82 protein-coding genes are annotated in these 100,189 nt (G+C 35.2%); 53 read left to right on the top strand and 29 right to left on the bottom strand.

Features of this window, described 5'->3' with window-relative positions:
* Positions 1 to 237 precede the first annotated feature (237 nt).
* The 5 genes from BA768_RS09640 (at position 238) to BA768_RS09660 (ending at position 5,114) form a co-directional block, all read left to right on the top strand.
* Positions 238 to 636 (top strand): DUF1801 domain-containing protein, encoded by a 399-nt coding sequence (locus BA768_RS09640; RefSeq protein WP_065720567.1) that lies wholly within the window; start codon positions 238 to 240, stop codon positions 634 to 636.
* Positions 637 to 755: 119 nt separating this feature from the next.
* Positions 756 to 1,730, top strand: coding sequence for a 2-hydroxyacid dehydrogenase (locus BA768_RS09645; RefSeq protein WP_065720568.1), 975 nt, complete (start codon positions 756 to 758; stop codon positions 1,728 to 1,730).
* Positions 1,731 to 1,945: 215 nt separating this feature from the next.
* A complete protein-coding gene (locus BA768_RS09650) occupies positions 1,946 to 2,245 on the top strand; it encodes a hypothetical protein (protein ID WP_065720569.1) in 300 nt (99 codons plus the stop codon).
* A gap of 180 nt (positions 2,246 to 2,425) precedes the next feature.
* The gene (locus BA768_RS09655) at positions 2,426 to 4,420 is read left to right on the top strand and encodes a S9 family peptidase (RefSeq protein WP_065720570.1); all 1,995 of its coding nucleotides are present in this window, start codon (positions 2,426 to 2,428) and stop codon (positions 4,418 to 4,420) included.
* 202 nt (positions 4,421 to 4,622) lie between these two features.
* The gene (locus BA768_RS09660) at positions 4,623 to 5,114 is read left to right on the top strand and encodes a DNA-deoxyinosine glycosylase (protein ID WP_034674732.1); all 492 of its coding nucleotides are present in this window, start codon (positions 4,623 to 4,625) and stop codon (positions 5,112 to 5,114) included.
* 39 nt (positions 5,115 to 5,153) lie between these two features.
* Here BA768_RS09660 and BA768_RS09665 read toward each other — a convergent pair whose 3' ends face one another.
* Positions 5,154 to 5,846 (bottom strand): AIM24 family protein, encoded by a 693-nt coding sequence (locus tag BA768_RS09665; protein WP_034674735.1) that lies wholly within the window; start codon positions 5,844 to 5,846, stop codon positions 5,154 to 5,156.
* Positions 5,847 to 6,043: 197 nt separating this feature from the next.
* Here BA768_RS09665 and queA point away from each other — a divergent pair, with 197 nt between their 5' ends.
* The 4 genes from queA (at position 6,044) to BA768_RS09685 (ending at position 10,353) form a co-directional block, all read left to right on the top strand.
* Positions 6,044 to 7,093 (top strand): tRNA preQ1(34) S-adenosylmethionine ribosyltransferase-isomerase QueA, encoded by a 1,050-nt coding sequence (queA, locus tag BA768_RS09670; protein ID WP_034674738.1) that lies wholly within the window; start codon positions 6,044 to 6,046, stop codon positions 7,091 to 7,093.
* Between the two features lie 89 nt (positions 7,094 to 7,182).
* Complete coding sequence (gene rlmN, locus BA768_RS09675) at positions 7,183 to 8,217, top strand: 23S rRNA (adenine(2503)-C(2))-methyltransferase RlmN (protein WP_065720571.1); 1,035 nt, start codon at positions 7,183 to 7,185, stop codon at positions 8,215 to 8,217.
* Between the two features lie 67 nt (positions 8,218 to 8,284).
* Positions 8,285 to 9,166, top strand: a complete 882-nt coding sequence (locus BA768_RS09680; protein ID WP_065720572.1) for a hypothetical protein — start codon at positions 8,285 to 8,287, stop codon at positions 9,164 to 9,166.
* 209 nt (positions 9,167 to 9,375) lie between these two features.
* Complete coding sequence (locus tag BA768_RS09685; RefSeq protein ID WP_065720573.1) at positions 9,376 to 10,353, top strand: polyprenyl synthetase family protein; 978 nt, start codon at positions 9,376 to 9,378, stop codon at positions 10,351 to 10,353.
* A 1-nt stretch (position 10,354) separates the two neighbouring features.
* Here the strand turns inward: BA768_RS09685 and BA768_RS09690 are convergent, their stop codons facing one another.
* Complete coding sequence (locus BA768_RS09690) at positions 10,355 to 10,648, bottom strand: hypothetical protein (RefSeq protein ID WP_034674748.1); 294 nt, start codon at positions 10,646 to 10,648, stop codon at positions 10,355 to 10,357.
* Positions 10,649 to 10,785: 137 nt separating this feature from the next.
* Between BA768_RS09690 and BA768_RS09695 the strand changes: the two genes are divergently transcribed.
* Entirely contained in the window at positions 10,786 to 13,218 is a 2,433-nt protein-coding gene (locus BA768_RS09695; RefSeq protein WP_065720574.1) for a thiamine pyrophosphate-dependent enzyme, read from the top strand.
* 53 nt (positions 13,219 to 13,271) lie between these two features.
* On the opposite strand, the gene BA768_RS09700 is transcribed toward BA768_RS09695, so the two are convergent.
* Positions 13,272 to 14,405, bottom strand: a complete 1,134-nt coding sequence (locus BA768_RS09700) for a hypothetical protein (protein WP_065720575.1) — start codon at positions 14,403 to 14,405, stop codon at positions 13,272 to 13,274.
* A gap of 154 nt (positions 14,406 to 14,559) precedes the next feature.
* Positions 14,560 to 14,952, bottom strand: a complete 393-nt coding sequence (locus tag BA768_RS09705) for a winged helix-turn-helix transcriptional regulator (RefSeq protein WP_051882668.1) — start codon at positions 14,950 to 14,952, stop codon at positions 14,560 to 14,562.
* Positions 14,953 to 15,082: 130 nt separating this feature from the next.
* Here BA768_RS09705 and BA768_RS09710 point away from each other — a divergent pair, with 130 nt between their 5' ends.
* Positions 15,083 to 16,144, top strand: coding sequence for an NADH:flavin oxidoreductase (locus tag BA768_RS09710; protein ID WP_065720576.1), 1,062 nt, complete (start codon positions 15,083 to 15,085; stop codon positions 16,142 to 16,144).
* Positions 16,145 to 16,734: 590 nt separating this feature from the next.
* Here BA768_RS09710 and BA768_RS09715 read toward each other — a convergent pair.
* Positions 16,735 to 17,937, bottom strand: coding sequence for an aminopeptidase C (locus BA768_RS09715; RefSeq protein ID WP_065720577.1), 1,203 nt, complete (start codon positions 17,935 to 17,937; stop codon positions 16,735 to 16,737).
* Between the two features lie 448 nt (positions 17,938 to 18,385).
* Between BA768_RS09715 and BA768_RS09720 the strand changes: the two genes are divergently transcribed.
* The 17 genes from BA768_RS09720 (at position 18,386) to BA768_RS09800 (ending at position 42,020) form a co-directional block, all read left to right on the top strand.
* A complete protein-coding gene (locus tag BA768_RS09720) occupies positions 18,386 to 18,904 on the top strand; it encodes an RNA polymerase sigma factor (RefSeq protein WP_034674759.1) in 519 nt (172 codons plus the stop codon).
* A gap of 11 nt (positions 18,905 to 18,915) precedes the next feature.
* On the top strand, positions 18,916 to 21,279 hold the full coding sequence (locus BA768_RS09725) for a VWA domain-containing protein (RefSeq protein ID WP_065720578.1): 2,364 nt from the start codon (positions 18,916 to 18,918) through the stop codon (positions 21,277 to 21,279).
* 78 nt (positions 21,280 to 21,357) lie between these two features.
* Positions 21,358 to 24,126: a hypothetical protein gene (locus BA768_RS09730; RefSeq protein WP_065720579.1), complete on the top strand. Its 2,769-nt coding sequence runs from the start codon at positions 21,358 to 21,360 to the stop codon at positions 24,124 to 24,126.
* Between the two features lie 4 nt (positions 24,127 to 24,130).
* Positions 24,131 to 28,663, top strand: coding sequence for a TonB-dependent receptor plug domain-containing protein (locus BA768_RS09735; protein WP_165601783.1), 4,533 nt, complete (start codon positions 24,131 to 24,133; stop codon positions 28,661 to 28,663).
* Between the two features lie 162 nt (positions 28,664 to 28,825).
* The gene (locus BA768_RS09740; protein ID WP_065720581.1) at positions 28,826 to 29,326 is read left to right on the top strand and encodes a GbsR/MarR family transcriptional regulator; all 501 of its coding nucleotides are present in this window, start codon (positions 28,826 to 28,828) and stop codon (positions 29,324 to 29,326) included.
* An 89-nt stretch (positions 29,327 to 29,415) separates the two neighbouring features.
* Positions 29,416 to 29,784: a hypothetical protein gene (locus BA768_RS09745; protein WP_065720582.1), complete on the top strand. Its 369-nt coding sequence runs from the start codon at positions 29,416 to 29,418 to the stop codon at positions 29,782 to 29,784.
* Between the two features lie 69 nt (positions 29,785 to 29,853).
* Positions 29,854 to 30,198, top strand: coding sequence for a hypothetical protein (locus BA768_RS09750; RefSeq protein WP_034674772.1), 345 nt, complete (start codon positions 29,854 to 29,856; stop codon positions 30,196 to 30,198).
* Between the two features lie 7 nt (positions 30,199 to 30,205).
* A complete protein-coding gene (locus BA768_RS09755; RefSeq protein WP_065720583.1) occupies positions 30,206 to 30,607 on the top strand; it encodes a hypothetical protein in 402 nt (133 codons plus the stop codon).
* Between the two features lie 495 nt (positions 30,608 to 31,102).
* On the top strand, positions 31,103 to 31,915 hold the full coding sequence (locus tag BA768_RS09760) for a DCC1-like thiol-disulfide oxidoreductase family protein (RefSeq protein ID WP_065720584.1): 813 nt from the start codon (positions 31,103 to 31,105) through the stop codon (positions 31,913 to 31,915).
* Between the two features lie 107 nt (positions 31,916 to 32,022).
* Positions 32,023 to 32,745, top strand: a complete 723-nt coding sequence (locus tag BA768_RS09765) for a YqjF family protein (RefSeq protein WP_065720585.1) — start codon at positions 32,023 to 32,025, stop codon at positions 32,743 to 32,745.
* 168 nt (positions 32,746 to 32,913) lie between these two features.
* The gene (locus tag BA768_RS09770) at positions 32,914 to 33,807 is read left to right on the top strand and encodes a TIGR01777 family oxidoreductase (RefSeq protein WP_065720586.1); all 894 of its coding nucleotides are present in this window, start codon (positions 32,914 to 32,916) and stop codon (positions 33,805 to 33,807) included.
* 178 nt (positions 33,808 to 33,985) lie between these two features.
* On the top strand, positions 33,986 to 35,428 hold the full coding sequence (locus tag BA768_RS09775) for an alpha-L-fucosidase (RefSeq protein WP_065720587.1): 1,443 nt from the start codon (positions 33,986 to 33,988) through the stop codon (positions 35,426 to 35,428).
* A gap of 249 nt (positions 35,429 to 35,677) precedes the next feature.
* Entirely contained in the window at positions 35,678 to 38,341 is a 2,664-nt protein-coding gene (locus BA768_RS09780) for a glycoside hydrolase family 3 N-terminal domain-containing protein (protein ID WP_083206628.1), read from the top strand.
* 109 nt (positions 38,342 to 38,450) lie between these two features.
* Positions 38,451 to 38,714: a hypothetical protein gene (locus BA768_RS09785; RefSeq protein WP_065720589.1), complete on the top strand. Its 264-nt coding sequence runs from the start codon at positions 38,451 to 38,453 to the stop codon at positions 38,712 to 38,714.
* 217 nt (positions 38,715 to 38,931) lie between these two features.
* Positions 38,932 to 40,320 carry a dihydrolipoyl dehydrogenase gene (gene lpdA / locus BA768_RS09790; RefSeq protein ID WP_034674789.1) on the top strand — a complete coding sequence of 463 codons (1,389 nt, stop codon included), beginning with the start codon at positions 38,932 to 38,934 and terminating at the stop codon, positions 40,318 to 40,320.
* 162 nt (positions 40,321 to 40,482) lie between these two features.
* Complete coding sequence (locus tag BA768_RS09795) at positions 40,483 to 41,097, top strand: PH domain-containing protein (protein ID WP_065720590.1); 615 nt, start codon at positions 40,483 to 40,485, stop codon at positions 41,095 to 41,097.
* 122 nt (positions 41,098 to 41,219) lie between these two features.
* A complete protein-coding gene (locus BA768_RS09800; RefSeq protein ID WP_065720591.1) occupies positions 41,220 to 42,020 on the top strand; it encodes a patatin-like phospholipase family protein in 801 nt (266 codons plus the stop codon).
* A gap of 37 nt (positions 42,021 to 42,057) precedes the next feature.
* Here BA768_RS09800 and BA768_RS09805 read toward each other — a convergent pair whose 3' ends face one another.
* The 4 genes from BA768_RS09805 to BA768_RS09820 all read right to left on the bottom strand — a co-directional run bounded on the left by BA768_RS09805 (position 42,058) and on the right by BA768_RS09820 (position 44,498).
* Positions 42,058 to 42,492 carry a hypothetical protein gene (locus tag BA768_RS09805; RefSeq protein ID WP_065720592.1) on the bottom strand — a complete coding sequence of 145 codons (435 nt, stop codon included), beginning with the start codon at positions 42,490 to 42,492 and terminating at the stop codon, positions 42,058 to 42,060.
* 61 nt (positions 42,493 to 42,553) lie between these two features.
* Positions 42,554 to 43,075: a hypothetical protein gene (locus BA768_RS09810; RefSeq protein ID WP_065720593.1), complete on the bottom strand. Its 522-nt coding sequence runs from the start codon at positions 43,073 to 43,075 to the stop codon at positions 42,554 to 42,556.
* Positions 43,076 to 43,094: 19 nt separating this feature from the next.
* Positions 43,095 to 43,832: an ABC transporter ATP-binding protein gene (locus BA768_RS09815; protein ID WP_065720594.1), complete on the bottom strand. Its 738-nt coding sequence runs from the start codon at positions 43,830 to 43,832 to the stop codon at positions 43,095 to 43,097.
* Positions 43,833 to 43,913: 81 nt separating this feature from the next.
* Complete coding sequence (locus BA768_RS09820) at positions 43,914 to 44,498, bottom strand: hypothetical protein (protein ID WP_034674796.1); 585 nt, start codon at positions 44,496 to 44,498, stop codon at positions 43,914 to 43,916.
* A gap of 456 nt (positions 44,499 to 44,954) precedes the next feature.
* On the opposite strand from BA768_RS09820, the gene BA768_RS09825 reads away from it, so the two are divergent.
* Positions 44,955 to 45,485, top strand: a complete 531-nt coding sequence (locus BA768_RS09825; protein ID WP_065720595.1) for an integrin alpha — start codon at positions 44,955 to 44,957, stop codon at positions 45,483 to 45,485.
* Between the two features lie 27 nt (positions 45,486 to 45,512).
* Positions 45,513 to 46,670 carry a hypothetical protein gene (locus BA768_RS09830; RefSeq protein ID WP_065720596.1) on the top strand — a complete coding sequence of 386 codons (1,158 nt, stop codon included), beginning with the start codon at positions 45,513 to 45,515 and terminating at the stop codon, positions 46,668 to 46,670.
* Between the two features lie 33 nt (positions 46,671 to 46,703).
* On the opposite strand, the gene BA768_RS09835 is transcribed toward BA768_RS09830, so the two are convergent.
* On the bottom strand, positions 46,704 to 48,020 hold the full coding sequence (locus BA768_RS09835; protein ID WP_065720597.1) for a sensor histidine kinase: 1,317 nt from the start codon (positions 48,018 to 48,020) through the stop codon (positions 46,704 to 46,706).
* A gap of 78 nt (positions 48,021 to 48,098) precedes the next feature.
* Positions 48,099 to 49,442 (bottom strand): sigma-54-dependent transcriptional regulator, encoded by a 1,344-nt coding sequence (locus tag BA768_RS09840; RefSeq protein ID WP_065720598.1) that lies wholly within the window; start codon positions 49,440 to 49,442, stop codon positions 48,099 to 48,101.
* A 258-nt stretch (positions 49,443 to 49,700) separates the two neighbouring features.
* Here BA768_RS09840 and BA768_RS09845 point away from each other — a divergent pair, with 258 nt between their 5' ends.
* From BA768_RS09845 to BA768_RS09885, 10 genes are all read left to right on the top strand, one after another.
* Positions 49,701 to 50,942 (top strand): efflux RND transporter periplasmic adaptor subunit, encoded by a 1,242-nt coding sequence (locus BA768_RS09845; RefSeq protein WP_065720599.1) that lies wholly within the window; start codon positions 49,701 to 49,703, stop codon positions 50,940 to 50,942.
* Positions 50,943 to 51,001: 59 nt separating this feature from the next.
* A complete protein-coding gene (locus BA768_RS09850; protein ID WP_065720600.1) occupies positions 51,002 to 51,724 on the top strand; it encodes an ABC transporter ATP-binding protein in 723 nt (240 codons plus the stop codon).
* 101 nt (positions 51,725 to 51,825) lie between these two features.
* Entirely contained in the window at positions 51,826 to 52,542 is a 717-nt protein-coding gene (locus tag BA768_RS21470) for an ABC transporter permease (RefSeq protein WP_228388363.1), read from the top strand.
* Positions 52,543 to 52,590: 48 nt separating this feature from the next.
* Positions 52,591 to 54,240: an ABC transporter permease gene (locus BA768_RS09855; RefSeq protein ID WP_228388365.1), complete on the top strand. Its 1,650-nt coding sequence runs from the start codon at positions 52,591 to 52,593 to the stop codon at positions 54,238 to 54,240.
* 81 nt (positions 54,241 to 54,321) lie between these two features.
* The gene (locus tag BA768_RS09860; protein WP_065720601.1) at positions 54,322 to 56,742 is read left to right on the top strand and encodes an ABC transporter permease; all 2,421 of its coding nucleotides are present in this window, start codon (positions 54,322 to 54,324) and stop codon (positions 56,740 to 56,742) included.
* 86 nt (positions 56,743 to 56,828) lie between these two features.
* Complete coding sequence (locus tag BA768_RS09865) at positions 56,829 to 58,124, top strand: TolC family protein (RefSeq protein ID WP_065720602.1); 1,296 nt, start codon at positions 56,829 to 56,831, stop codon at positions 58,122 to 58,124.
* Positions 58,125 to 58,445: 321 nt separating this feature from the next.
* Positions 58,446 to 59,864 carry an NADP-dependent phosphogluconate dehydrogenase gene (gndA, locus tag BA768_RS09870; protein WP_065720603.1) on the top strand — a complete coding sequence of 473 codons (1,419 nt, stop codon included), beginning with the start codon at positions 58,446 to 58,448 and terminating at the stop codon, positions 59,862 to 59,864.
* 9 nt (positions 59,865 to 59,873) lie between these two features.
* Positions 59,874 to 61,355, top strand: coding sequence for a glucose-6-phosphate dehydrogenase (gene zwf, locus BA768_RS09875; protein WP_065720604.1), 1,482 nt, complete (start codon positions 59,874 to 59,876; stop codon positions 61,353 to 61,355).
* Between the two features lie 18 nt (positions 61,356 to 61,373).
* A complete protein-coding gene (pgl, locus tag BA768_RS09880) occupies positions 61,374 to 62,084 on the top strand; it encodes a 6-phosphogluconolactonase (RefSeq protein ID WP_065720605.1) in 711 nt (236 codons plus the stop codon).
* A 310-nt stretch (positions 62,085 to 62,394) separates the two neighbouring features.
* Complete coding sequence (locus BA768_RS09885) at positions 62,395 to 63,972, top strand: Na+/H+ antiporter (protein WP_065720606.1); 1,578 nt, start codon at positions 62,395 to 62,397, stop codon at positions 63,970 to 63,972.
* Between the two features lie 120 nt (positions 63,973 to 64,092).
* On the opposite strand, the gene BA768_RS09890 is transcribed toward BA768_RS09885, so the two are convergent.
* The 3 genes from BA768_RS09890 to BA768_RS09900 form a co-directional block, all read right to left on the bottom strand.
* Positions 64,093 to 64,956: an SDR family oxidoreductase gene (locus tag BA768_RS09890; RefSeq protein WP_065720607.1), complete on the bottom strand. Its 864-nt coding sequence runs from the start codon at positions 64,954 to 64,956 to the stop codon at positions 64,093 to 64,095.
* 79 nt (positions 64,957 to 65,035) lie between these two features.
* Positions 65,036 to 65,605: a Crp/Fnr family transcriptional regulator gene (locus BA768_RS09895; RefSeq protein ID WP_065720608.1), complete on the bottom strand. Its 570-nt coding sequence runs from the start codon at positions 65,603 to 65,605 to the stop codon at positions 65,036 to 65,038.
* Between the two features lie 408 nt (positions 65,606 to 66,013).
* The gene (locus BA768_RS09900) at positions 66,014 to 68,734 is read right to left on the bottom strand and encodes a fibronectin type III domain-containing protein (protein ID WP_228388366.1); all 2,721 of its coding nucleotides are present in this window, start codon (positions 68,732 to 68,734) and stop codon (positions 66,014 to 66,016) included.
* 255 nt (positions 68,735 to 68,989) lie between these two features.
* On the opposite strand from BA768_RS09900, the gene BA768_RS09905 reads away from it, so the two are divergent.
* From BA768_RS09905 to BA768_RS09960, 12 genes are all read left to right on the top strand, one after another.
* Entirely contained in the window at positions 68,990 to 69,661 is a 672-nt protein-coding gene (locus BA768_RS09905) for a hypothetical protein (protein ID WP_065720610.1), read from the top strand.
* Between the two features lie 269 nt (positions 69,662 to 69,930).
* Positions 69,931 to 72,432 carry a PIG-L family deacetylase gene (locus tag BA768_RS09910; RefSeq protein ID WP_065720611.1) on the top strand — a complete coding sequence of 834 codons (2,502 nt, stop codon included), beginning with the start codon at positions 69,931 to 69,933 and terminating at the stop codon, positions 72,430 to 72,432.
* A 100-nt stretch (positions 72,433 to 72,532) separates the two neighbouring features.
* Positions 72,533 to 74,224 (top strand): sodium:solute symporter, encoded by a 1,692-nt coding sequence (locus BA768_RS09915; protein WP_065720612.1) that lies wholly within the window; start codon positions 72,533 to 72,535, stop codon positions 74,222 to 74,224.
* A gap of 27 nt (positions 74,225 to 74,251) precedes the next feature.
* Positions 74,252 to 74,770: a DUF2911 domain-containing protein gene (locus BA768_RS09920; RefSeq protein ID WP_034674833.1), complete on the top strand. Its 519-nt coding sequence runs from the start codon at positions 74,252 to 74,254 to the stop codon at positions 74,768 to 74,770.
* A gap of 240 nt (positions 74,771 to 75,010) precedes the next feature.
* Complete coding sequence (locus BA768_RS09925) at positions 75,011 to 75,613, top strand: hypothetical protein (RefSeq protein WP_065720613.1); 603 nt, start codon at positions 75,011 to 75,013, stop codon at positions 75,611 to 75,613.
* Between the two features lie 23 nt (positions 75,614 to 75,636).
* Positions 75,637 to 76,533 carry an efflux RND transporter periplasmic adaptor subunit gene (locus BA768_RS09930; protein ID WP_262484167.1) on the top strand — a complete coding sequence of 299 codons (897 nt, stop codon included), beginning with the start codon at positions 75,637 to 75,639 and terminating at the stop codon, positions 76,531 to 76,533.
* A gap of 36 nt (positions 76,534 to 76,569) precedes the next feature.
* Positions 76,570 to 79,749, top strand: a complete 3,180-nt coding sequence (locus BA768_RS09935; RefSeq protein WP_065720615.1) for an efflux RND transporter permease subunit — start codon at positions 76,570 to 76,572, stop codon at positions 79,747 to 79,749.
* A gap of 85 nt (positions 79,750 to 79,834) precedes the next feature.
* Positions 79,835 to 81,274 (top strand): TolC family protein, encoded by a 1,440-nt coding sequence (locus BA768_RS09940; protein WP_065720638.1) that lies wholly within the window; start codon positions 79,835 to 79,837, stop codon positions 81,272 to 81,274.
* Positions 81,275 to 81,363: 89 nt separating this feature from the next.
* Positions 81,364 to 81,954 (top strand): TetR/AcrR family transcriptional regulator, encoded by a 591-nt coding sequence (locus tag BA768_RS09945; RefSeq protein ID WP_065720616.1) that lies wholly within the window; start codon positions 81,364 to 81,366, stop codon positions 81,952 to 81,954.
* A 61-nt stretch (positions 81,955 to 82,015) separates the two neighbouring features.
* The gene (locus tag BA768_RS09950; protein WP_065720617.1) at positions 82,016 to 82,606 is read left to right on the top strand and encodes a TetR/AcrR family transcriptional regulator; all 591 of its coding nucleotides are present in this window, start codon (positions 82,016 to 82,018) and stop codon (positions 82,604 to 82,606) included.
* Positions 82,607 to 82,738: 132 nt separating this feature from the next.
* Complete coding sequence (locus tag BA768_RS09955) at positions 82,739 to 83,650, top strand: helix-turn-helix domain-containing protein (RefSeq protein WP_065720618.1); 912 nt, start codon at positions 82,739 to 82,741, stop codon at positions 83,648 to 83,650.
* Between the two features lie 82 nt (positions 83,651 to 83,732).
* Positions 83,733 to 84,479 (top strand): glucose 1-dehydrogenase, encoded by a 747-nt coding sequence (locus BA768_RS09960; RefSeq protein ID WP_065720619.1) that lies wholly within the window; start codon positions 83,733 to 83,735, stop codon positions 84,477 to 84,479.
* A 436-nt stretch (positions 84,480 to 84,915) separates the two neighbouring features.
* Here BA768_RS09960 and BA768_RS09965 read toward each other — a convergent pair whose 3' ends face one another.
* The 8 genes from BA768_RS09965 to BA768_RS10000 all read right to left on the bottom strand — a co-directional run bounded on the left by BA768_RS09965 (position 84,916) and on the right by BA768_RS10000 (position 91,330).
* A complete protein-coding gene (locus tag BA768_RS09965; RefSeq protein WP_065720620.1) occupies positions 84,916 to 85,740 on the bottom strand; it encodes an alpha/beta fold hydrolase in 825 nt (274 codons plus the stop codon).
* Between the two features lie 234 nt (positions 85,741 to 85,974).
* The gene (locus tag BA768_RS09970) at positions 85,975 to 86,490 is read right to left on the bottom strand and encodes a DsbA family protein (protein WP_065720621.1); all 516 of its coding nucleotides are present in this window, start codon (positions 86,488 to 86,490) and stop codon (positions 85,975 to 85,977) included.
* 3 nt (positions 86,491 to 86,493) lie between these two features.
* Positions 86,494 to 86,955 carry a redoxin domain-containing protein gene (locus BA768_RS09975; RefSeq protein ID WP_065720622.1) on the bottom strand — a complete coding sequence of 154 codons (462 nt, stop codon included), beginning with the start codon at positions 86,953 to 86,955 and terminating at the stop codon, positions 86,494 to 86,496.
* 4 nt (positions 86,956 to 86,959) lie between these two features.
* A complete protein-coding gene (locus BA768_RS09980) occupies positions 86,960 to 87,661 on the bottom strand; it encodes a YoaK family protein (protein WP_065720623.1) in 702 nt (233 codons plus the stop codon).
* Positions 87,662 to 87,685: 24 nt separating this feature from the next.
* Positions 87,686 to 88,732 carry a cupin domain-containing protein gene (locus BA768_RS09985; RefSeq protein WP_065720624.1) on the bottom strand — a complete coding sequence of 349 codons (1,047 nt, stop codon included), beginning with the start codon at positions 88,730 to 88,732 and terminating at the stop codon, positions 87,686 to 87,688.
* A 552-nt stretch (positions 88,733 to 89,284) separates the two neighbouring features.
* A complete protein-coding gene (locus BA768_RS09990; RefSeq protein ID WP_065720625.1) occupies positions 89,285 to 90,253 on the bottom strand; it encodes an NAD(P)H-quinone oxidoreductase in 969 nt (322 codons plus the stop codon).
* Between the two features lie 25 nt (positions 90,254 to 90,278).
* The gene (locus BA768_RS09995; RefSeq protein WP_065720626.1) at positions 90,279 to 90,722 is read right to left on the bottom strand and encodes a lipocalin-like domain-containing protein; all 444 of its coding nucleotides are present in this window, start codon (positions 90,720 to 90,722) and stop codon (positions 90,279 to 90,281) included.
* Positions 90,723 to 90,772: 50 nt separating this feature from the next.
* Positions 90,773 to 91,330, bottom strand: coding sequence for a hypothetical protein (locus BA768_RS10000; RefSeq protein ID WP_065720627.1), 558 nt, complete (start codon positions 91,328 to 91,330; stop codon positions 90,773 to 90,775).
* A 293-nt stretch (positions 91,331 to 91,623) separates the two neighbouring features.
* On the opposite strand from BA768_RS10000, the gene dcm reads away from it, so the two are divergent.
* Entirely contained in the window at positions 91,624 to 92,856 is a 1,233-nt protein-coding gene (dcm, locus tag BA768_RS10005; protein ID WP_065720628.1) for a DNA (cytosine-5-)-methyltransferase, read from the top strand.
* On the opposite strand, the gene BA768_RS10010 is transcribed toward dcm, so the two are convergent.
* The 7 genes from BA768_RS10010 to BA768_RS21270 all read right to left on the bottom strand — a co-directional run bounded on the left by BA768_RS10010 (position 92,832) and on the right by BA768_RS21270 (position 99,989).
* Entirely contained in the window at positions 92,832 to 93,596 is a 765-nt protein-coding gene (locus BA768_RS10010) for an Eco47II family restriction endonuclease (RefSeq protein WP_065720629.1), read from the bottom strand. The two genes, dcm and BA768_RS10010, sit on opposite strands and share 25 nt — an antisense overlap.
* Before the next feature lie 86 nt (positions 93,597 to 93,682).
* A complete protein-coding gene (locus BA768_RS10015) occupies positions 93,683 to 94,234 on the bottom strand; it encodes an antibiotic biosynthesis monooxygenase (RefSeq protein ID WP_065720630.1) in 552 nt (183 codons plus the stop codon).
* Between the two features lie 23 nt (positions 94,235 to 94,257).
* Positions 94,258 to 96,471, bottom strand: coding sequence for a hybrid sensor histidine kinase/response regulator (locus BA768_RS10020; protein ID WP_065720631.1), 2,214 nt, complete (start codon positions 96,469 to 96,471; stop codon positions 94,258 to 94,260).
* A 353-nt stretch (positions 96,472 to 96,824) separates the two neighbouring features.
* Positions 96,825 to 97,520 carry a LytR/AlgR family response regulator transcription factor gene (locus BA768_RS10025; protein ID WP_065720632.1) on the bottom strand — a complete coding sequence of 232 codons (696 nt, stop codon included), beginning with the start codon at positions 97,518 to 97,520 and terminating at the stop codon, positions 96,825 to 96,827.
* A 54-nt stretch (positions 97,521 to 97,574) separates the two neighbouring features.
* Positions 97,575 to 98,051 (bottom strand): Dps family protein, encoded by a 477-nt coding sequence (locus BA768_RS10030; RefSeq protein ID WP_065720633.1) that lies wholly within the window; start codon positions 98,049 to 98,051, stop codon positions 97,575 to 97,577.
* Positions 98,052 to 99,261: 1,210 nt separating this feature from the next.
* Positions 99,262 to 99,810, bottom strand: coding sequence for a cupin domain-containing protein (locus BA768_RS10045; RefSeq protein ID WP_165601784.1), 549 nt, complete (start codon positions 99,808 to 99,810; stop codon positions 99,262 to 99,264).
* Positions 99,811 to 99,827: 17 nt separating this feature from the next.
* Positions 99,828 to 99,989, bottom strand: coding sequence for a hypothetical protein (locus tag BA768_RS21270; RefSeq protein ID WP_165601785.1), 162 nt, complete (start codon positions 99,987 to 99,989; stop codon positions 99,828 to 99,830).
* Positions 99,990 to 100,189: the final 200 nt, after the last annotated feature.

Genomic DNA, 100,189 nt, shown 5'->3' on the forward strand with positions numbered 1-100,189 from the left:
TGGATTCAAAACAAGAATACTAAGTAAAATAATGACACTCACATTTATCCAATTCATAAATGTTTTTGTTTATAAAAGAAAAATGAATAATATTAAAATAGCTATTGTGTGATAATGCACTACGGGTTAATTTTACTTATATTTATTAATTCTAATATTGTGTAATTTTAATATTCAAAAGTTATTTATTTGAATTAAAAATATTATAATTAAACATATTCATAAATTTTTGATAATATGATTAATCCCGATATTTTAGATTACAATGAAAAGCAACCAGATTCAGATAAAGAAATCTTCACTTTGCTTTCTAAATTAATTGATTCAGGTCTAAATGATGCTGAAAACAAAATCTGGCATGCAAATCCCGTTTGGTTTCTGGATGGAAATCCGATTGTAGGTTACAGCAAACAGAAAAAAGGACTTCGCCTGATGTTTTGGAGCGGAAAATCTTTTAATGAAGAACAACTCAATGTAGAAGGTGAAAAATTTCAGGATGCATCAATATTTTATAATAGCGTCAGCGAAATTGATCAAAATGATGTTCAACGTTGGCTTAAAAAATCTGAAGAAATTCAGTGGGATTATAAAAATATTGTAAAAAGAAAAGGTGAACTGATCAAAATTAAAGGATAAAAATTATAATCGGAACGAAAATTGAATTTCGATAGTTATGAATAAATTCAATCAATCAATATAAACCTCATTTGAAAAACAGTGAGGTTTTTTTTATTTAAATTAAATATATCAAAATAATGAAAGTTTTTATCAATAAAAGAATTCCTGAAATAGGAATCACCATGCTGGAAGATGCCGGATTGGAAGTAATCATTCCGGAAAATACAAATATTTCTCAGGAAGAGTGGCTTAACTACTGCAAAGATGCGGATGCAATTTTAAATGTAGGACAAAATAAATTTGATGCGGAGTTTTTCGAAAAATATTCGAATATCAAAGCAATTGCTTTGTACAGCGTAGGTTTTGACCATGTTGATATTAAGGAAGCCAATAAAAGAAATATCCCGGTTGGAAATACACCCGATGTTTTAAGCCGTGCTACTTCAGATGTCGCATTCTTACTCATGCAATCGGTTGCGAGAAAAGCGAGTTTTTATTTTCAGAAAGTAAAAGATAACAATTGGGGAAACTTTGATCCGTTATACGAGCTTGGTCAGGAATTGTATGGTAAAACTTTGGGAGTTTTTGGTTTGGGAAGAATTGGTTTCGAAATGGCTGAAAAATGCAAGAAAGCTTTCGAAATGAATATTATTTATCACAACCGAAATCGTAATGAAGAAGCTGAAAATGAACTCGATGCAAAATACGTTTCTTTCGATGAGTTGGTTGAACAATCGGATGTTTTGAGCATTCATGCGAATTTTAAACCAGAGCAAAGCAATTTGTTTGATGCTTCAGTTTTCAAAAAAATGAAAAAAAATGCAATTTTCATCAATACGGCAAGAGGAGGTTTTCACAACCAAAAAGATTTATATGAAGCTTTGGTTTCAGGAGAAATTTGGGGCGCAGGTTTAGACGTTACCAATCCGGAACCTATGGAAGAGAATGATCCTATTTTAAAGTTTTCAAATGTTTGTGTTCTTCCACATATTGGTTCTGCAACCATTGAAGCAAGAAACGGAATGGCAAGATTGGCGGCAGAAAACTTAATTGCTTTTTCAAAAGGAGAAAAAATGCCACACATCGCAAATCCGGAAGTGTATGAGGTTTGAGATTCGGGATTCGGGATACGAGTTTTATTAGGGAATTTTAGACATTATATTTCATAGATTTTAAGTTTTCGGTTTACAGATAGAAAATCATAAGCTTAATCTCTTCAACTTGCCTCTTTTTACTTTTGACTTGGCTCTTTAAACTTTTCCTTGTCTCTTTTTAAAAAATTGGACTCATTTTTGTCTTTTAAAACATCAACACTAAATACAATATTATGACACCAGAAGATAACAAAAACGAACAAGACAGAAAATTAGAGGAAATGGATTATAATCCGGGCGAAGATATTTTCAACAGAGAAGAGCATATTCCTTTAGATGGCGACGGTAATCCTATTACAAACCCATCACACGTAAATGACGAAATGCCTTACGGACTGGATATTCCCGGAGCAGAAGACGACGACAATTTTGAGCAGATTACCGATCAGCTTCCGGATGAAGAGAACAGTTCTTATAGCCGTAGTGATAATGAAGATGACCACGAAGAAGAAAACGAAGATATTGTTACTTAATATAATCCCGCAACTGAAGCGGGATTTTTTATGTCTGAGTTTTAAATATGAAAACGTATAAAACTAATTTCCTAATTCATTCGCTTATTTTTATATTAAATATTAACTTTGGCAATCTTTGAATTAAAATAAGAATTAACGAAATTTATTATTCTGAAATTCTTTTAAAAGTATTTACATATGAAATTGAAGCACAGTCTGCTCGCTTTGGCAGCTCCGTTGGTTATGAATGCACAACAACTCATGACGCCTGAAATTCTTTGGACTTTGAAAAAAGTTGGTGTACAGGCAGTTTCTCCCGATCATTCTTCACTGATTTATAAAATCGGACAAACCGATCTTAAAACCGAAAAAACAAAAAGTGAAAATTATTTTCTGAATGTTATCAATAATCAGTCTTCTAAAATTGATTTAGGTAAAAAAGCATTAATTCAGTGGGATAAAAACGGAATTTATGCTCAGGAAGGCGATAAGATTTTCCTTTCTAAAGACAACGGGAAAATCTGGTCAGAATTTTACAACATTGGTGAAGCGGATAATATCGTTATTTCTCCGGATGGTAAGAAAATTGCGTTCAGCAAGCAGGTTTTGGTAGAAAAGTTAATGGGGAAAGATAAATATTCCGATACTCCAAAAACAACAGCGCAGGTTTATACTGATTTGAACCACAGACATTGGGATTATTTCAATGAAGGAAAATACAATCATGTTTTTGTTGTTAATACTTCAGATAAAGTAGAAGCTGCAAAAGATTTATTGGAAGGAAAAACATGGGATTCTCCGCAAAGACCTTTCGGTGGAGCGGAAGATTTTATTTTCAGCCCCGATTCTGCACAATTATTATACGTGACAAAACCGAAAAGCGGAAAAGAATATTCGACAAGTACAAACACCGATATTTTTGCTTACGATTTAGCTTCCGGAACAACAAAAAATTTAACGGAATCCAATAAAGGATATGATGTAAACCCAAAATTCAGTCCTGACGGAAAATCTTTGGTTTGGCAAAGTATGGAAAGAGACGGTTACGAAGCCGATAAAAACGACATCAAACTGATGGATTGGAAATCGGGGAAAACTTCAAACCTTACAAAAGCCTGGGACGAATCTGTTTCCGGAGATGTTTTCTGGAGTGGAGATTCAAAATCGATTTACTTTACATCAGCTTTCAGAGGAACAAAGCAGTTATTTTCTTTAAATCCTAAAGATTCAAAAGTTCAGCAGATTACAAAAGGAGATTTTGATATCAATGAAATTTTTGCTGACCAAAAAACTTCACTTTTAGTTTCAAAAACAGACATCAATCATGCATCGGAAATATTCTCTGTTAATCTTAAAAATGGAGAATTAAAGCAGATCACAGATGCAAATAAAGACATTTATGCTAAACTTTCTCAGGGAAAATCTGAGCTTAAAATGGTGAAAACTTCAGACGGAAAAGAAATGGGAGTATGGTTCCATTATCCGCCTAATTTTGACCCGAATAAAAAATATCCGACTTTGGTATATTGTCAGGGTGGACCACAATCTGCATTAACACAATTTTTCAGCACAAGATGGAATTTCTCTTTAATGGCAGCCAACGGATACATTGTTGTAGCACCAAACAGAAGAGGGATGCCGGGTTGGGGAACAAAATGGAACGAAGAAATCTCAAGAGATTGGGGAGGACAACCGATGAGAGATTATTTGGCAGCGACCGATTATGCGAAAACTTTACCATATGTTGATGGAGATAGAGTTGCAGCAGTTGGTGCAAGTTACGGAGGTTACAGCGTATTTATGTTAGCCGGAATTCACGAAAACAGATTCAAAACTTTCATCGCTCACGATGGTTTGTTTGATATGAAATCCTGGTATTTAACGACTGAAGAATTATGGTTTGCAAACTGGGATTTAGGTTCTCCATGGGAAAAACCGCTTCCGAAAGCATATACGGAATTCAATCCGAGCAATTTTGTTGATAAATGGAATAAGCCAATCATGATCGTTCAGGGTGGAATTGATTTCCGTGTTCCTTACGAGCAAGGTCAGGAAGCTTTCCAGGCTGCAAAACTGAAAGGTTTAAAATCTAAATTAGTCTATTTCCCGAACGAAAACCACTGGGTTCTTCATCCGCAAAATGGCTTGGTTTGGCAAAGAGAATTCTTTGACTGGCTGAAAGAAACTTTATAAATCTTAATTTTCCATTTCAAAATTCCCCTCCTTTGGAGGAGTGGATCAATTTTCATAGAAAATTGAGACGGGGTGGTCAAGATATTTATATAATTTAAAACATTTATATAATTAAAGATAAAATATCAATAGGAGCGGGCTTTAGCCCGCTTTTTGTTTCCAGAATGAAGAAGGCTTTAGCCAAAACTTACACATTTCAACTATGCAAAACAGAATTTTCTCATTTCCACCAATCATTGATAATAATTCCAAAATTTTAATTTTAGGTTCAATTCCTGGTGTAAAATCTTTAGAAAAACAGCAATATTACGGTCATCCTCAAAACAAATTCTGGAAAATTATTTTTGAATTATTTAATGAAAATTTTACGGAAGATTATACTGAAAGAATCAACGTTTTAAAAAATCACCACATTGCACTTTGGGATGTTATTGATTCCTGCGAAAGAAAAGGGAGTCTTGATTCAGAAATAAAGAATGAAGAAGCGAATCAAATTGAAGAGCTTTTGAAAAACCATCCAAACATTACAGCCATCTTTTGCAATGGCGGAAAATCCTATAAAAATTTACAGAAATTATTAGGTAAAAGCTTTAAAATTCCCATTCATTTATTGCCATCAACCAGTCCGCTTCACACCATTTCTTTTGAAAGGAAATTTGAAGAATGGAAAAAGATATTGGAATATTTAAACTAAAAAAGCAACTCCTTGAAGTTGCTTTCGTACTTTTTAAAACTATTTTTCTACCCTATAAACCTCTTCATACGGCTGTATCAAAACCCATCCGTTTCCGGAAAATTTCATCTGAAATTCCTCTCCGCTTCCCCTTCCGATAAGGCTTTTAAAAGAAACATTTGTTTTCAGTTCCGGACTTAAATTTCCTGACCAGGCGACTGTTGCATTAGGATCAGTAAAAACGGGCGCATCAGGAGTTACCAATAACGTCAGAGGTTCACCATGTGTCGTGATGGCAATATGTCCGGTTCCGGAAAGCTTTACCTGAAAGAGTCCGCCCGACATTACTCCTGCGATACTTTTTAACATGGTAATGTCACTTTTTATACTTTGTTCGTGTGCTAAAACATCATTTCCGTTTACACAGACCGTTTCATTGTTTAAATGCAGAATTCTTACCTTTTTTCCGTCATCTGCTACATATAATTTTCCTGTTCCTTCGGCTTTCATTAGTTTAGCACCTTCTCCGCTGATTGCTTTTTTTAATAGATTTCCCAGTCCGCCGGAAAGCATCCCTTGTCTTTCAAAGTTGATGTTACCAATGTAGCCAACCATGCTCCCTGTTTTTGTCCAGACTGCTTGGTTATTTAAATTGATTTCTAAAAGTGCCGGTTTTTCCAGTTCGAAATAATCTCTTTCTAATGGATTTTCTTTTGTTTCATTTACAAAAGATTCAATTGAATATTTGCTCATCGTTTAATATTTTGATAAGCCAAAATAGCGAAATTTTCTTTCAAATGAGATTAAAAATAATAAAATTACCATCTGTAATAACCATGAATAAAGAGGAGTGAAATAAATACTTGACAAAGGGGTATAGAATGTTGTATATTTGCACCTCGAAAATTACACCCTGTAATTTTTATAATTTTTAAACCGTAATTTAAAAAATGAAGACATCCGATTTTAATTTCGACCTTCCTGAAGAATTGTTGGCAGAACACCCTTCAGAGCATAGAGATGAAGCCAGATTAATGGTTTTAGACAGAAAAACGCAAACTATTGAGCATAAATTATTTAAAGACGTTGTAGACTATTTCGACGAGAAAGATCTTTTCATCTTTAATAATACAAAAGTTTTCCCTGCTCGTCTTTACGGAAATAAAGAAAAAACAGGAGCTAAGATCGAAGTTTTCTTGTTGAGAGAACTGGATAAAGAGACTCGTGTTTGGGATGTTTTGGTAGATCCTGCAAGAAAGATCAGAATTGGTAACAAACTTTTCTTTACTGAAGACGAATCTTTGGTTGCTGAAGTTATTGATAACACTACTTCAAGAGGTAGAACTTTAAGATTCTTATTCGACGGTTCTTACGAAGAATTCAGAGCTAAATTGAAAGAATTGGGAGAAACTCCGCTTCCGAAATACATCAAAAGAGATGTTGAACCTGAAGATGCAGAAAGATATCAGACCATCTATGCGAAAGTAGAAGGAGCGGTTGCAGCACCAACTGCAGGTCTTCATTTCTCAAAACATTTGATGAAAAGATTGGAGATCAAAGGAATCGACTTTGCTGAGGTAACCCTTCACGTTGGTTTGGGAACTTTCAACCCAATCGAAGTTGAAGATCTTTCTAAGCATAAAATGGAGTCCGAAGAAATCATCATTGATGAGAAAAATGCTCAGATTATCAACAATGCAGTACAGGAAAACAGAAGAGTTTGTGCAGTAGGAACAACTACAATGAGAGCTTTGGAAACTTCTGTTTCTTCAAATAAAAAAATCTCTGCATTTCAGGGTTGGACAAATAAATTCATTTATCCGCCACACGATTTCGGAGTTGCCAATACGATGATCACAAACTTCCACACGCCAAAATCTACATTGATTATGATGATTGCAGCGTTTGCAGGAAGAGATTTCGTAATGCATGCATACGAAGAAGCCGTAAAAGAGAAGTACAAATTCTACTCTTACGGAGATGCAATGCTAATTCTTTAAGATAGATGATGGAAGCTGGGTGCTGGATGTTTGCAATTCGGCGCTCAATCTTTCATCAAACACCCCATCATCCCGCACCCAACAATTCTATGAAAGACATTCGAACTTTATCTCTTGATCAGCTCAAAGACTATTTCGGCACCATTGGTGAAAAACCATTTCGTGCCAAGCAGGTCTATGACTGGATCTGGAGTAAAAATCTTCATTCATTTGAAGAGATGACGAATCTTTCAAAAAACCTGAGAGAGCATCTTATCCGTGATTTTGTCATGAATCCTGCGGCGGTAGATCAGTTTCAGAAATCGACAGACGGAACGATTAAAAACGGAGTGAAACTGCACGATGGATTAATGGTGGAATCTGTTTTAATTCCTACAGAAACCAGAACGACAGCCTGCGTTTCTTCGCAAGTCGGTTGCTCTTTAAATTGTGAATTCTGTGCTACTGCGAAACTGAAAAGAATGAGAAACCTTGAAGTGGCGGAAATTGTAGATCAGGTCGCATTAATTGATAGACAAAGCAAAGAGTATTACAATCGTCCGCTTACCAACATTGTTTTTATGGGAATGGGAGAGCCGATGATGAACTACAAAAATGTTGTGGAAGCCATCAAAAAAATTACCCAGCCGGAAGGTTTGGGAATGTCTCCGAGAAGAATTACCGTTTCTACATCCGGAATTCCGAAGATGATCAAAATGTTGGCAGATGATGAATTGAGGGTGAAGCTTGCACTTTCTCTGCATTCAGCGGTAGAATCAACGAGAAATGAAATTATGCCGTTTTCCGATAAATTTCCTTTAACGGATATTATGGAGGCACTTCAATATTGGTACAAAAAAACAGGTTCTGTTATCACTTTTGAATATTGTGTCTGGAAAGGCATCAACGATAAAGATGAAGATATTAAAGCCTTAATTAAATATTGCCGACAAGTTCCTTCCAAAGTTAATTTAATCCAGTACAACCCGATTGGGGAAGGAAAGTTTGATCACCGGAGCGTCGCTGCGGAAGAAAAATATGTTCGTGAACTCGAAAAAGCCGGAGTTACCGTCATGGTAAGAAAAAGCCGAGGTGGTGATATTGATGCCGCTTGCGGACAGTTGGCAAACAAAACTGCCGAATAGATCTGAATGAACTTCTCAAAATAATTACTTAATAATCCATTCACATCAAAAACCCTATTTTTGTTAAATGAAGAAGGTTTTTCTGTTATTTATTGTCAGTTTTTCAATTGTTTTAAATGCGCAACAATCCGAAATTTTTAAGCTTAAAAAATTCCGTGTTGCAATTTTAAATGATTCTATTCAGGAAACTTCAGGATTGAATTTTTTCGATAATAAGTTATACACTTTCAATGATAGTGGAAATCCCGCAGAATTATACGAAATAGATAAAACGTCGGGAAAAATTCTCAATACTTTAAAAACAAACGTAGAAAATAAAGATTGGGAAGCTTTAACCAACGACGGAAAAAACTTTTACATTGGAGATTTTGGAAATAATGCAGGAACAAGGAAAGATTTAAAAATATTTAGAATTCCTTTTCAGAATAATCAGCTGGTCAATGATTCGCTTAAAACAATCTCTTTCTATTATCCGGAACAAAAGGATTTTACTTCTAAAAATATCAATACCGATTTCGATCTGGAGTCGATGATTTATTTAAATGGAAAAATCCACATTTTCACCAAAGAATGGGCTTCAAAATCAACAACGCATTACACAATTGATCCCGAAAATTTTGAAAATCAAACCGCACAAAAAATAGAAGCTTACAAAACAGGTTTTATGATTTCCGATGCGTCTTATTACGATAAAAAGTTGTTCGTTGTAGGATACACCAAAAAAACTGAAGTTTTTCTTATGATTTTCAATGAATCTGAACCCGGGATTTTCTTTAAGCACAATCCAAGAAAACTTTATTTGGGAAGTGCCTTATCAATTGGTCAGATCGAAGGAATTGCTGTAGATAAAGCAGGAGTTTATATTTCAGGAGAAAAATTCTATTCTCCGATTAAAAAAAACAAGCCATTTTTTTATTTTATTCCGATTGAAAAATTAAAAAAGAATTAAGTTTTTAAACATTAAGGCAAATTTTTTAAAAATAAAGTGATTTGGATTTTTTAAGATTCTGATGAATTATTTGGCATAAAGCTTCAATCAATTTATAATTTTTAACAACTCTTGATCTTTTCGTTTTCTTAATGGTTTAATTTTCCTTAAAATTGCCCGAAAAAAATTATCTTTGTGGGAATTAATAATTTATCCATCATTCGAAGACTGTGGCGAACACTGTAGAAGAAATCAAGCGACCAATCAATGAGGAAATGAAGCTTTTTGAACAAAAGTTTTACGAATCAATGCAGAGTAAAGTACCTTTATTAGATAAAGTCACACGTTTTATCGTTACTACAAAAGGGAAGCAGATGCGTCCTATGTTTGTATTTCTTTGTGCAAAACTTACCGGTGAAGTGAATGAAAAAACCTACCGTGGTGCGTCAATGATCGAATTGATTCATACCGCTACTTTGGTACATGATGATGTGGTGGATGAAAGTTTTAAGCGTCGTAATTTCTTTTCAATCAACGCTTTATGGAAGAATAAGATTGCGGTTTTGGTAGGTGATTTTCTGTTGTCAAAAGCAGTTTTACTTTCTACAGACCATAAAGATTACGATTTGTTGTCTGTAATTTCAAGAACAATCAGAGAAATGTCTGAGGGTGAGCTTCTTCAGTTGGAAAAAGCGCGAAAACTAGATATTACCGAAGATGTTTACTATGAAATTATCCGTCAGAAAACGGCAACTTTAATTGCTGCGTGCTGTGAAATCGGCGCAGTGTCAAATGGTGTTGATGAAAATCTGGCAAAAAAAATGATGGATTTCGGAACATATACCGGAATGGCTTTTCAGATCAAGGATGATTTATTTGACTACTTAAGCTCAAATGTTATCGGAAAACCTGTTGGTATTGATATCAAGGAACAAAAGATGACTTTACCTCTGATTCATACTCTGAAAACAGCTGGCGAAACCGACAGAAAATACTATTTCAATACGATAAAACGTTATAACAACGATCAGAAACGTGTAAAAGAACTGATTGCCTTTGTGAAAAGTTCTGGAGGATTAGATTACGCAATCGGTGTTATGAAAGATTTCCAGCAGAAAGCAAAAGATATTCTCAATGAATTTCCCGATTCTGAAGTACGAAGATCACTTCACACCATGTTGGATTACGTTATCGAGCGTAAATTCTGATTTAAATTATTCTCATCGTTACAATAATCACAGCAAGTACGATGCAAAATAATGCGCTTAAAAATAAATAATCCGCAATAGTCTCAAATTTATTTCCTGTCTTTTCTTTTTTGGAACGGATGGCGAGAAATGAGAAGAAACAACTGAATGCAAAGCAAAGACATGCTACACCTGCAAACTCATCTAAATGGGTACTGTGACTTATTTTTGTGATTTTCAGTGATGTAATAATGACCAGAGAGAATCCCAAAAGATTGCTCGAAGCATTAAGAATATGTGAAGACTTTTTTTCCATCAATACAAATTTATTTCAAGTTAATTACAATTTTTTTTATTATCAAATTTTTAAAAAAGATTATTAAAAATTAAAATTAATTTAAAAAGTGTATATTAGCAAAATACTTCAAAATAAAAAATATTTTATATTTGGCTATGCAGACAACCTATATTGAAACTCAGCAAATTTCCTTTCAGGACTTTAAAAATCAGATACTTGAAGATTATAAATTAGGAAGAATTTCTCGTGAAATGTCTTATTTGGGCAGGAGAGAAGTGCTTACCGGAAAAGCCAAGTTCGGTATTTTCGGAGATGGAAAAGAGTTGCCGCAATTGGCAATGGCGAAAGTTTTCAAAAACGGTGACTTCCGTTCAGGATATTACAGAGATCAGACTTTTGCTTTGGCTGCAGATGCTCTTACTGTTGAAAGTTTTTTTGCACAATTATACGCCGATACCAGTGTTGAAAGAGAACCTGCTTCTGCCGGAAGACAGATGAACGGTCACTTTGCAACCAGAAGTTTAAATGAAGACGGAAGCTGGAAAGATTTAACGGCTCAGAAAAATATTTCTTCGGATATTTCTCCTACTGCAGGGCAAATGCCAAGATTATTAGGATTAGCTCAGGCTTCAAAAATATATAAATCAGTAAAATTCGACGGTTCTGAAAAGTTTTCGAAAGACGGTAATGAGATCGCTTTCGGAACGATTGGCGACGCTTCTACGGCGGAAGGTCATTTTTGGGAAACGTTGAATGCAGCTTGTGCGCTTCAGGTTCCGATGATTGTTTCCATTTGGGATGACGGTTACGGAATTTCTGTGCCTACGATGAAGCAGAGAGCAAAAGCAGACATTGCTGAAATGTTGAGCGGTTTCCAAAGAAAAGAAGGAGAGTTTCAGGGATGTGAAATTATCCAGGTGAAAGCTTGGGATTATCCGGCATTATTGGATGCTTATGCAAGAGCTGAACAGTTTGCAAGAGTTGAGAGCGTTCCTGTTGTGGTTCATGTTATTGAAGTTACGCAGCCGCAAGGTCACTCTACTTCAGGATCTCACGAAAGATATAAAAATGAAGATCGTCTGGCTTGGGAAGCACAGTTCGACGGATTGGTGAAATTCAGAGAATGGATTTCAAATTATTCAATCGAAATTGAAGGTAAAGAAGAGGTTTTAGCAACCAATGAAGAATTGAATGCTATTGATGAAGAAGCCAAAAAAACAGTGAAAGCCGGACAAAAACAGGCTTGGGAAAATTACCAGAAAACAATTACAGATTTAATCAGTTCAGTTTTACCTTTAGTTGAAAATCTTAAAGGGCAAAATATTGAAATTGAAAACTATATCAATCAATTCAATAAATTAGTTTCAAAAGCAAAGAAAGATGTTTTTCATTTGGTAAGAAAATCTTTGTTGGCAACAAGAGAAACAAATTCTGCGGAAAGAAACCAATTGATGCAAAAGTATAATGAGATTTTTGAGGTTGAAAAAGACAATTATTCTTCTCATTTATACTCTCAGTCGCAGTGGAAAGCTGAAAATGTAAAGGAAATCAAGCCAATCTATTCTGAAAGTTCCGAAGATGTAGACGGAAGAGTAGTGGTGAGAAATAATTTTGATAAAATTTTCGAAAAATATCCTGAAACTTTAGTATTTGGAGAAGATGCCGGAAATATCGGTGACGTAAACCAGGGTCTTGAAGGAATGCAGGAAAAATATGGTGACGTCCGTGTTGCCGATACAGGAATCCGTGAAGCGACGATTCTTGGTCAGGGAATTGGTATGGCGATGAGAGGTTTGAGACCAATCGCTGAAATCCAGTATTTAGACTATATTTTGTATTGTTTACAAGGGATGAGTGATGATTTGGCGACGGTTCAATACAGAACAAAAGGGGGTCAGAAAGCTCCTGTAATTATCAGAACAAGAGGTCACAGATTGGAAGGAGTTTGGCATTCAGGTTCGCCGATGGCGGGAATTCTGAACCTTTCAAAAGGTATTTTAATTTTAGTTCCTAGAAACTTAACGAAAGCTGCCGGATTCTACAATACAATGCTTCAGAGTGATGAACCAGCGGTAATTGTTGAATGTCTTAACGGATACAGATTAAAGGAAAAACAACCTGATAACTTAGGCGAATTCACTGTTCCTGTTGGGAAAATCGAGGTAACAAAAGAAGGAAAAGATGTTACTTTGGTAACGTACGGTTCAACCTGGAGAATTGTAATGGAAGCAGCAGAAGAACTTGAAAAATTAGGAATTTCTGCGGAAGTAATTGATGTTCAGTCATTAATTCCTTTCGATTTAACGCACGAAATCGCTGAATCTGTAAAGAAAACGAACAGATTGGTCGTAATCGACGAAGATGTGGAAGGCGGAACTTCAGCGTTTATTCTTCAACAGATTTTAGAAAAGCAAAAAGCTTTCAGATTCTTGGATTCTGATCCGTTGACGATTGCTGCAAACGACCACAGACCGGCATATGCAAGTGATGGAGATTACTTCTCTAAGCCGTCTTCAGACGATATGGTTGAAAAAATCTATGCGATGTTTAACGAAACAAATCCTCAGAAATATCCTGCGATATTCTAATTAGGATTTAAATAAATTTTAAAACCGCTTTCTTCGGAGAGCGGTTTTTTTGATTATAAATGTAGCTTGGTTTTAATATAATTCATCAAATATTCTTCTGAATTCCCCGAAGTATCATATTGAATATGAAGGTAGAAAATGATGAAAAATAAAATGATTATCAGAAACAAAGAAATATTGAATTTCCCGTCTATATAAAATCTTTTATCTGTATTGTTATTGTTTGGTAAAGCAGAAATGATCAGTATAATCAGCGATAATGAATAAATATGATTCCAGCGGAACCAGTCTGCACCCAAATAGTAAAGAGGACTTACCCAAGCCAATGAAATAATGATAAATAATCTGAAGGCATTTTTATATTCCGGCAAATATTTTTTTATAAAAGAAAATGATAAAAAAATCATCAGGAAGAGCTCTGCTGCAAAAAGAATATAAGATTTATAAGCAATAATCATATTCTCTCTTTCTTCTGTGGCGTTGTAAGTGAAAATATTCCATTTGTCGAGCTCAATTCCACGGGTTTTTAATAGTTCAATACTTTGCCCCTGGTTGATTTCACCACCGAAAAAGAACAAAACGATCATAATAAGAGTTGATAGTAAAGTAAGGCTTCCTAAATATTTCAGATCAATTTTCTTGGTTTTAAGAATATAAAAAGCGATTACAAATGGTAAGTAGAAATAGAAGAGTTCATGAATAAACAAACCCAATAAAAAACCTGTAAATAACAGTATTTTCTTCATTCTTGTGATTTCACCTGAAGCAAAATACAACAACAAAGCGAGTAAAATGATCTCTTTTCTGCCGGAATTAAATATGTTTACAGGCAAATACAAAATGCAAAGTGGCGAACATACTAGAATCAAAATATCCCAGTTCAGTTTTTTTGATAAAATCAACCGGATCAAAAAACAAAAAACAAGAATAAAGAAAAGTGACTGAACTAAGAAAACCTGTGTATGAAGCGGAATTTTAAAATAATCATGAATAAGAAACATCATACTACCCAATAAACCACGTCTCTTAAATCCTCCGTCTTCGTAATTGATCAGCCAGTCAGAAATTGTCCATCCGACAGTCGGAAGATTCGATTTAATGTACAATTGAATAAAAACATAGGCTAAAACAATTACAAGAAATCCTAAATAGGCATAAAGCTTTAGCTGTTTTGAAGTTTTTATCATCGGGTAAAATTCAATTCACAAAAAAAGAAATTTTTCTTGGAAAAAGCATCAATTTAATAAAATATTAATGGTGATGAATTTGTAAATTTTAATATTAAAATAGATTATGAATAACAAATAATCAGTTCAGAATTTCATATTAAACTTGAGATGTCTATCCGACAACCGCATTTTTCTTCTCTCTTTTTTCCAAAAGAGTCTTGCAGTCATTCGCTTTTTCAGGGTCATAAACATGATATTTCGTCTCCCATTCTTCCAGTTGATATAAAATCGGAAGAAGTGCCAAACCTTTCTCTGTTAACGAATATTCAACCCTTGGCGGAAGTTCTTTGAATTCTTCACGAATAACCAAGCCATCGGTTTCCATTTCTCTTAACTGGTCGGTAAGAACTTTTCTTGAAATAACATTAATTCGTACGGCAAGTTCGCCAAAACGTAATTTTCGGTCTTTGATTACCAAAACAATAATCGGTTTCCATTTGCTTCCCAAGGCAGACATGGCTTTGCCAAGAGGACAGCTGTATTCCATTAATTCGTTTTTTTTCATAAAATTAATCCGTTACTTTCAGGTTACTAATGTAAGTTACTGCAAAGTTACCACTATTTTTCAATTGAAAGATACAAAAATGAACTATTATTAGTTACTTTGTGTAACAATTATAAAATAAAAGTTAAAAATGAGCACAGAATCATTATTTACACCTTTTCAATACAAGAATTTAGAACTAAAAAATAGAATCGTAATGGCTCCGATGACGAGAGCGCAATCTGATAACGGAGTTCCGACTCAGCAAATTGCAGATTATTATGCAAGAAGAGCAGCTTCAGAAGTAGGATTGATTCTTTCAGAAGGAACGGTAATCAACAGGCCGGGTTCGAAAAATATGCAGAATATCCCTAACTTCTACGGAACAGAAGCATTAAACGGCTGGAAAAACGTTATCGATGCGGTTCATCAGAACGGAGGAAAAATGGGACCTCAAATCTGGCATGTCGGTGACACGAGAAGCTCCCCGGATTATCCGTTGGTTGATATGGAGAAAGCTTCTACGATGACTTTGGAAGATATTCAGGATACAATCGCTCAGTTTGCGGCATCGGCAAAATCAGCCAAAGATTTGGGATTTGATGTTTTGGAAGTGCACGGAGCTCACGGATATCTGATCGACCAGTTTTTCTGGGAAGTAACCAATACAAGAAACGATGAGTATGGCGGAAAAACACTTAAAGAAAGAAGCAGATTTGCAGTTGATGTTATAAAAGCAATAAGAGCAGCAGTTGGGGAAGATTTTACCATTATTCTGCGTCTTTCTCAATGGAAACAACAGAATTATAAATCAAGATTGGCCGCAAATCCTGCAGAAATGGAAGATTGGTTATTACCATTAAAAGAAGCGGGAGTTGATATTTTCCACTGTTCGCAAAGACGTTTCTGGGAACCGGAATTTGAAGATTCCGATCTGAACTTTGCAGGTTGGGCAAAAAAACTGACGGGTCAACCAACAATTACAGTGGGTTCTGTAGGGCTGAACAGCGACTTCATGGCGGCTTTTGCAGGAGAAGGTTCAGAGAAAGCAGATCTTACAGAATTGGTAAGAAGATTGGATCGTCAGGATTTTGATTTGGTTGCAGTCGGGCGTGCTTTATTAAGCGATTATCAGTGGGCAAAGAAGATCAAAGACGGAAGAGTAGAAGAGCTTGCTAATTTCGAAGGCTCAAGCTTAGGAGTTCTTTACTAAGAACAGAGTGAATTGCTGGTTTGTTTCGTGGTCAATTTATTTAAACTTTATTTCCACTATTCACCTGCGAAGTAAAATGGGCAGTTCACTTTTTTATATTACACATAATTTTACCTATAATTTTTTTAATTTTAGAAGAACCGTTTTCAAATTTTTGAGAGCGGTTTTTTATTTGTTTTAAATAGCTTAAAATTTATTTTAAACGCAAAGACCGCAAAGTTTTTTTGAATGTATTGAAAACATTTTTCGTTCGCAAAGGCGTTTCACTCAGCAAAGCAAATCTAGCCTTAGCTGAACATTACTGCTATCTAGACAATAATAATCTCGCTTTACAAACCAGTGTTTTTCGCTGGCTTCTAATCATTATTTTCGAATTAGTAGGAGAGGAATTCAGCTAAAGCTTCTGCTGTCATTTGCTGAACGAAGTGCCCTTGCGAACAAAAAATATGCAGATGTTAGTGAAAAAACTTTGCATACTTTGCGTTAAAAAGATTAGCAAATTTCTAAAACAAAAACCGCCTGAATAAAATTCAGACGGTCATTAACAAGTTTAAATATCTAATTGTCACCTAGACAATAATGATTTCTTCTTACAAACCAATATTTTTCGTTGGTTTCAGTTGTTTTTTGATGTTTTTTGGGATTGCATTTTTATGAACCAGAATTGCAGTTGATTTATACTCAACATACGGTCTTGTCACATATAAATATCCATCAAAATCATTGGTTACACCCCAAGAATTTTTCACCATATAATATTCTTTACCAGATTGGTCTTTTGCCAAACCTACGATATGCATTCCGTGATCATCCGTTGTAGAAAGGTTGTTTAGTGCTTTCTGACGCATGTCTTCAGTAATGGTTTTGTCTTTTTTCGGTTCTGTAAATAAAGTTCCGCTGTTGCTTTTGTTAATTTGGTCTAAATCTGCATCCGGAACATAGGCAACTCCATTTTTATAAGAGAAATAAGGCTCGGAAACATCGGTTGCCCAACCTACAGAATACCCTTTGTTTACGGCATTATCGATAATTGCAGTAAGATCTTTCATCGGAACATTCCAGTCAGAATCATGGCTCCAGTTATCAGGAATCGGAACTACAAATTTCTGATAGTAAGGATAATCTTTGTATGATGAAATTTCAACATAATCTTCAGGATTAATTCCTACTACTTCTTTAGCGAAAGTTTTCGGAGTATAATTTTTTCCTTCATACGTAAAGTTTGCAGGAACTTTTCCTAAATATTCATCCAGAATAGCATCTACAGAATCCATCCAGTTATCAGACAATTTTCCTTTTGAAGAATCTGCAACAAGACTATCCAATACAGGTTTTAATTTTTCCTGCATCTCTTTAAAGTTGTTCAATGTTTGTCCGGCTTTCAAACCAGTGTAAACATCCTGTGGAACAGCACCGTACTTTTTATACATGTTTACCACATCATGAAGCTCACCTCCGTCTCCCCAGCTGATTGCTCCGCTGTTCAAAACATACAATTTCGCTTTATCGTGATAAGAATTTCTAGCAGTAAAGATTTCTGCCAAATCAACGGGCTTTTTACCCATCCTCTGCATTTCAGACTCAAGGAAAGAATTTCCTGAATAGCTCCAGCAAGTTCCCGATGAACCCTGGTTTTTCACCGAAGTAGCACCGACATCTTTCAACGTAGTAAACTGGAAATTGGCATTTTGAGACTGGTTGTTCTTCAACTTGTTGATCAGGTCATCCTGAGCAAACATCATACTTCCTGCACATAAAACAAAAAGTAGTGACGCAAATCTTTTGTTTTTCATAAGTAACAATCTATTTGTTTTAAAGATGATATGAATTATTCAATTAAAAATTTAAATAAATAAAACTTTATCAGCTTTAAATTATATCGTAATAGTCGGCAATATTAAGAATATGTTACAAAAGATACTGTTAAAAAAGGGTTAAAATTGAGTTGGAGAGCTTTAGAGTTTGAGCGTTGTGGTGTTTGGAAATATTAATAAATATTATAATAATCTTTCATCAGATAAAAATTAGTAGCTTTTACAAGTGAACGGCCCATTAAACCTGAAACAGTCAATCATTAAAGAAATCTTTGTGAACTTGTGTTCAATTTAGTTTTTATAAATCTATCAACAATCAACTAAAAACAACCAACCGCTTAAAGTATTTCATTATTTTTAAAAAAAGTTTATAATGTTTCCAACCTGCGAGAAATTTCCTGCATCTATAAGAGTATAAAGCTTGACTATGGAAAAAGAATTACTGTTAGAATGTCAGCGGAACGACCGCAATGCACAGCGGAAAGTTTACGAAAAAATGGCTGGTAAACTGTACTCGGTCTGCAAACGTTACCTGAAAAACGACGAGGATATAGAAGAAGTATTGGCAGATACTTTTTATAAAATCTTCACAAAGCTTGACCAACTGCAAAACCATGATATTTTTGAAGCATGGGCAAAAAAAATTGCCGTGAATGAATGTCTGCAGAAACTAAGAAGTACAAAATCTCTGCATATTTCTTTAGATGAAAATTTCATAGAATCTCCTGATTCTAAAGTGGAAAACCTATCCTTTGAAAAAGATATTTTGAAGCTTTTGAATTTTCTTCCTGAAGGTTGCAGAGCCATTTTCAATCTGTTTGCCATTGAAGGGTATCCGCACAAAGAAATTGCAACAATGCTTTCAATAAGTGAAGGTACTTCAAAATCCCAGCTGAATTTTGCAAGGAAAAAATTACAGGAACTTCTCGTAAATCACAACATTTAAACTTTACAACAATGGAAAATAATCACGATATCGATAAAAAATTCAACGAGGCTTCTCAATCTTTGGAAGAACCTGCGACTTTTCCAGGTTTTGATAAAGTTTGGTCAAAAGTTGAAGAAAAATTAGATAAAGAAGAAAATAAAAAGAAAAACACACCAATTTGGTTTCCTTACGGAATTGCCGCCAGTTTGATCATTGGTTTGGGTGCATTTTATTTCATTAATAAGAATGATGCTTCAGAAATTACAAAACCTGAGCTTGCCCAAAATACAGTTTCGCCTAACTCTGTTTCAAATGTTCAGACAATTGACAGTACAGTAAAATCCAATATTGAAAAAGAATTGGAGGGTGTAGAGAAGAAACAAAATCAGAAGATATTAGCCTATGAAGATGCTAAAATATTGTACGATCGTTACAATCATGAATCAGGTTTTATTTTTGAAGAAAAACCATTAATAAATCGTATTAAAAATTATAAAATAAAGCCAATAGCAATTCATAAAGAAGTTCCTTATATTCCTTTTGACAGTGGCTATAAAGAAAAAAACATCGAAGAGGTTGTTGTACTTGGATATAATAAAACAGCTACGAAACCTACAGCAGTTGCATCATCATCGAGTATAAGTGGAAATCTTATTGCAAGTAATTCACCAGGTGCAGGATTTTTAAATTCTTTAAAAGGAGAAGTTGCGGGATTGTCAATTAGTTCTTCTTTTGGAACTCCGGGCTCTTCCAAAAGTGCTATTCTTATTCGTGGAGCAGCTTCCATTAAAGAAGGTTCAGAACCTTTGTATATTATTAATGGTGAAATTGCAAGCGGAGAAAAATTCAAAAAATTAAAACCTGAAAGCATTAAAGAAGTTTCTGTTATCAAAGACGCAGCCGCAACTTCTATTTATGGAAGCAGAGCAGCAAACGGAGTTATTGTAGTTTCTACAAAAGATACTTCAAAAACTAAAAATAAAAAGTTTAATAAATTTCTGAAAAAACTTTTCCCAAAAACAAATACAGGTGTTTTAGATAAAACGGAAGAGAAAAAAGAGGAACTTCCAAAGGCAGGACAATTAACCGCCGGAGAAGCAAACGATTTTTCTAAATGGAATTATTGGATGGATATTGCTCTTCCGGCTTTAGACAGATATAAAAATGAATGGCAGTTTTTCCCTGAAAGAAGAGTTTCCGTACAGCTGGTTAATAAAAATAAAAAACCTGTTGTCGGAGAGAAGCTGAGATTGGTTAACGATAAAGCTGAAATCGTTTGGGAAGCGGTAACAGACAATCTCGGGAATGCAGAATTATGGATTAATCCGCTGATTAACTCTTATGAAAATACCGGAAAATATATTTTAAAAGATAAAGCAAACAATATTATCAGCAATCATCTTAAAGAATTCAAAAACGGGCAAAATCTGATTATTCTTGATAAACCCTGTGTTGAAAAAAGAGCCTTAGATCTTGCTTTTGTAGTCGATGCAACAGGTTCGATGGGAGACGAAATTGCTTATTTACAGTCGGAACTTTTGGATGTTCTGAAAAAAGTTGAATCTAATCTGAAAAATATGGAAGTGAGATACGGATCCGTTTTTTACAGAGATCAGGGAGATGAATATGTGACCAGGAAGTTTGATTTTAACGACAATGCTGATCTGCTTTTGAAATTTATCAAAGAACAAAATGCTTCAGGCGGTGGTGATTTCCCGGAGGCAGTGGTAGAAGCGATGGATGTTTCGGTAAATGATCTGAAATGGAGTACAGAAAATGCTACCAAAATTATGTTTTTGATTCTTGATGCACCGCCACATCAATCTCAGGAAAATATAGATAAGCTTTTTAAATATGTGAAAGCCGCGGCTCAAAAAGGTATTACCATTATTCCCTTATCTGCAAGCGATATAGATAAACAGACAGAATATCTGATGAGAACTTTTGCACTGATGACAAACGGAACTTACACTTTTCTTACCAACCACAGCGGAATCGGGAACAATCACATTGAACCTACAGTAGAATCTTATGAAGTAGAAAAATTAAATGATCTTTTGCTGAGACTGATTTTACAAAGAGCCACCCTTACAGAATGCGATAAAAACACATCTCAAAATTACCTGAATAAAAAACTGGAAACCGAAGCAGGAAGTCAGGCTGAACATCAGATAAAAATATTTCCCAATCCTACGAAAGGTCCTGTAAATATTATTTCCGATCTTCCGATTGATGAATTGTTTGTCTATGACTTAGCCGGAAAAATCATTATGAAAAAAGAAAAGCTGTCCGGAAAGAGTGCTATTGATATATCATCTTATCCGCAAAGTGTTTATCTAATCAGAGCCAGAACAGAAAAAGGATGGGAAACGTTTAAAGTGATTAAAAACTAACAGAAAAAGTCTTATTCAAAAAAAGAAATTTCTTCGGAGATTTCTTTTTTTTCTCTATTTTTAGAAATATTATTGAAGATGAAAAAAGTTTACCTGTTGTTGCCTGTATTTGCAGTGCAGTTTGCCTTTGCGCAGGACTCTCAGCGTTATTATTCGGGAACGTTTTTTAATGAAAAAAAGAAACCTCAGAATTTTCTGAAAATTTTTAATAAAAATAGCGGTGTTTATGAATTAACCGATGAAAAAGGCTTTGCCATTATCGCTGCAAAAGAATATGATACTCTGGTTTGGAATAGCGGTAAAAATATTCAGGTTGTACATTATGTTCAGGAGCTGAAAAATATACTTGAAAGACAGGTTCCCCGACAGACAGTCGAAAATATTGCTTCCAAAGATTATGAAAATCTGATCATCAAAACTGAAACAGACGAATTCAGTATTGAAAAATCTTACGATTCTCTGAGAAAAAATTCAGATCATGATTTTTCTGTTATCAGAAAGCTAAAGCTAAAATCGGATTCTTTATATAAAATTAAAAGCCAACCCCAAAAATATCTTGTATTTAACGGGAATTTCAGCACTTCGTTAGACGTGAAAAACCGAAACCGGATTCCCAAAACGCAAAGCAGATATGTTCAGGGAAGATCAGAAAATGGTTCACTTGTTTGGAAAGGTCCGGATACAGGCGAAATGTTCAGCTTTGGACCGGATATTTCGACTCTGGGTTTTAACGGAATACCTTATGAATATGATAATAATGGTCAATTAGTTGGTTTAAATGACGGAATTTCTCCTGCAAAAATTTATGATAACAATCTTTTCAAAACAACAGTCGGGTATAGTAATCAGCTGAATCTGAATACAATAATTAAGAGCGGAGGTTATAATGAAAATGCAAGACTTTCTCTGAATATCGGCCAGCAAAAAGATCAGATGTATTTTATAGATCAGTTTGATATTGCAAATACATTTAAAGCTAAATTCAGCACAGAAATTTTAAAATTTAAAATCAATGCAGGTTTTAATTACACCGGAAATAAAGCTACAAATACTAACAGAATAGGACTTTTCAACCGACTTTATCAGAATTCTCTCCTGACTCCGGTTTCCTTTTCGAATAAACAAAGTGCTTATCTGAACAATGGTTTACAAAGAAGTTACAGTCTGTATGCAGACAACCCTGAATTTCTTTTCAGTCAACCGGAAAAATATAATTATTACGAAAATATCCGTCAGTTTAATTTTGATGTAAACAGACAGTGGAATGGTTTTAAGCTAAGCATCAGTCAGGCTTATGATAATCAGGATATGATGCATCGTGATGTTTATAAGATTTCTACAAATGGTTTTCCGGTCGGACTTTACAATATCAGAAACCAGAAAAATGAATTTTACAATTCTAATATTTTGGCGAGTTATAAATTGCACGATGGCGAACTCGATAACAAATTTAGTTTAAATCATATTTTAAATGACAGGAAAATCAATGTCAGTCATAGTTTAGACAGAAACTATTTTTATCAGAGAACTTCACAGGATTATATTTTTAATTATAATCTGGATTACGAAAACTATAATGATTTTGAGTTTGGTGTGAATATCGGCAACTCATTTTATATTTCGAATACGTCGCTTAAAAATAAGTACTGGATACCAAAGGTAAACGGATATTTTACTTTTAAGGATATTTTCGGATGGAATAATCTTGATGTGCAATTCATGGGAGCTCATACACAATTGGCTGCAGAACCCGAAATTGCAAAATCTTACTCATCTTATACTACAACACAGTTTTCTGCACAAAATGCATATCAGTATTTTCCTCTGAAAGAAGTTGAAACATTTAATAATCTTGCGAATATTAATATTAAAGAATCTAAAGCCGGCTTTAAAATTATTTTGTTTAATCCCAGAATTAATTTGACTGCAGAATACTTTAAACGAAAAATAAATAACGATGTATTTCCTGTTTTCGAAAATCAGGATTTAGTTTTGAAAAATCTCGCAGACCATACGTATGATGGGTATGAAGTCAATTTCAATTATGATAACATTTATCACAGTTATGATTTTTCCATCGGTAGTAAAGCTTCATTTTTTAAATATAGAGATATTGTCGATCGTGTGAATTCCGGGTACAATAATCTGATGATTTCAGGATTTAATGATATTTATAAAACATTATCCGAAGGTCAGATTTTAGGAGCTGTGATGGGAAGTTATTATGAAAGAAATGCAGAAGGTAAATTGATAATTGACGATTATGGTTATCCTGTAAAAGCTTCAGGAATGAAAATAATTGCAGATCCGACTCCGGATTTTGTGATGAAATTTTCTCATCAGATCAATTATAAAATGTTTGCGCTGAACATCAACTGGGAATGGAAAAAAGGCGGTCAAGTCTGGAACGGAACTCAGGCTGTTCTCGATTATTACGGTCGTTCTCAGACTTCCGGAGACGAAAGAATTATTAAAAATTATGTTTTTGAAGGGGTAAATTACAACGGAAATGCCAATCAGATTCCTGTTGATTTTTACAATCCGGATCTTGCGGTTGGTGATAATCGTTGGACAAGATATGGTTTTTTGGGAGTTGCCGAAAATTATGTTGAGAAATCAGATTATGTGAGAATTAATGATATTACGCTTTCAGCTTATTTTGACATCGGGAATTTTCGAAGAGCTTTAGGCGTTAGTTTTTATGTGAATAATATCTTTCTTTGGCAGGCAAACCGGGGAGTAGATTCTAACCAGAATTTTTATGATTTTGACAACAGCCGCGGTTTAGATTTTTTTAATCTTCCTTCTTTTAAAACCTATGGCTGCACCGTTTCTTTTAAATTTTAATACAATGAATTTTAAATTTCTACGCTCTATATTTTTTGTTTTTTCTTTGTTTCTAAGTATTTTTTTTAATGCTCAGAATAATTTCAGTGATTTCAAAAAAGAAAAAACATACATCCATACCAATCATGTTTTTTATAAGCCCGGAGAAGAAATGTATTTCAAAATATATGTTCTTCAGGCACAAAATAATCTTCCGGCAGATCAAAGTAAAGTAGTAAATTTTGAACTGGTCGATCCGAGTGGCTCGGTTGTGAATAAATCGAAGTATGAAATAAAAAATGGTCATGCAGAAGGGTATTTTTATTTCGGAAACGATATGAAAGGCGGAATTTATAAAATAAGGGCTTTCACTGCATGGATGCAGAATGAGTCTGGCAAAAACGTCTTTGAAAAAGAGATTACTCTACAGAAAATTGTGTCTCCACGAATTTTAATGAAACTCGACTTTCCGAAAAAAGGTTATGGAGCAGGAGATGAGGTTTTGGCGGAGTTTTCGATGCGGAGTCTAAGCAATCTTCCGATTCCTTTTTATGAAGCTTATTTTACGGTGATGCATGAAGGCGAAAAAATAACCGAAGGCAATTTGATTACTGACAGAGAAGGAAAATATCTGCTGAAATTCAAACTTCCTGAAGTGTTGAAATCTTCCGATGCTTTGCTGAATGTAAAAGTTAATTTTGATGGTTTCACAGAATCTATTTCGAGAAATATTCCGATTGTTTTGAATAATCTGGATTTAAAATTTATGCCTGAAGGCGGAACTTATATCAACGGAGTCGAACAGAATGTAGCATTTAAAGTTTTGGATGAATTTGAAAAACCTGTAGATGCAGTTTTAGGAATTTATAATCAGAATCATCAGAAGTTATTGGAAGTTTCTTCATATAATTTCGGTATGGGAAGCTTTTCTTTTAGTCCTAAAAATGGTGAAACATATTATGCAAAAGTTGTAAAACCGGAAAACATCAGTCAGGTTTATGATCTTCCTTTTGCAAAAAATGACGGAATTGTTTTAAATAGTATAAAAGAAAATCAAAACATACGATTAATCATAAACTCTACATCTGAAAGAAGTGTTTTGATTTCTGGAAATTTCCGTGAAAAAGAGGTTTATTCTAAATCATTAATTCTGAAAAAAGGATTCAATCATCTTGAAATCCCAGAAGAGGAGCTTCCGACAGGAATTTGCAGATTTACGGTGACAGAAAATAATATTCCTTTAGCGGAACGAATTGTTTTTGCGAATGAAAATAAACAGATGAAAGTGAAAATTTCCCCGGTAAAGAAAAACTATTTGCCGAGAGAAAAAGTAATTGTGAATGTAGAGACAACGGACGAAAAAAACAATCCCATTCCGGCAAATCTTTCGATCAGTGTTGTTGATGATAAATTGTGGACGTATGCCGATGACAAGCAAAACCATATTCTTTCATGGCTTCTGGTGGATTCAGAATTGAAAGGGAAAATTGAAAAACCGCAGTTTTATTTTGATAAAAAGGAGGAGAAAGCTGCCAAGAGTTTAGATTTAGTTATGCTTACGAATGGTTACCGTTATTTTGAAATGAATGACGATATTAAGAAAAACGGAAACTACAAATACCTTCCGGAAAAGAAAAACCCGATATACGGAATTGTTGAAGACTTAAATAGAAGACCTGTAAAAGCTGAAGTTTATCTGGTGAGTGGTCATTCCAAAATAAAAAAGCAGACAACTTCGGAGAATGGCTTGTTTTATTTTTCGGATTTGAACAGAAATGAATATTATTCTGTTATTGCTAAATCTGCAGATAAAAAACAGAAAGTGAAAGTGAGAATGCTTTCTTATACACTTAATATTAATCCTTTAGTGAAGCAATCTTTAGAAAATATTGATATTGATGAGATCATAAAAGAAGCAGAAATAAAGGAAAAGACAGCATCAACTGAAGGATTATCGAAAAATTTGCCTTTGAATTCTAAATCTGATACGATTTCAAGAAATACACAGATTGAAGAGGTTGTAGTTTTAGGATATAATAGTGTTTCAAAAAAGTCTTTGGCAACAAGTTCTATTACGACAGTTGAATCAAAAATGTTTGAAAATAGACCAAATGTTTCTTTTTTACAGTCACTACAAGGTCAAGCTCCGGGTTTATCCATAAATTCATCTTCAGGATCTCCCGGTTCTGCTAAAATAGATGTTGTCATACGAGGAGTATCTTCAATTACTTCACAATCTGAGCCTTTGTATGTGATCGACGGAATGATCTCAAATTCAACATTATTTAGAAATTTAAATCCGAATAGTATCGATGCCATTTCTGTTTTAAAAGATGCGGCAGCGACATCAATTTATGGCAATCGAGGAGCCAATGGAGTCATTATTATTAATTCCAAAAAAGGAAGAAATTCAAACATCAAATTCGACATCACTCCCCAAACCTATTTTGCGGTTAAGAATATTCCAAATGACAGCCTGGCTCACTATGAATACTCACGTAAGTTCTCTTATCCTGTTTATGAGTCTACAAACACTGCTTATCGCCACGATTACCGTGAAACATTATATTGGAATCCTGTTGTAGAAACCGATAAAAAAGGAAAAGCTCAGATCGAATTTTATCAGTCTGATGCCAGTTCAGCTTTCAGAATTATGACTGAAGGTACTTCTGCAACAGGATTGATAGGAAGAGACGAAACTACTTACGCTGCACAAAGCTTAATATCTATTGACGCAAAAATTCCACAGTATTTGACAAGAACAGACCAAATGATCATTCCAGTTGTGATTAAAAATAATTCATCGGAAACCAGAACTTTAACGATGGATGTAATTGTTCCGAATCATATCAAATTGATGAAAGCTGACAGTTTGATCACCTTAAAACCTTTAGAATCCGGGAGATTGTTTGTAAAAATGCAGACAGATAAATTGATTAGTTCCAATATTCAGTTTGCTGTAAAATCAGGAGAATTCAGGGAAACGATGATTCTGCCTTTAAAAGTTGAAGAAAAAGGTTTTCCGCATCATTTTTCTATCGTAAACAATAAATCTGAATATTCAAAAATAAATATTCCAGAGTATATTAACGGAAGTTTGATGGCATCTTATTACGTCTACGAAAATTCGGCATTGCAGATGTTTGAAGATTTAGAACGCTTAAAAAGAGAACCTTACGGATGTTTTGAACAGCTGTCTTCAACCGTTTATCCCAATATTTTTATTCTGGATTATTTAAAATCAACAAAAAAGATAGATGCCAATACAGAATCCAATGCCATTCGTAATATGAAGAAAGGCTATCAGAAAATGTTATCTTATAAAAACAGCGATGGTGGTTTTTCTTATTTTGGAGGAAGTGAATCTGATGTCTCTGTTTCTGCTTTTGCTTTGCTGGAATTCAGAGATCTGAAAAAATATGTAAATGTTGATACAAAACTGATTCAGAAACTTACCTCATTTATTTTATCTAAAAAAAATGCAAACGGTCTTTTTGAGGTCAGAAAAAGCTACGAAATGCAAACCGGATATTCCGAATATTCTTGGGCGAGAAATATGTATGTTTTGTACGCTTTGTCTAAAATTGGTTTTAAAAATGAACTGATTCAAAATTATGAGTACAGCTTAAAAAGAGTATTGGCAACAAAAGATTCTTATCAGTTGGCTTTGATGGCAAATACAGCCTTCAATCTTGGTAAAAATGAAGATTATAGCACTTTGATTTCTCTTTTAAACAAACAATATTCAGATAAAAATGTAAAAACTGAAATTACTTTTACGGGTTCTGGAGGTATTTCAGCCAATGCAGAAACACTTTCTCTATATATGATGGCACTTCAGAAAAATGATAAAGCCAATCAGCTTGAGATTGCTGAAGTAGCAGATGATCTGATTAATTATAACGGCTATTACGGATTTGGCTCTACTCAGGCAACAGCTTTAGCTTTAGAAACACTTTCCGTTTTTTTTGCTAAAAATGAAAAACTGTACGGAACAGATAAGCCTGTCATTAAAATTAATAATGTTGAAGTTTCCGGGAAAAACAACAGCTTTGCATTGGCTTTCAGAAAAGGAGAAAATGATTTAAATATTGACTATTCAAATAAAAAAGGCTTGCCTTTTAAACTCGATTATCAATATTATACTTTGGAAGCTCCGAAAAGTGAAAAGATTCCGGTAACATTAGAAACAAAACTAAAATCACAAACTTCAAAAGTAGGAGAGACAAACAGAATGACAATTACCGTGAAAAACAAAGTCAATGGGCAATTACCAATGACCACTGCGAAAATCGGAATTCCTGCAGGTCTTACGTTGCAAAATGCTTTATTGAAAGATATGGTTGATAAAAAACAAGTTTCTTATTACGAAATATTTGATAATTATCTTGTTCTGTATTGGGAATATTTTGAAGCAAATGAAATAAAGACAATCAATTTAGATTTAAAAGTAGAGTTTGCAGGAGATTATATAGGAAAAGCGAGTAATGTTTACCTTTATTATATGCCTGAATCGAAGTTTTGGAATGAAGGAATAAAAGCTATAATTGAACCTTGACTTTAAGTTTACGAATAATTATTTGGCTGGTTTTGTAATAAATCAGCCATTTTTATGTATTTCTGATATGGGAGAATATTTTTTAAAATTAAACTTTCAATAATTTTTGAAAGTTCAAAAATTATTATTATATTTGTATTAGAAATTTAAAAGAAAACAAAAATGCAACTTTCAGAAGCAAAAGAAAAATACATTCAGACGTGGGGAACTTTGGCAACCAATTGGGGAATCAACCGTACGATGGCGCAAGTTCACGCATTACTTTTGGCTGAAGGAAAACCGCTCTCTACCGATGAGGTGATGGAAATGCTTGAAATTTCAAGAGGAAATGCCAATATGAATTTACGAAACCTGATGGAGTGGGGATTAGTAAGAAAAGAATTGCTGAAAGGCGACCGAAAAGAATATTTTTTTGCCGAAAGAGATATGTGGTATCTGTTCAAGCAACTCGTCAAAGAACGTAAAAAAAGAGAAATCGAACCGGTTTTAAGCTCAATCTCTGAACTGAAAAATGTTAATGAAAATACGGAAGAAGCAAAACGATTCACAGATTTAATGATTGAAATGGAAAATGTTACCGGAAAAGTTTTCAACATTATGGATCTTGCCATTAAAAGTGATGATCACTGGCTGGTCGGAAAGATCACCAATTTATTAAAATAGAAAGGACTCGAAAATCCTTTTTTATTTCAATTTAAGTTTCAAAAATTATTGAAAGTATAGTAAGATATAATAATTAAAAAATAAAACTCATGAAACTGAATATTTTAAAAGCAGAAGTGATTTTTCAAACAATTTTAAGTTTAGGAAGTCTTTTTTACATTCTCGTAGATTATAGTAAACAAGATCAGGCATCAGACTTTTTTATTGCCCTCTTTTTTATGGGTGTTGCTAATCTCTTAGGTTTTTTAATAAGAATCTGCACGGTCGCAAGTAAATTTCACCGATATTACTTCTTTGGAGTGATCTTATTTTTCATTTCATTGTATGCTATCTCTTCTTTATCTATCAATTCTAATATTGATTTTGAGATCTACTTTATGGGCATAGGAGGAATACTTTTTAATATGTACTATTTGATTTACGGATTCTATGTCATTAAAAATTATCGTGGAGAATAGAAAGAGATAGAAACTCTTTTTTATTTCGAACTAAATTTTAAAAATTATTGAAAATAAAATACTTATAAAATGTTCAATATCATTTCATATCTGTTATTTCTTGGAATCAGTTCATATATAACGATTGATGTGGGTAGAAGATGCTTCAACTCAGGAAAAATTTATCTGGAATATCTCATCAAAGACAAAGATTTTTGTTTGACCGTCAATCGGATTCTCCTTGGAAGTTATTATCTCGTCAATCTCGGTTACATCGCCATCAATCTGAGTTTCTGGAATAGAATTTCAAATATTGAAGAACTTTTAACTACCGTTTCCACTCGCATTGGAATCATTGTTTTAATCCTTTGTGTATTGCATTTTACCAACATTACTGCTCTTTATCTATTAAGAAAAAAATTAACTATAAAATAAAATTATCATGACAGCAACCATCCTTACCCAAACGTACAACTTTTCAGCGTACATGATTTATCTGCCAATCGTCATCACTTTGACTGTGCTTGTTTCTCAGTTTTTGTTTAAAAATTCTAAAACTTTTATGATCGATATTTTTCATCAGAAACAAGACATTGCAATGGCAACCAATTCACTGTTTAAAATCGGCTTTTACCTTTTAAATATTGGTTTTGCCCTTTGCATCATTGAGTTTTTCCAAATTGAAACGGTCGAGAGATTAGTCGTTGCTTTAAGCAAAAAAATTGGCGGATTCTCCATTTACCTCGGAATTATGATGCTTCTGAATCTTTTGTTGTTCTTAAAAGGTCGCAAACATGAGATGAATAAAGATAAAATCAAAGACGAAGAAATTATAGAATCTTAAGTCGTAAAATTAACCGTTATGAAAAATTTAATCATTCATTTATTCCTCATCTTTTATTTCAGAGGAAAATCGAAAAGTCAAATGTTTTAAAAATTATTGCCATGAAAACTTTTTTAAAAATCGATTATTATCTACAGATGACTGTATTTTTTGGCTATCTAGTTGTTGGGTGTTTGTATCAATTAAGTGAAACAATTTATTCTCAGTTTGGTTTATTTCCTATTTTGTAGTGGGGGAGTTCAGTTGGTAAGCTATTTACTGAAAGTAATGATAGGATTTTGTACGGATCTATTCATAAAAATCTATGGAATTCTGATTTTACCGATATGGATATATTTACTTTTAAACAAAATAAACTTTCCTCTCGATTTATTCTCTTTTATACCGGTCACCGGAATATTCTTGAGCCCAATAATGGCGGTTGCCTATTTATTTTACTGTAGAGAAAAATCTAAAGATTTTTTAACGAGCCTATAATTTTTAAAATCAAATGTTATGAAAACCCTACAAAACCACACCCTCATCTACGACAACGAATGCCCCATGTGCAACATCTATTCTAAAGGTTTCATCAAAGCCGGAATGTTGGATCAAAAAGGTAGAGAAGCCTTTACAGAATTAAGTTTGAAGAACAAAAACCTGATTGATTTTTATCGTGCAAAAAACGAAATTGCACTAGTCGATCATGAAAAGAATCAAGTGATTTACGGTTTAGATAGTTTATTACTAATCATCGGAAATTCCTTTCCAACATTAGAAAAAATTGCCAGGGTAAAACCTTTGCATTGGTTTTTCAAAAAGCTGTATTCTTTCGTCTCTTACAACAGAAAACAGATTATTCCTTCTGCAAAAGATCATTCGGGCGAAGCTTGTGTCCCTGATTTTAATTTGAAATACAGACTGGTTTACATCTCTTTTGTAATATTATTTTCTTCTTATGTGTTAAGTATTTTCAGTGCTCGGTTAGGTTTAAATTTAAATCATAATTTCGGAAGAGAATTTGTAATTTGTTTAAGTCAAATCGTTTGGCAAACTCTATTTTTAAGAAGATATTTAAAAGTAAAATTATGGGATTATCTGGGAAATATGATGACCGTGTCATTAATCGGAACGTTGCTTTTAATTCCTGCATTAATTTTAAACTTAAATCCAATTTCATCAATAATTTATTTTGGAATTGCCGTCTTCATCATGTTTTTAGAACATATCCGAAGATGTAAAATATTAAAATTAAATTTTCTCCCAACGATTTCATGGATGATCTTTAGAATGACGGTTTTGATTATTTTAATCTTATCAAACAAATAATGTTGTAAAGACTCCCGAAGGGACGATTTTCTAAAGGATAGGATGAAATCCTATCACCAACCACAACCACCAACAACCACCAACAATGAACCAAAAACCAAAACAAAATGAAATTCCTAAAAGCCGAATGGCGAAAATTGGCCATCATCAACTACGAAATAAATCCTGAAATCCTCATGAAATATCTTCCAACAGGAACAGAACTCGATTTTTATCGGGAGAAATGCTATGTGAGCCTTGTCGGATTCATGTTTTTGAATACCAAATTACTAGGACTGCCAATTCCTTTCCATCGCAATTTTGAAGAAGTAAATTTAAGATTTTATGTAAAGAAAAAAGAAGGCAATGATTGGAAGAGAGGAGTAGTTTTCATCAAAGAAATCGTTCCTAAATATGCCTTGAGTATCGTTGCAAATTCAATTTACCAGGAAAACTATAAAACCAGGAAAATGAACAACGAAATGTATTACAGCGAGGATAATTTGATTATAAAATATTCATGGAAAGAAGATTACTGGAATTCCATACAGATAAATGCTGAAAGCAAATCCCGAAAAATGGACAACGAATCTGAATTTGAATTTATCACCGAACATTATTGGGGCTTCACGAAACGCGGAAATAAAACCTCAGAATATGAGGTCTGCCATCCAAAATGGGATTGGTATCCGGTGAAAGATCATCATTTGGAAATAGATTTCAAAAAGGTTTATGGAAAAGATTTTGAATGTTTAAATCACCAAAAGCCTTTGTCCGTTATGCTTGCAGAAGGCTCTGAAATTGAAGTCAGAATGAAAAAATATTTGATAGAACAGCCAAGTAAAAAGTAAAAAGAGCCAAGTGGAAATGCTGAAAAGATATTTTTTATTCAAAAGAAAATCTTTGATTTTCAATCTCTTGTGCTCTGAAATATTCTCAATATATTTAACTAAAACTAATATGACTAATGTGTTTAAACTCTCAATCTTAGCCTTAACCTCAATCTTAACCTCAAAAAAATGAAAATCATCATCGCTGCCGGAACCGGATTTCTCGGTAAAAACCTTGAAAAATATTTCGTTGAAAAAGGAAACGAAGTCTATATTTTAACAAGAAATCCAAAACGTAAAAATGAAATCCATTGGGATGCAAAAACTGTGGGTGAATGGAAAAATTTGCTTGAAAACTCTGATGTTTTAATCAATCTCACAGGAAAATCGGTCGATTGCCGTTACACAGAAAAAAATAAAAAAGAAATTCTCGCATCAAGAATTGACAGTACCAAAGTTCTTCAGGAAGCCATTGATTTATGTTTTAATAAACCAAAAGTCTGGCTAAATTCAAGTTCGGCAACCATTTATACCCATTCCGAAACCCATTTAAATACAGAAGATAACGGAATCATCGGCGATGATTTCTCTATGAATATCTGTAAAAGCTGGGAAAAAGAATTTTTTAAATCAAAAACAGAAAATGTAAGAAAAGTAGCTTTACGAACTTCCATCGTTTTAGGGAATAATGGAGGAGCTTTTCCAAAATTAAAAATGCTGACAAAATCAGGTTTAGGCGGAAAACAAGGAAGAGGAAACCAAAACGTAAGCTGGATTCATATTGATGATTTTTGCAAAGCGATCCAACATATTATTGATAATGAAAATATGTCTGGAGTAATCAACGTAACTGCTCCAAATCCTCTGTCTAACGAAGAATTTATGATGAAATTAAGAAAAGAAATGAAAGTTCCATTTGGATTAAATGCGCCTGTTTGGCAGTTAGAAATCGCTTCAATCTTCATGGGAACAGAGACCGAATTATTATTAAAAAGCCGAAATGTTTATCCTCAGAAATTAATAAAAAGTGGCTTTGAATTTACTTATTCAAATATTGAATCTGCATTTAACGATTTGGTTTAAAAATAAAAAATAAACGGGATTAGAAACCCACGCAATAGAAAATCTTCGATTTTCAAAACTAATGTGTTCTTTTATAAAGTGTGATAATAATCTTAAATTCTAATGTGTTTTAATCTTTTGTGTCTTTTGTGGTTAAAAATTTCCGCTGAAATATTAAATTAGCAAAAACTAAACTTCGATGTTCATCAAACCAAAAACTAAAATCATATTTCTTTCCTCATTCATCATATCATCCACTTTTTTTTCACAGGCTCACAATGTTTCGGAGGGCTACCAAAAACCAACTGATCCATTGGTTATTCAAAATCTTGAAAACTGGCAGGATTTAAAATTCGGATTGTTCATGCATTGGGGAACGTACAGCCAATGGGGAATTGTCGAAAGCTGGAGCTTATGTCCAGAAGATGAATCATGGACACAAAGAAAATCCGAACACGGAAAATCTTACAATAAATATGTAGAAAACTACGAAAATCTTCAGACGACTTTCAATCCGACTCAATTTAATCCTCAAAAATGGGCAGATGCAGCAAAAAAGGCAGGAATGAAATATGTGGTCTTTACAACAAAGCATCACGATGGTTTTGTAATGTTCGATACGCAACAGTCTGATTACAAAATAACTTCTTCAAAAACCCCTTTCTCCAAAAATCCAAAATCGGATGTGACAAAAGAGATTTTCAATACATTCCGAAAAGAAGGCTTCAAAATCGGAGCTTATTTTTCAAAACCCGATTGGCATTCTGACGATTATTGGTGGTCGTATTTTCCGCCAAAAGACCGAAATGTGAACTACGATCCCAAAAAATATCCTGAAAGATGGAACAATTTCAAAAAATTCACATTTAATCAATTAAATGAAATCACTTCAAATTACGGTAAAATCGATATTCTTTGGTTAGACGGAGGTTGGGTTCGTCCTTTCAACACCATCGATCCAAAAGTAGAATGGCAGAGAACCATCAAGGTGGAACAGGATATTGATATGGATAAAATAGGGATAATGGCTCGAAAAAATCAACCCGGAATTATCGTTGTAGACCGCACTGTTCCCGGAAAATGGGAAAATTATGTGACACCCGAACAAGCCGTTCCTGAGCACGCACTTTCTATCCCTTGGGAGAGCTGTATCACGATGGGTGATTCGTTTTCGTATGTTCCGAATGACAATTATAAATCCTCTCAAAAAATCATTGAAACTTTAGTTAAAATCATTTCCAGAGGTGGAAATTACCTAATGAATATTGCTCCCGGACCCAACGGAGATTACGATGCAATTGTTTATCAAAGATTAAACGAAATCTCAACTTGGATGGATCACAATCAATCAGCGGTTTTTGAAACGAGAGCTGTCGCACCTTATCATGATGGGAGTTTTTATTACACACAAAGCAAAGACGGAAAAACGCTGAATATTTTTCACATTGAAGAAAAAACGAATTATCAAGCTCCGTCTACTCTGAATTTTATAATTCCTGAAACTTTTAAACCAAAATCATTAATAGTTTTAGGCTTAAAGAATAGAATTAAATGGAAAAAATCGGGTGATCTAATTGAAATTCAATTACCTGAAGACCGTAAAAAATTAAAATACACAACTGTAATTCAAATTAGTGAATAGTTGTGAACCATTTCTTTTTAAAATGACTTAGGAAATCGAAGCGTTAAGAAATTTTGAAAAAATTCCGTTAAGAAATTTCTACTGTTTGAGTGTCGGCAAAAATTATTATTTATTTGTTAAAACGTTGTTTCCGACCGAGTTTAGAAATTTTAGGAAGTTTTTCAAAATTTTAGCGGAGAGTTCCAAGTCTTGAACTTTTGGTTCTTTTGTTTCAAGACAAAAGAACAATTATTAACTCAAAATCATTTTATGAGCTATAAATTTAGATTTAAAATCACATTTATTTCATTGCTGAGTATGATATTTATTTCCGCTCAAAAACCTTTATACAAAAACCCGAAACAACCTATTGAAGCCAGAGTCCAGGATTTGCTGAAAAGAATGACTCCGGAAGAAAAATTCTGGCAGTGTTTCATGATTCCCGGAGATTTGGACAATGTTCCGAAACGTCAATATTCTCACGGCATCTTCGGATTGCAGGTGAGTGCAGGAAATCAAGGTGGTGGCGTTGCCGGACAATTGTTGAAATATAACGCAAACGAAGACGCAGAACGACTGGCGAAAAAAATCAATGCCATTCAGAAATATTTTGTGGAAGAATCCCGATTGGGAATCCCAATTATCCCTTTTGATGAGGCTTTGCATGGATTGATGCGTGAAGGTGCGACGGCTTTTCCTCAGGCAATTGGCTTGTCGGCAACTTTCAATCCTGAGTTGATGAAAGAAGTTTCGACAGCCATTGCCAAAGAATCTAGATTGAGGGGAATTCGTCAGATACTGACTCCAGTTGTAAATTTGGCAAGCGATGTTCGATGGGGAAGAACAGAGGAAACGTATGGTGAAGATCCGTTTTTGACTTCGGTAATGGGCGTTAATTTCGTCACTTCATTTGAAAATCAGAGAATTATTACTACTCCAAAACATTTTTTAGCAAATGTTGGAGAGGGTGGAAGAGACTCATATCCAATTCATTGGAGCAAAAGATATTTGGAAGAAACGCATTTGATTCCTTTTCAAAAAGTCTTTACACAAGGCAAAAGTCGTTCAGTGATGACTTCTTATAATTTATTGAACGGAAGACCTTCAACGGCAAATCATTGGCTGTTGACCGAAAAATTAAAAAAAGATTGGAATTTCAAAGGTTTTGTCATCAGTGACGCAAGTGCGGTTGGAGGTGCAAATGTTCTGCATTTTACGGCAAAAGATTACGATGACGCTTCTGCACAGGCCATCAATGCAGGACTTGATGTAATTTTTCAGACAGAATATCAACATTATAAATTGTTTATTCCGCCATTTTTGGATGGAAGAATTTCACAGGAAAGAATTGATGATGCAGTTTCAAGAGTTTTAAAAGCAAAATTTGAATTAGGTTTGTTTGAAAATCCTTACGTTTCTAATAAAGATATTGAAGAGTTAAAGAAATTAAATCATAAACCATTAGCCGAAAAAACAGCCATTGAATCTTTTATTTTGCTTCAAAATAATAATCAAACGCTCCCGATTTCTGAAAATTATAAAAAGATTTTAGTAGTTGGAACGGATGCTGTTGATGCAAGATTAGGTGGTTATTCAGGGCCGGGGAATAAAAAAGTGAGTATTTTGGATGGAATTAAAAATTTCATTAAAAATAAGAATATCGAGGTCAATTATTCAAAAGGAATTGACTGGAATTTGAAGAATTTCACAACCGTTCCGAGTGAGTTTTTATCTTCTGAAAATCAAAAAGGTTTAAAAGGAAATTATTTTCCCAATCCCAATTTAAAAGGAAATCCAGCTTTTGAAAAGCAAGATGAACAACTGAATTTCAAATGGACATTGTATTCCCCAAATCCTGAAAAACTGCAACCCGACAATTACAGCGTTCGTTGGATGGGAAAATTAGAAGCTCCAAATTCTGGAAAATATCAGCTTGGATTACGTGGAAACGATGGTTTCAGATTATATTTAAATGGAAAATTAATGATCGACAATTGGGAGAAGTTGAGTTATTCAACCAAAACAGTTGATATAGATTTTGTGAAAGGTCAAAAATCTGATATTGTTGTTGAATTCCACGAAAATAGAGGTGAAGCGAACATTGAACTGATTTGGAATTATGGCTTAAATGATTATCAGAAAGATTTTAATGATGCTTTAAAAATGGCTCAAAATGCAGATTACATCATCGTCACAGCAGGAATTCATGAAGGTGAATTTCAGGATCGTTCTTCGTTGAGTCTACCCGGAAATCAGGAACAGTTTATTCAGGAAGTTTCAAAATTAAATAAACCGACAACAGTTGTTTTGGTTGGCGGTTCTGCTATTAAAACTACCGATTGGAAAGATAGAGTCGGCGCCATTTTAGATGTTTGGTATCCCGGAGAAGAAGGCGGAAATGCCGTTGCAAAAGTTCTTTTCGGAGCAGAAAATCCATCCGGAAAATTGCCGATTACGTTTCCGATTGAGGAAGGGCAGTTACCTTTGATGTACAATCATCATCCGACAGGTCGTGGAAATGATTATTATGATTTAAGCGGTGAACCATTGTACCCGTTTGGTTTTGGATTGAGCTATACGACTTTTGAAATCTCTGATTTACAATTAAATAAGACGAAATATTCTGAAAACGAAACGATTGTTGCAAATGTTAACGTAAAAAATATAGGTTCTAAAGCCGGAAGTGAAGTCGTTCAATTATATGTAAAAGATTTGCTGGCTTCGGTTTCAAGACCGATTATCGAATTGAAAGGTTTTCAAAAAGTACTGTTAAAACCGGGAGAATCAAAGCAGATTTTGATTGAAGTTCCGGTTCAGGAATTGAAATTTTTAGATGAAAAAATGAATTGGATTGTAGAAAAAGGAACCTACAGAATCATGGTTGGAAATTCTTCAAAAAATCTTCCTTTAAAACAAAATATTGAAGTCCAGTAAAATATGGAGTAGAATCTTGGTACGATATATGTAATATTTTACTTTAAACCTGAATGAATTTAATTGATAATGATTAATTCATTAAAGTCATTCAAAAAAAGTAAATGTCATGAAAAAGTTATTTATATCAACAATTTTATTGATGGGTTTATCAGCAACGGCATACGCGCAACAACGTCCGCCTGCACCACCGCATCCTTCGAAAACGCAATTATACAACAGTAAACTGAGTGAATTAAATAAAAGGTATAATGCAGAAAAGAAAATGATTTTAAATCATCCTGTTGCAACTAAGAAAATGAAACAGGATCAGCTTAGAGCATTAAATGAAAGATACCAGAATGAAAAACGTTTGCTGAGAACTGCTAAATAGATATTGAAAATATTATTAAAGTGAAAATTTCAATATCTGTTCAGTTTTATGAGATTTTTAAATTAAAATAAAATTTATTGAAAGAGAATGCTTTTTGTGTTCTCTTTTTTGTTTATAATTAAATAAAAATGGTGATTATTATGCATCACCTCACGAATTATCAGAAACGTGGTGCATCCAATATTTTTCCTTAAATTCGCATAAAAATTTTAAACTAATGAATTACGATATTATTGTTATCGGGAGTGGTCCTGGTGGATATGTTACTGCAATCAGAGCGGCACAGTTGGGTTTCAAAACTGCAATTATCGAGAAAGAAAATTTAGGTGGAATTTGCCTCAACTGGGGATGTATTCCGACTAAAGCTTTGTTGAAGTCGGCTCAGGTTTTTCATTATATTAATCATGCAGAAGATTACGGTTTGAATAAAGTGGAAGCTAGTTTTGAGTTTCCAAACGTAATTCAGAGAAGCCGTGGTGTTGCCTCTAAAATGAGCAAAGGGATTGAATTCTTGATGAAAAAGAATAAAATCGACGTTATTTTAGGAACGGCAAAAGTACAAAAAGGTAAAAAAGTTTCTGTTACAGATAAAGACGGGAAAGTAACTGAATATACAGGTACTCACATCATTATCGCAACTGGAGCTCGTTCAAGAGAATTACCAAACTTGCCACAAGATGGTAAAAAAGTAATCGGATACAGACAGGCATTATCTCTTCCTGAGCAACCAAAATCTATGATTGTTGTAGGTTCTGGAGCGATCGGAGTTGAGTTTGCTGATTTCTATAACACAATGGGCACAAAAGTAACTGTTGTTGAATTTATGCCAAACATCGTTCCTGTGGAGGATGAAGACGTTTCTAAGCACTTAGAAAAATCTTTGAAAAAATCAGGGATCGAAATTATGGTAAATGCTTCTGTAGAAAGCGTAGATACAAGCGGAGAAGGCGTAAAAGCGACTGTAAAAACAGCAAAAGGAAACATCGTTCTTGAAGCTGATATTTTACTTTCAGCTGTTGGAATCGCTGCAAACATCGAGAACATTGGTCTTGAAGAAGTGGGAATTCAGACAGATAAAGGCAGAGTTTTGGTAAACGAATGGTACGAAACTTCAGTTCCGGGATATTACGCAATCGGAGATTTGATCCCGACTCAGGCTTTAGCTCACGTTGCTTCTGCTGAAGGGATTACTTGTGTTGAAAAAATCAAAGGAATGCACGTTGAGAAAATTGACTATGGCAATATTCCTGGATGTACGTATTGTCACCCTGAAGTTGCTTCTGTTGGTCTTACAGAAAAGCAGGCTAAAGAAAAAGGATACGAAATCAAAGTTGGTAAATTCCCTCTTTCTGCAAGTGGAAAAGCTACTGCAAACGGAAATACAGATGGTTTCGTTAAAGTAATTTTCGATGCTAAATACGGTGAGTGGTTAGGTTGCCACATGATCGGAGAAGGGGTTACCGATATGGTTGCTGAAGCTGTTGTTGCTAGAAAATTAGAAACGACTGGTCACGAGATCATCAAGTCAATTCACCCGCACCCAACGGTTTCTGAAGCGATTATGGAAGCTGCTGCTGCTGCTTATGGAGAAGTAATTCATATTTAATTTTTCACTTTGTCAAAGTTGAAAATCTTTGACAAAGTTTAACAATATCAAAACCACAGATTCTGTCTGTGGTTTTTCTTTTTGTAAGATGATTTTTTTGATTTTATTTCACTTATTTTCTTAATTTTATTCGCTTAATAAAAATACAAATTAAAATAAATTATGTTTAAGAAATTAGCTGCAGAAGCATTAGGATTGGGAGACATCGGTAAGATCATTCCTTCTCAGGATTATGACAAAGTAGACTCTGATGATTATATTTTGTCGGAAGACAATGAGAAAATTTTCTTCTTGATTAAATCTAAAAGAGACGAATATTGTTTTACCAACAGAGCTTTGATTCATATCGATGGGGCCAGTGCGATTGACAGAAAAAGAATTTTAAGAAGATACGAATATTATCAGTTTCCTTTTTCGAATGTAGTTTTGCAGACTGCCGGAACAATCGATTTAGATGTTGAAATCTCATTCAATATCGGAAATATTCCTTTGATGATCAGTGTTGCAAAAGGTCAGGTTGATCAGTTGAAAGACTTGTACAAAGCACTTTTGGCAATTCAGCAGGAAGTTCATCACAATCATTCATTACTGAATTTTTCTAATGACAGCATCCAGAAAGCAATTGGCAGTGTGGCATCGGGAAAGCAGGAAAATGTTTCGAAAAGTCAGGAACTAAAGGCCATCAACGAATATATTTTCGCCTGGAACACCAATAGTTTTGATCGATATACCCAAAAAGATTTCTCCAAAATTTTTGAAAAATATATTAATAATTAAGATTCAATAATTTATATGTTAGAACCACAGATTTTTTCTGTGGTTTTTTGTTTTAAAACAATTAACAAAATATTTAGAATAATTAAATACCATATTATAGGAGGTTTTCTTACATTTATTCAATGAACTTTGAAAAAACAGGATTGGTTTTATCGGGCGGCGGAACCAAAGGTATTGCTCATGCAGGAGTATTAAAATTCCTAAGCGAACAGAATATTGATATCGATATTCTGGCTTGTTGTAGTGCCGGTTCTATTGTAGGTTGTCTTTATGCAATTGGCAAAAAACCTGAAGAGATTTTAGATTTCTTTCAGTCAGTGTACTTTTTCAATTGGAAACATTTTGCATTCAATCAGCCTGGTTTGGTCTCTTCAGTTATTTTTAATAACTATCTGAAACCTATTTTTCATGATATGAAAATTGGGGATTTAGATAAGGAAGTAAAAATTGTTGCTACAGAATTGGTTGGCGGAACGGAGAAAATTTTTGATAAGGACTTCCTTGTTACTGATGCAATCATCGCTTCATGTTCCATTCCGGGAATTACGACACCTTATATTTTGGGCGAGGAAATGTATTGTGATGGAGGTGTTCTGAACAATTTTCCTGCAGATATTATTCGTGATGATTGTGATAAACTGATTGGCATTTTTGTTTCGCCTCCCCATGATATTAAAATCAACGATTTAAAATCGATTAAAGCCATTGTTTCCAGATCTTATGATCTACTGTCATATCGCATCGAAAAGGTTAAATTTGAGTATTGTGACTGGTTTATTTCGTCTCAGGATTTATCGAGCTACGGAACTTTTGAAAGAAAAAAAGACCGGTTAGAACAAATTTTCAATATCGGATATCGTGCAGCTAAAGAAAGCTTTGCAGAAAGCAATTATTTTACACAACTGAAACAATTAGGCTCATAAAGAAAAAACTCTCACTTTTAAAGCGAGAGTTTGATATTTAATTTTTAACGATTTGCGCATCCTGATTGACGATTGTTTTACCGTTTTGATCGATAACAACTAATGTGTAAGGTGCTTTTTTCGCTGAGGCAGTAAGGTAATTTCTCCAAACCTGATAAATTGTTCCATTATTATTAAATTCAAAATAATAATTTCCTCCTGATCCGTCCGGAATCAATTCTCCGTTACTGATAATCATAGCTGGTTTTGCCGTAATTTTCGTATTGGCTCCCCAAGATTGATACAGGTAGTTTCCATTGGGTTGTTTATCAATTCTTACTTTAAATTTTTTAGTTTTAATAATAACCGATTTTGGAACGTTCTGAAAATATCCCGTTCCGTTATCTTTAATAGGATTGGGCGTAAAATCGTTCGCTGAAATCAGAGAAAACTGAGCAATACATAAAGTTCCTAATAATAATTTCTTAATCATTTTATTTGTTTTAAAATTATAAAAGGGGAATCAAATTTAGAGCCAACCGAAATATTAAAAATTATTTCTTTTGATTTGCAATGATAATATTTTCTATTTCTTTTTTATCTATGTTATTTTCAAGTAAGAATCCTCCATCTTTTATAATTTCCTTTTCATACTGCCATTTTTCCCAATTATAGATATAAAATTTAGTATGAGAAATTAAAACTTCTTTTCTTTCCACAGAATCGCTGTAATTTAAAGTAGCTTTTTTCTTTTTAACAATATAAATTGGAATAGAATTTTTTAGATAGATTGTTGTTTTGGAGAAGTTGTTATCATATAAATACCAGTAATGTTTTAAAACAACTTTTATAGGTTTTTCTTTATCATTTTGAATTTCATCAGCCGAGGTTACTTGATGTTCATCAGTAGAGTGACCTGGTTGGAAAATGTGAAAATCTTCTTCATCAGCATTGGTTTTGCTATTAATAAAATTAACCTCGCTAATAATTTCTTGCTTGGTAATTTGAGCATTAAAAATATTTGTTGAAGAAAAAAAATATAATAAAATTAAAGAAAAATAAGATTTTAAATTCATTTTATTATGATTTTGAAAATTAATGCTTCGTCTCAATTTCAACCTTAACGCTAACCTCAAAATTCTGGGTATAATGCGCAAAAGCTTCTTCCAGACTGCTAAATTTCCCTTTAAACTCATCGATATTGCAATCCTGAAGAATATTTCCTTTGTGAATAAGAATCACGCGGCTACAAAGCGCCTCAACTTCCTGCATGATGTGTGTAGAAAGCAAAACCGTCTTTTCTTTGCCGATTTCTTTAACCACATTTCTGATTTCAAGAATCTGATTCGGGTCTAATCCGTTTGTAGGCTCATCCAGGATCAACAAATCCGGGTGATGAATAATTGCCTGTGCTAAACCAACCCTTTGCTTGTAACCTTTAGAAAGCTGTCCTATTTTTTTCGATTTTTCGGGAGTAATTCCGACCAGTTCAATCACTTCATCTACTCTGGCTTCAGAAATTTTGTGAATATTGGCTACAAACTGAAGATATTCTTTCACATACATTTCAAGGTAAAGCGGATTGTTTTCAGGCAGGAAACCGATCTTTTTCTTGCTTTCAATCTCGTTTTCTGTAATGTTTTTTCCGTTAAAAATAATTTCACCTTCATCGATTTTCAATGCCCCAACAATAGATTTCATCAAAGTCGATTTCCCTGCTCCGTTCGGTCCCAAAAGCCCGATGATTTCACTTTTATCAATATTGATATTGATCGTATTAAGAGCAGTCTGCTCACCAAATTTCTTTGTTAAATTGATTACCTGAAGAGACATAAAATGAAATATTTTGGCAAAAATAGAAATAAAAAAACTCATTCGGTAAGAATGAGTTGATATATGTTTAAAAAACAGAATTTATTTTCTCTTTTTTGTAGTTTTAGCCGGAGTTTTTGATGAAGCCGGAGTTTGGTTTGTATTATTATACTGAGTCTGTGTTGCTGTATTGTTTACAGGATTTACAGGCACTTGCTTCACGGCAGCTTTATAAAGAGCAGCTTTCGGAGTTCCGATCCCAAAAATTTTGTCGATTTGCTTTTTATTCAAAAACTGAGATTTACCAACATATTTTTTATTCTTGTTGATGTACTGAATAAACTGTACTGTCGGTTGGCCGTAGTTTCTTTCATACTGAAGCTCGATGATGTCATTGGGAAGTTCTAAAGAAATATTTCCTGCAGGCTGATCGATAAAACCGTCGGTAATCATTTTATAAAGTTCCTGTACATCACCATTCATATCATTGAATGAGAATGACCTGAACGTATTGAGATTACTCGTATTAATATCCTGATAATTGAAAGTGAACTTATTATCTTTTTTATATAATCCGACAGAATTATCTTTTCCTATTTCGACTAAAGTTTCGTTTTTCAGGACTTTAATCTGCGAAAATACAGATATTCCGAAAAAACAGGTAAGAAGTAAAATTATCTTTCTCATGTGATTTTTTGTTTAATACTTTGGTTGGTAATGCTAATTTACAGATAAAAATAACAAACACCAATTTTTTTATTGAGGCAAAAATAACGTTTTTTTTCAATTTACCTTTTTGATTGTTATGCTGTTCGTAACATTATTATGATTAAAAACTATTATAGAAATGATTTAAAAAAAGGGTATATGTCAAAATTTTGTATTTATGTTTGTTACTTATTGAAAGATTATCAAAGGATTAGCGTTTTTTATTGTAAATAAATTTTTCAGAATTGGTATTTTCTTTATAAAGGTAATGTGGTACTGATTTTGCGCTGATTCTTCACTATAAATATAATTTGCTGAATAATAGTCGCTTGTTTATTTTTAGCTTTTGTATAATTTTAATAAAAATTTAATATTTAAAAAAAATAATATTATGGTCTGATATTATTTAATTCAGGATAAAAATTTAAACATATCATGAAAAAAACAATTTTATTGATCATATTAATCGTACTTGGTGCATGCAATAAAGCCAATGAAAACCCGAAGGATTTGGCTTTAAACAAAAGCAAATTATTGCCAAAAGCAAACTCTGCAGAACCTGTAAGAAAAATTTCAACAGATGAAGCAAAAAGAATGGCTGAAAAACAATTTCAAAAATATCTGCCCAAAATACTCGATTCCCATAATGCATATTTGGATAGTCAGGATACATTTACAGGAGATTTTACCGGTGACGGAACTGATGATGTCTTGATTTATTTTTCTCTCGCTCCCAAAGAAGGTGGAAACACTATTGTTGGGCAAGGTTTGGTTTTATATAAGAATACCGGAACTAATATTAAAGTTATTGGAGGGTACGAACCTGATTATTTGTTTAATTTTAAAAAAATAAATAGCGGTAAAATCTACGTTGAAAAATTAGAATATGCCGAAACAGACGGAAGATGCTGCCCATCTATCAGAACAGAGCATCAGCTTACCATTTCCGGAACTAAAATTTATTAAGGAAATACCAAAAAACACCAATTGCATATGAAAAATCTGATAGGAGCTGCTGTATCGCTAATAATCTTTATAAGCTGTGAAGGCAAACAAAAGTCTTCAAAATATGAAAATATCGAAGTTCCAAATAATCAATCAGCTCTTGAAATGGAACATATAGATTCTGCTGAAGCAAAAAAAATTCTTGAAACTCCTGTTATCAGATATCAAAATTCAATAAATGGTTATCAATTCAACCTGCCATTCAATTACAGAATTAATTTTATTGATTCAGGAAATGATTCGGGGAGCTATTATCAATTTCAATGGAAAATTAATGACAAATTTTCAATAGACAGTAATGCAAAAGGATTCAAGCGTTTTTCTGTTTCCAATTTTATACCTTATATTCCTTCAGGCGCAGGTGAAGGCGATTTTTTTGTTGTACCCGATCTTCATTCGGCTCAATTAAAAATTTCTGATGTTCTCAAAACAGCTGATGAAACTTTTTTTACGGATCATAACACTGCGATCATTAAACTGGATGGTAGAGTAAGAGCATTCTTTTTTGAATATCTTCCAAAATCAAAAGAATATCTGATCTATCTGAGCAATACACCTTTTTGGAACAAAAAGCCAAAGCCAACATCCGAAGAAGAATTAAACCAATTGCTTCACCAATTGAGAATGGCTAAAAGTATAATGAAACCTATTGGCAATCAAAATAAAGACTGGAATTCTTATAAAAATCAACTTTCAATTTTAGAAAAAGATTTTTTCAATACAATAAATACTGAAACGAAAAACGCATTTTCTACAGATGCCAATTTAAAAGTTTATGCTCCTGCAGATCAGGGAAATTTTGAATATTATACGGTTTTTAAAAATAATCAAGAACTTAAAGCGGTTTGGGCAAAACTTCAGTCTGTACCTAAAAACGGAGTAATTTCTATAACTGAAGGTGATAAAATGTTTCAATATCTGTCGGAAAACAATTTCAGATTTTTTTACAACTCCAATTATAAGGTGATAGATAAAAATACTTCGAGTGCAATATTTAAAAGGGATTCCGAAGATTCATTCTGTTTGATAACCCAAAATAAACAATTTTTCATTTTTAAAACATTCCCGGCTCTTACAACAATGAGTAAAGATTATTATAAAAATGAGATTGAATTTTACAAAGAACTATTCGAAAACTATAATTAAAAGGCGTTTACTTGAAAGAATAAAACGTGTTTTTTAGTTGATAAACCAAATTTCAAACCGGCTTCCTTGTTCCAAAGGTTTATAATTGAGATAACCTTTATGGGCTTCGATAATACTTTTACTCAGCGTCAAACCAATTCCGGAACCGCCACTTCTCGTCGTAAAAAACGGTAGAAAAATCTTATCCTGAATTTCCTTTTGAATTCCGATTCCATTGTCTTCTACACTTAGAATGACACGGTTATTTTGAGTTTTTATTTCTGTTTTAATCGTTCTTTCAACATTATCAGAAACGGCGTAAATGGCGTTGAGATAAAGATTGATCAGACAACGTTCAATCATTTTTTCATCTGCTAAAACCACTAGATTTTCTAATGAATTAATGATCTTAATTTGTTTTTTGTCAAATTCAGGTTTCAGAAAACTGAGTGCAGATTCTACAATTTTATGTAAAGGAACGGTTTGAAAAACGGGTTTTGGGAGCTCTGCAACTTGCCTGTAATCATCTACAAAATTCAATAATTGTTTCGATTTTGAATTGATAATCATCAGACTTTCTTTCATGTCTTGTTGATCTTCTTTTTCGATGGTTTCCTGATTGGCAATATACTCAAGGTTTTGAATTAAGCTGTTCACAGGAGTCAATGTATTCAAAAGTTCGTGAGAAATTACTTTCATCAGGTTGTTCCACGCCAGTTTTTCTTTTTGTTCAATAATTTTCTGAACCGATTCTAAACTGATGATGCAAAAACGATGTTTCGCATTCTGAACTTTTTTGGTTCTGAGAGAAAATGACTGTTTCGTATTTTCATTAATTGAAATATCAAAAAATTCCTGAGAGTTTTCGTAGCGTGTTTGTTGGATAATTTTATAAAAATCCGGAGCTTTATTTTCATAAAGATTCCAGGAATTGTATTTCGGAATCTGCAAAATTTCCAAACAGACAGGGTTCACATAAAAAATATCCCAATGATTATTTTTTTCGGTTAAAATCATCAAACCAATTTCCAGTTGATTTAAAATTTCTTCATACAGAAGTTTGTAGGAAGACTGCGAAAGATGTTCTTCTTTGCTTTGATAATAAAGTTTAACGGCATTATCGGCCAAACTGTTTTCTTCAGATTTCGGAAATAATGAAAAATCCTTTTTCTGAATTGCCAAAAGCAGTTTTTCCGTTTTCTGAATATAAGACAAAGCTGAATTTTGAGCCAAAAAAATACAGAGCAAACTTATCAATGAAAACAAAACACAATTAATCCATTTGTTGTGAGAATAAAAATCAAACGCAAAAATCCCACTGACGATGGCCAAAAGAATAAATATGATCCAGAATATTTGTTGTTTTTTCATTTTGTACTCTTTCTTTAAAGCCTTGTTAAGGCTAATAATCGGATTTTAACATCCATCAACCAAAAACTATCAACCAATTTACAACTCAAACTTCTCCATTCTTCTGTACAACGCTGCTCTCGATAAGCCTAAATCTTCTGCAGCCGAAGAAATATTTCCTCGGTGTTTTTTCAAGGCTTTTTTAATCAATATTTCTTCCATTTCTTCAAGATTCAGATTGATCATTGTACTTTCAGATTCTTCAGGTTGTGGCATCAGCAATTTAAGATTTTTCTCATTGGAAAGAATCACGCTTCTTTCGATGCAATGGTCGAGTTCACGGATATTTCCCGGCCAGGAATAATGCGTTAATTCTGAAATTAAAACTTCATTTAAAGCCAAATCAGGTTTGTGATATTTCTGTTTGTATTTATCCAGAAAATATTCGGATAGATTCGAAATATCCTCTAAGCGTTCTTTCAAGCTCGGAATATTTAATTCTACCGTATTGATTCTATAATACAAATCTTTTCGGAAACGGTTTTCTGCAACGGCTTTTTTAAGATTCTCGTTGGTTGCAAAAATAAACCTCACATCCAATAGTCGCTCTTTGCTTTCTCCGATTCTCGACAGTTTTCTGTTTTGAATCAAACTCAATAATTTAGTCTGAAGATGAAGCGGAAGATTCCCGATTTCGTCAAGAAAAACGGTTCCGTTTTCGGCGTTTTCAATTTTTCCGGCGTAATCCTGATGCGCATCGGTAAAGGCTCCTTTTTTATACCCGAATAATTCGGCCTCAAAAAGATTTTCCGAAAGACTTCCCAAATCGATATGAACAAAAGGCTGGTTTTTTCTTTCCGATAATTCATGAATATGCTCTGCCAAAACATATTTTCCGGTTCCGTTTTCGCCGAGAAGCAGAACATTCGCGTCAGTCGGAGCGACTCTTGTGATTTGTTCCATCACATCTTTCATCTCAAAAGACTGCGTTTCCAATTGATATTGATTGGCTTTGATGCTGATATTTTCCCACTGATTTAGTTTTTTATTTTTTCGGGAAATATCGACGGCGAGATTCACAGAAGCATACAATTTTTCGTTATTCCAGGGTTTTAGAATAAAATCGGACGCGCCATTTTTTAAAGCTTCAACAGCCAATTCCACTTCGCCATAAGCGGTCATCAGAATAATCGGAAGCTGAGGTTCCAAAGTTTTGATTTCCTGCATCCAATATAAGCCGTCTTGTCCGTTTTCAAAACCTTTTCGGAAATTCATATCGAGAAGAACTGTGTCAACTTGCTGTTCGGATAAAAATTTCAGAATATTTTTTGGCTGACTGAGGCAACTTACTTCTGTGAAAAACTTCTTGAGCCAGACTCTCGCCGAAAACAAAATATCCTCGTCATCATCAACAATTAAAATATGAGCTTCTTTTTTTCGCATTTTTTTATTTGGTTGTCAGTTGACAGTTTTTGGTTGGTGGTTATGATTGTAGCACTTTAGAAAAAATTTAAAAACAATCAACTAACACCCGACAACCATCAACTAAATTTGTCCATTTTCGCACAAAAAGTGTCCGATAATGAACAGTTTTAAAATTAATTAAATTTTCTTTAATCACATTTACAATGCGTTATAGATTCATAAACCTCTGGCAAGTGTATTGTGTAATTGTTTGTAAATAAATTGGTTATCTACAATATGGATACGAAAATAGTAAAAAAGAAATCTAAATTAAAATTTGTCCTAATTATATTTACTTCTGTTTTGGCAGTTTCAGTTTTTGGATGGTATTTTCTTAATCAGAAAAAAACATACAATGTAAAGTCAGAAGATATTACAGTTGAAGAAGTGACGAAAGGGAAATTCGAAGATATGCTGATGGTCACTGCACAGACGCAATCACTCAATTCTTCTTTGGTAAATGTTCTGGAAGGTGGTGCTGTAAAAGAAATTTTTGCAGAAGACGGTCAGATACTAATAAAAGGACAACCCATTGCAAGAGTTTACAACCCGAATACAGAATTCAATTACCTGAATCAGGAAACGGGAATTATGCAACAGATCAGCCAGATGAGAAGTTCGCTTTTGGAATTAAAAAATCAGGAATTCAATCAGGATAAAGAATTACTGCAGTCTCAGAATGACTATAATACGGCGTTGCAAACTTTTAATCTTCAAAAAAGATTGTATGATGCAGAAATCGGAAAGAAAACTGATTATGATATTGCATTTCAGAATTTGAATTATCAAAAAGACAGAAAACAAATCGTGGAAAAAGGCGCTTATAATGAGAAAATTTCGAGAAATTCCCAGTTTGCAGCAATAAACAGCTCAATTGACCAAATGGAAAAAAGTTTAAATATCCTCCGTTCCAACAAAAACAATTTCCTGATTATGTCGCCTGCTTCTGGGAGATTGTCATCATTTAATATTTCTCTAGGACAGAATTTAACGACAGGAGAAAGTGTCGGGAAAATTGATTTGATGGGCGGTTACAAACTGGTAGCAAAAGTAGACGAATATTATATTAATAAATTAACCAACGGCATCAAAGGAAGTTTAGATAATAACGGAAAAGAATATGAAGTCATTATCACCAAAATTCTTCCGGAAGTGAAAGACGGACAATTTTCTGTGGAACTGAATTTCATTGACGCAAAAATTTCAACTCTGAAAATAGGGATGACTTTCGGAGTGAAACTGAAATTATCAGCCGACACGCAAAGTATGATGATTCCGAAAGGAAATTTCTACAAAGACACGAACGGAAAATGGATCTTTGTAGTGAAAGGCAACAAGGCAGCAAAACGGAATATCAGTTTAGGAAGAGAAAATCCTCTTTACTATGAAGTAGTTTCCGGATTGAAACAAGGAGAATCTGTGATTACTTCAGATTATACCGAACTGAAAAAATACGAGATATTAGATATTAAAAAATAAATTTTTAACAGTTAATTTTAAAATTAAATAATACACTTTAAATAAAAAAAAATAGCAAAATGATCAATATTCAAAACCTTTCAAAAGTATATAAAACAGAAGATGTTCAAACCAACGCACTTAATAATGTGAGCCTGCAAATCAAAGAAGGCGAATTTGTTGCGATAATGGGACCTTCCGGTTGTGGAAAATCGACTTTTCTTAATATTCTTGGACTTTTGGACAGTGCTTCCTCAGGTTCTTACCAATTTGAATCGACTGAAACAATCGGAACTTCTGAAAAGAAAAAATCTGACATCCGAAAGAAAAACATCGGTTTTATTTTTCAGAATTTTAATCTGATTGATGAACTTACAGTTTATGAAAATATCGAATTACCATTGATTTACAACGGTATTTCTTCCTCAGAAAGAAAAAGAAGAGTAGAAGAGATTATGGAGAAAATTAATATTTCTCATAGAGCAAAGCATTATCCGCAACAGCTTTCCGGAGGTCAGCAACAAAGAGCGGCTGTTGCAAGAGCTTTGGTTACCCGTCCAAAATTAATTCTTGCCGATGAGCCAACCGGAAACCTGGACAGCTCAAACGGAAATGAGGTAATGAATCTTCTTGCGGAACTTCACAGAGAAGGTTCTACGATCGCAATGGTAACGCATTCTTCCTACGATGCAGGTTATGCTTCCAGAATTGTGAATATGAAAGATGGTGAAATCTTTTCCGAAGAACATTCTTCCCAAAGAAAAGATGTTTTCGAAAAGGCTGATTCTAAGAACTTTGAGTAAAAAAAGAGGGAAACGGGACGATCGGAGCAGGAAGTTATTGAACGCAATAATTTAAACATCCAGCTTTCATCATCCAGCTTCCAACCTAAAAAACTACAATTATGCTAAAAAACTGGCTCAAAATTGCCTTCATCAATTATAAAAAGAACTGGCTTTCCACCATCATCAATTTGTTTGGATTAACCATCGGTCTTACAGGATTTATGCTCATTCTCATGCATTGGAATGACGAAGAATCCTACGAAAAATGGAACCCGAAGAAGAACCAAATCTATGGAATTCAGAGTTATTATAAAAAAGATAAAGGGTACGGAAGCAATATCTCTATCCCTATGGCAGAACGCGCTGCAAAGCTGATTCCGGAAGTGAAAGATTTTGTTCTTTTTAATTCGTCCGGAATGGGTTTCAAGATGACAACAAAAAACAAAACGGTTTATCAGCAAGAAGGATTAGCAACATCCGAAAATTTCTTCAATTTTTTTCCATTTAAATTAATTTCAGGAAGTTTTAAAAATGCTCTTAAAAGCGAAAATGCAGTTGCTCTTTCTACAACTTCAGCCAAAAATGTTTTTGGAAGAACCAATGTTGCGGGAGAAAGCCTGAAATTTAATGGTAAAAATTATATCGTAACTGCAGTTTATGAATTACCGAAGGAAAACAGTCTCATAAAACCTGAATTTATTATTCTGGCTTATGAACAGATGAAAAATGACAAAGAAGCTTGGGGAAGTTTTAATTACGGATGTTTTTTTATGTTGAAAAAAGATGCCGATTTAGTTGCTGTGCAAAATAAATTGGTAAAAGAAGTTTTCGAATAAAGAGCAAAAATCAATGAGGAAGGTTCTGGTGTTACCGTTGATAAATATATGGAATTATATGGTCCGAATAGTTGTGAGCTGATACCATTAGACAAATTAAAACTTCATGCAAAAGCTTATTGGTTCGGAAATGGCGATTTACAAACAATGATGATTTTGCTAACGCTTTCTATTCTGATTGTTGTTCTGTCAGCTATAAATTTTATTAATCTAAAAACAGCACAAGCTTCTCAGCGTGCCAAAGAAATCGGTGTAAGAAAAGCCATAGGAAGTACAAAATCGAGTTTGGTTTTTCAATTTTTATTGGAAGCGTTTATCATTTGTTTTGCATCATATCTTCTTTCTTTGGCTTTAGCAGAGCTTCTTCTGCCAAGTTTCAATAAGTTTTATGACAAAGAAATCGTGATGAATGACTGGCATATTTACTTTTATTCTTTCTCGATGGTTTTGGCGGTTACCTTGATTTCCGGATTAATTCCGGCAATGTATTTATCGAACTTCAAAGCTATTGAAACTTTAAAAGGAAATTTTGCAAGAAGCAAAAACGGGATTTGGTTGAGAAATGGAATCTTGACCTTGCAATTAATGATTTCTTCATTTTTCATTATTGGAGGTTTGGTTGTAAACTCACAAGTGAAACATATGATGGATAAAGACCTTGGTTTTAGTGGAAAGCAAATATTGTACGTTAATTTTAGTGAGAATGTAGAAAAACCCTGGCTGAAATATGAACGCTTGAAAAATGAGTTAAGTAAAATTGAAGGTATTGAAAGTGTTTCTTTCGGAGAAGCGGTTCCGGGAAGTGGCAGATTCAGTAATTCAAATGTAGATTTTAGAGATAAAAGCATCAATGCCCAGCACGGTTCTATGGATTTTGATTATCTCCAGTTTATGAATGTAAAATTGAAAAAAGGCCGCTGGCTGAATCCTAATTTAGCCTCCGATACAATTGCAAATGTTATAGCAAATGAAGCTTTTGTGAAAAAATTCGGATGGACAGATGATGAAGCTTTGAAAAATGAAATTCGTCCCGGTTTTGATAGCAAACCTTATCATATTGTAGGAATTGTGAACGATTTTAATATGTGGAGCCCGAAAACGGCAGTGGAACCCATCACATTTTTCCACTACAAAGAAACTACCTGGAAAAGATTTGGTGTGTATAATATTCAATTGAAGTTGAAAGCAGATGATATTGATGCAACGGTAAAAAGAATCAAAAAATATTGGCAAGAAAAAGCAGAACCGGGTTATCCTTTTGATTCCTATTTTATTGATAAAAAATTTGCCGAGAGTTTTGTTAAATACCAAAAACAGCAAACATTGTTCACTATTCTTAACGCAATGGTTTTGATGGTAGCCTTACTTGGGTTATTCGCATTATCATCATTAATGATCGAACAGAAACTGAAAGATGTTGCCATTAGAAAAACTTTAGGAGCATCAGACAAAGCTTTAATTATTGGATTAACAAAACAATTCCTTTGGATTACGCTGATTGCTGTTTTAATAAGCATTCCGATCAGTTATTATCTGATGAACGAGTGGCTGAAAGATTTTGCTTACCGAATTGATATGCCTGTTCTTCCTTTCGTTCTGAGTCTTATTTTATTATTAATTCTCACTTTCGCTGTTGTCAGTATAAAAGCGTATCAAGCATCAAAAGTGAATCTTGTGAAATATCTGAAATACGAATAAACTGTTGCTCATTGTTTGTTGATAGTTGATAGGAAATTCTTACAACTAACAACTGACAACCAAAAACCAACAACCAAAATTATGATTAAAAACTGGCTCAAAATAGCATTTATCAATTATAGAAAAAACTGGCTTTCTACCATTATCAATGTTTTGGGATTGAGTGTTGGCTTATGTGTTTTTCTGTTGATCTATATTCATTGGCAGGACGAGAAATCGTATGAACAATGGAACCCGAATAAAGAAAATATTTATCTTGTAGAGAACTGGAATTCGTCATTCGGAACAATGGCGGTTTCCAGCTATCCACAAATATTCGAATCGAAAGAAACATACCCGGAAATTGAAGATGCAACAATATTTAACGACTGGGGAAGAAAGAAAATTAGTTTCGGGAGCAATTCAGCTTATGTAACGGCGGGAGCAACAGTTAATTCTTTTTTTAACTTTTTCCCTTTTGAGAAAGTTGCAGGAGATTATAAAAATGCTTTGACGGATATAAATAAAGTGGCATTGTCTGAAGAAACGGCGAGACTACTTTTTGGTGACGATTATATAGAATCTATCGGAAAAACGGTCAGAGTTGAGGTTGATGATAAAAATTATATCGTTACCGCCATTTATAAAAAACCAACGGAAAATACTGTTTTTAAACCTGATTTCGTGTTTATGAATCCCTATATGGAAAACAGTAAAACCCAATGGACGAGTTACAGCTATTATGGATTTTTTAAAATGAAACCGGGTTCAGATATTAAAGCTATCGAAAATAAAATTTCAAAAAAAATACAAAAGGAAGATGAAATTTCAGCAAAAAAATGGGGTTATGAAATTGATAAGAAAAACCCGTTAAAAGTTTATCTGTCGCCACTTGCCAATATAAAGCTTGATGCAAAAAGTGAAGGCATTAATAAAGGCGACAAAAAATCGATCATGATTTTGTTAGGATTATCCGGGTTGATATTGCTTTTGTCTGGGATTAACCTAATAAATATTAAAACAGCTCAGGCTTCACAAAGAGCGAAAGAAGTCGGCGTAAGAAAAGCGGTAGGAAGTACAAAATCAAAACTGATTTTACAGTTTCTGCTGGAAACTTTTATAATTTGCTTTACGGCTTACATTCTTGCATTGGCAATGATTGAGCTTTTGCTGCCCTCTTACAATAAATTTCTTGGGAAGGAAATCGAGGTTAATAATTTAAGTCTGTTTCTTTACACAGGCTTGTTGCTGATTCTGTTTTCTCTGATCTCCGGGTTGATTCCTGCGATGTATCTTTCGAATTTTAAACCAATCAATACTTTAAAAGGAAATTTTGCAGGCAGCAAACACGGTGTCTGGCTGAGAAATTCTATTCTGACTGTACAATTGATCATCTCTTCGTTCTTTATTATTTGTTCGCTCATTATCCATGCTCAGGTAAAATATATGATGAGTAAAGATCTTGGTTTCAAAGGGGACCAGGTTGTTCAGATCGATTTTAAAGAGACCAAATGGGAGAATGATTACAATTTCAAAAAATATAAGCTGCTGAAAAATGAAATTTCTAAATTATCAGGCGTAACTGAAATTACAGGTTCTATTCAGTCGATAGGCAGAGGAATTACCAATAGTTCTGTAGCTAAAGATGCAAGAGACAGTACAAAAACAGTGGAAGGTACTGGTTTGGGAGCTATTGATGAAAATTATCTGCGTTTCTATAAAATAAAATTTTTGTCGGGAAGAGATCTGAACTGGAAAATAGCTTCGGATACCATCAATGGAGCTGTGGTAAATGAAACTTTTGCTAAAAAATTAGGCTTTAATCCTAAAACTGCTTTAGGTAAAGAAATTCTGACAGGCTGGGATGACAGGAAAAAATATAAAATTCTTGGCGTAGTACAGGACTTTTACTACAGTGGAGTCGACAAACAGATTACACCGGTCGTTTTCTTTAATTATGACAGAAACTGGGTGAAAAACAATATGTCTAATATTCAGATAAAAGTTTCCGGAAACGATATCGAAGGTACTTTGGAACGCATTAAAGAATTCTGGCTTACAAAAGCAGAACCGGGTTACCCCTTTGAATATGAATTTGTAGATAAGCAGTTTGCAAAAACTTTCGAGAGATTCCAGAAACAACAAACATTGTTTACGACTCTGAATATTGTGGTTCTTGTCATCGCATTATTGGGATTATTCGCTTTATCCTCATTATTAATAGAGCAAAAACTAAAAGATGTGGCCATCAAAAAAACTTTAGGTGCCGACGAAAAAACAATTGTATGGGATTTAACCAAACGGTTTTTACTGATTTGTGTGATTGCCGTTATCATCAGTATGCCTTTTGGATATTATGCGATGAACGAATGGCTGAAAGATTTTCCTTACCGAATCGATATGCCGGTTTGGCCATATGTTTTGAGCTTATTTTTATTGTTGATCCTAACCTTTACTGTGGTAAGTTTCAAAGCTTACCGCGCCACAAAAATTAGTCTCGTTAAATATCTGAAATACGAATAATGCCGGATGACAGATGCTGGAAGGTGGAAGTTTGATGTGTCTAAACTTCCTGCCTCCATCATCCATCTTCCTGCCAAATTTAAAACATGAAAAAAATACTCTTCATATTCATCATCAATCTATTTCCTGCTCAGGAAAGCTGGAATCTTCAGAAATGTCTGGATTATGCCTCTACAAATCATCCTTTAATTAAACAGGCAACCGTAAATATTCAGAAAAACGACCGTCAAATTGCAGCTTCAAAAGGAATGTTGTTACCATCAGTAAATGCGGGAGTGAATCACAGCTATAGTTTCGGGTCGTCTATTAATCAGTCAAACAACCAGCGAGAAGCGCTCAATACGCAATATGATCAGGTTTTTGCCCAGGCCAATGCTGAATTGTTTAACTGGAAAAATTATCTGAATATTTCTCTCTCAAAACTCAACAAAACAACGAGCACTTACAAACTGAAACAAGCTCAAAATGAAGTGAAACTGAATGTAATTCAGACTTTTTTCGCATATCAGAACAGTAAAAGCTGGCTTGATGTTTTAGAAACACAGATTTCAGGAATTGAAGAGCAGATCAAAAGAACTGAAAAAGAAGTTGAGATCGGAAACCGTTCTAAAAGTGATGTTTACGATATTAAAGCAAACCTTGGAACGTTGCAGGAGCAATGGGTTTCTGCAAAAAATCAACGTGATTTAGCCAAAATAAACCTTCTCAATGCTCTGAATTTGCAAGATGATTCGATAGATTTTGTGATGGCGGAAGAAGGTTTGTTGAGTGAAAATTTTTCGGATTCAGAATTTACGCAGAAATTGATAGAAAATAATCCTGCCTATAAAACCATACTTGCAGAAATTCAGGCTCAGGAAAAAAATATAAGTATCGAAAGATCGGGCTATTTACCAACTTTAACAGGAAATTACAGCTGGTCAACGTTTTATAATAAATTTTTAGGAAATAATCAATCTGTAAACATCAATTTTGCAGATCAATTTAGCCAAAATAAAAATCAGTCGGTTTCATTTGGGCTCAATATTCCTATTTTTAATAAGTTTCAAGTAAAAAACAATGTAGAAATTGCCAAACTGAATGTGATTAATTCTAATTACGATAAAGATTTAATTGTGAATGATCTCACAAAATCGATCAATTCGATAAAAGCTCAGTTTCTGAATGCTCAGGAAAAATATAATCTTCTGGAATTAAATTTCGAAAACCAAAGACTCTCATTTCAAAAATCGGAAGAAAAATATAAGGAGGGCTTAATGGATGCCTACACGTTTTTTGTTGTCCGAAACAACTGGCTTCAGGCAAATTATAATCTTATCAACAGTAAAAATGATGTGATGCAGCAGACGGAACTGCTAAAGATTCTGAAGAATGGATTTTAAATAAAAATTCACTTTGAAATTTTATAGAAGATAACGCGACATACATCAAAGTAGGGTTATGGCTATTGATGTTTCATTAAAAATGAAGTGTTTATGCATTTATTTAAAAGGAAGCGCAGAAATTAAAGGTCAGAAATTAAACCTCAAAGCAATCAGAAAATAAGAGATTTATTGATGGAAGTTCCGATGATGATGTAATTATTATAAATTTTCAGTTGATTACAACTACTGCAATCATTGAAAGAAAGTTTCGCATAATTTTTTTACTGATTTGCATTTCCGTAAATTTGGCGTGTAAAAATAAATAAATCTTAAGTAAGAATGGAAAAGTATAATTACGGGGTCATTGGTCTCGGAGTCATGGGAAGAAATCTGCTTTATAATATTGCCGATAATGGTTTTTCTACAGCAGGATTCGATCTGGATGAGGAAAAGGTAAAAGAACTTCACAATGGGGTAACTCTGGGAACCGCGGTGAAAGGAACTGCTTCTCTAGAAGACTTTGTATCAGCTTTAGAAAGTCCGAGAAAAATTATTTTGATGGTTCCTGCAGGAAAGCCTGTAGATGCTGTTCTGGAAAACATTACGCCGCTTCTAAGCCCGAAAGATATTGTAATTGATGCAGGAAATTCTTATTTCAAAGATACCGAAAGACGTATTGCTGATTTGGCTTCTAAAAACCTGCATTTTATGGGAATGGGCGTTTCCGGAGGAGAGCAGGGTGCAAGAAGAGGCCCAAGTATTATGCCCGGTGGAGATTTGGAAGCTTTCGATTTAATAAAACCTATGCTGGAATTAATTTCAGCAAAAGTAAATGGTGAAGCTTGTACCGCTTACATGGGGAAAGGTTCAGCAGGAAACTATGTGAAAATGGTTCACAACGGAATCGAATATGCCATTATGCAATTAATCAGCGAGGCTTATGATTTGTTGAGAAAAGGAGCCGGTCTGAACAATGATCAGTTATACGAAGTTTTCAAAAGCTGGAACGAAGGCGAAATGAATTCTTTCCTTATTGAAATCACAAGAGATATTTTCCAGCAAAAAGATGATTTGACAGACGGTTTTCTTGTCGATAAGATTTTAGATAAAGCCGGAGCAAAAGGAACCGGAAAATGGACTTCAGAACAGGCAATGGAAATTGGTGTTTCGATCCCGACCATTGATGTTGCCGTTACTTCAAGAATTATATCAGCTTATAAAGAGGAAAGAATAAAAGCTTCTCAATTATATGCTAAAGAAGAAATTTCAACACCCGAAAATGTAGAATTATTCATCCAGGAAGTTGGCGATGCATTGTATCTTGCTACTTTGATCAGCTATGCGCAAGGTTTGGCATTATTGGTAAAAGCTTCTGAAGAATATCAGTTTGAAATCCCATTGAAAGATGTTGTGAAAATCTGGAGAGGTGGTTGTATTATTCGTTCTGTTTTATTAGAAAAATTCTATTTGGCTTATTCTAAAGATGAGAATTTATCGAATATTTTATTGGATCAGGAAATTTCAAAAATCGTAAAGGACAAAATTTCTTCATTAAGAAAAACGGCTTCTTTCGCTGCATCAAACGGAATCCCAAGTTTAGGAATTCAGGCAGCTTTAGGATATTTCGAAGCTTTCACGACAGCATCTTTACCGGTAAATCTGCTTCAGGCTCAGCGTGATTATTTTGGAGCACATACATACCAAAGAACAGACAGAGAAGGAGTTTTTCATACTTCATGGCAAAACCTAAATAAATAAATCAGGAAAATGAGCGACAACACAATCCTGCATCCAACGACGGTCGTTATTTTTGGTGCAACGGGAGATTTGGCAAAAAGGAAGCTTTTTCCTGCGTTTTACAATTTATATATTGATGGCAGAATGCCAAAGGGTTTCAATATTTTAGCTTTAGGACGAGCCGAAAATACGGATGAAAAATTCAGAGCTTATATTAAAGAAAATCTGGAAAGTTTTTCAAGAAAGACGATAACGCCGGAAGACTGGGCTGGTTTTCAGGCACACATCAGTTATTTTCAGCATCAGCTGGATGAAGAAAGTTCTTATCAGAATTTATATCAGAAACTGGAAGATTTCGACAAAGTGTATGGAATGAGAGGAAACAGGCTTTTCTATCTTTCGATTGCTCCAAACTTTGTATCGGTAATTTCAAATCACCTAAAAAATACTTCAATAGCTTCAGACCCTGGAAAAGATCGAATTATCATCGAAAAACCTTTTGGTCATAATAAAGAGTCTGCTATTGAACTCAATGATCTTCTTTCACAAACCTTTCAGGAGGAACAGATCTATCGTATCGACCATTATTTAGGCAAAGAAACGGTTCAGAATATTTTAGCATTCAGATTCGGAAATTCTATTTTTGAACCTTTGTGGAATCACAGACATATAGAATCCGTGCAGATTACTGTTGCCGAAGAAGTAGGAGTAGAGACAAGAGCAAGCTTTTATGAACAGACCGGTGCTTTACGAGACATGATTCAGAATCACCTTTTACAAATTCTTTGCATGGTTGCCATGGAACCGCCGGTTTCATTGGAATCAGGAGAAATCAGGGATCGTAAGGTAGATGTTTTAAAATCAATCCGCAGAATTTCACCGGATAAAGTAGATCATTATGCTGTAAGAGGTCAGTATGGAAGAGGAAAAGTAAACGGTTTAAAAGTAAACGGCTATCGTCAGGAAGAAGGAATCGCTCCTGATTCGAATACGGAAACATTCACTGCTATTAAGTTTTATCTGGATAACGAAAGATGGGAAAACGTTCCTTTTTATGTTCGTACCGGGAAAAAAATGAAGGAAAAACATTCTTACATTACGATTCAGTTTAAGCCACTTCCACATTCTACATTCTCCGAAAGTACATCACTTCTGTCGGCGAACCGGTTGATTATTAATATTCAGCCACAAATGGACATCAGATTGCAGTTTATGTCTAAAAAGCCCGGACTTTCTTTAGAACTAAAACCTGTGGAAATGATTTTTGACAATTTTGCCTGTCAGACAGACACTCCTGAAGCGTATGAAACACTTTTATTGGAAGCACTATTAGGCGATCTTACTTTGTTTATGCGTTCGGATCAGGTGGAAGAAGCTTGGGATGTTGTAAAAACGATCCAGGAAACCTGGGAGAAAACCAAAGATTCTTCTTTCCCGAATTACGAAGCAGGAAGTTGGGGACCCGATGACAGCAATGCATTGGTGGAAAGACAAGGGCATCAATGGGTTTAAAATTTAATTAAAGACTAAATGAATATTACAATATTTAATGATCTGGATGTTTTATACAAAAAATCAGCAGATCTGTTTGTAGAACTTTCGGAAAAGGCAATTCAAAAGCGTGGAAAGTTTGTAGTGGCATTAAGTGGAGGTTCTTCTCCAAAAGCTATTTTCAGCTTATTGTCGACTCCGGAATACGCAGATGAGATAGAATGGAATAAAATTTACTTTTTCTGGGTAGATGAAAGATGGGTTTCTCTGGATGACGAAAAAAGTAATTTTAAAATGACTTTGGAGACGCTTTTGGATAAAGTTCCGGTCAATAAAGATCAGATTTTTCCGATGTATAAAGATGGGATCGAGCCAAAAGATTATGCTAAACAATATGAAGCGCAAATCACAAATGTTTTGGGAGACGACGGTACTTTCGATTTTATTCTTTTAGGAATGGGTGATGATGGTCATACGGCATCTTTGTTTCCAGGTGAGAAAGTTTTACACGAAAAAGAAAAATGGGTGGATGCTTATTACCTGAAACCGCAGGAAATGTATAGAATTACTTTGACTGAACCTATCATTAACAAAGCTGAAAATATTCTGATTGTCACATTTGGTCAATCTAAAAAACACGCTCTTAATGAAGTCTTAAACGGAGACTATAATCCGGAATTATATCCGCTTCAGCTAATTGAAAAGAAAGATGGAGTACAGATTTTTACCGATGAAGAGGCGGGAGCCTGATCTGATAAACGACACTAAATTAATATTGGAATAGTTAAGAAAAGTATTCCTTTGATTACAAATGAGGCTGTCCCAAAAGTGGGATAGCCTCATTTTATCTGTGAATAATAACAGAAGTCTAACAAAATATTTGTTTGAAGATATAGATATGTTTTGAAGATGTTGAATGATAGTTAATTATAATTGATTAAAATCAGGATATACGCATAAGTGTGAAAATTATATTTCCACATAAAACAATTTGATTCAGTCAGGTAAATTATCACAAAAATTAAATATTTTTTTATATTTAAATATCTAAAATCACGATATGCTTGAAGACTTTGAATTTTATCTTTTTTTGGTTTTCTTAATTATAATGCTCATCATGTTGGCCAAAAAGATACGGGTTGCCTATCCGGTACTGCTGGTATTAGCAGGACTTTTTATAAGTTTTATTCCTGGTGTACCGGCACTTAAGATTGATCCCGAATTATTATTTATTATTTTTTTACCTCCTTTGCTGTATGAAGCTGCATGGTCAACATCATGGAAAGAACTCTGGCGATGGCGTAGGATTATTTTTAGTTTTGCTTTTGTAGTCGTTTTTTTTACCGCATTCTCAGTTGCTGTTTTCGCCAATTATTTTATTCCGGGATTTTCTTTAGCTCTTGGTTTTTTATTGGGCGGTATAGTTTCTCCACCTGATGCAGTAAGCGCCGGAGCAATTTTAAAATTTGTAAAAGTGCCAAAAAGACTGGCTTCAATTCTTGAAGGTGAAAGTTTGCTGAACGATGCTTCTTCTCTGATCATTTTCAGATTTGCAATGATTGCTGCTGCAACCGGTCAATTTATCTGGCATGAAGCGGCTGGAAGTTTTGTTTGGATGTGCTTTGGTGGTGTGGGAATCGGGCTTGCTATTGCATACATCTTTATGAAACTACACAAAATTTTACCTACCGATTCAAACACCGATATTTTACTGACTTTTATTGCGCCATTCTCTATGTATTTGGTAGCAGAACAATTTCATGCATCAGGAGTTTTGGCGGTTGTGACCGGCGGATTATTCCTGTCTTATCGCAGTCATGATTTTTTGAGCAGTGCATCGCGAATACGTACGGTAACCGTTTGGGAAAGCTTTTGTTTTTTGTTGAATGGAATTGTTTTCATGCTTATAGGTTTAGACCTGCCAGAAATTGTTTCCGGTTTAGGTGATACAGATATTTACACTGCAATCGGTTATGGAGTTGCAGTTACTGTTGTTCTGATTATAGTAAGAATTTTAGCAGGCTATGCAGCAGTAATTACAACCTTGGTGATGAGAAATTTTATCACCGTTGCAGATGCACAATCGCCCGGTTGGCAAACCCCCATAATTATTGGCTGGACCGGAATGAGAGGCGTAGTATCTCTTGCTGCCGCACTTTCCATTCCGTTGACGTTAGATGATGGAACTCCGTTTCCTCAAAGAAATATGATACTTTTCATCACATTTATAGTGATTCTGTTAACTTTACTCTTACAAGGACTTACGCTTCCTTTTTTACTTAAAAAATTTCCACCGATAGACCGGGATTTTATTAAAAGTGAGAAAGAGATCGATTACGATATTCAGAATAGTTTGGCAAAAGTGGCAATTGATAAAATACGTAACGATTATGCTCATAAGGTAGACAGTTTCCCAACTTTGAAAGATCAGTTGCAGAAATATGAAAGGCAGGTAAACAGCTCTGAAATTATTCTTAATTATGAGGAATATAGAAAAATTTATATCGACATTCTTGAAACTCAAAGAAACTGGCTCATCAATAAAAACAGGGAAGAGCTGTTGTTAGATGAAGAAATAATCAGAAAACATCTTCGTCTGCTTGATCTTCAGGAAGAAAGATTGAATATGAAAAGCTAATCTTTAACAATGAAAATAACTTTCAATTCTACGAAACCTTACCCGATTCTTTGATTTCTTTAAACTTGCAAAAAAAATACTCCAAAGTAAGAGACTTTGGAGTATTTACAAATTAAATTTTTATGACAAAAGATCCTGCATTCCGAATGCGGTTAAAACTTTTGAATATTCAGTTGCTACAGCATCATTGGCAGCTCTTACAATTTCTCCTGTAGTAGGATCTGCAACAGTTCTCAACGGTCTTTGTCCTTTCGGTAAATTGATAAGCTTTACAACTGCATCAGCAACTTCCTGCGGATCAGGTTTTACTGTTTCAATCATTTTGCCAACGGCTCCAAATATTTTATCCGGTATATCAGCGATCAATTTATAATCATCATTTACGGATGTATCAGATCCGAACTGAACCTTTTGAGACATTTCGGTAGGAAACGAACCGGGTTGTATAATTGCTACATCAACTCCAAAAGGTCGCAACTCGTAATGTAAACTTTCGCTTAAACCTTCCAAAGCAAACTTTGAAGCACCATACGTTGCGAAAAAAGGAGCGGAGAATCTACCCCATCCACTTGAAACGTTGATAATCAATCCTTCCGACTGTTTACGCATAAAAGGCAATGCCAACTTCATCAATCTCCATGGGGCAATAACATTGACATCGATCATTCGCTGCAAATCTTCCGGTGTTGAGCTTTCTGCCACACCAAACATTGAAATACCAGCATTGTTTACCAATACATCAATGGTTCCTTCTTTCGCTATAATGGTGTTGATTGCATTTTGTACACTGGTTTCATCAGTTAACGACACATCCAGAACAGTAATATTTTCCACTTGTGCTAAAGCTTTTGCCTTCTCCGCATTTTTTCCGTCGAGATCTCTCATGGTAGCGTAGACTTTATGTCCCAATGCTGCAACGCTATTGGCAGTAAGCCATCCAAAACCACTATTTGTTCCTGTAATCAAGACTACTTTTTTATCCATTTTTTTTTGTTATTTAAATTAATAAAACAAATTTCGGATTCTGGCAAAAGAAAACATTTACCATATGGTAAAAAGTGATTTACCTGATGTTTTTTCTTATTCTGCTTAATGATTGCTGGGTAATCCCTAAATATGAAGCTATGTAAGACAGCGGTATTCTGTTGGCAAGATTAGGAAATTTGTCAAGAAATGAGAGATACCTTGTGGTCGCATCTTCTGAAACTAAAGGACTTCTTCTTTCAATGGTTTTTAATAAACAGTTTTTTAAGATCAGACCGGTTATATCATGCCAACCCACGATGGTATTTCCAATGTCATCCCAGTCTTTTTTCGAAAAAACAAGCAATTTACAATCGGTAACTGCCTCAATATAATCGGTAGCCACTATTTGTGCCTCAAAATTTTGTTGATCCGAAACAAAGTTAAGCTCGTCTATAAAATGATGAGTGATTTCCTGACCTTTATTGTTGTAATAGCAAAAACGAACAACTCCCTCTAGAATAAATCCCACCTGCTTGGGAATTTTACCGGCCTCAGAAAAATATTCTCCTTTTCTCAGGTCAATCTCCGTTGCTTTGTTTGTAATAAGGCCAATCTGCTGCTGATTCAGATGACCAAACTGCAGAATGTATTCAATAAACTCTTTCATAGATTAAAAATACTTTATTTTTTGTGCAATAGATTTACCATATGGTAAAAAGTATTTGTTAAATACGAATCGCTCTGAAAACTGATTTGAACAAGCATCATAAAATAACTGGAGTTTTCTTCAGCCTATATTTCGTTTCAAATTTTTTATTTGATTAAATTTTGTTTTATAATGATAAATAATGTTCGAAATCTTTCTAAAATACCTTGCCGACAAAATGGAACTTTCAAGTTAAGATCCAAATAATAGAATCTGTACGCAAACCATTTGAAGAGTTTGTGGCTTTTTCTTTAATAATCAATTTTAAATAAACTTAAAAGTAAATAGGAGCTATTTTTCTGATGATTATAAATAAAGATCCAATCTGCAGATTTTACAGATTGGATCTTTAAACTAAACTTAAATACTTTATTCTATGATAAGTTTTAAAGTAAATAACTTTCGGGTATGTACTTTTACGAAATAAACACCTTTTGGCAAGTTTTCATTCACCAAAGAGAATTTCTGATCATTTACATTTTTAGTTTCATATAACAGTTGTCCTGCAGCTGAAAGAAGTTGAATCTTTTCTATAGGATAATCACTTTTAATAAAAGTTGGCTGTCCTGGTTTTGCCGGGTTTGGATAAAGAATGACATTTTTCTCGGTAGCATTGTGCGTTTCGTTTGTACCCAATGTACTTCCCACAACCTGAAAGGAAACTCTGTTCGAAACTTCTGTGTAAGAATCGTTGGTAAACATTACCATATAATAATTACCCGCTGTGGTAGGAACACCATTTACGTTTCCGGTGATTGTTTTTGTACCTTGGGTTACTCCATCAAAATAAGTATACGATGTAAACTGATCATTCGGTGTTTGTACACTTTGCGGATAAATTCCCAGCCAGTCTTTGATAATTCCGGGAGAATCTGTCCATGAGGCAGTGATATTTTCACCTAAAGTATAAACAGGTTTGTTTATCCAAAGGTCAGTTACGATATCGCCTACTTTAAAGAATACTTTTTCTCCGATTTGCGTATACCCGTCTTCCAAAAGGTAGGTTGCGTAATAATAGCCCTTTGGTAGTCCTGTAAAGTTTTTGGTTCCTGCAGCAGTTGTTACATAGCTCCACATTGCTGAAGGATTGGCAGATCCGGGAACCTGTCCCATTTTGTAAATTCCAATCCAATCGTTGGTAAGATTTGGCCCGTTTGTATAATTAATAACTACCGTTCCTCCGACAGGGTAGGTGTCTGATGTAGCCTGCAGAACAACTTTTGGTCCTACATAAAAGTTTTTTCTTCCGGTGATCTCAGTATATCCGTTATTGGCAAAGAAGCCAGCGAAATATTGACCTTTAGTGGCTAGTCCGCTATTGAAATCTGCTGTCCCGGAAGTCTGCCCATTTGTATATTTATAACCTTGTGAGGTTACAGCAGAAGGATTTTGTCCTTTTTTATAAATTCCAACCCAGTCTTGCTGATTTCCCGGCCCATCCGTGTATGTTGCAAGAATAGCTTCATTTTGAAGATACTCGGTTTTGTTTAAAACCAATGCTGGGTTTGAAACTACGCTTCCTGTTATTTCAAACTGTTTTGCATCGCTCCAGTCGCTCCATTCAAGGTTTCTGTCTCTATATCGTACTTTTACATAATAAACTCCGTTGGTTATAGAATTTGTAGCGATAGTGGCTTTGGTAATATCAACTCCTGCGTTTAAATTTTTTGTAACGTCAGGATTTCCATTACCTTCTTTGCCAAACCAGTTTTCGTAGTCACGGTAGAATTCTTTGTCGATAACCGAAAAATCAGCCGTTTTACTGATAAGAAACTGTGTTGTATTTAAAAGCTCCGAAGTTGTGGTTGAGAAATTGCTCCCGTTTATTGTTAAAGGTAAAGTTACAGGTGCTGTAAAAACATTAGTAATAGCAGGTTTTGCAGGTTTAGCCAAATTTTTATACCTATGGAAACTGTCGACAACAACACTGTTCTTTTGGTTATAAATACTGCCGATGGAGTAGCTTTCTATATCGACCTTACCATTTGGTACATCAACTTCAACGATTTGATATGTCCAGTCTGTCAGTGTTTTTTGTACATCGTCAAAATCCTGTTCATTAGACATTCCCCAATACTGATCCCATGCGGTTCCACCTGAAATGATCTGGTAGTTTGGTGAATTTTTAAGCTGTCCTCTATGGTATAAGTGGTGATGAGCACCAATGTGCATAAGGTATTTTTCAGAAGAGGTAAGCAAAGGTACAGCCGTATTTCTTACCCATGTTGAAATATCTCCTACATATTGCTCTGCCTGATAAGGTCTGTGGCTTAAAGAGATAATCCAGTGTACAGTGTTGTCAGTAGCTGCGGCAGCTATAACCTGTTGAAGCCATGTTTGTTGTGCAGCTCCTGTGTGTTCTGAACTTAAACTTATAAAAAGAACATTACCTGCCTGCTGTGCATAATAATTCTCGTTTCCTGAACTAATATTTTTGTAGCTCAGCTCATCGATGAAGAAATGGGCATAATAAGAGCTCATACCCAAAGTACCATACGTCTCATGATTTCCTACAGTAGTTTGTATGGGAAGGTATGGCGAAAGTTTTTGATTTTTCTTAAAGTGAACATTTTCATAGTGGTCGAGTGTACCAACGTCGACCTGATCTCCCACCATAAAGGTTAAAGCAATATTGTCTGATGGATCCTGGGTCAAGCCAAATCTTTGTTTTATTTTTTTATAGGCATGAAGGTTAAGAGAATCGTACCTGGGTTCGTTTTTTAACTGGTTGTCACCCATAATCAGAAACCTGATTTTACCGTCTGCAGTTGATGGTTGTCCCGGAAGTGGAAGAGTGCGAAAATTATATACTAAAGACTCATTCGCTCCCGTTTTTACTTTATAATAATATTTTGTATTAGGCTGAAGATTGGTAATCTTCGCCGTATGATAATAATAGTTATTGCTGTATCCGGTATCGGAAAAAATATTGGTCGTTCCTGTAACCGTTACATTTAGGTTTGATGATGAAGTACCATAATAGACTGTTGTCTCATTGTCGGAAGAAGTTTTCCAGTTGACAATCATAGAATTGGGAGTAGGATTCTGTAGATACGTAACCGGTACCTGTGCAAAGCATAACTGTGCCATTAAACAGCACAATAGAAGTAAATAATGTTTCATTTGGTAGAAATAATGGATTAGATTTTTAACTGACCAAAGCTAAATCCTTTATATTACTGCGTTGTTACAAGTCTGTTAATTAATGCTTAATAAATTATCAGTACAACAATAAATTAAGACTTGCACTATTCTTTGACTTTTTTCAACATTAGATAATATTAAAAATTAGAGGTTTTTTTAATTTTTAACTATAGTTTTGCCTAAACAAATGCAAAATAGACAATGCCAATAAATCAATTACCTCCAGACGGAGGAATGTTATATAAAGAAACAGATATGGCTCAGTTTTTCCCTGAGCCGTTAAATGCAATAACTGCTGTATTATTTTTAGCCTTAGCTATTTTTTGGACAATCAAAATAAAGGGTAATTTTAAAGAATATCCCTTTTTAACTTTTTGTTTAATCTTATTATATATTGGTGCCATTGGCGGAACTATTTATCATTCATTCAGACAATGGCCGGTATTTATTGTGATGGATTGGTTGCCCATCATGTTACTTTGCTTGTCTGCCGGATTTTATTTTGTAGCTCAGAGCACCAGATGGTATTATGCTGTTGTAATGGTTCTGGTATATCTGATACTCATGTTTGCTCTGAAAAACTGGATTTTGATAGATAACACTTCTCTTTTTATCAACATAAATTATGCAATCATGGCTTCGTTTGTGCTTTTCTCCGTATTAAGTTATTTGATTTATACCAGGTGGAAAGCCGGCAAATGGGTAGCTTTTGCTTTATTATCGTTTACTTTAGCATTAACCTTCCGTATAGCAGATAAATGGGAATGGTTCAGTTTCGGAACACATTTTCTATGGCATACTTTCGGGGCAGTAGCGACATTTTGTATGTTTAATTATATCAATCTTACGAAGAATACAATTAGAAAAACATAGATAGTTTTCATTTTCTTTGAAAAACTAATTCATAAATAATCTCTGTTTAATTTTAACCACTTTAGTTGACTTTAGAAAGTTTAAAATAATACGGCATAATAGTACAGTAAAGTATATAACTTAAAATAGCTTTAGTGTTTAAAAAGCTTTAGTGTCTTTTGTGGTTTAATAAAAAAGTTTAAGCATTTTTTTTGTAAAATTCAGAATATAATTCTTTAAAGTCGAAAGAAAAACGATTTACTTATATTTGCCCCGCAAAGCAAATTCAAATGTTCAGAAAAGTAATCACTGTATTTATTCTTGGCTTTTTTACGGTTTTTTGTTCGGCCCAACAGGTTCGGCCCTCAAAATCATCTGAAATTTATCGCGACCTTAAAACGCTCAAAAATATTCCTAAAGTTTTATACCTGGCTGCTCACCCCGATGATGAAAATACAGGATTACTATCTTGGTTAATCAACGACCAAAATGTAGAAACGGGCTATCTGTCTTTAACCAGAGGTGATGGTGGTCAGAATTTATTAGGCACAGAACAAGGTGTTGCATTGGGTTTAATCAGAACGCATGAGCTTTTGGAGGCAAGAAAGTTGGACGGTGCCCAACAGTTTTTTACCCGCGCCATCGATTTCGGGTTCTCTAAAAATACAACCGATACCTTTAAACAGTGGGATGAAGATAGCATCATATCTGATGTAGTTTGGATCATCCGTAAATTCCGTCCGGATGTGATCATTTGTCGTTTTCCGCCTACTGCAGCAGCAGGACACGGACAACATGCCGCTTCGGCTGTGGTTGCAGAAAAAGCTTTTAAACTGGCAGGCGATAAAAATGCTTTCCCAAATCAACTAAAATATGTGAATGTATGGCAGCCAAAACGTGTATTGTGGAATACTTTCCGATTTGGTGGGGTCAATACGACAGCTGAAAATCAACTGAAAATTACGGTTGGACAATATGATGCGCAATTGGGAGTGGGGTATGGTGAACTGGCGGGATTAAGCAGAAGTTTGCATAAAAGCCAGGGTGCGGGAACACAGTCTGTAGCAGGGATCAAAACTGAATATTTTAGTCATGTTGCCGGTGAGCCTGCAAAAACAACACTTTTTGACGGCGTACTTAAAACCTGGACGGCAAAAGGTAACGCTGATATTGACCAGTCATTAGATAAAATTATTTCCGCTTTCAATTTCAATAAACCTGACCTGAGCTTGCCTGCTTTGCTTGCTTTACGAAAAAAGGTGATGGCGCTTAATGATTCAGACCTGAAAAAGGATAAACTTAAATCTCTTGACAATATCATTTTAAGTTGTGCCGGATTTATGGGTGAAGTAGTAACCAATCAGGCTGAATCCGTTGCCGGAGAAAATTACAATTTCAGGTTAAATCTGATTTCAAGAGCTGAAAATCCTGTTATTTTAGAAAATGTAAAATGGCTGAGCCAGTCAGAAAGCTTTACCAGAAAATTATCAAAAGATTCTTTAATCACCATTGAACATAACATTCAGATTCCTGCTGATGCAGCACTCACAGAACCTTACTGGTTGGTAAAACCAGCCACAAACGCGGCAACTTTCTCTGTTCCGAATGATACTTTAATCGGTTTGCCCGAGGCAGAATCACCACTGAATGTTTTGCTTGATGTAAAAATAGGTTCTGAGAAATTTCAGGTTAAACTTCCTTTGTCTTTCAAGAAATTAGACCCGGTGCGTGGTGATGTGGTCGAAGCCTTACGTATTGTTCCTGCATTGGAACTGAAGTTTACACAACCGCTTTATCTTGTAAAAGAAAATGAAGATTTACATTTGAGTTTAAATGTTAAGGTTAATTCCAATAAACAGTTCAACAATGGAAAAGTCAATCTGATGTATAATGGAGAACGGTTAGGTGGCGCTGATGTAAATTCAATAAATGGTAAAGATTTCACCATCGATTACACTATTCCAAAAAATAAGCTTGCTTCGATAAATTCATCTCGTTTGCAATTGGATGCCAATTTTGTTGCAGACGGAGTAACTTACAATAAAAAACAAATATTAATTCAATATCCGCATTTACCATCCTTACAATATTTTGCACCTGCAACGGTAGCTGTAATGAAAGGTGATATCCAAACGAAGGTTAAAAAAGTAGGTTATATACAAGGTGCGGGAGATTTCATTCCTGAGTTCCTACGTATTGCGGGTATTCAGGTAGACGTGTTAAAAGATGATGATTTTTATGGAAACTTAAATGAGTCTGGAAACGGCGGTCAAAACAAACTGTCACAGTATGATGCCATTGTTCTTGGTGTTCGAGCCAATAACACAGAGAAAAAGTTGGATCGCTGGATGCCTTTTTTATGGTCTTATGCAAAAGCTGGGGGAAATTTGGTGATGCAGTATAACACCAACCAGGATACAATCGTTGACAAACTGGGGATGTACAATTTTAGTATTGCCAATAAGAGAGTTACTGAAGAAAATGCTGAAGTTAAATTTTTAAATCCAAATCATAAATTACTGAATTTTCCAAACAAAATTACGGCGAATGATTTTAATGGATGGGTTCAGGAACGTGGTGCTTATTTCCCGGACAAATGGGATGCAGCGTATGAACCGCTTTTTGAAATGCACGATACCAATGAAGAGCCTCTTCAAGGATCAACTTTATATGCCAAATATGGGAAGGGTAATTTTATTTATACTCCTTTGTCATTTTTCAGACAGTTGCCAGCCGGAAATGTTGGGGCAGCACGTTTATTTTTAAACTTTTTATCTGCACAGAAAAACTGATGAACAAGCAACTTAAAAATTGGAATACCTGGTACATACTATTAGCAGCTGCATTAGTAGTTCAGATCGCATTTTATTATTTGTTTACTAAATTCTGGGCATGAGCAATATAGATTGGACAGTTCTTATTTTTACATTGGTTGCGGTGGTTGTTTACGGCGTATTCATCGGTCGTGGTCAAAAAAGCAACGAATCCTACCTGAAAGCAGATAATAAAATGCCCTGGTACATTGTTTTAATAGGGATTATGGCCACTCAGGCAAGTGCCATTACATTTCTTTCGGCACCGGGACAGGCGTATACAGACGGAATGCGTTTCGTTCAGTATTACTTTGGTCTGCCTTTGGCGATGATTGTAATTTGTATCACTTTCATCCCTATTTTTCAGCGCTTAAATGTTTACACTGCTTATGAATATTTGGAAAACCGTTTTGATAAAAAAACAAGGGTACTCACGTCACTGCTTTTTCTTTTTTCGAGAGGCTTATCAACAGGAATCAGCATTTATGCTCCGAGTATCATCTTGTCAAGCGTTTTAAACTGGAATATTTATTTAACGAATGTTTTAACAGGAGGCATTTTGTTGATTTATACCTATGTTGGCGGAGCAAAAGCGATCGCGCATACCCAAAAATTACAGTTTCTCATTATTCTGGGAACCATGGCTTTTGCAGGTTATTTGCTTATTCAAAATATGCCGAATGGAATTGGTTTCAACGATGCACTTTATCTGGCAGGGAAATCCGGAAAGCTCAATGTAATCACCACAGAATTCGACTGGAAAGATAAATACAATATCTGGAGCGGCTTAATTGGCGGTTTTTTCCTGGCACTGTCTTACTTCGGTACTGACCAGAGTCAGGTTGGGAGGTATATTACTGCGAAAGACAATACCAATGCAAAAATGGGCTTGCTGTTGAACGGATTGGTGAAAATTCCGATGCAATTTGCTATTCTCCTGATTGGTGCTTTGCTTTTCGCTTTCTTTTCTCTAAAACCGGCTCCGATTTATTTTAACGAACGTTCTTATCAGCATTTAAAGGAAACAAAACCGGAACAGGCTGCGGTTTTTGAAAAAGAGCATCAGGATTTACAGATAAAATTTAATTCAGAATCGAAAGAAATTTTAAAATTAAAAGAAACTCAATCTCCCCAACTTAATAATAAAATTCAAGATTTTAAAAACACACAAACTCAGGTGAAAGCACTTCACGGCAGGGTAGAAGAAGCGATTAATAATTCAAACTATAATGCGGAGAAAACGGATACCAATTATATTTTCCTGTATTTTGTAAAAAATACATTGCCTGTAGGGATGATAGGTTTGTTGTTTGCCGTTATTTTTTTGGCCAGTTGGGGTTCAATTTCGGCAGCGCTGAATTCCTTGGCCGCCTGCTCATTAAAAGATGTTCATTTGATATTTAAAAAAGAAATTCCTAATGATGCAACTGAATTGAAATATAGTCGCCTCCATACTTTAGCTTGGGGTATATTCTCCATTGGCGTAGCCATGTTTGCAACGCAGATGGGTTCTCTAATTGAAGCAGTCAATGTATTGGGTTCTCTTTTCTACGGTCCGATACTGGGGATTTTTCTTGTCGCATTTTACTATAAAAAAATCGATGGGAAGAATGTGTTTATTTCTGCAATTTTATCTGAAATTACAGTCATTGCGGTTTATCAGTTTGATATCGTTTCTTTCCTTTGGCTTAATGTAATCGGGGCAGCGGCAGTCATTATATTTTCGGCAATAGGTTTACTGTTTTATAAGAAGAAAGCAGTAAATTCGTAAATAAATAAACAATCAAACAAAAATATTATGAAAGCAATGATTAAATCTGCTACCGTACTTTTTGCTGCAATGACAATTTCAGTAAATGCTTTTGCACAAGAAACTAAAAAACCTGCAAGTCCGGCGGCTACGGCTACAGGAAAAATTAAAGATGCAAACATTACAATAGCCTATAGCAGTCCTTCTGTTAAAGACCGTAAAATCTGGGGTGACTTAGTAGCTTATGATAAAGTTTGGCGTGCGGGTGCCAATGAAGCAACGACTTTCGAAACTGATAAAGATATTACCGTTCAGGGTAAAAAACTGGCTAAAGGTAAATATAGCTTTTTCTTAATTCCAAAGGCTTCCGGAACCTGGACTGCAATTTTTAATAAAGAAGCCAAACAATGGGGTTCTTATGATTACAAAGAAGCACAGGATGCCTTAAGAGTTGATGTTAAAACAAAGGCTTTACCAACCAAACAGGAAACTTTAGTATATAAAGTAAACAGCAGCGGATTCACAATGGATTGGGATAAAATTTCAGTTCCTGTAGAAATAAAATAAATTTTAAAATATAAGTGATTAAAATCCCGTTAGTGCGGGATTTTTTGTTTAAAATTTGATGCTTTATCAAAGATTACTATTGAAGGAATTTTAAACTGTTTATCTCAAACAGTTTCTTTCAAGAACCCTGACGAGCGCAGCATCAAAGACATTTATCGATGATTTAGTTCGATTGAGTCAGACTAAACAAGAAGTAAAAAGCGTATTAAAATTAAATTTCTTTCCATAAATTTGCTGTTTATGAATTCCGAAAAACGCTCTATTAATTTTAGCTCTGATCTGATTATTCAGGCACTCGCTACATCTCCTGCACCGACGTCAATTTACTCCGGCGAAAATATGATCATACAGTTTGCGAACGCAGGAATGTTAGCGCTTTGGGGCAAAGATTCTTCGGTTATAGGAAAACCTTTGATTGAAGCTATTCCGGAACTGCACGAGCAACCGTTTTTAGATATATTAAAGGAAGTCTGGCGTACGGGTAAAACGTATTCTGTATCTGATGCTCCTGCCACATTGATAAAAAACGGAACCGAAACACTTGATTATTTCGATTATGAATATAAAGCGCTTGTTGATCATAATAACAAAACATGGTGTATACTAAATACAGCCCTTGAAGTGACCTCGAGACGTGAGTTCTTGCAACAAATTCATGAAAAAGAAGAAAAAGAGCAGGTTCTGAAAGAGCAAATGGCAGCAACACTTGAGGAATTAACCGCAACAAATGAAGAGCTCAACTATTCAATAAAGCAGCTTGCCTACCGGTTCCGCTTGGAGCACATATTTTACTTGGAAAAAAATACGTTTACATATACTCATTATATGAAGGCGCTTATGTAAGAGCAGGTCAACCCCTTTTTCAAATCGATTCCAGAATATATGCTGAGCAGTATAATACAGCAAAAGCCGGCGTTTCTGTAGCGAGAGCGAATCTAGCCAATCTAAAAATCGACCTTGACCGCAGAAAGGAGTTGGTGAAAGAAAGTATTGTTTCCAACATTCAAATCCAACAAGCCCAGGCTGCGTACGATGGTGCAAAAGCATCCTTGACACAGGCTGAAGCAACGGCACAATCGGCAAAGATCAATCTTGATTTCTGCACGATCAAAGCTCCTGTCAGCGGTTATCTTAGCAGAATTAATTATCGTTTGGGAAGTATGATAAGTCCGGCTGGCGTAGAACCCATTACGGTACTTTCAGATTCGCACGAGGTGAATGTGTATTTCAGTATGAGTGAAAATGATTTCCTGACATTCCAGAATTCCCAGGTCGGAAGCACTATCCAAGAAAAGATTCAGAAAGCTCCATTGGTAGGATTGCAGATTGCTGATGGTCATCTCTATGAGGAAAAAGGAAAGATCGATGCGGTCGAAGGTCAGTTCAATTCCAGTACGGGATCTGTGACTTTCAGAGCTAAATTCAATAATCCTAAAAACATTATTCGTGGTGGAAATACAGGAAAAATCGTGATCGACCAACATTATGATAATGTCATTATGGTCCCGATCGCATCTACTGTCAATATTCAGGACAAGGTGTATATTTTTTCAGTGGATAAGGACAATAAAGCTGTTCAGAAAGCTATTGAGGTCTCTGGAAAAAGCGGTACCAACTATATGGTGACAAGCGGCATCAAAGCTGGTGAATCTTACATCGTTTCTGGCTTCGAAAGATTACAGCCGGGAATGCCTGTCGTTCCTAAAAAGGCCAATCAACAAGCCAATAAAACTTCACCGAGATCAGCATCCGGGAAAATATAGGATGTGCCCTGAAGTTTAATTTCAAATAAAAAATCAATGTTAAAAACGATTATAAAAAGACCGGTCTTAGCGACCGTTATATCGGTGTTGCTTGTCATCCTGGGAATTGTAGGGATGAAAACGCTTCCAATAACCTCTTTCCCTGAAATTGCGCCACCAAGTGTCACCGTAACTGCAGTTTATCCCGGAGCAAGTTCCGAAGTGATTGCGAGATCTGTTGAACCGCCGTTGGAAAATGCAATCAATGGTGTTGAAAATATGGACTACATCACATCCACATCCAGTAATGGTAACCTGATGCTGAATGTGGTGTTTAAGTTGGGGACGGATCCGGACCAGGCTGCGGTAAATGTGCAGAATAGAGTAGCACAGGCAACCAGCCAGCTTCCTGCAGAGGTGAATCAGATCGGGGTGACCACGATGAAACGCCAAAACAGTATCCTGGCAATGCTTACCCTGTACTCGGATGATCCCTCGGTGAACGATCTATTCATAGAGAATTACGCAAAGATCAACCTTGTACCAGAGCTGAAACGTATCAAAGGGGTAGGTGATGCAATGGTTTTTGGGAACAAGGATTATTCGATGAGGGTTTGGCTCGATCCTCAAAAAATGGCCTCATACAATTTGACACCGCAAGAAGTGGCTGGTGCCATTCAAACGCAGAATGTGGAAGCAGCACCCGGCAGATTTGGCGAAAGAAGCAAGGAAGCCTTGGATTATGTCATCCGCTACAAAGGAAAAAATACAGAACCTTCACAATATGAAAATATTCTTATCAAAGCGGGTAATGATGGAAGCACGTTGAGGTTAAAGGATATTGCCAAAGTGGAATTCGGGTCCTATGATTACGGCGTCTCCACACTTTATGAGAAAAAACAAGGTGTAATGATCGCACTGTTTCAAACGGCAGGATCCAATGCGAATGAAATTGAGATTGCAGCACAGAACAGAGTGAAAGAGCTTTCTGCATCTTTCCCGGCAGGTGTGAAATATACCTTTATGTACAGTTCCAAAGAATCACTGGATCAAAGTATCGATCAGGTGATCCATACTTTGATCGAAGCGTTTATCCTTGTTTTTATCGTTGTATTCATCTTCCTGCAGGATTTCAGGTCGACATTGATTCCGGCCATTGCAGTTCCGGTATCTATTGTAGGAACCTTCTTCTTTATGAACCTGTTCGGATTCTCGATTAACCTTTTAACATTATTTGCTTTGGTCTTGGCAATTGGTATCGTGGTAGATGATGCCATCGTGGTTGTTGAAGCCGTTCACGCCAAAATGGAGCACCGGAAACTTAATCCGAGGGCGGCAACAATGTCTGCGATGAGTGAGATTACTGGAGCGATTTTCTCTATTACTTTGGTAATGGCTGCGGTTTTTGTACCGGTTGCTTTTATGGAAGGGCCAACGGGAATCTTCTATCAGCAGTTTGCTTTAACACTGGCAATGGCAATCGTGATATCAGCAGTCAATGCACTGACCTTGAGTCCTGCCTTGTGTGCGATTTTATTGAAACAGCATCATACACCTGGACACGGACACGAGCCGAAAAAATTGTCATTTAAAGAAAAATTCTTTGCAGGCTTCAACGCGTCATTTGATAAAATGACTTTCCGATATGGAAAATCGGTTCTGTTCTTATTGAAGAAAAAATGGGTCGCTTTTTCAGGGCTTGCGGTTGTAATCGGTCTATTTGCGTGGATGTTTATCATTACGCCGACAGGATTTATTCCTGATGAAGACCAATCATTTTTGATGGCAACTGTTACGCTTCCACCGGGCTCAACGCAGGACCGTACGACAGATGTTGTGACGAGAGCTGAGTTGATTTTAAGAAAACATCCTGCGATTAAAAGCGTAGTTTCTGTGAATGGTCTTAATATGTTGAATTTCAGTACATCATCATCCAGTGCTGTATTTATGCTTAAATTGAAAAATCCTAAAGACCGTGGTGAGGTACACGACATTAATCAAATAATCGGTCAGCTTCAGGGTGAGGTGAGTCAGATAAAAGAAGCGTCATTCTTTGTTTTGGGAATGCCTACTGTTCCGGGATTTGGTAACACAAGTGGTATGGAAATCGTTCTTCAGGATAAGACTGCTGGTTCATTGACCAAATTCAACGAAACTTCGAATGCCTTCATTGGTGCGTTGATGCAAAGACCGGAAATAGCAATGGCATTTACCACATTTAATGCTTCCTTTCCACAGTACGAACTCGTAGTTGATGAGGTAAAGGCAAAACAATTGGGTGTTAATGTTTCAGATGTTATGTCTGTGATGCAGGGATATTATGGAAGTATGCAGGCTTCAGATTTCAACAGATTCGGGAAATACTACCGTGTCGTGATGCAGGCTCCTCCTGAGTACAGGGCAGACCCCAATTCTTTGAACGGAATCTCGATTAAAAATAATGTTGGGCAAATGGTTCCGGTAAATACATTAGCATCTTTGAAACAAACAGCTGGTCCGGAGGTAGTTGACCACCATAATTTATTTAATGCCATCAGTATCACTGCGATTCCGGCTCCGGGATACAGTACAGGTCAGGCAATGGCGGCGCTCAAAGAAGTTAGTGCCCAGAATTTACCGACAGGATTTTCATACGACCTGAAAGGAATGGCGCGTGAGGAGCAGTCTTCAGGAGGACAGTCGGCAGTGATTTTCGGATTGTGTTTTATCTTCGTTTACTTCATCCTTTCCGCACAATATGAAAGCTATCTGGTTCCATTTGCAGTGTTGTTAGGAATTCCAACGGGATTATTAGGTGTGTTTGTGGGAATTTCAATTGCTGATATTGCAAACAATATTTATGTGCAGGTTGCTTTGGTTATGCTTATCGGTCTGCTTGCGAAAAATGCAATCTTAATCGTAGAATTTGCAATGCAGAGAAGAAAAGCAGGGAAAAGTTTAACGGCCGCTGCAGTGGAAGGGGCGAAAGCAAGATTAAGACCTATTTTGATGACATCTTTAGCGTTCATTGCCGGTTTGCTTCCCTTGTTATTTGCATCAGGGCCATCCGCAATCGGTAACCATTCCATCGGATATGCAGCGGTTTTCGGAATGTTGTTCGGAACTGTTCTCGGGGTGTTCATCACGCCGGTTCTTTTTGTTGTATTTAAATATCTACAGGAAAGAATAAGCGGGAAACCACTTGACGAAAGTGTCTGGGATTATGAACCTTCAAAACTCGCAAAACACAATCATTAATATAAATAGTTTGAGAGCCCAAAGATAATTCAGGGTAGGCAAGAGTATGATGTCTGCCCAATTATCGGCGGTAAAAAAAATTACAATGAAATCAAATATCAGATTATATACAAGTATCGGAACCGCAGCTGCACTTTTAAGTTTAGCATCATGTAACGTTCAAAAATATAAGGCTCCGGAAGCAGACTTGCCCGAGAGTTTCAGAGATACCACTCAGTTGGATGTTGCGCAGGATAGCACACAAAGTAGTATTGCAAAAATTCCGTACAAAGATTTTTTCACAGACCCGACTTTGCTTTCGCTGATTGAAAGCGGTATCAAAAATAACAATAACCTCAAAGTTTCCATCAAAAATATCGAATCTGCTGCATTGAGCTATAACCGTTCGAAATGGGGAAATGTTCCAAACGTAAATTTAAATATAGCAACTGCGTCCATTAGCAGACCATCTGACAATAGTATGAACGGACAAATGTTCGGACAAATGCTAGGTCAAAGATATATAGAAGACTACGGTAGTAATATTTCAATTTCTTGGGAAGCAGACATTTGGGGAAAAATAAAAGGCAGAAAAGAATCGGCTTTGGCGGCTTATCTTCAAACGCAGGAAGCTGCGAAAGCGGTTCAGACACAGTTGGTTGCGCAAATTGCACAAGGCTACTACAATCTTTTAATGTTGGATACGCAATTGGATATTACCAATCAGAATTTAAAACTGGTGGATAATACCTTGAGAATGATTACTAAGCAGCAGGAATTGGGAATTACAACAAGTCTTTCCGTTCAACAACAGGAAAATACACGTGACCAAATGCTGGTGACGATTCCGATAATCGAGCAGTCGATTACGATTCAGGAAAATGCGTTAAGTATTTTGACTGGAAAAATGCCGGGTGAAATCCAAAGAACATTAAAGCTAACAAATATGCAGACGCCGGAATACAAATCGGTAGGGATTCCCACAGAACTTTTGAGCTATAGACCGGACGTGAAAAGCAGTGAGCTGAGCGTGAGGCAAGCTTTTGCCAATGTGAAAGTTTCCAAGGCAAGTATGTATCCGGCTTTGAATATCACGGCACAGGGCGGTTTAAATACTTTCAACTTCAAAAATTGGTTTGACATTCCAGGGTCATTGTTCGGAGCAGCTGCGGGTTCACTTGCAATGCCTCTAATCAATGGAAAACAATTGAAGACCCAATATGAACAGTCGAAAATTGCAATGGATCAGTCTGAAATCAATTTCAAACAAACGGTGTTAAGTGCTGTTGGTGAAGTGTCAAATGCTTTGGCCAACATCGAATCTGCCGATAAGCAGGAGGTGATTACCGTTGTTTTGGTGGCAAGGTCAGATAAAGCTGTAACGACTTCAACCAAATTATTCCAACAGGATATGGCGACCTATCTTGATGTCATTACAGCTCAAAATAATAAGCTTCAGGCAGAGTTGAGTTTAGCGAATATTAAATTGCAGAAGCTGAATTCAGTTGTTGATTTGTACCGTGCCCTTGGAGGAGGATGGCAATAAACCCAATGATATGAACGACCATAATTAAATTTTTTTCTTGTTGTAGCAGTTGGTGGATTCCGCCGGCTGCTATTTTAAAATTATAAAGAATGAGTGATACAGAAAATAAAATAAAAGCGGCCACGGTAGACCTTCTGTTAAAGGAAGGGAATTTCGGATTTACGCTTTACGATGTCGCTGAAAAATCAAGGGCAAACCGTACGGTCATTCACTATTATTTCAGGTCGAGGGATAATCTTCAGGCTATTGTTACCAAAGAGATTCTTAACACTCTAGTACAACCTCGATACGAAACATTGATATGTCAAGATGATCTGAAAAGTAAGATCCTCAATTTTTTGGAAGAATCGGACAAGATCTGCAGGCTGTACCCGTACATCGATGTTTTTCTCATGGTAAGACTTAAAGTCAGCCACGATCTGCAAAAGTATTTTCAGGATGTGTTAGAAAGTTTTAAAGATCTGATCTCAGAAGTTCAGGAAGCGATCGACCGGAAAGAGATCAATTATCCTGATGCACAAGTTTTTTTAAGCGATCTGTTTTCACTTTCTTCCTTTTCATACATCTTCAGTAATTTTTTCCGCAGTTTAGACCTTCCTGTGCATCGCAAATCGATCTTTGATGACTGTAAGACTAAGAACGGAAGAATTTTGGATATTCTTTTTGGCAGGAATCATTAAGTAAACAAAGTTGAAATGGTAATTTTTAGTTGGGAGACATTGATGACAATGAAAATATATTGTGGGAAGTAAAGAAAGAATTTTAAAGAAAAAAGCTGAAGTTTCCAATTTGATCATCGAAGTGGCAATGGACATTTTGAACTCGGAAGGGATTGACGGGATCACGATTAGAAATATTGCATCCAGAATAGAATATTCTCCTCCGGTCATCTATTCTCACTACCAAAATAAAGATGCGCTCACTGATCAACTCATCATTATTGGTTTTAATAAATTACTTGAGCAAATCATTACTGATGAACGAGATTCAGCATCTCCTGTATTGAAACTGGAATATATGTTTTGCAATTATATAGAATTCGCACTGGAAAATAAACCACTTTATCTTTTAATGTCACGCAGAATTGTTGAAAGTTCAATCGATAAAATTAGAAATAAAACAGATGAATTTTCTACATTGGTAAAGGCGGAAATTCAACGGATAATCCCCGTGAAAAAGAATACTTTTCAAGTTGATGATATCTATTTCGGTATGATTTCGCTTGTACACGGAATTGTTTCTGTATGCTACGCATCAGAGGAATATTCTATTAAAGATAGAGATGTTGCAGTCCGAATAATGATCAAAGGATTTCTTGAAGAGGGAAAATAGAATCAGGTTAAAACATTTTCGGCTTTATTTTTAGTTATTTAAATCGGTTAAAAAATTAGCATCAAGCTTTCTCATATAATAAATGTATTGAAAAATGCGATATCATTTCGATAAATTTGGTAACTTAAATCAATGAAAAGAAAGGACGAAATTAAGCAATATACGATCAGGAATATCATCAACTACAGAAAACTCGACTGGAGTATTTCAGATGATTTCCTTTATCTTACAGATGTTCCGGAGATTTTCGAGCCTTTTGAAATGAAGCCGCATTATTTTGCCTATGGAATTATCAATTCCGGTAGCATCACGATCGAAGTGGACTACCAGAAATTCCTGATAGATGAGCGTTCATTATTAATTTATCGTCCTGAACAAAGTGTAAAGGTTATAAAGATAGAAGCTGGTACAAAGGGAATGTTTGTACTGTTTACGAAAAAGTTTATGGACTATCTTTTCGAAAGTTTCTTCTCTATTGCTCCCAATTCTTTTCTGAAAAACAAGTTCGGTTCACAGGTCGTTCTTTCCCCAAAAGACCACTCGAAAATGAATACTTTGTTTACACGTACACTGGATTTTTTAATTGCTTCGGAGGCAGACAACGAAAGGTGGATTTATTCCGCAAAAAGTATGCTTCTGGCATTGATCAACGAAAGTGATTTTTTGGTAAACAGGTACATAGAAAACAGAAACACAATTCATCAACCTCGTGAGGAAGAGATAGGATACAACTTCAAAAAATTGGTCTCAAAGCACTACTTAACCTTTAGAAATATTGAATTTTACGCCCAAGAGCTGAACATCACAACCAATTATCTGCACAAAATTGTAAAAAGCCAGTTTCATCAGACTCCTGCAGAAATCATTAATATGGCGCTCCTGTCTGAGTGCAAAGTGCGTTTGTCGGATTCCAGCGAGTCAATAAGTCAAATCGCCGATCATCTTCAGTTCACCAATCTTCAAACGTTCAGCCGTTATTTTAAAAAGCAGACTGGTGAGACGCCCACTTCGTTCCGAAAACACAGTATTTTGATAGATCCATAAAATGATAAAGTTTGTCCAACTTCGGGTAAGCAATAGGAGATAATCAATCGCTAATTTTATTTTATAATTAAATTCAATTAGTATGGAACGATTAAAAGGAAAAATAGCCATTATTACAGGTGCATCCCAAGGGATGGGAGAGTCACACGCAAGAAAATTTATTGCAGAAGGAGCCAAGGTTATACTTACGGATCTCAATGAAGAAAAGGGAAAAAAGATAGCTGATGAATTAGGTGAAAATGCTTTGTTTATAAAGCACGATGTTTCGGATGTAGAGCAATGGAAAAATGTTGTATCGAAAGGTGAAGAAAAGTTTGGACCCATCAATGTTTTGGTCAATAATGCAGGAATTTTAGGTCCGATAAAAACGGTAACCGAAATTTCGGAAGAGGAATATCTGAAGGTAGTTGAAATCAATCAAAATGCTGTTTTCTATGGAATGAAATATACGATACCATCAATGCAGAAAGCTGGTGTCGGTTCCATCGTGAATATTTCCTCAGTTGCCGGAATTGTAGCAATCCCGGGATATCCAAGCTTGGCCTACACGGGCAGTAAATTTGCTGTCAGAGGTCTTACAAAGGCAGCAGCGGTAGAATATGGTAAAGAAAACATCAGAGCCAATTCAGTGCATCCAGGATACATTAAAACCCCAATGATGATGGAAGCCACTGGCGAAGACGGAAGCGGAGCAGCAGATGTGACGCCTCTGGGCAGAATGGCAGATGCAAGTGAAGTTAGTGACCTGGTCGTGTTTTTAGCATCTGATGAATCATCGTTTCTTACAGGAACGGAGCAGGTAATAGACGGCGGGATGAGCATCCAATAGTTTAATTATTAATTATTCGCTGGTTAGCATTAAATTTGTTTTTAATAGCGTCACTTTAAGGAAAGCGGCGCTATTTATTTTTATGGACTCAGGTGAATTTTAAGATACTTTTTATAGGTAATCCTTGAACGATTGTGAATAGACTTGATTATAGAGTTTTAAAAATATTATTCTAGCTTACTCTGGCATAACAAACAAAAAAATGGCTTCATTTAGATTAAAAATGGAGCCATTTGGGCGTTTTTGAACATAAAAGGGCTCTATTCAAACCAATTATTGATATTGATAAAATTCTAAATCAGATAGAAAGTTATAATCTGAATATTTATAATGATTTATAACATTTGAAAAAAGTTGAGTTTTAGATATTCCTCTTAATTAACTATTCATCATCTTTTATGATCTATAATTGACTTATCAACACCCGATTAAATTGTCACAGCATCTCAATAAACTCCAAAAGGTCTTTATTAATTGTAGCTGCTTCCGTAGTCGGCATTCCGTGAGGGAAACCAGGATATGTTTTTAAAGTTCCGTTTTTCAATAATTTAATTGATTTCAATGCCGCATTTTGATAAGGCACAATCTGGTCATCTTCACCGTGAAGCACCAAAACCGGAATATCAACATTTTTCAAATCGTCTCTGAAATCAGTTTCAGAAAACGCTTTGATTCCGTCGTAATGCGCTACAATTCCGCCCATCATTCCTTGTCTCCACCAATTTCTTTGTACGCCTTCTTTCACGTCTGCACCTTCTCTGTTGTAGCCATAGAAAGGGAAAGTCAAATCGATATAAAATTGCTGTCTGTTGTTCAGAGTCTGATCTCTGATGCCATCAAAAACAGACATCGGCACACCATCAGGATTGCTATCGCTCGCTACCATAATCGGCGGAACTGCACTGATTAAAACCGCTTTTTTCGCTCTTCCATTCGCATATTTATTCACATAACGGATTACTTCGCCGCCACCTGTAGAGTGACCGATGTGAACTACATCTTTCAGGTCAAGGAATTCTACCAATTCAGCTGCGTCAGAAGCATATTGCTCAATCGTGTGATTGTAAATATCCTGGCTAGAACGGCCGTGGCCTCTTCTGTCGTGCGTTACCACTCTGTAACCTCTTTGCAGGAAAAAAATCACCTGTGCGTCCCAATCATCTGATGATAAAGGCCATCCGTGGTGAAACATCAAAGTTGGTCCTTCGCCTTGGTCTTTGTAAAAAATCTCTGTTCCGTCTTTTAATTTTAGTGTGCTCATTGTTTTAATTTTTTAATGTTGTGATTAATTTATTTTAATATTTTGTTGTCTTAATTCTTTAGCAAATGTAGGGTGGTACAATTCGTTTCTCGTTAATCTAGTTTAATATCGTACATTTTTGATGATTTTTATTTTTTTGGGCAGCTATTTCCGCCTTCCACTCCCGCTATTTTTTCCAAGCTAAATCCCTTGCAAAAAAATGAGCTCCGTTCAAGTCGGGCTGCAGATTCAGCATTAGTTCACGTTTTCCCTTACCAATTCTAAAAGGTTTTCCGCGCCGCCATCGAATTTCTTTCCATTGACAAAAAAAGAAGGTGTTCCGTTTACGCCACTGATAATGCCGCTTTCAAAATCTGCATCTACTTTGTCTGCTAACTCAGTGCTTTCCAAATCCTTTTCAAATTGAGGAATGTTCAGTTTTAATTGTTCTGCCAATTTCATCAGTAGATTTTCATTCAAATCTCTCTGATTTTCATAAATCGCATCGTGCATTTCCCAAAATTTCCCCTGAAGATTGGCTGCTTCCGCTGCAATGGCCGCCGGTTTGGCGTATTGATGCATTTCAGACAATGGAAAGTTTCTAAAGACAAATTTGATTTGACTTCCAAATTCTTTCATTAATTCTTTCAGAACCGGATAAGCGGCACCACAGTATGGACATTGATAATCGCCGTATTCTACGATAACGAGGTCGGCATCTAAGTTGCCTTGTGCGTGGTCAGCTTGGCTGACGTTTGGTTTTAGTGACATAATTTATTTTGTGTTAAGGGTTTCTAAAGCATCTAATATTCCGTCCGCGCCAGGATTGATGGCCGTTGGCGACAGATAACTCCATTCGATGATGCCATCTTTGTTGATGACAAAAAGTGCGCGTTTACATTCACCTTCTTCTTCATCATAAACACCATATTTTTTAGCAGTTTCTCCTTTCGCTTCAAAATCTGCCAACAATGGAAAATGTAAATTTCTGTTTTGTGCAAATGCGAGATGACACCATTTGCTGTCGACAGAAATTCCGAAAATCTCTGCATCGTATTTCTTAAAAAACTTCAAAGTCTCATTATACAAAGCCATTTGGTCGCTGCAAACCGGACTCCAGTCGGCAGGATAAAAAGCGAGGATGACATTCTTTCCTTTGAATTCTGAGAGTGTAATTTTTTGGTCTGGCGTTGCGTACAAAGTAAAATCTGGGGCAACATCGTTTTTCTGTAACATAATATTAGTTTTTAGCGTTAATTCTTGAAATCAGTATTCCGCAAATCATCAGTAATAATGCAGGAATCATCAAAGTCCATTTTCCAAAATAATCGAGTAGGAAAGGAGCGATAAACGCACCTGTTAAAAATCCAATCCATAAGAGTAAAAGATGAATCGCATTAGATTTATATTCTTCTTTTTCATCTTTATCTTTGCTCATATTCAGCATTGCAGTGTTCCTTGCCAGGCTATTCAGAGTTCCCGTCACGAAATCTGTATTCACCTTTTGGTTTCCTACTGAAGTTACAATCGTGTTCATCATTCCCATTGAAAATCCGACGACTGCAATGGATAACAAATTATTGATATCATAAAAATAAGCAATAATTGAATAGAAAATGAGAATTCCGGAAACTATATAAAATGTTAATATTTGGTTCTTAATCCTCTTCCATAATGACAGGCAGGTTCCGGCATAAATTCCTAGTAAAAAACAACTTATGACTATAATTGAGGTAATAACGATTCCATACTTTCCTGTTGAAAGCGCCGCTCCAAGTGAAGTGGTATTTCCACTCATAAAAGAGACATACGTTTTCCACTGAATCAGTCCTGTTGCATCGATGTAGCCTGCAATCAGTGCTAAAAATATCGCCAATCTCTCTTGCATCTTAATCGAATCAGATGAAATGGTGGGGTTTGTATTGATGCCGGAATTATCCATTCTTTAGAGAGATTGAGTCTAATTTTATTTCTTAGGCTGAATAAAAACTTTCTCAGCCGGGAATTTTTCGATTTCGCCATCTTTCAAACCAAAATTAGTAATGACAACATCTTTTGGATTTCCCGCCAGCCACTCGCTCAAATCAATCGATTCATATTTTCCGCTGTTGAAGCCAATGAGAATTCTGCAAACTGTATCGCCAGTATTTTTGATGTAATGTCCGGCTCCCATTGGAACATAACCAACATCTCCTGCACTGAACTGCTCTGTGACACAAGTGGATTCTGCAAGGAAAACTGACATTTCGGCCTGTCCTGAAATAAAATATTGCCATTCGTCCGCATTCGGATGCCAGTGCATTTCTCTCAGCGCGCCTGGCTGCAATTCCAAAATAGAACCTGACATTGTACTGCTGATAGGAAATTCTTTACTCGTTACCAATCTCTGCAGACCTCCGCCCGGAACAATTCTCGGCTGTTGAGAATGCAAAGGATAACGGTGAAAACTCGTCAATTCGATGTCTGATTCATTCGGACGAGCTTCAGCAACGAAAGACATCTCATCCGGAACAATTCCCGCTGCGAAGTAGGCTTCTTTTTGAGGTAAAGCAGCCACTTCTTCTAAAGTTAAATTTAAATTCTGAGCAACGATTTCAGGTGGAACTGATGAAACAAAATCCGTCACGCTGAACGTATGGTCTTCGGAAAAATTACCGTTATCAAAAATCAAAATAAAATGACATTCCTCCGTTCCTGTCGCCTGAATCGAATGACCGTAACCTTTTGGAAAATACCAAACATCACCCAGTTCAAAATTATCAGTATAACTGTGTCCATCCGGATGAATAATCGTTGTACGAACCGTTCCCGAAATCACGTAAGCCCATTCTGCGGCATTGGCGTGCCAGTGCAATTCTCTCATACTTCCCGGTTGCAGTCTCATAGAAACTCCTGCAATACCGATAGATGCTGGAAAATCCTTTACAGAGGCGCCTCGTGTAGTTCCGCCATCGTTGGTTCTTGGTTCTTTTTTCTCTAATTCGTATTTGAAACTTAATGATGCAGTATTCATAATGATAAGTTTTTGTGATGAATGATAGTTTGTCTTTATTTCTACTGTAAAGCTAGCTCGGAATCAAGGGGTTTTGAAGTGGTTTTCGGTGAATGGGCAAAATGAGTCGGTAGGAATTTGAAAGGAATAGTTGATGAGTTTTTTGGATGCCACGAATGCACGAATTTTTTTATGAATGTCCGTTTTTAATCATAACACTAAAATCATCAGTCATTTTTGTCATTCCGAAGGAATCTAAACAGCTTTATTTTCAGTGTGTTGAGATTCCTGCGGAATGACAAGCAAGCTGTTAAAACTAATTTATTACAAATTACGGATAATCATATTATGTAAATCAAAATCGGAATTTAAATACTATAAACAAATTAATTCGTGCATTCGTGGCTGTATCATTTATCCTTAGAGTAAAGAAAATAGATGAGATAATAGACTTTCAATTCGAATTTTATCGATTGAGATTCTTAACGACGTCCATTTTATTAATAAAAAATCCTTCACAATTTGGATTGAGAAGGATTAAAATTCGATTTAGATTATTATTAAACTATCACTTTATCTCACAAGAATAATCTTTCCTGTATGTGAACCGTCTTCAAGCAATCGGTGAGCTTCCGCAGCTTCTGAGAAAGGAAATGTTTTGAAAATGACAGGTTTGAACTGTTTGGATTCAATCAAAGGCCAGACATTCTTTTGGATTTCTTTAGCCATTTGTTTTTTGAACTCATATTCACGGCTTCTCAAAGTACTTCCTGTAACGGTCAGGCGTTTGGTCATTACTTTCCAGATATCCAAATCAACACGACTGCCACTTACCGCATTGATGTGAACCAATCTGCCTTCAGGTTTTAGAATGTTGATGTTTTTGGCCAGATAATCACCGCCAATCATATCCAAAATGACATCAACACCTTCATCTTGAAGTTCGGCTTCAAAATTCTGAGTCTTATAATTAATATAAGAATCTGCGCCGAGTTCAAGACATTTCTGACCTTTTTCATCAGAACCGACCGTGACAATTACTTTTGAACCCAATGCGTGAGCAATCTGAATTCCCGTGATTCCAATTCCGCTGTTTCCGCCGTGGAGCAAAAAGGTTTCTCCCGGTTGAAGATTTCCTCTCTGAAAAACATTAGACCAAACGGTAAAGACTGTTTCCGGTAAGCTTGCCGCCTCAGCAAAACTTAAATCTGCAGGAATGGGTAAACATTGACCTTCTCTCACAGCGATATATTCTGCATAACCACCACCAGCAAGAAGTGCACACACTTTGTCGCCAACGGTAAAATCTACGACATCAGGTCCGCATTTTACAATAATTCCGGCAACTTCCAATCCCGGAATTTCTGCAACAACACCGGCAGGAGCTGGATAATTACCTTCGCGCTGGAAAACATCTGGACGGTTGATTCCGGCTGCTTTCACTTCGATTAAGACTTCGTCTCCGGATATTTCGGGAGTATGATAATCCTGTAATTCCAATACTTCAGGACCTCCAGGTTTTGTAATAACGATTGCTTTCATTTTTTTATTTTAATATCAGATTCTTTCAAACTCTCTTCCAGGTCAGTTGATGAGTCACCAACCGGGAATTGCTGGTGAATGGTTTCTCACTTTCAAGATGCAGAAAACCATCTTTAAAGATAACGATTCTATTCTGCGTTTGCCCCGTCCAGTTAGGGAAAAGTGAGATGTACATCATGTGACTTACCAACTGTTTTTCATCGTCCGTTTTGAACGGTCCCGAATACGCAAGATAGGTTGAACCTTCCTGTATATATTCTTCCGGGGTAGCATTGGTCCAATGTTCCTGATGAAAGTTTTCCCGATGCGTATCCATAATTTGTGCCGACATATAGCCGTCAGGATTATACATAATCAGCCCTTTCGGATTTTCGCCCATCGGATGGGTAATTTCTCCACCGTCGACAGAAACTTCGATGAGTTCTACCAAAGTCCAGGTTCCTACGAGTTTTTCAAAAAGTGTTTCCATAACTTTAAAATGAAATGAGCGTACCGAGATACGCCCATTATGTTTTTGAATTAGAAAGGTTGATTGTATTTTCCGGTCAACGCTTTGTTTTCGATACTTTTTGCAAAGTTGGGCGTTTCTTCGTGGTTGTGGGCGTCGGAAGCGGCTTGTCTGGAAGCAGCTGCATCAGCGAGATTCACGTTGTGTTCTTTCAGATATTCGAACATTTCAGGAGTTGCAGTGGCGTGGATTTCGTTGGTATACAATGTCGTGTTATCATCGATTTTTGTGGCTTTCAGTTCCCATAAAACCTGAACTTTGGTACGGCCGCCTTTGGTGATGGAATCTGAGATGGATAACATTCTGCAGTAATCCGGACGGTGCTCTACCGCTACATAATGCTGAACCATCAAAGCATCTCCGATTGTTTCGACGTTTAAAGAAACCGGTTTGCCATCATACGTGGTAGAAATGGCGGCTCCGATGTGTTGCGTTGAGCATCTTTGATATTCTGCATCGGGAAGGTTGAGTAGCCAATCTGCGATGTTAACTTTTTCGAATGGGGCATTGATAATCGCTGTAACTGTAGAGTGGGACAATGCATTTTCTGGTGTTTGAATAATTTCCATAATGTTTAGAATTTTAAATTGTTTGTATCTGTTAATTTGATGGTGTAAAGCTACATTCAACAAATTTTAAAATCAATTGGCGTTCGATAAACAGGCGGAAAGTGTCGTTGAGTTTTAAAAAGAAATAGATGATTAATAATTTAAATGTTTGTCAAATTAATAACTTTTAATTCTTAATAATAATTGAATCAGAGTTTTATATAATATTGAAAATTATTTTTAAATTTTTCATTTGTAAGATGATGAAATTTATATAAATTTGTAACCATTGTGTAAGGTTAATAAACTTGGTTATGAGTGAATATTTGTCATTGTCGGAAGCATCAGAATTAATAGGTAAAAGCAAAGAAACGCTTAGACGTTGGGATAGAGAAGGAAAGTTGTCTGCGGTTAGAGAACCTATTAGTAATTACAGAGTTTACAAGAAGTCTGAAGTTTTAGAATTATTTACAGATTTTGTAAATGATGATATTGATGAATCTAATTTTATTGAAGCTGAAAATGATTATACAGTTTTGGAATTATTTGCTGGCGCAGGAGGTTTGGCTGTTGGGATGGAAAAAGCAGGTTTGAAATGTATTGCTCTCAACGAAATCGACAAGTTCGCTTGTGCCACATTACGCAAAAATCGTCCAAACTGGAAAGTTTTGGAAGGGGATATCAAAGCTTTTGATTTTTCTGAATATCAAGATAAAGTAGATGTTGTGACTGGAGGTTTTCCTTGTCAAGCATTTAGTTACGCAGGTAAAAAATTAGGTTTGGCAGACGCCCGCGGAACTTTGTTTTATGAATTTGCAAGGGTAGTAAAAGAAGTAAATCCTCCTATTTGTATTGGTGAAAATGTTCGTGGTTTGTTGAGTCACGATAATGGAAAAACTTTACAGGGAATGATTTCTATTTTAGATGAAATTGGTTATAATGTAGTTCCTGTACAAGTTTTAAAAGCTATAAATTATAATGTTCCGCAAAAACGAGAGAGATTAATATTAGTAGGGATTCGAAAAGATATTGGTTTGAAATATGAATATCCGAAACCTTACAAGAAAATTTACAACTTAAGAGATGCTTTGAAGAAGGGGGAATTATTTGATAAGAATGTTCCAAAATCTGATGGAGCAAAATATCCAAAAAGTAAAATTGAAGTTTTGGATTTAGTACCACCAAAAGGATATTGGCGAGATTTACCTTTGGACATTCAGAAGTCATTTATGGGGGGGAGTTTTCACTTAGGTGGTGGAAAAACTGGCATTGCTAGAAGAATCGGTTGGGATGAACCTTGTTTAACTTTAACCTGTAGTCCGGCACAAAAGCAGACTGAGCGTTGTCATCCCGATGAAACTAGACCATTTACAGTTCGTGAATATGCCCGAATTCAAACTTTTCCAGATGATTGGCAATTTGAAGGTTCTATTGCACAGCAGTATAAACAGATAGGAAATGCTGTTCCTGTGAATTTAGGCAAGGAAGTGGGATATTCGATTATAAAGTTTTTGAATAAATATTACGGTTTGTCAAAACCTAAATAATAACTGTAGTTATCAAAAGTGATTTGGTCTAAGATACTTCTATTAGAGGTTTCTGTTTGCAATTTTATTTCGTCAATTGCAGAATTTTCAATTATGGTATGATTGTGTTCAATGGAATGTAGATAGTCACTTATTGCGAAAGGCAAAGCTTTATACAATTGCAACAGTGCATCCTGTTGACCAGATAGCAGAGCATAAAATTGGTCACCCGAAATTTTATAAACTCTACTATGGCTGTACTCTTTTCCATTGATTTCGCCTTTCCAAAGTTCATTAAAACTGTTTTTAGCTAAAATTTGAACCCAATAGCATTTTGCTTTTTTATAATCATCTGCATATCTTGCCAATTTTTGAAATAAAGCCTCGGACGAACTACTATTCATCGTATTATGCTTGTTTTTAATATCTGCAAATAGTGTGTTATCATCAGCTTTCACATCAAAACCACTTAAATTTCCAACTTCAAAACCCTCAATTCCACCCAATATTTGCTCGTGAAAAGTTCCAATTGAGTTGTTGATTGATTTATCAATTTGTCGAAGAATCTCAGACTGAATTAAATCCTCTTCGTTTATGTCGTTAAATTTTGAATCAAAAGTAAGCTTGATTGTATCAACTTTGTTTGAGTAAAAGTTTTTCTTTGTAATATTGTTTTTAGCCCTTAAATATGCTTTATGCAAGTTTTCAATACAAAATAATAAGTGTTCATCGGTGATAAAATTGACATATTTATTAGCCATTCCAAATTATAATTAGAGGTTCGATTGCCAATTTACAATTTTTTATTATTCTATTTTACATTCTTTAGTGAGATTGTCATAGCAAATTATTTATAAAGCCACTTCCTAATCAACTTAGTATAATTCGGCATCACTACAAAAATGACTAAAAATACCAGACATCCTGTACTGATGAAAGTGTCAAAATACCGATTGGCAGGAATATTCATTAATCGTAAGGAGGGTAATAATAGCAATTGCATCAACAATGATAATGGATAAATAGCAGACCAGGTCGCCAGATATTGTTTCCAGCGAACCGGAACTTTGTTGTCTGTTTTTTCACCATAAAAAAGAAAATCGAGACCGGATTTGATTTCGTAATTGTCTTCTTTTGTGAATAACGGATGGGCTTTGTCAATCAATTTTCTTCTTGTATCAGATTCCATCCAAGTTCTGAGGTTTTCAATCGTATCAAAGCGAATGATGACGGTGTAAACAAACGTCAGATTCGGAATCGGGCGAACGATTTGCCAGTCGATAAAACCTTTTGCACTTTTGGAAACGGGCAGAATTTCATCGAGCCATTTTTCGTATTGGGCCTGTTTGCCGTCCAGAACGTGATGGGTAATGACCACCGATGCGCCTTGAGTTTCCATAATGAAATTGTTTTTTAATTTATTTAATTATCGATGGTTTGCATAAATAATTTAGCTTCGGAAAAAGATTTCAGCAAAATATCTTTTACCTTTTCCAAAGCTGTTTTTGATGACGGATTTTCTTCGGTTGTTAATTCTAAAATATCTAAATTTTTCTCTAATAGAGGAAGTAAACCCATTATCGCAACACTCGATTTCAAATCGTGGGCTCTCAATTTCAGCAATTTAAAATCTTTATTTTCATAAGCAAGTTTCAGTTCCTGCAAATGAGTCGGGATATTATCTAAAAACTGCTGCGTCACGGTTCTTTCAAAATCTTTGTCGCCATTGCTGATAGACTTCAAATAGGTAAGGTCGATGAACTCATAATGAGAAGCAGTTTCTTCAGTTTTTACTTCGGTTTTTTCGTTTTCTTTTAATCCGAAATTGGAGATTAATTTGAATAACTCTTCCTCTGTAATAGGTTTAGAAATGTATTCGTTCATTCCACGGCTCATACATCTTTCGCGTTCACCAGCCAAAGCGTGTGCGGTCATTGCGATGATTGGTGTGTTCAGTTTAAGTTCTTCACGGATTGTCTGCGTGGCAACGTAACCGTCCATTTGTGGCATTTGGATGTCCATTAAAACCAAATCACAGTCATTGTTTCTGAGAAATTCGACTGCTTCCAGACCATTGTTTGCGGTTTCAAAATCGATGTTCCATTGTGAGAGAAGATGCTTCATCAGACTTTGATTGATAGCATTGTCATCCACGATTAACACTCTTAAAGGCGCATTTGTTTTATCTTTAAAATAATCTGTATCAATTTTAGGAATCACATTCAGCTGTTCTTTTGCAATTGTATAAGGAATGTAAAAATGAAAAGTCGTGCCTTTTCCCTGTTCGCTTATTACTTCGATATCGCCGTTCTGCAATTGAATCAGGCTTTTCACAATCGATAAACCAAGGCCGGTTCCTCCGTAATTTCGGGTCGTCGAATCTTCTCCCTGATTGAATCTTTCAAAGACTTCAATGAGTTTTTCTTTATCAATTCCGATTCCCGTATCAGAAACTTTAAAGCCTACAACGACTTCATTTTCGATTTGTTGTTTATTATAAATTTCGATAGTAATGTTTCCTTGATGCGTAAATTTTATTGCATTTCCGATGAGGTTGACAAGAATCTGAGTCAGTCTCGTGGCGTCGCCATTCAAAGTATCTGGAATCGAAGTATCGATTTTGCTGGAAATAGTCAATCCTTTTTCTTTGGCGCGTTCCATAAAAAATGTTTCGACAGAATTCACTAATCCATTAATGCTGAATATACCTTTGGTAATACGCATCATACCGGCTTCGATTTTCGATAAGTCTAAAATATCATTGATAATCGCCATCAGATTTTCCCCCGAACGCTGAATGGAAGAGACAAATTCTTTCGATGTTTCATCCAAAGGTCTTTTCTGCAAAAGGTTGGTAAAGCCCAAAATTCCGCTCAAAGGCGTTCTGATTTCGTGACTCATATTGGCGAGGAAGTTTTCTTTGGTTTGTGCAGCAACCGATGCTTTTTTCTCTGCAACATCCAATTCCTGAATCAACAATAGCTGACGTTTGAACTGGCGAAGAATGTGATAACCGACAATGGAACCGCTTAAAATCAAAAGAATCAATAGGGAAATATCATACAACCTCGCTTTTTGTCCCATCGCTTCAGTTTCTTTGCTGAGGTCAACCATATGAAGCTTTCGGCTTTCGTAGATTTTTGCAGTGATTGAAGTTATTTCGTTTGAAATTTTTCTGGCTCTCGGGTTGGCAATGGAAGTCTTATCGTCCATATTTCCAAGGGTGTGGTAACGAAGCAGTAATTTATCCTTCGTTGTTTTCTTTTCCATCGCAAGAACGCTCAATCTGTAAATCAACTTTTCTTCAACGCCGTCCGAATTGTCTTTGGAAAGTGAATCCAGAAATTTTTCTATCTGATTGATTTTTTGGTCGATGCCTTCGAGATGGGTTGTATCATTTGTTGCAATAGAAGCTCTGATTCTGCTTTCAACGCCGAGGATATCACGGTCGATTTCACGCAAATGATTGCTGGAACGTAATTCGTTGAGAAGTCGGTTGTTATTTTGGATGAGCTCTTTGGTATTTTTAGCTGAGTTGATTTGAACCGCTATCAACAGGAGAGAACCCGCAATAAATGTGAGGATGATGAAATAACTGAACCGTCTGTTTCCCATTACTGAGGATATTTTTTTCATAAGTGTTTTTCTTTGTTTTTAACGCAAAGTCCGCAAAGATTTTTTTATTCTTCTTGAAAATATTTTAGTTCGCAAAGGCGTTGCACTCAGCAAAGATTAAAATATTAAGTTTGTCATTCCGTAGGAATCTCTAAGCAATGATTTAAAATTGAATCTCTAAAAAGTAAGTTTAGATTCCTATGGAATGACAAAACTGTGTTTTTATATTGACGTTTCTTTTACACTGAACCTGCAGCCCGACTTGAGCGGAAATCCTTTTTTGCTTGTTCTCAAGTTCTATTTAATCTGAAATCGTGTGCAAAAAAGATTGGGAGCGGAAGGCGGATTAAGCTGCCCAAATCACTCACAAATAATTAGAAAACATTCATTCTCGTGTTGAGTGCCTTTCTGTACGCATCTGCGACGGGAATAAATTTTCCGTTGATCATAATTCCGCCGTCCTGAAGCGTGTCTATCTTGCCAACCGAAACGATGTAAGAGCGATGAACTCTGATAAAATGGTCTTTTGGGAGACGTTCTTCCGCTGTTTTCATCTTGCCGTGGATGGCAAACATTTTTTCTCTTGTGTAAAACTTCACATAATCGCCCATTGCCTCGGCGTAAAAAATATCATCGAGCTTCAAACGCCTTGTGATATTGGAATCTCTTACAAAAAGGAACTCATCTTTGGTGACTTCCACATCTTCTTTTCTGCTTTCCAAAATCGATTGTGCTTTGCTTACCGCCTGTAAAAATCTCGCAGGCATCACGGGTTTCAGGATGTAATCTACGATATTCAGTTCGAAAGCTTCGAGTGCATAATCTTTGTTGGATGAGGTGAAAATGATGATAATGTCTTTCCCTGAAAGGTTTTTGGTAAGTTCGATTCCGGTCATTTCCGGCATTTCAATATCCAAAAATATCAAATCTACCTGATTGTTCTGTAAATGGTTGTAAGCTTCAATCGCATTGGAATATTCATTGACAATAGTCAAATTCGGAACTTGTTTTGCCAAATGTGCGAGCGTGGTTCTTGCAATATCGTTGTCATCAACAATCAGGGCTTTCATAGGGATAGTTTATTATGGTTGACACAAATATAATTATTCCTTTTCTTATTTTGTTTAATTTCTGAAGTATGAACGAATCATCCAGGCCATTTCTTCGTGCGTTTCTATCAGGCTTGTGATGAAGTCGCTGGAACCGTAATCTTTGTATTTGTCTGCGAAAGGTGTGACGTTTCCTCTTAGAAAATCGATGATGCTTTCGTGGTCTTTTAGTAAATCTTTCATATAGCCTAATCCGTCATTGGTTCTGTCGCTGTACTCTGTAAGATGCGTTAATTCAAGATATATTTTCATTGTGGCAGGTGCATAATGACCAATTTTTCTTAGACGTTCTGCAACACTGTCAATCAACTCGTCCAGCTGTTTGTACTGTTCTTCAAAGAAAATATGGTTGGCGTGGAAATTATCGCCAGTAACATTCCAGTGGGCGTTTCTTGTTTTGATGTAAAGTATAGTTTCATCAGCTAAAAGTTTTGCCAATTGTTCTGCAACAGCTTCTGTGTTTTGCTCTGTAAGTCCGATGTTTGTTTTCATAATTTTAAGATTTAAGTTGGAGCGGTATTGCTCTTTTTTCTGATGTAAAGTTCAAGATTAATCTTAAAAAAATAATGGGTTTTTCGGTGAATGGGCAAAATGAGTCGTTGAATTCAATTTTTAATGAAGTTTTATAATTAATAGAAATTATATAAAATGTGATTTATTAAATTGGTTACATGTTCAGTATTTTTATCGTTATAAATTACGATATCAAAGTTAAACAATCAACAAAAAGCAAAATAGAGTATTAGGACTTGCACCACATCACAGCAATTGTAGACAATCAAAAAGAAATTTAAATTTTTATACTCAGGTTTTATCATGTTAAATATCTCCTTCTTTAGAATTGCACAAGATTTTAAAAATATAACAGGAAAAATTTTTCACAGCTTGGGCAGCGTTAACATCAATGGAGAGAACTTTTTTATAGAGAAGTTGAAATCATCAATAAAAGTAAAGTATCTAAAGGAGGCATTTAGGAATGATGTAAAAAAAATAACTTTTGTTTAAAGAATGAATATTTGAATAAATTTTATTAAAGTTTTATAAAACATTATTCTGGTTTACTCTGGCATAAAAAAACAAAAAAACAGCTCCATTTAGATTAAAATGGAGCCATTTGGCTGTGTGTGAACATGATAGGACTCTATCCAAACCATTTATTAGCTGATATAGATAAAGTTTTGAAGGTGTTAACTGGTATTTAAGTTAAAAAAATAAATCAGAAAATTGTTTACCTATATATGATAATTTTTTAATAAACAAAAACTTATCATAATATCTTCTTCTGGTAGAAAGCTTATTGAAAATTAAATTGGTACATTCAAATATATTGTTGCCTATAAAATATTTGGTTTTATGCATTAAGTCATTTTTGAAATATTTAAAACTAAATTTTGCCAAATGGAAGTTTGCGGAATGGTGAACAATAAAATGATTTCCAAAAGCCAAAGCATAAAAATGACAAAATAGGGACTCTTGAGAATTGGTTTTTTACTGTATAGTTCATAGGTTCCTGTATATTGTAAAAGTATAAACGCTTTTCCTTGGTCTATAATATTAAAGCCAAAGTAAGTTTCGTTCTTAATGTTTGCTTTAAAACCTCCAAAGCCACATTCATTCTATGTCAATAGGAGAACCTACAAAAGCGTTGTTTTTCATTAGATCTGCCAAAACTTCCGGTTCAAAGTTGTCCCGAAGCATTTTATCATTCATATATCCGATTTTTGAAAAACACCTGATAAAATTTTTCCAAACTCGGTGAAATTGGTTGATGGATGATCAAAAGTTCACCAAGATTTTTATCATAAGATTTGGCATAGGTATGTGCAGTACTTTTTGGTACAAATACATTATCGCCTTTTTTGCTCCTAAAAATTTTTTCGTTAATCTGAAACAAAAATGCTCCGGAAATCACGTGGAAAATCTCGTCATCCTGATGATGGATACGCAAACTGGGACCTCCTTTACTTTTAACTACAGTAGCTTGCATTAGCGTATCACTGAATCCACCTGCTAATTTTAAATTTTTAAAATAATAAACAGAATTAGAGTGAAGAAAACGACAAGTAAATTCAAAACCATTAACAGATATTATTTCTGCGACAAATGTTCGGGAATCTCCTAACATTATGTTTGGATTGGTATACATTAACATTCCTTTTTGTAATTGTACACCTTCAATTTTTTCTTGGCATTGCGCTTTGCAAACCATTGATAAATTAAAAAAAGCGATAAGAATTAATAAAGTTTTCATAATGATAAATTTTATGGTTAACTGTTTTTTGCTTGTACCCATAATGCGGGAAACATTTGCATTTTTGTACCTACTAAATAACCACCGCCTTGCGTTTTGGTTACTTTCATGGTTGTAGGATTTACTTTGTAGAATGAATTGGAATGAAAAAATTGTACTTGTAGGTTACCGTCGGGCATTTTATTACAACCTGCTAAATACCTTTTGCCATCAGGAAATTTCACCACTACTCGTATATGATCTGTAAACCAGTGTACGTCTTCAAACTAACTTGGACATTTTGGAATAAATCCTTAAGGAGTATTTAGGGTTATAAATTTATTAATTTCTGTTGAAAATACAACTGTCTTCTTTTTCGGATTGAATCCGATTTTATTTG

Source organism: Chryseobacterium sp. CBo1 (assembly GCF_001693475.1).
Taxonomy (GTDB): domain Bacteria; phylum Bacteroidota; class Bacteroidia; order Flavobacteriales; family Weeksellaceae; genus Chryseobacterium; species Chryseobacterium formosense.

Coding starts and splice junctions, on each gene's coding strand:
- BA768_RS09640 (WP_065720567.1), top strand. CDS start 238: ATGATTAATCCCGATATTTTAGATTACAATGAAAAGCAACCAGATTCA.
- BA768_RS09645 (WP_065720568.1), top strand. CDS start 756: ATGAAAGTTTTTATCAATAAAAGAATTCCTGAAATAGGAATCACCATG.
- BA768_RS09650 (WP_065720569.1), top strand. CDS start 1,946: ATGACACCAGAAGATAACAAAAACGAACAAGACAGAAAATTAGAGGAA.
- BA768_RS09655 (WP_065720570.1), top strand. CDS start 2,426: ATGAAATTGAAGCACAGTCTGCTCGCTTTGGCAGCTCCGTTGGTTATG.
- BA768_RS09660 (WP_034674732.1), top strand. CDS start 4,623: ATGCAAAACAGAATTTTCTCATTTCCACCAATCATTGATAATAATTCC.
- BA768_RS09665 (WP_034674735.1), bottom strand. CDS start 5,846: ATGAGCAAATATTCAATTGAATCTTTTGTAAATGAAACAAAAGAAAAT.
- queA (WP_034674738.1), top strand. CDS start 6,044: ATGAAGACATCCGATTTTAATTTCGACCTTCCTGAAGAATTGTTGGCA.
- rlmN (WP_065720571.1), top strand. CDS start 7,183: ATGAAAGACATTCGAACTTTATCTCTTGATCAGCTCAAAGACTATTTC.
- BA768_RS09680 (WP_065720572.1), top strand. CDS start 8,285: ATGAAGAAGGTTTTTCTGTTATTTATTGTCAGTTTTTCAATTGTTTTA.
- BA768_RS09690 (WP_034674748.1), bottom strand. CDS start 10,648: ATGGAAAAAAAGTCTTCACATATTCTTAATGCTTCGAGCAATCTTTTG.
- BA768_RS09695 (WP_065720574.1), top strand. CDS start 10,786: ATGCAGACAACCTATATTGAAACTCAGCAAATTTCCTTTCAGGACTTT.
- BA768_RS09700 (WP_065720575.1), bottom strand. CDS start 14,405: ATGATAAAAACTTCAAAACAGCTAAAGCTTTATGCCTATTTAGGATTT.
- BA768_RS09705 (WP_051882668.1), bottom strand. CDS start 14,952: ATGAAAAAAAACGAATTAATGGAATACAGCTGTCCTCTTGGCAAAGCC.
- BA768_RS09710 (WP_065720576.1), top strand. CDS start 15,083: ATGAGCACAGAATCATTATTTACACCTTTTCAATACAAGAATTTAGAA.
- BA768_RS09715 (WP_065720577.1), bottom strand. CDS start 17,937: ATGAAAAACAAAAGATTTGCGTCACTACTTTTTGTTTTATGTGCAGGA.
- BA768_RS09720 (WP_034674759.1), top strand. CDS start 18,386: ATGGAAAAAGAATTACTGTTAGAATGTCAGCGGAACGACCGCAATGCA.
- BA768_RS09725 (WP_065720578.1), top strand. CDS start 18,916: ATGGAAAATAATCACGATATCGATAAAAAATTCAACGAGGCTTCTCAA.
- BA768_RS09730 (WP_065720579.1), top strand. CDS start 21,358: ATGAAAAAAGTTTACCTGTTGTTGCCTGTATTTGCAGTGCAGTTTGCC.
- BA768_RS09735 (WP_165601783.1), top strand. CDS start 24,131: ATGAATTTTAAATTTCTACGCTCTATATTTTTTGTTTTTTCTTTGTTT.
- BA768_RS09740 (WP_065720581.1), top strand. CDS start 28,826: ATGCAACTTTCAGAAGCAAAAGAAAAATACATTCAGACGTGGGGAACT.
- BA768_RS09745 (WP_065720582.1), top strand. CDS start 29,416: ATGAAACTGAATATTTTAAAAGCAGAAGTGATTTTTCAAACAATTTTA.
- BA768_RS09750 (WP_034674772.1), top strand. CDS start 29,854: ATGTTCAATATCATTTCATATCTGTTATTTCTTGGAATCAGTTCATAT.
- BA768_RS09755 (WP_065720583.1), top strand. CDS start 30,206: ATGACAGCAACCATCCTTACCCAAACGTACAACTTTTCAGCGTACATG.
- BA768_RS09760 (WP_065720584.1), top strand. CDS start 31,103: ATGAAAACCCTACAAAACCACACCCTCATCTACGACAACGAATGCCCC.
- BA768_RS09765 (WP_065720585.1), top strand. CDS start 32,023: ATGAAATTCCTAAAAGCCGAATGGCGAAAATTGGCCATCATCAACTAC.
- BA768_RS09770 (WP_065720586.1), top strand. CDS start 32,914: ATGAAAATCATCATCGCTGCCGGAACCGGATTTCTCGGTAAAAACCTT.
- BA768_RS09775 (WP_065720587.1), top strand. CDS start 33,986: ATGTTCATCAAACCAAAAACTAAAATCATATTTCTTTCCTCATTCATC.
- BA768_RS09780 (WP_083206628.1), top strand. CDS start 35,678: ATGAGCTATAAATTTAGATTTAAAATCACATTTATTTCATTGCTGAGT.
- BA768_RS09785 (WP_065720589.1), top strand. CDS start 38,451: ATGAAAAAGTTATTTATATCAACAATTTTATTGATGGGTTTATCAGCA.
- lpdA (WP_034674789.1), top strand. CDS start 38,932: ATGAATTACGATATTATTGTTATCGGGAGTGGTCCTGGTGGATATGTT.
- BA768_RS09795 (WP_065720590.1), top strand. CDS start 40,483: ATGTTTAAGAAATTAGCTGCAGAAGCATTAGGATTGGGAGACATCGGT.
- BA768_RS09800 (WP_065720591.1), top strand. CDS start 41,220: ATGAACTTTGAAAAAACAGGATTGGTTTTATCGGGCGGCGGAACCAAA.
- BA768_RS09805 (WP_065720592.1), bottom strand. CDS start 42,492: ATGATTAAGAAATTATTATTAGGAACTTTATGTATTGCTCAGTTTTCT.
- BA768_RS09810 (WP_065720593.1), bottom strand. CDS start 43,075: ATGAATTTAAAATCTTATTTTTCTTTAATTTTATTATATTTTTTTTCT.
- BA768_RS09815 (WP_065720594.1), bottom strand. CDS start 43,832: ATGTCTCTTCAGGTAATCAATTTAACAAAGAAATTTGGTGAGCAGACT.
- BA768_RS09820 (WP_034674796.1), bottom strand. CDS start 44,498: ATGAGAAAGATAATTTTACTTCTTACCTGTTTTTTCGGAATATCTGTA.
- BA768_RS09825 (WP_065720595.1), top strand. CDS start 44,955: ATGAAAAAAACAATTTTATTGATCATATTAATCGTACTTGGTGCATGC.
- BA768_RS09830 (WP_065720596.1), top strand. CDS start 45,513: ATGAAAAATCTGATAGGAGCTGCTGTATCGCTAATAATCTTTATAAGC.
- BA768_RS09835 (WP_065720597.1), bottom strand. CDS start 48,020: ATGAAAAAACAACAAATATTCTGGATCATATTTATTCTTTTGGCCATC.
- BA768_RS09840 (WP_065720598.1), bottom strand. CDS start 49,442: ATGCGAAAAAAAGAAGCTCATATTTTAATTGTTGATGATGACGAGGAT.
- BA768_RS09845 (WP_065720599.1), top strand. CDS start 49,701: ATGGATACGAAAATAGTAAAAAAGAAATCTAAATTAAAATTTGTCCTA.
- BA768_RS09850 (WP_065720600.1), top strand. CDS start 51,002: ATGATCAATATTCAAAACCTTTCAAAAGTATATAAAACAGAAGATGTT.
- BA768_RS21470 (WP_228388363.1), top strand. CDS start 51,826: ATGCTAAAAAACTGGCTCAAAATTGCCTTCATCAATTATAAAAAGAAC.
- BA768_RS09855 (WP_228388365.1), top strand. CDS start 52,591: ATGGAATTATATGGTCCGAATAGTTGTGAGCTGATACCATTAGACAAA.
- BA768_RS09860 (WP_065720601.1), top strand. CDS start 54,322: ATGATTAAAAACTGGCTCAAAATAGCATTTATCAATTATAGAAAAAAC.
- BA768_RS09865 (WP_065720602.1), top strand. CDS start 56,829: ATGAAAAAAATACTCTTCATATTCATCATCAATCTATTTCCTGCTCAG.
- gndA (WP_065720603.1), top strand. CDS start 58,446: ATGGAAAAGTATAATTACGGGGTCATTGGTCTCGGAGTCATGGGAAGA.
- zwf (WP_065720604.1), top strand. CDS start 59,874: ATGAGCGACAACACAATCCTGCATCCAACGACGGTCGTTATTTTTGGT.
- pgl (WP_065720605.1), top strand. CDS start 61,374: ATGAATATTACAATATTTAATGATCTGGATGTTTTATACAAAAAATCA.
- BA768_RS09885 (WP_065720606.1), top strand. CDS start 62,395: ATGCTTGAAGACTTTGAATTTTATCTTTTTTTGGTTTTCTTAATTATA.
- BA768_RS09890 (WP_065720607.1), bottom strand. CDS start 64,956: ATGGATAAAAAAGTAGTCTTGATTACAGGAACAAATAGTGGTTTTGGA.
- BA768_RS09895 (WP_065720608.1), bottom strand. CDS start 65,605: ATGAAAGAGTTTATTGAATACATTCTGCAGTTTGGTCATCTGAATCAG.
- BA768_RS09900 (WP_228388366.1), bottom strand. CDS start 68,734: ATGGCACAGTTATGCTTTGCACAGGTACCGGTTACGTATCTACAGAAT.
- BA768_RS09905 (WP_065720610.1), top strand. CDS start 68,990: ATGCCAATAAATCAATTACCTCCAGACGGAGGAATGTTATATAAAGAA.
- BA768_RS09910 (WP_065720611.1), top strand. CDS start 69,931: ATGTTCAGAAAAGTAATCACTGTATTTATTCTTGGCTTTTTTACGGTT.
- BA768_RS09915 (WP_065720612.1), top strand. CDS start 72,533: ATGAGCAATATAGATTGGACAGTTCTTATTTTTACATTGGTTGCGGTG.
- BA768_RS09920 (WP_034674833.1), top strand. CDS start 74,252: ATGAAAGCAATGATTAAATCTGCTACCGTACTTTTTGCTGCAATGACA.
- BA768_RS09925 (WP_065720613.1), top strand. CDS start 75,011: ATGAATTCCGAAAAACGCTCTATTAATTTTAGCTCTGATCTGATTATT.
- BA768_RS09935 (WP_065720615.1), top strand. CDS start 76,570: ATGTTAAAAACGATTATAAAAAGACCGGTCTTAGCGACCGTTATATCG.
- BA768_RS09940 (WP_065720638.1), top strand. CDS start 79,835: ATGAAATCAAATATCAGATTATATACAAGTATCGGAACCGCAGCTGCA.
- BA768_RS09945 (WP_065720616.1), top strand. CDS start 81,364: ATGAGTGATACAGAAAATAAAATAAAAGCGGCCACGGTAGACCTTCTG.
- BA768_RS09955 (WP_065720618.1), top strand. CDS start 82,739: ATGAAAAGAAAGGACGAAATTAAGCAATATACGATCAGGAATATCATC.
- BA768_RS09960 (WP_065720619.1), top strand. CDS start 83,733: ATGGAACGATTAAAAGGAAAAATAGCCATTATTACAGGTGCATCCCAA.
- BA768_RS09965 (WP_065720620.1), bottom strand. CDS start 85,740: ATGAGCACACTAAAATTAAAAGACGGAACAGAGATTTTTTACAAAGAC.
- BA768_RS09970 (WP_065720621.1), bottom strand. CDS start 86,490: ATGTCACTAAAACCAAACGTCAGCCAAGCTGACCACGCACAAGGCAAC.
- BA768_RS09975 (WP_065720622.1), bottom strand. CDS start 86,955: ATGTTACAGAAAAACGATGTTGCCCCAGATTTTACTTTGTACGCAACG.
- BA768_RS09980 (WP_065720623.1), bottom strand. CDS start 87,661: ATGGATAATTCCGGCATCAATACAAACCCCACCATTTCATCTGATTCG.
- BA768_RS09985 (WP_065720624.1), bottom strand. CDS start 88,732: ATGAATACTGCATCATTAAGTTTCAAATACGAATTAGAGAAAAAAGAA.
- BA768_RS09990 (WP_065720625.1), bottom strand. CDS start 90,253: ATGAAAGCAATCGTTATTACAAAACCTGGAGGTCCTGAAGTATTGGAA.
- BA768_RS09995 (WP_065720626.1), bottom strand. CDS start 90,722: ATGGAAACACTTTTTGAAAAACTCGTAGGAACCTGGACTTTGGTAGAA.
- BA768_RS10000 (WP_065720627.1), bottom strand. CDS start 91,330: ATGGAAATTATTCAAACACCAGAAAATGCATTGTCCCACTCTACAGTT.
- dcm (WP_065720628.1), top strand. CDS start 91,624: ATGAGTGAATATTTGTCATTGTCGGAAGCATCAGAATTAATAGGTAAA.
- BA768_RS10010 (WP_065720629.1), bottom strand. CDS start 93,596: ATGGCTAATAAATATGTCAATTTTATCACCGATGAACACTTATTATTT.
- BA768_RS10015 (WP_065720630.1), bottom strand. CDS start 94,234: ATGGAAACTCAAGGCGCATCGGTGGTCATTACCCATCACGTTCTGGAC.
- BA768_RS10020 (WP_065720631.1), bottom strand. CDS start 96,471: ATGAAAAAAATATCCTCAGTAATGGGAAACAGACGGTTCAGTTATTTC.
- BA768_RS10025 (WP_065720632.1), bottom strand. CDS start 97,520: ATGAAAGCCCTGATTGTTGATGACAACGATATTGCAAGAACCACGCTC.
- BA768_RS10030 (WP_065720633.1), bottom strand. CDS start 98,051: ATGAAAACAAACATCGGACTTACAGAGCAAAACACAGAAGCTGTTGCA.
- BA768_RS10045 (WP_165601784.1), bottom strand. CDS start 99,810: ATGAAAACTTTATTAATTCTTATCGCTTTTTTTAATTTATCAATGGTT.
- BA768_RS21270 (WP_165601785.1), bottom strand. CDS start 99,989: ATGCCCGACGGTAACCTACAAGTACAATTTTTTCATTCCAATTCATTC.